This is a genomic window from Novosphingobium sp. 9U (assembly GCF_902506425.1).
Taxonomy (GTDB): domain Bacteria; phylum Pseudomonadota; class Alphaproteobacteria; order Sphingomonadales; family Sphingomonadaceae; genus Novosphingobium.
Map to the genome: position 1 here is coordinate 1,954,561 of NZ_LR732469.1, position 113,501 is coordinate 2,068,061.

Sequence of the window (113,501 nt, forward strand, 5' to 3'; positions counted from 1 at the left end):
CGCGAAGTCGATAAGGAGGATCGAGTTCTTGGCGACGATGCCCAGCAGCATCAGGATGCCGATGTAGACCGGCATCGACACCGGCTGGCCGACGATGGTGAGCGCCAGCAGCCCGCCCAACGGCGCCAGCAGCAGCGAGGCCATGTTTACCAGCGGCGAGACGAACCGCTTATACAGCAGCACCAGCACCGCAAAGACCAGGAAGATGCCGCTGACCACGGCGACGATGAAGCTGGAGATCATCTCGCCCTGCCACTTGTCCTCGCCGACGGGGTCGTTCGACACGCCGGTGGGCAGGTTCTTCATGATCGGCAGCTTGGCGATCGCCTCCATGATCGGGCCCTTGACCTTGCCGGGGCCTAGGTCTGCGCCCACGAAGATGCGGCGAGACTGGTTGTAGCGCTGGATCTGCGTCGGACCAGCGCCGAACTTGATCTCGGCCACGCGCTTCAGCGGCACCGAGCCGCCGCTCGCCGTGGGCACCGGCAGGTTCTCGATCGTCGAGAGATCGCGGCGCGAATTCGCCGGCAGGATTACGCGGATCGGCACCTGGCGGTCGGTCAGCGAGAACTTGGCCGCGTTCTGGTCGATTTCTCCCAGCGTGGCGATGCGAATCGTCTGGCTGAGCGAGGCGGTGGTGACGCCCAGTTGCGCGGCTAGGTCGAGCCGCGGCACGACGACCAGCTCGGGCCGCTTCAGGTCGGCGGCGATGCGCGGAGCGACCACGCCATCGACGCCGCGCATCTGCTCCACCAGCGTCTGCGCGGCGGCCTGCAGCTTCACCGGATCGCTGCCCGACAGCATGACCGAGATGTCACGGCCCGAGCCAAAGCCGCCCGACTGGGTGGCGAAGGTCACGCGCGCGTCGGGAATCTGCTGAAGCTGCGGCGCCAGGCGGCGTTCGAATTCGATGCTGGTGCCGTCGCGCTCCTTGGCGGGCTTGAGCGCGATATAGAGCGTGCCGTTGCCCTCTCGTGCCGCTTCCATCACCAGCGCGACTTCGGGCTGCGCCTCGATCAGGCGGGTGACGCGGCCCGCGACGGCGGAGGTCTGCTGAATGGTGGTGCCCGGCACCATCTCGATGTTGACGCGGCTGGTGTCGGAGTTGGTGTTGGGCTGGAACTGCTGTGGCGCGCCCGCAAGCAGCGCGAAGGTGACCACCAGCGCGTAGACACCGGCGCAGAACGCAAAGAAGCGGTGGTCGCGCATTCGGGCGGCGATGCGGTCAGACAAGTAGCGGTACCAGCGCCCGAACGTGCCCATCGAGCCGAAAAAGCCGCGGAACAGCTTGCCGCCGACGATGACCACGAACGGTACCGCCACGGGCGCGACCACGGCGGACAGAACGAACGCGGTGCGGTCGAACCCGATCGCGCGCAGCCCCAGGTCTACCGCCTTGAAGGTGAGGTAGGCCAGGAAGATGCCGAGGCCCAGGATCACGATCAGCAGCACCAGCCCGAGCGGGTAGAACCAGCCCTGCGACGGCGCACGCTGCACCAGCGCGCGCAGGCGGCGGCTCTCGCGGCTGTCGAGCGTCCAGGTGAGCACCCGCAGGTACATGTCCATGGCGCGGCCGCCGCCGTGCTCGGCATGACCTTGCGCCTTCAGGAAATAGGCCGCCACCATCGGCGTAATAATGCGCGCGACGGCAAGGCTCATCAGCACCGCGGCAACGACGGTCAGGCCAAACGCCTTGAAGAACTGGCCCGGAATGCCCGGCATCAGGCCGACCGGCAGGAACACCGCGACGATCGAAAACGTCGTCGCGACCACCGCCAGGCCGATCTCGTCAGCCGCGTCGATCGAGGCCTGATAGGCCGTCTTCCCCATGCGCATGTGGCGCACGATGTTCTCGATCTCGACGATGGCGTCGTCGACCAGCACGCCCGCGACAAGGCTAAGCGCCAGCAGCGAGAGGAAGTTCAGCGTGAAGCCCAGCAGGTCCATGAACCAGAAGGTCGGGATCGCCGACAAGGGTATCGCCAGGGCCGAGATCGCGGTCGCGCGCCAGTCGCGCAGGAACAGGAAGACGATGACGATCGCCAGCACCGCGCCTTCGACCAGCGCCTCCATCGAGCTGGTGTACTGGTCGCGGGTGTAGTCGACCGTGGTGAACAGCTGGGTGAAGTGGACGTTGGGATTGTCCTTCTTGATCTGGTCCAGCTTCTTCATCGCCTCGTCGTAGACGGTGACTTCGGAAGCCCCGAGCGCGCGCTCGAACCCGAAGGTCACCACCTCGCGACCGTGCAGCTTGGCGATGCGGGTCTGCTCGGAATAACCGTCGTACACATGGGCGATGTCGGCCAGCTTGACCGAGCGGCCGCTGCCCAGGTTCACCTGCGTCTGCGACAGCGCATAGGCGTCGTCCGCATTGCCCAGCACGCGCACCGACTGGCGGGAGCCGGCGATCTCGGCCTTGCCGCCAGCCGCATCGGTGTTGACCGCGCGCAGCACGTTGTTGACGTCGCGCGCGGTGACGCCGAGCGACTGCATGCGGTCCGGGTCCATGACTACGCGGATCTCGCGGTCGACGCCGCCGTTGCGGTCCACCTTGGCAAGGCCCGGCACGCCCAGCAGGCTCTTGGCGACGGTATCGTCGATGAACCAGCTGAGCTGCTCCATCGTCATGTCGTCGGCACTGACCGCGAAGTAGCCGATCGAGCCGCCGCCGCCCGCCTCGATCTTGGTCACCTGCGGCTCGAGGATACCTTCGGGCAAGTCGGAGCGGATCTGGTCGACCGCGTTCTTGACCTGGTTGGTGGCGACGTCGGGATTGGTGCCGACATTGAAGAACACCAGCGTCTGCGAGCTGCCTTCGGACGCGGTCGACTGGATGTTGTCGATGCCCGGGATCGAGCGGACCGAGCCTTCGACGATCTGCGTGATCTGCGTCTCGATCTCGCTAGGCGCGGCGCCCGGCTGCGAGACCTGGATGATGACGCCCGGAAACTCGACGTCGGGCATGTTGTTCACGTCCATGCGACTGAACGAGACAAGCCCGGCGATCACCAGCCCGATGAAGAAGACGATGGGGATGATCGGATTGCGGATCGACCATGCCGAGAGGTTCTGAAGGCCCATGTGGCTGGCTCAGCCGCCCTGCTCGACGCGGCGCGCCTTGACCTTGTCGCCAGGGTTGAGGAAGCCGCCCGCCCGCAGCACGACCTGCTCGGTGCCGTTCAGCCCCTCGACCACGGCGATGCCGCCGGCGGTGACGAGGCCGGTGCGCACGGCCCGACGCTCGACCCGGCTGTCCTTGCCGACGATGTAGACGAAGCTGCCCTTGTCGTCGCTAAGGATCGCGGATTCCGGCAGGCGCGGTGCCACCAGGGTGCCCGAGGCGATGCGTGCGGTGGCAAAGCCGCCGGGGCGCAGGCCCGGTGCATAGTTGAGCGCGATGCGTGCCACGCCCTGGCGGTCCTGCTGGTCCACCACCGGCGAGAGCTGCCAGATCTGTCCGGCGAAGGCACGGTCGGTGCCCACGGGCGTCACGTCGGCGCGCACGCCGACCGACAGCTTGGAAAGATCGTCCTCGGACAGGCGCGCGGTCATCTCCATCTCGCCGCCCTTGGCGATGCGGAACAGCACGCCCGAGCCGCCGGTGACGACCTGGCCGGGTTCGACCGCGCGGGTGAGCACTAGGCCAGCCTCGGGCGCAACGATGTTGAGGCGGTTGTTGCGCGCGCGGGTTTCGCCCAGCTGCGCGCGCGCGACCTTCACCCGCGCGTTGGCAGCGTCGCGCGTGGCGGTCAGGCGATCGATGTCGGCCTTGGAGATGAAGCCGCGCTGCACCAGGCGCAGCGCGCGATCGAGGTTGGCCTGCGCCAGCCGCGCGTCAGCGGCGGCGACATCGACTTGCGCGGCCAGGCTGGCGGCCTGCTCGACCTGCACGGAGCGGTCGATCACCGCGAGCGGCTGTCCCTTGCGCACCCAGTCGCCCGCGTCGACCAGGACGCTGACGACTTGGCCGCCCTCACCCACCGAGCCGACCGGCATCTCGCGCCGGGCCGCGATCGAGCCGGTGCCGGTGATCTCGCCGGCGATGGACGCGCGGCCGGGGGTGGCCACGCTGACCACGGGGACTTGCGTCACCGCATCGGTGCCTGCCGGCTTGTCGGCGCGGGCGTGGAGAATGAACCAGATCGCGATCATCGCGATCACCGCGGCGCCCACGATCAGCCAAACGCGACGGCCCGAGCGTGCGTCCTGCTCGTCGGCCACGTCGTAGACTTCGGTCACGTGCGTCGTGCCCGCGCTGCCATTCGCATTCATGCCGGTCGCCGTATCGATCTTGGCGTCGTAGTTCATCCGCTGCCACCTGCGCGGGCCGGGATGGTCCCGAACGCCGCAAAGCCGACGCGCATGGCGCACAAAGCGCCGCCGCTGCCGGCATTCTTCCCTCGTGGCGAGCCATATACCTGCGCCTTTCGGGTGGCAAACGGGAAGTCAACGCGTGGCGATACCCTCGTCGCAAAGCCAATCGGCCGTGCCTTTTGCGCCACGTGCTCAGTCGCGCCAAGCAAAACGGCGGCCCACTCTGCGTGCGACCGCCGTTCTTTTCACTTCATGTGTCCCGCAACTGCGGGACAGTGAACGATCAATACTTCTGCTGACGCTCGTACAAGTCGCGGTAATGCTGGATGCGCGTCACACGCAGGCCCTGCATGCCTGAGCGGTCCACCGCGCGCTGCCACGAGGCGAACTCTTCCAGCGTCAATTGATATCGCTCGCACACCTCGTCGATCGAGAGCAGCCCCCCGTTGACGGCAGCGACGACCTCGGCCTTGCGGCGCACGACCCAGCGCGTGGTGCTGGGCGGCGGCAGGCTGTCGAGAGTGAGCGGTTCGCCGAGCGGGCCGATCACCTGCGCCGGACGGATCTTCTGGTTTTCGATCATTGTTACCCTCGTCCACCGGTTCTGGTTAGGCCGGCGACGGCTGAGGCTATGGCCCCACCTGACTTGCGATTGCCTAAATCGTTTGGGTTAACGGACCTGTGCCGAACGGGAAAAGCGGCGAGGCACGCGGCGGCGAACTCGTCGAAGCTGCCGCACATGGCGACCGCCTCTGCCCGATTTTCCCTGGCGAGCGAGGCACTTGCCTCACGCGAGGCGACCAGCCGGGCCAGCAGATCGGGCCAGCGCGGGTGAACGACGTGCAAAGCCTGCACGCCGGCATCCGCGGGCAACCCGCCGCCATCAAGGTCGAACGCCAAGTCCATGGGCGGCGCTGTACCACCGGCATGGTCAAGAGGAGGTAAAGGCGGAGTTTACTTGCTGTTCAGCATGTTCAGCGCATGCGCGAACGTGGCCACTTGGCGCGAAAAGGTTTATGGGCGGCTGCAATGACCCTTGCCCCAGACCTTGCCCGGCTCGACTTCGCCGACTTGTTCCAGCTGCCCGAACCCCTATCCGCCCGGCGCATCGTCGTCGCCATGTCGGGCGGCGTCGATAGCTCGGTGGTGGCGGCGCTGGCGGCCGCAAGTGGTGCCGAGACGATCGGCGTGACGCTCCAGCTTTACGACTATGGGGCCGCCACCGGCCGCAAGGGCGCGTGCTGCGCGGGCGACGACATTCGCGATGCGCGCGCGGTCGCTGACCGGCTCGGCATCGCCCACTACGTGTTCGATCACGAGAGCGCCTTTCGCGAGGAGGTGGTCGAGCGTTTCGCCGACGACTACCTCGCCGGCCGCACCCCGATCCCGTGCATCCGCTGCAACATGGGGCCCAAGTTCACCGACTTGTTCGCCATGGCGCGCGATCTCGGCGCCGATTGCCTGGCCACCGGGCACTACGTGCGCCGCGTGCTCGGCCACGCCGGACCAGAACTGCACCGCGCCGCAGATCCCTCGCGCGACCAGAGCTATTTCCTTTATGCGACGACGGAGGCCCAGCTGGACTTCCTGCGCTTCCCCCTGGGCGGCCTGCCTAAGCCCGAAGTGCGCCGCCTCGCCGAAGCGGCGGGCCTGCGCAACGCCGCCAAGCCGGACAGCCAAGACATCTGCTTCGTGCCCGATGGCGACTATGCCAAAGTCGTGCGCCAGATCCGCCCCGAAGGCGAGGCGCCGGGCGCCATCGTCCATGCCGAGACCGGCGCGACATTGGGCGAGCACCGTGGCGTCATCCACTACACCATCGGCCAGCGCCGCGGATTGGAGATCGGCGGCCAGCCTGAGCCGCTTTACGTCACCGGCATCGACGCGGCCGAGCGCCGCGTCCTCGTTGGCCCACGCCGCCTCCTTGCCGTGAGCGCCGCGCGTCTGGTGGAAACCAACCGCATCGGCCCGCTACCCACCGGTGCGCTGACCGCCCCCTTGACCGCCAAGGTGCGCTCGCTGGCCAAGCCGGTGCCGGTCACGCTGGAAGGGCCGCTCGGTGAGGGCGCGGAAACGACGATCCGCTTCGCCGAGCCGGAATACGGCGTCGCGCCGGGGCAGGCGGCGGTGATCTATGCCGGCGACCGGGTCGTGGGTGGCGGGTGGATCGAGGAGACTACAGCTGCGGCCTCGATCTAGCAGACCATGGCTTACTTCAGCGAATTTGCACGCCGGGTGCACTTGCAGGAATGTCCGCCCAGCTTGTCCGATCTGGCGCGAGCAATGGAAGCCTCCTGGGACCGCCTGACGGCGTATCGAGGCATTTTCGACCCGAACAACCCAGCCGGCGGACAATGCTACCCGACGTCTCGGGTCGTTCAGTGGTTCTACCCCGGCTACGAAGTCGCATCCGGTGAGGTGTGGACCGGCTCGTCACTCGAACGCCACTTCTGGAATGTCAGAGATGGGAGTGACGGCGTCGACCGGATTGATCTGAGCTGGCAGCAATTTCCGGCCCGGTCCGTCATCCGCAACTTCGACATCCTCCGACTGGGTCCCGCGGACGACGGTCAGAGAACCCGTGATCGATGCGCCTTGCTGCTCGAACGGGTCCTCACCCGCCTGGGTTGAAGGTCGGCCGCCGCTATCCTCATCATCCAATCGTCACCCTGAACTTGTTTCAGGGTCCATTTTTCCAATAGCGTGGAGCTACGATCAGCAAACCGACGCGGCGTCGTGCGCAGCGACTTCTGGCCCAGCCCGGGCGATGGATCCTGAAACGAGTTCAGGATGACGGGGTGCTTGGTTGCGGACGTGGTGACGAGCACCAAGCCGCTCAATCCTTCCACGCATCTTGCACGCACCCGGCTTCCGGCGACCAGCGCGAGGTCTGCTCGGCGAGCAGCGGCACGCTCGCCGTCAGGCTGCGTGCGCCGGCATCTTCGTGCAGGCCGACCCAGTTCTGCTTGATGCCGGGGTCTGCCTGGCACGATGCAAGCGGGCGACCGGCGGCGAAGCGGCACAGGCAGGCGGTCTGCGCCGCCACCGACGCGCGCACCTCGGCAGCGGTGCGCATGCGGGTCCAGAACCAGGCAGTCAGCGCCAGCGCGACCACCAGGCCAAGGAGCAGCAGATTTCGTCCCCAGCGCGCTGGCTGGCGGGTCCGCATTTCTGCTGTCTGACCTGTTGCCATCGCCCCGCGCCTCGCACATCAACCGCGCGACATGTCGCCGCGTCGCCAGCCTCTTATCCGCGCCCTCACCCTGCTGCCAGCCCCCCTGCTCGCGCTGGCGGCATGCGGCGGTGGACAGGACGGCCCGCCGCCGCCGAGCGCCGAGGCGCAAGCCGCCGTGCGCGACGATGGCGGCGCCGCGCGCATCCCGCTGGCGCGCGCCATCGACACGATGTTCGATGCCGACGCGGTGGGACCGACTCAGGCCTTGGTGGTGATGAAGCGCGGCAGCGTCGTCGCCGAGCGCTATGCCCCCGGGATCGATGAAAAGACGCCGCTACCCGGCTGGTCGATGGCGCAGTGCGTCACCGCGCTGATGATCGGTCAGCTGGTCAGCGACGGCCGCCTGCGCATGGACGAGACCGCGCCGGTGCCCGATTGGCAGCGCCCCGGCGACCCGCGCGGCGAGATCACCTTGCGCCAGCTGCTGCAGATGCGCTCGGGCCTGCGCCATACCGAAACGGCGGAACCGGAGCGCACGTCCGACCGCACCCGCATGCTGTTCCTCGACGGGCGCGACGACATGGCCGCCTATGCCGAAGCGCAGCCGCTCGAAGCTCCCGCCGGACGGCAGTTCGAGCCTTCGGCGGCGACCGGCGTGATCCTCGCCGATCTGGCTGGACGCGTGCTCACCGATAGCCGCGACCCCATCCTGAAGCGGCGCGCGGTGGGTGACTACTTGCGCACGCGCGTGCTCGATCCCGTGGGCATGAAGGGCACGCAAGTCACCTATGACCGCGCCGGCACGCTGGTGGGTTCGAGCATGATGCTCAGCCCGGCGCGCAGCTGGGCGATGCTGGGCGAGTTCCTGCGCCACACCGGCTCGGTCAAGGGCGCGCAAGTGTTGCCGCATCGCTGGGTGACCTTCATGCGCACCGCCTCTCCGCGCGACCCGGCTTACGGCGCCGGCGTGTGGCTGAACGGAACGCCGCGTTCGGGCACCGCGCTGCTGTGGCCGGGTCAGGGGCGCAAGAACCTGTTTGCGTGCTTGGGCGAGCATGGGCAATACTTGGTGGGCTCTCCCGACCAGCTGCTGACGGTGGTGCGGCTGGGGCACTCGGCTCCTGAACAGGAGGCGGCGCTGCACGACCGGATGGGTCAGTTGATCGAGCTGTTTCCGGGCTAGGCCCGTCCAGATCCTCCCCTGCAAGGGGAGCGGGACCGTCCGCGAAGCGGATGGTGGAGGGGTGTCACGGCTCGCGAAGTATTCGACCGAAAGGGTTACACCCCTCCGTCAGTCCTGCGGACTGCCACCTCCCCTTGCAGGGGAGGATCTTGCAGCTTCAGAACGTAAACCGCCCTTCGACCACCGTCACGCAAGGGCCGCCCAGCCACGCTACGTCGCCTTCGATGCGGCACGTCAGCAAGCCGCCACGCTGTGAGGCCTGGTAGGCGGTGAAGCTTTCACGCCCGAGCCGCCGGGTCCAGAATGCCGTGAGCACCGCGTGCGCCGAGCCGGTGACACTGTCCTCATCCACCCCGCCGCCTGGCACGAACACGCGGCTGACGACATCCGTTTCCGTGCCCGGGGCGGTGACGATGAACTGGTCGTCGCCTAGCGCCTCCAGCCCGCGCAAGTCGGGGGCCAGCGCCCGCACCGCCGCCTCGTCGGGATAGAGGAAGACGTTGTAGCCCAGCGGCGAACGCCAGGTCTCCACCGGCTCGGCGCCGAGCAGCGGTTTCGCCGCCGCGACATCGGCGCGCTCGGTGACGATCGCCGGCAGGCCAAGGCTCAGGACCGGACCGTCGCGGCGCACCACCAGCACGCCGGCTTGCCGGGTCCGGAATGTCACCTGCTCAAGGCCGGGCTCCAGCCTCAGCAACACGTGCCCCGACGCAAGCGTGGCATGGCCGCACAGGCGGATCTCGCAAGCAGGCGTGAACCAGCGCAGCTCCCAATCCGCCTCGCCGCTTGCGTCGCGCACCACGAAGGCCGTCTCGGCGAACATGTTCTCCGCCCCGATCGCCTGAAGGACCCTGTCTTCCGGCCAGTTGTCCAGGATCATCACCGCCGCCTGATTGCCGGCGAACGGTTGGTCGGCAAAGGCATCGACATGCCAGTAAGGAACCGTAGGCATCAGGCGCGTCCTTCTTCGCGGGCGGCGGCGAGGTATTCCTCCACGTCGCAGGTGTGCGGCAGCACGTCTTCGCCGGCAGGGCCCTGCTCGTCGACGTGTCCGTTGGGTTCGGGATGGATGATGATCTCGGTTTCCGGGAACTCGGCCTGGAGTCGCGCTTCCATGTCGTCCATGATCGCGTGCGCCTGGCCCAGGGTCATGTCGGGGTCGATCCAGACGTGGAACTGCACGAAGTCGCGATTGCCCGAGGTGCGCGTGCGCATGTCATGGACGCCGGTGATGTCCGGATTACGGGCGAGCACGGCCAGGAAGCGATCCTTCTTCTCGGCCGGCCACTCGTGATCCATCAGCTGCTCGATGGCGGCTTGCGAGGCGGTCCAGGCGCTCCAGCCCAGCCAGCCGGCGATCGCCAAGCCGAACAGCGGATCGGCACCGGCAAAGTCCAGGAACTGGTCCACCACCAGCGCGGCGATCACCGCCAGGTTGAGCAGCAGGTCGGAGCTGTAGTGCACGCTGTCGGTCGCGATCGCCAGGCTGCCGGTGCGGCGCACCACATGCCGCTGCCACGCGAGCAAGGCCAGCGTCACCACGATGGCCGCCAGCGACACGCCGATCCCTTGCGCCGCGGCCTGGGTGCGTCCGCCATCGACGAACTGCTCGATCGCCCGCGCGGCGATGCCCAGCGCCGAGATCGAGATCAGCACGATCTGGAACAGCGCCGCGATCGCCTCCGCCTTGCCGTGGCCGAAGCGGTGCTTGTCATCCGCGGGCATCGCCGCGATCCACACGCCCGCCAGCGTCGCGCAGCTGGCCACGAGGTCGAGCGTGGTGTCGGCCAGGCTGCCGAGCATGGCAGTGGAGCCGGTCGACCACGCCGCCCAGCCTTTCAGCACCAGCAGCAACAACGCCGCGGCGATGCTGGCCAGCGCGGCGCTGCGGTTGAGGGTGCCGGCTCCGCTCATCGCCAAGATCTCATGGATACAGCAGCGTGCTCGACCAGCCGCCAGCCCCGTCCGACCGGAACAGCCGCCGCTCATGCAGGCGATAGGGGCGGTCCACCCAGAATTCGATCGCAGTGGGCTGCAGGCGGAACCCGGTCCAATGCGCCGGCCTCTCGATCTCGCCCTCGCCGAAGCGCGCCTCGATCTCCTGGAAGCGCGTCACGAAAGTCTCGCGCGCGTCGAGCGGGGCGGACTGGTCCGACGCGACCGCGCCCAGCTGCGAATCGCGCGCACGCGAATGGAAGTAGTCGTCCGCCATGGCGGCATCGACTTCGCTGATGGACCCCTCGATACGGATCTGGCGGCGCAGGCTTTTCCAATGAAACAGCAGCGCCGCGTTGGGATTGGCGCGCAGCTCCGCGCCCTTGCGGCTGTGGGCATTGGTGTAGAACACGAAGCCATCGGGGCCATGCCCCTTGAGCAGCACCATGCGCACCGAGGGCAGCCCGTCCGGCGTCGCAGTGGCGAGCGCCATCGCATTGGAATCGTTGAGTTCGCTTGCACGTGCCTCGGCAAACCAGAGATCGAACAGGGAGATCGGGTCGCTATCGGGGATCACGTCGCTTCGGGTGTCAAAATCCATGGTGGTCCTCGGATGAGCGCAGGGCAGCGGGCTTGCGTGCTTAACCCACACAAGTGCGATCAGTTACCGCCTGTGCACGAGCGTGCAACCCGCCGCTTGCCGGGACGCCGATGCGAACCTAGCTATGCTGCCGATATGGCAGCAGATCCTTATACCACTTTGGGTGTTTCCCGCGGCGCGAGCGAAAAGGAGATCAAGTCCGCTTATCGCAAGCTGGCCAAGGAGCTCCACCCCGACGCCAACAAGGACAATCCCAAGGCGTCTGAGCGCTTCAGCGAAGTGACGGGTGCCTACGACCTGCTGAGCGACAAGGACAAGCGCGCCCGCTTCGACCGCGGCGAGATCGATGCCGACGGCAACCCGATGGGCTTCGGCGGAATGGGCGGCGGAAGCGGCGGCTTCGGCGGCGGCGCGCATCGCGGCTTCGGCGGTGGCGGTGGGTTTGAAGGATTCTCCAGCGAGGGCATCGACCTGGGCGATCTGTTCGGTGACATGTTCGGCGGACGCGCCGGCGCTCGTGGTGCCGGGATGGGCGGAATGGGCGGCGGCGATCCGTTCGGCGGCGCCCGCCAGCAGCGCCGCACGGCCGCGCGCGGTGCAAACGTCTCGTACCGGCTCTCGGTCTCGCTACCCGATGCGGCCAATCTGGCGCCGCAGCGGATCACGCTGGGCGATGGCAAGACGATCGATCTCAAGCTGCCCAACGGCGTCGAGGACGGCACCCAGATGCGCCTCGCCGGCAAGGGCGAGCAAGGTGCGGGCGGTGCCGGCGACGCGATCGTCACGATCCAGATCCAGCCGCACACCTGTTTCAAGCGCGAGGGCGACGATGTACGGCTCGACTTGCCGGTGACGCTGGACGAGGCGGTGAACGGCGCCAAGGTTCGCGCGCCGACGGTCAGCGGCGCGGTCATGCTCTCGGTGCCCCCGGGCAGTTCCTCGGGCAAGGTGCTACGGCTGAAGGGCCGCGGCTTTACTCGCAAGGACGGAACGCGCGGCGATCAGCTGGTGACGTTGGAGATCGTGCTGCCTGAGGGCGACGCTGATCTGGCCCAGCGCCTCGAAGGCTGGCGCGACACGCGTGACGTGCGCGGGAAACTGGGCGTTTGATGTCCTGCGCCAGATCCTCTCCCACTGGGAGAGGGGGACCGCCGCCAGTGGCGGTGGTGGAGAGGGCCTTGGGCTACACAAGCGACGGGCTTTGCCGCGCTCCCTCCGACGGCCATGCTGGCCGCCACCTCCCCCGCTGGGGGAGGATCTAGAGCTTGCCAAATACCGGCTCCAAGTCCGGCCTTACGCCTGAGGCGCGCCGCAAGGACGCAATGCGGCGCAGCTCCGGCCTGCAGGCGCGCATTCGCGAGAAGACCGGGCCGGGCTCCAGTTTCTACAACGTTACCAAGCGCGTGGTCACTGGCGCCTGGGAGGACGGCTTCATCCACGCCGGCAATCTCGCCTACGTCACCCTGCTGGCGCTGTTCCCCTTCTTCATCGTCGTCGGCGCGGTGTTCTCGGCGATCGGCGAGCGCGAGCAGCTCGACGCCTCGATCGACAACCTGCTCACCGCCCTGCCCCCACGCGTCGCGCAAGTGCTGGCGCCGGTTGCGCATGATGTCGCCGCCGATCGCCAGGGCTGGCTCTTGTGGATCGGCGGGCTGTTCGGGATCTGGTCCGCTGCCAGCTTGATCGAGACCATCCGCGACATCCTCCATCGCGCCTACGGCACCCAGCCGACTCGCGCCTTCTGGCGCTATCGCCTGACCTCGACCGGCATGATCCTGGCCGCGGTGCTGATCCTGCTGGTTTCGCTCTCGGGCCAAGTGCTGATCGCCTCGGTGCAGGAGGTGATCGTCACGCTGTTCCCCCGGATCGACGCGCCGGTGTTCGGCTTCGTGGTCACGCACCTTCTGACCGCGCTGACGCTCTACGGCTCGATCTACACGCTGTTCTACACGCTGACGCCGTCGGCCTACCAGAAGCCGATCTACCCGCGCTGGCCGGGTGCGCTGCTGGTGACGGTGTGGTGGGTGGTCGTCGCGATTGCCCTTCCGCGCGTGCTGGCGACATTTTTCCGCTACGATTTGACCTATGGCAGCCTGGCCGGGGTGATGATCGCACTTTTCTTTTTCTGGCTTGTCGGACTAGGGATGGTGGTTGGCGCCGAACTCAACGCGGCGCTGACGCAATCGCCCGAGGAGCGGGCGTTGAATGAAGCCGGTGGGCCGCTCGCGCCCGCAGCCGGCGAGTGACGGGATATACGAATGACAGGTCTGATGCAGGGGAAGCGCGGTCTCATCATGGGCCTGGCGAACGATAAGTCGCTCGCCTGGGGCATTGCGAAGAAGCTGGCCGAGCATGGCGCCGAGCTGGCGTTCTCCTACCAGGGCGAGGCGCTCGCCAAGCGGGTAAAGCCATTGGCGGAGAGCCTGGGCAGCGACTTCCTGCTCGAATGCGACGTGTCGAACATGGACGCGCTCGACACCGCGTTCGAGACCTTGAAGGCGCGCTGGGAGACGATCGACTTCGTCGTCCACGCGATCGGCTTTTCCGACAAGAACGAGCTGCGCGGCAAGTACGTCGATACCAGCCTCGACAACTTCCTGATGACCATGAACATCTCGGCCTATAGCCTTGTCGCGGTGACCAAGCGCGCGGTCGCGATGATGCCGAACGGCGGCTCGATCCTGACGCTGACATATTATGGCGCGGAAAAGGTGGTGCCGCACTACAATGTGATGGGCGTGGCCAAGGCAGCGCTGGAGACCTCGGTCCAGTACCTCGCGAACGATCTGGGCCCGCAGAACATCCGCGTGAACGCGATCTCGGCCGGTCCGATCAAGACCCTGGCAGCCAGCGGCATCGGCGACTTCCGCTATATCCTCAAGTGGAACGAGCTGAACGCGCCGCTGCGTCGGAACGTGACGATCGAGGACGTGGGCGGCAGCGGGCTGTACTTCCTGTCGGATCTTGCGTCGGGCGTGACGGGCGAGGTGCACCACGTCGATGCGGGCTACCACGTGGTCGGCATGAAGCAGGAAGACGCGCCGGACATCGCGCTGAGCTGAGCATCTATATCCTCTCCCCCCAGGGGAGAGGATAAGACGTCACGGCTTGGTCGTGCCCTGAGCCGCGGCATCCTGCGCCTTCTTGCGTGCCTCGTACGCGCGCTCTTCCGCCTCGACGCTGGCCTGCTCCTCGGCGGCCGTCGCGTCGATGGTCGAGAGGCGCTTCTCGCGCTCCTTGGAGATCAGTTCGCCGAACTTCACGTCGGTGCCGTTCGCACGCTCCGCCTTGGCGCGCTGGATCATCGCCTGGGTACAGCCGGTGAAGCCACCTGCGCCCACCGGCGAGCAGCTGTCGGTGCCGAAGCGGCCGACCGTCTCGTACGCCGTAACCTTGTTGCTCCACGCTTCCGAAGTCGGACTATCGATGCCGCGCAAGGGCTCGGGGATGCGATAGCGCTCGCCTTCGGGCTTGCGCGCGCAGACGGTGATTTCGTCGCCGCTGGAGGCGGGGCACGGGTCGTCGCCGTAGACGATGACCTGGTTCACCCGCTCGTTGCCGCCGCTCGCAGCCGCATCGTCTTGGGCCATGGCCGGCGCGGCGAAAGCCAGGGCCGCGAAGGCGGAAGCGATGGTCCAGGTACGCAGCATAAGTCGAGCTCCAACAGGCGATCCAACGCGCGCCATTCCCGTCGATATAGGGGGTGCGCAGATTGAATGATAGCTGAAGGCGCCCGGTTTGGTTCCCGGCGCGAGCGCTCAGATCCGCTCGGAGAGACGGATCGCCAGCCTGCACCCCAGCCGGATCGCGCCGGAGAGCAGCGGATAGGCCGGCGCCTGCTCCGCCCCGCCGGCGATCGCGGCATGATGATGCTCACGCTCGTCGTCGCGGAACTTGGCGATGCGCGCGGCGAGCTCCGGGTCCTCGTCGCCCAACTCGTCAAGCTGCTGGCCGTAGTGCCGCTCGATCTCGGTCTCGATCGCGGCAGTGCAGGCCATCGCTGCCTCGGGCCCCAGCAGCGCCGTCGCCGCACCGAGCGCGAAGCCGGCTGCCGACCACACCGGCTGCAGCAGCGTCGGGCGCACGGCGCGCTCCGCGATCATGGCATCGAACACCTGGCGGTGCTCGGCTTCCGCGGCCGCCATGCCGGCGATCTCGGCCGCGCCGGGTGCGCGATTACCCATCACCGCGAGCTGCCCGGCGTAGATGCGCGTCGCGCCGTACTCGCCCGCCTGGTCGACGCGCAGCATGCGTTCAGATCTGATCTTGGCCGATGTGGTCATGCAGCCTTCCTTCCGCGCGTGAGCAGGAACGCGATGGCCAATGCCGCCGCAGTCGAGAACAGGAAGTTCCAGCCGGCGAGCGAGATCCCGAACAACGACCAGGGCGCTACATCACAGCGGATCACCGGCGCGGCCAGGATCGCCGCGAGCGGATCGCCACCCTTGGCAAAGGTGTTGGCGGTGCAGGCAGTGACACCTTGCCACCAACCATATTCGACGCCGGCGTGGAAGCCGCCGATCAGGCCACCGACCGCGATCGCCAATCCGGCCAGCGCCACCATCGCCCGTGCCGGCAGCACGAAGGCCAGCAGCGCCAAGCCCAGTGCCGCGAAGTGGGCGTAGCGCTGCCACCAGCACATCTCGCAAGGCGGCAGGCCGAAGCCGTACTGGCTGATGTACGCGCCTGCGAGCAGGGCCGCCGGTGTCAGCAGCGCGAGCCACCGTGCGGCGCGCAAGGGTTCGTCAGGTCCGATCCTAGTCACAGTCACAATCCACGGGGCCGGCTATCGATCAAGAAATGAGGCTCACTTGCGCGCAGCAAGCGCCGGCCGCCCCGCCGTACGGTCGAGCGTCTGCACCGCATAGTGCAGCTGGAAGTCCTTGATGCCCTGCTTCTTCAGCTCCTCAGGAGTGGCGGTGAAGCGCGGGTCGTCCTTCTTGTCGGTCTCCAGCTCCTTGTCGTCGAGCGAGGCCTCGTTGATCAGGTGACCGCGCAAGTCGCTCTCGCGCACCGCGCGCTCGGCGCGGGCCTTGGCATCCGGGTCGGAGAGCTGCGGCACGCGGATGTCGGGGTCGATGCCGCCTTCCTGCACCGAGTGGCCCGACGGCGTAAAGTAGCGCGCGGTCGTCAGCTTGACCGCGCTGGTCTTGTCGAGCCCGATCAGCGACTGCACGCTGCCCTTGCCGAAGCTGCGCTCGCCCATGATCACGGCACGGTGCTGGTCCTGCAGCGCGCCCGCGACGATCTCGGACGCCGAGGCACTGCCGGCATCAATCAGCACGATCATCGGCATGCCCTTGATCGCGTCGCCCTTGAACATCGATTCGGCACGGTAGAACTGGTTCTCGCTAGCGACGCGGCCGCGCTGCGAGACGATGTCGCCCTTGTCGAGGAACAGGTCCGACAGCGCCACCGCTTCGTCGAGCGAGCCGCCCGGATTGGAGCGCAAGTCGAGCACCAGCCCGGCCAGCTTGCCTTGCGGCGTCTTGGCGACTTGCGCCTTCAGCGAGTTGATCGCGATGTTCACGTCCTTGCCGACGTCGCGCGAGAACTCGTTGACCGAGATCACGCCGACATCGCCGCGAAGCTCGGAGGTGACCGGCTCCAGCTCGATCACGCCGCGCGTGACGGTGACGTCGAACGGCTCGTCGCGGCCGGTGCGGAAGATCGTCAGCCGGATCGAGGTGCCCGCCGCGCCACGCATCTTGGCGACCGCTTCGTCGAGGTCGCGCTCAAAGTAGAGCGTGCCGTCCAGGTGGGTGATGAAGTCGCCCGCCTTGATCCCCGCCTTCTCCGCCGGCGAGCCCTTAAACGGCGAAACCACCTTCACCGCGCCGTCCTCCTCAACCACCGAGAGGCCAAGGCCGGTGTAGTTGCCGTCGATCATGGTCTCGATCCGCTGCAGCGAGGGACCATCGAGGTACGTCGAGTGGGGGTCGAGACTGGCGAGCATGCCGTCGATCGCGCCCTTCAGCAGCTTGTCGTCGCTGACCTGGTCGACATAGTTTTCCTTCACCAGCTGGTAGATCGCCAGCAGCTTGCCGAACTGCGGCCCGCTGCGCGCGTCGACCGCGGCAAGGCCGGCCGTGGCCGTGGGCAGCAGCGCAACAGCGCTCACCAGCATGGAGGCGCGAAGGAGGGGGGCGAATTTCATCGGGCTGAGTGAGCCTCTCATCTGTGCGGAGCCGGCCGTGACGTCCGCGTATACCGTCACATTCTAGTGATGGTGGAGGTGCTTGGCCAGTGGCTTGAGGTTCACGCGGGTGAGAAGCGGTGCTGAGGTTTGGGCTTACGGCTAGCGGAGCGCGGACCGGCCTTTGCCTTGCTACAGCGAACGCAAGTATTGCAGCGGATTGACCGGTTCGCCATTGCGGCGCAGTTCGACGCCGATGCGCGGTGCGCCCGGCCCCGTCGTGCCGAGCGGCGAACCCGCGACCACTTGGTCGCCAACGCCGACGTCGAGCCGCGCCAGGCCGGTGACGAGCGTGACCCAGCCGCCATCGTGCTCGACGATCACGATCTCGCCATAGCCACGATAGCGCCCGGCGTAGGCGATGCGGCCGGGAGCGGGCGCCACAGCCTGCGCGTTGGGCCGCGTGGCGAGCACCACGCCGCGCGAGCGGGCCTGGCCTACGCCGCCCGGCCCCTCCTCGCCAAAGCCGGTGACGAGGCGGCCGGTCAGCGGCAGGATCCAGGTCGGCAGACCTTGCGGGGGCGCGGTGAAGCTGCCGGCCTCGACGACGCGCGAGTCCTCGGGCCGCGGTGGACGCATGATCGGCCCCGGCAGGCCGGCGAGCGCGGCGCGCAGTTCTCCCTCGCGGCCGATCTCGCCGATGAGATCGCCCAGGTCGCGAGCCCGCTCGGCCAGCATCAGCGCGCGTTCCGATTCGCGACTGGCGATGCCGACCGCCGCCCGGCTGGCGAGGCGCTGGCGGGCCTCCATGGCGGCAAGCTGCTGTCGTTTGGCGCTCAGCTGGTTTTCGCTGGCGCGCAGTTGGTCGGAAGCGGCGCGCGCGACTTGCTCCAGTTGGCGCGCACGCGCGATCTCAGTGCGCAGGGCCGCTGTCCGGCGCTCGACCTCGGGCAGCATCGTCTGGAGCAGCGCACGCATGGTCACCAGCTCACGCAGCGAGCCGGGGCGCAGCAGCGCGAGCACCGGCGGGCGCCGCGACAACCGCTGGAGCGCAGCGGTGAGCCGGACCAACGGCGCTTGCCGCTCGGCCATGCGGGCCCGCAAGCGCTCGCTGGCGGCGGCGATCAGCTTCACTCGCGCTTCCTGCACGGCGATCTGCGCTTCGGTTTCCTGCACGCGTGCGGCGAGCGCTGCCGCCTCGCGCGCTGTGCGGTCGGCTTGCTGGGTAACGGCGCGGGCTTGCGCCTCCAGCGTCTCGGCGCGGCGACGTGCGGTGGCACCTTGTGCCTGCGCGGTGGCGAGTTCGCGCCGGGTCTGCGCGGCATCGGCCGTGGATGGCGGTGCTGACTGCTGGGCCGCTGCGTGGAAACCTGCGACTGCGGCCGCGATCAACGCAATTGCGACCAAGATCGCTCCGCCATGACGTGGCCGCCAGGCGTTCCTGCTCCCACCCTCGTCACCCTGAACTTGTTTCAGGGTCCATCGTTGTGTCTCGCCTGGAGGCTGGAAGGGCAAACCGTCCGAGCCGCTTGCGCCTTCTACGGGCGGAGCGTGCGGCGCGATGGACCCTGAAACAAGTTCAGGGTGACGGATCGGGGGTGGGGAGAGCTCGGTCAGCCGCAAGGGTGATCCCCCGGCGCTCTCCGAAACCGCAGAACCCATCGCTCACCCGGCCCTATGATAGGGGTGACCGGCGAGAATACTCGTCGCCCGCCACAGCTGTTCGGCCAGCATCGCCCGAACCATCAGGTGCGGCCAGGTCATGGCGCCGAAGCCGAGCAGCAGATCCGCCTTCTCGCGCGCCGCATCGCCGTGCCCGTCGGCAGCGCCGATCAGGAACCGCGTCTCGCGCACGCCCTCGTCGCGCCAGCGACCGAGCAGGTCCGCGAACGCCTCGGAGGATATCGGCTTGGCGCGCTCGTCCAGTAGCACGTCGCGCGAGGGCGTCTGCGCCAGCGGCGGGACACGACCGCCCAGATCGGGCAATTCGGTATGGCGGAAAGGCCAGGTCAGCCGCTTGGCATAGCGGTCGACCAGCTCGGCCTCGGGCGAGCGGGCGATCTTCCCCCTGGCGATCACGTGCAGCAGCATCGCGCCCTCGTAGCGCTACGATGCACGCGCGGCGAGGCGCAATATCCTCTCCTCAGCACGGAGGAGAGGATGATGTCTTATGCCGCGCCGGCGCTGCCCTCGCCAAAGCCCCACATGCGCTCCAGGTTGTAGAAGCTGCGCACTTCGGGGCGGAACACGTGCACGACCACGCCGCCGGCATCGACCAGCACCCAGTCGGCCGCGGGGAGGCCTTCGATGCGGGAGTTGCCGTGGCCACCGTGCTTCAGGCGCTCGGCCAGCTTCTGGGCGATCGCGGTGACCTGGCGGCTCGAGCGGCCGGACGCGATCACCATGTGATCGGCGATGCTCGACTTGCCCTCGAGGTCAATGGTGACCACGTCCTGGGCCTGGTCTTCGTCGAGCGAGTGCAGGACGAGCGCCAGAAGCGGGTCGTCCGATCCGGCGACCGCAGGGGCCTGTCCGGGGTTCGCGGTGCCGGTGCGAACCGGCTCTAGATGTGCCTGGGGCATCTTAAGGTTAGTCAGCTCCTCTCTGCTGATTTACGCGCCCGCGAGCACGGTGCGCGCGGACGATTCGGTAGGCGTAAGCGGTTGTCATGGCAGTGAAATGGTGGCTGCGTCGGTGAAGAGCAACCGGCCCGCTCAAGCGGCATCTCCGGGGATGATGTGGTGCGTGACCTGATCGCGCAGGCTCCGTGTCGAGAGCCTGTCGGCCCAGTCCGGGTCGGCGCGGCGTATCGCCGTGGCCGAACGCGAGTCGGGATCGAAACGCAAGGTCAACAGCGCCGGGGCGCTCCACGCTTCCCGGAACTTCAAGCAGGCGGGCGGCTTCCGGTACCGTCCCAACCAGGCCATCGCGGGGCTCGCGAGGGCAGCGTCATCATAGCCCGGACGCGCCACAACCGCAATCGGCATCAGCCGCGCGATGCTCCGCCAGTCGCGCCAGCGGTGGAACTGGGCGAGATTGTCGGCACCCATGACCCATACGAATCGCCTGCGGGGATAGCGGCGGACGAGCTTGCGCAAGGTGTCGGCGGTATAGCGCGTGTGCAGTTCGCGCTCGATCGCACTGACCCGGATCGGCGCGCGCCGGGATTGCTGTCGGGCGGACGCCACACGTGCGGAGAGCGGCGCCATGCCGGCGCGGGCTTTGAGCGGATTGCCCGGCGAGACCAGCCACCACACTTCAGCCAGGCCGAGCGCGCGCAGGATCTCCATCGAGATCTTGCGATGCGCGCCATGCGCCGGGTTGAAGCTGCCGCCGAGCAGGCCGGTGGGGGTGCCGGTCACCCTTTCCGAACCTCCCCGCGCAGGGGGAGAACTACGCGGATCAGGGTCGCACCTGTCCGGTGCCGCGCACCTGCCACTTGTATGTGGTGAGGCCCTCCAGAGCGACCGGGCCGCGGGCGTGGAGGCGGCCGGTGGCGATGCCGATCTCGGCGCCCAAGCCGAATTCGCCGCCGTCGGCGAACTGGCTGGACGCGTTGACCATCACGATCGCGCTGTCGACTTCGGCCAGGAACCGCTCGGCGGACGCATCGTCGCTGGTGACGATCGCGTCGGTGTGGTGCGAGGAGTGGCGGGCGATGTGCTCGATTGCGGCGTCGAGCCCGTCGACGACGGCCACCGCCAGGACGGCGTCGAGGTACTCGGTATCCCAGTCTTCCTCGGTAGCGGTGACGATGCGCGGGTCGAGCGCCTGCGCGCGCGCATCGCCGCGCAGCTCGCACCCGGCGTCGAGCAGATCGCCGGCCAGCGCTACCGCGTCGGGGAACTGCGCATCGACCAGCAGCGTCTCCATCGCCCCGCAAATGCCGGTGCGCCGCATCTTGGCGTTGAGTGCCAAGGCGCGCGCCATCGCCGGATCGGCTGAAGGGTGCACATAGGTGTGGCAGATGCCGTCGAGGTGCGCGAGCACCGGCACGCGCGCATCGGCCTGGACGCGCGCCACCAGGCTCTTGCCGCCACGCGGTACGATCATGTCGATCAGGCCGGCGGCAGTCAGCATCGCGCCGACCAGCGCGCGGTCCTGCGTCGGCGCCAGCTGCACCGCGTCGGCGGGCACGCCCGCGCTCTCCAGCCCGCGGGCAAAGGCGGCATGGATGGCGCGATTGGAATGCAGCGCCTCGCTGCCGCCACGCAGCAGCACCGCATTGCCCGAGCGCAGGCACAGCGCGGCGGCGTCCGCCGTGACGTTGGGCCGGCTCTCGTAGATGATGCCGATCAGCCCGATCGGAATGCGCACGCGCGATAGCTTGAGGCCGTTGGGCCGTTCGCTGCGGTCGATCACTTCGCCGACCGGATCGGGTAACGCGGCGACTTGCTCCACCGCATCGGCGATCCCCGCCAGCCGCTTGGGATCGAGCCGCAGCCGGTCGAGCAGCGCGGCCGTCAGCCCCTTGGCCGCGCCTGCCGCCACATCGCGGGCGTTGGCCTCCAGGATCGACGCCTCGTCCTCGCGCAGTGCCACCGCGACCGCGCGCAGCGCCTCGGCCTTGCGCGCGTCCGGCAGCAGCGCCAGCGTGCGCTGGGCTTCGCGACCGGCCCGAGCGAGACGTGCGATCACGACCTCGGGCGACTCCACAACGGGGCTCTCCATGTTCATGGCCGCCGAGTATCACCGCAGGCGCTGCCTGTCACCGCGCGACGCGCGACGAACAGGATCATAGCAGCGGCGATTCGCAAGCAGGTAGCCGAACCGTTCCCGCGGCAAACTCCGCTCGTCCCAGCAGAGTCCCGCCTCAACCCTATTTCGCACATGCACAAGGCAGGTGGATTCGCCTTTGTGACAGTGCGTGGCTAGGGGCGGCGCCCAATAGGCAGCTTTGCACAAGCGGGGTCGAGTTTTGAAAATGCCAGCCGCCGACGCGGTCCAATCGCGTCTGCGGACCCTCTTCCCTGACCGTGAGTTCTTCATGCGGTCGCAGGGGCAGGTCCGATTCATCAAGGTTTCGACCAAGGTCCAGACGCTCGCCGCGCTGGGCGGGGTCGTGGCCCTGGCCGCATGGCTGGCGATCATGGCCAGCCTGACGCTGTCGCAATGGTCGGCATCGCGCGAACGAGGCGAATTGCTGGCGCGTGAGGCACGTGTCGCCAGCGCGCAGAGCCGAGTCGAAGCCTATCGCCGCGACGTCCACGCGGTCGCTGCCGACCTCGCACGGCGGCAGGAGTTCATCCAGCGCATGGTCGAGGCGCATCTGGGCGACTTGCCTGTGGACACCGAGGATGCGGCTCCTGACACCGATGCAAAGTCGGCCGAGACCGTGCGCGAGATAAGCATGGCGCTGCCCGAAGCCGCTTCGCTCGCCCGTTTGGAAGCCGACCAGCTCGCTTTCGTCGATCGCCTGACCCGCTATGCCGACCGTCGCTCGAACCGCGCCGCCGATTCGATCCGCGCGCTCGGCCTCAATCCCGGTTCGATGGTGGCCACGCACGCCGCCGAGGGTGGCCCGTTGCTGCGTCTCGCGACGGCGCGCGACGGCTCTCTCGATCCGCGCTTCAAGCGCCTGGGCATCAGCCTGGCGCGGATGGATGCGCTGGTCTCTGGCCTCGCCAGTGTGCCGCAGGTCCAGCCGGCGCACGTCGCCTATGTCTCGTCGAGCTACGGCTACCGTGCCGACCCGTTCAACGGCGGCGCTGCGTTCCATGCCGGGCTCGACTTTCCCGGACCCATGGGTTCGCCCATCTATGCCGCCGCGCGCGGCCGGGTGACGTTCGTCGGGCAAAAGCAGGGCTACGGCAACTGCATCGAGATCAGCCACGGCAACGGCCTGGTCACCCGCTACGCCCACTTGTCCGGCTTCGGCACGCGTGTGGGCCAGATGGTGGAGCCGGGCACGCGGATCGCGGCGATGGGTAGCACCGGCCGCTCCACCGGTTCGCATCTGCACTTCGAAGTGCGGATCAACGACCAGCCGGTGAACCCGCGAACATTTCTGGACGCTGCCCGCAAGGCGCAAGCTTAGATTCAGCCCACACCTGTCAGGCGCCCGACCATGATAACACCGAGGACACCCACCACCATGCCCAAGCCGCTCGGCAGCCACCGTCCGATGCACGGGTCGACCACCAGCATCCTGGGCGGCGACACCGCCATCTCGGGCAACATCAGCGCGACCGCCGACCTCCACATCGAGGGCCGCGTCGAAGGCGACATCACCTGCACCGCGCTGATCCAGGGCGAAGGCAGCGAAGTGGTCGGTGCGATCACCGCCGAATCGGCACGCATCGCCGGCCATGTCGATGGCTCGGTAACCGCCCGTGAGGTGGTGATCCTCAAGTCGGCAAGGATCCGGGGTGACATCGTCTATGATGCACTGACGATCGAGCAAGGCGCGCAGCTGGATGGCCGGCTGACTCCGCGGACGGGTCAGGCACAGTCGATCACGCGCTCGGGCGAAAGCCTGGAACAGCGCCTAGTGTTGGCCGCACCGGCGCAGAAGAGCGAGGAGGATTGAAGCTTCGCACGTCGGGTGCTGTGCGGGTGACGCCGCGCGCGGGCTTGGACAAGCTCAGCCTTGGCGGTGTGAGGGATATGCCGCGGGTGTGACGTGCGTACGCGGGCCGCGACAAGCATGGAGCTAAGCTAGCAGCCTCACAACAGCGCTCACTGTGCCTCCGGTACGACGCTCATGCACAGGTTCACCTAGAAGAACCTGTTGGAGCTCAGCACGCGTTTAATCCAGCACGCCCGGTGAGCGTGCAGGCCCCGCCAGGACTGAGCTTGTCGAAGGCCGGCATGCCCGCTCGCGGCCTTGCTAGACATCCAAAAAGCAGGAGCGCCCTCAGGCGCCCCCGCCTTGTCTTTACCCGCGGCGTTCTTCCGCCTCGGCGGCGCGCTTGGCCTCGAGCCATGCAGCAGCCTCGGCCTCCTGCGCAGCTTCGCTGGCGGCGCGCACGGCGTCCTCGCGCTCCTGGCGCAGTTCTTCGATCAGCGCCTGGCGATCATCGCCCAGCCGCTCGTCGTCACGACCGTCGTCCTCGATGCCGGCCTTCTTGGCGGCCTTGGCGACAATGCCGTCGAGCTCGCGCTGCGAGCACAGGCCCAGCGTAACCGGGTCCTTGGGCGTGATGTTGGCGATGTTCCAATGGCTGCGGTCGCGGATCGCGGCGATGGTGTTGCGCGTGGTGCCGATCAGCTTGCCGATCTGCGCGTCCGAAACCTCGGGATGGTGGCGCAGGATCCAGGCGATGCCGTCGGGCTTGTCCTGGCGCTTCGACACTGGGGTGTAGCGCGGGCCCTTGGTGCGGCTGACGTTGACCGGCGCCTTGTGCATCTTAAGCTTGTAGTTGGGGTCGGCCTGACCCTTCTCGATTTCTTCCTGCGTCAGCTCACCCGAGCGCAGCGGATCGCGGCCCGTGTACTTGCTGGAGGCGAGATCGTCCGCCATCGCCTGGACTTCCAGGATGTGCAGGCCGCAGAACTCGGCGATCTGCTCGAAGGTCAGGCCGGTGGTGTCGACCAGCCACGAGGCGGTCGCGTGCGGCATCAGCGGGGTGGGCTGGCTCATGTCTCTTGGTCCCAATCGGTGCCGGACGGGACGTGACGCCCGGCGCAAAAACGATAAGGGCCGCCCCTTTGCGGAGCGGCCGTACCGGGTCGATCTAGGCAATCGCGCAGGATTCGGCAAGCGTCACGGCAATCCCGCGTGCCGATCAGTCCATGGGCACGTAGCCTTTCAGCTTCTCCACCCGCTTGAGCCAGGCGCAGACCGCCGGGTAGTCGCGCAGGCGAAAGCCGCCGGCCTCGCACACGTGGGTGTAGGGAAAGAGCGCGATATCCGCGAGGCTGACGCTGGCACCGACCAGCCAGTCGTGCTTGGCCAGATGCTCGTTCATCATCGCCAGGGCTGCCTCGCCGCCGGCACGCTTGGCGGGGATCTGGTCGCGCTGGAACTTGGACAGGTTGCCCTCTCCCACGAACAGCAGCCAGAAGCGCAGCGTCGCGACGTTGGGCTCGTGGTTGTATTGCTCGAAAAACATCCAGCGCAGCATGTCGGCGCGCTGGAAGCGATCGGCGGGGATGAGCGGCGAGCCTTCGGCGAGGTACCAGCAGGCCGCGTTGCTTTCGGGCAGGAAGCGATTGCCCACCTGCAGCACCGGAATGCGCCCATTGGCATTCACGTTCTGCAGGAACTCGGCGGTGCGCGTCTCGCCCCGCATGATGTCGTACTTGCGCCTCTCGAGCGGCAGCTTCAGCAGTGCAGCCGTGAGCTGTATCTTGTAGCAATTGCCGCTGCGCGGGTCCTCGTGAAGCGTCAGCTTGTCCATTCAGCCCCCTGTGTTGAGGTATAGGTATAGGCGAATGAAAGCCGACGGAAGGCAATTACATGACCAAGGGTCTAGCGCGCCTAGTCGGCCGAGGGGACGTGAGAGCGATTCCAATCGCGGGAGGACGCCGGAGGCAGCAACGTGGAAGCAACCAAGGTCAGTGCCCATCCCTCTCGAGCCGCTGCAGCACGGGACGCCGCAGGTGGAGCCAACCTCGGCCAGTTCGGATGTTTCCTCGTCCCGATCGCAAATATAACGGCGTAAAGCGCTGCGCATTGCAGCCCATCGTGGGCATGGTCATAGTTGGGCCACACGCACGCGGAGGAGCCGTATGTCTGTTCATCCAGGGCCCATGAAACACAGCGGTTTGCCCTGCAGGTCAGGCGCAGTGTGCTGGTGATGGAGACGCCTGCCGATAGCGCCTTGTCCGGCCTCCGCATCCTCATCGTTGAGGATGATCCCCTCATCGCAGACGTACTGGCGGAGTACGTCGAGAGCGCTGGCGGCCTGGTCGTCGGGCCGTTCGCATCGATGGTTGGCGCCCTTCAAGGCATGACCCAGTTGGACGCGATCGACGCTGCGGTCCTGGACATCGGCCTGGGTGGTGAGGACTCCTACCCTCTGGCAGAGGCGCTGCAGACGACGGGCATTCCGTTTATCTTCTCGACCGGAACCGAGCGGCTGCATCTGCCGGAGCGCTTTGCCACGGCCGGTCACTTGCTCAAGCCCTATCGCCGGGCCGAGTTGATCGCCGAGCTTGCCAGGCTGACGCAGCCATAGCGTAGCGCCGTTCCCGCAGTCTAAACCTCCAGCACGATCTTGCCGACGTGGTCGCCCGCTTCCATCCGGCGGTGCGCCTCGCTCGCCTGCGCCAGCGGAAAGCGAGCATCCATGATCGGGCGCAGTTCGCCGCGTTCGACATGGGGCCAGACTTGCGCGGCGATCTCTTGCGCCAGCAGCCGCTTGAACTCTTTGGAGCGCGCGCGCAGCGTCGAGCCGGTGAGCGTATAGCGGCGGCTCATCACCACCGCCATGTTGAGCGTAGCCTTGGCACCACCGAGCACGGCAATGGTCACATGCCGACCATCTTCGGCCAGACACTTGAGGTTGCGCGGCACATAGTCGCCCGAGATCATGTCCAGCACCAAGTCGACGCCCTTGCCGCCGGTCAGCCGGGCAACCTCCTCGACGAAATCCTGCGCCTTGTAGTCGATCGCGTGATCGGCGCCGATCTCGAGCGCCCGCGCACACTTGTCGGCGCTGCCGCAGGTGACGATCACCGTAAGGCCGAACAGCTTACCCAGCAGGATCGCCATGGTGCCGATGCCGCTGGTGCCGCCGTGGACCAGCATCGTCTCGCCCTCGCTTGCCCAGCCGCGATCGAAGACGTTGTGCCAGACGGTGAACAGGCCTTCGGGCATCGCTGCGGCTTCGGACAAGGGCAGCGATTCGGGCACCGGAAGGCACTGAGCAGCATCGGCGATGCAGTATTCGGCGTAGCCGCCGCCCGCCACCAGCGCACAAACCCGCTCGCCCGGCAATAGGGCGGTGACGCCCTCGCCCAGCAAGGCCACGGTGCCCGCGACCTCCAGGCCCGGCAGCGGCGAAGCATCTGGTGGCGCAGGATAATTCCCCTGGCGCTGGAGCACATCCGGCCGGTTCACCCCCGCAAACGCGACCTTGATCAGCACTTCACCCGGCCCCGGACGTGGCACCGCAACCTGGCACGGAACCAGCACCTCGGGCCCTCCCGGAGTGTCGATGGCGATGGCGGTCATGGTTTCGGGAAGGGCGTTCGGCATGAAGCGTGTGTTGCCACAAGCCGGGCTGCGCACGAACCTGTTTCAAGCAGTTGACAGTCGCCTGATCGAGTCCGATGCTGCACTGCAATGGACGATGACGAGCGACCGCGGCGACGGTCGACCGAGGGCAACTTCGGTGCCGCCAGCCTCCTCGCCAGCGAGAGCCTAGAGAGCTACTCGCTGGACGAACTCGACGCACGCGTCGCGCTGCTCAAGGCCGAGATCGACCGGATCGGAACGCATCGAGCGAAGACGACCGCGCACATGGCCGCGGCGAACTCGCTCTTCAGGCCGAAACAGCCTTGAAGCCCGGACGTTATCCTGGCGCACGTTATCTCGAAACGCCGAACACGCTTCCTATATCGGTCGCAATCGATCGCTTACCTTCGGGCCCTTCCCTCAAGCTCTGCCCGACAAGGAGCGCCAGCATTCCAACGAAAGAACGCTAATGCCAAGTTTCGCGCAAAGCCTTGAGAAGACACTGCACTCCGCGCTGTCGCATGCGTCGGATCGCAGCCACGAATACGCGACGCTCGAGCACCTGCTGCTCGCGCTGATCGACGATACCGATGCGGCGCAAGTGATGACCGCCTGCGGTGTCGACCTGGGCGATCTGGGCGATGTCGTGCGCCAGTACCTCGACCAGGAATATCAGTCGCTGAAGACCGAGGAAAAGGGCGATCCCGCTCCCACCGCCGGCTTCCAGCGCGTGATTCAGCGCGCCATCCTCCATGTCCAGTCCAGCGGCAAGGACACCGTCACCGGCGCCAACGTGCTGGTCGCGTTGTTCTCCGAGCGGGACAGCTATGCCGTCTACTTCCTGCAGCAGCAGGACATGAGCCGCCTGGATGCCGTCAGCTACATCAGCCACGGCATCGGCAAGGGCGGTCGCCGCATCGAGGACAAGAACGCCAAGGGTTCCGAAGATCAGGCCCCGCAGGCCTCCGAAGAAAAGGCCGAAGCCAAGGGCGGCAACAAGAAGGATTCCGCGCTCGACCAGTTCACCGTCAACCTCAACGAGAAGGCGCTGTCGGGCAAGGTCGATCCGCTGATTGGCCGTGGCCCCGAAGTCGACCGCACGATCCAGATCCTGTGCCGCCGCTCCAAGAACAACCCGCTCTACGTGGGCGATCCGGGCGTGGGCAAGACCGCCATCGCCGAGGGCCTCGCGCGCAAGATCGTCGAGGGCGACGTGCCCGAAGTGCTGGAAGAAGCGGTGATCTACTCGCTCGACATGGGCTCGCTGCTGGCGGGTACCCGCTATCGCGGCGACTTCGAGGAGCGCCTGAAGCAGGTCGTCTCCGAGCTGGAGAAGATGCCGCACGCGATCCTGTTCATCGACGAGATCCACACCGTGATCGGCGCCGGCGCCACCAGCGGCGGCGCGATGGACGCGTCCAACTTGCTGAAGCCCGCGCTGTCGGGCGGCACGATCCGCTGCGTCGGCTCGACCACCTACAAGGAGTTCCGCAACCACTTCGAGAAGGACCGCGCATTGCTGCGGCGCTTCCAGAAGATCGACGTGAACGAGCCGACCATCGAGGATACGATCAAGATCCTCAAAGGTCTGCGCACCGCGTTCGAGGAGCACCACAAGGTCAAGTACACGCCCGACGCGATCAAGACCGCGGTGGAGCTGTCGGCCCGCTACATCAACGACCGCAAGCTGCCCGACAAGGCGATCGACGTGATCGACGAAGTCGGCGCGATGCAGATGCTGGTGCCGCCCAGCCGCCGCAAGAAGACCATCACTGCGCGTGAGATCGAGGCGGTGATTGCGACCATGGCGCGCATCCCGCCCAAGTCGGTCAGCTCGGACGACAAGAAGGCTCTCGAGTCGCTCGATCGCGATCTGAAGCGGGTGGTGTTCGGCCAGGACAAGGCAATCGGCGTCCTTTCGACGGCGATGAAGCTGAGCCGTGCGGGCCTGCGCGATCCGGACAAGCCAATCGGCTCTTTCCTGTTCAGCGGTCCCACCGGCGTCGGCAAGACCGAGGTCGCGCGCCAGCTGGCGACGATCATGGGCATCGAGCTCAAGCGCTTCGACATGTCCGAGTACATGGAGCGCCACTCGGTCAGCCGCCTGATCGGTGCGCCTCCGGGCTATGTCGGCTTCGATCAGGGCGGCCTGCTCACCGATGCGATCGACCAGAACCCGCACTGCGTCCTCCTGCTTGACGAGATCGAAAAGGCGCACCCCGACCTGTTCAACATCCTGCTGCAGGTGATGGACAACGGGCGCCTGACCGATCACCACGGCAAGACCGTCGACTTCCGCAACGTGGTCCTCATCATGACTACCAACGCGGGCGCTTCGGACATGGCACGGTCGGGCATTGGCTTCGGCGACGTCAGCCGCGAGGATGCGCAGGACGAGGCGGTGAAGCAGATGTTCACCCCTGAGTTTCGCAACCGCCTCGATGCGATCGTGCCCTTCGCCTACCTCGGCAAGGAAACGATCAGCCGCGTCGTCGACAAGTTCATCCTTCAGCTGGAACTGCAGCTGGCCGACCAGAGCGTGCACATCCAGTTCGATTCGGATGCGCGCGAGTGGCTGGGTGAGCGCGGGTACGACAAGCTCTACGGTGCGCGTCCGATGGGCCGCCTGATCCAGGAAAAGGTCAAGCAGCCGCTCGCCGAGGAACTGCTGTTCGGCAAGCTGGCGACCGGCGGCGAGGTGCATGTCTCGGTCAAGGAGAATGCGCTGTCGTTCGAGCTGACCCCGGCGGCGCCCAAGCTGACGAAGTCCAAGAAGAAGGCCGTGAAGTCGCCGGCGCCGGAGACCGACTCGGAATCGGAGACCAGCTCGGACGAGTAAAGCTCGCCTAGTCTGAACTGCCCTCAAGCATGGGGTGGAACCTCCCCGGTTCCGCCCCATTCTTCTATCCATGGCCCGTGACTTCTCCTGGATCCGACCAGAGCCCTGGGGCATCCACGTCACCCCCGCCGACTGCTGGATCGACCCCTCGCGCCCCGTCGAACGAGCGCTGGTGACGCACGGCCATGCCGACCACGCGCGCGGCGGTCACGGCGAGACCGTCGCTACCCCCGAGACGCTGGCGATCATGAAGCTGCGCTACCAGACCGATGAGGGCGCCCGCGCTGCCGCCTACGGCGAGACGATCAGCCTCGGCGGCGGGGTCGATGCCACCTGGTTGCCGGCCGGACACGTGCTCGGCTCGGCGCAGATCCTGCTGGAACATGCGGGCGAAAAGATCATCGTCACCGGCGACTACAAGCGCCGCCCCGACCCGACCTGCCCGCCATTTCAGGTCACCCCGTGCGACGTGCTGGTCACCGAGGCCACCTTCGGCCTGCCGGTGTTCAAGCACCCGCCGATCGAAGACGAAGTCGCCAAGCTGTTGAAGGCCCTTGCCGACAACCCGGACCGCTGCGTGCTGGTCGGCGCCTATGCACTGGGCAAGGCACAACGCCTGATCGCCGAAGTCCGCCGCGCCGGCCACCACGAGACGATCTACCTGCACGGCGCTATGGAGCGGATGTGCCGGCTCTACGAGGAGTTCGGCGTCGACCTAGGCGATCTCAAGCTGGTCAGCGAAGCGAAGAAGGACGACATCGCCGGCCACATCGTCGTCTGCCCACCCAGCGCTCTCAACGATCGCTGGAGCCGCCGCCTGCCCGAGCCGATCACCGCCATGGCGTCTGGCTGGATGCGCGTGCGCCAGCGCGCCCGCCAGCGCATGGTGGAGCTGCCGCTCGTGATCTCCGATCACGCCGACTGGGATGAGCTCACTCGCACGGTGGAGGAGGTGAACCCGTTCGAGACCTGGATCACCCACGGTCGCGAGGAGGCGATGCTGCGCTGGTGCCAACTCCACCAGCGCCGCGCCAAGGCACTGGCCCTGGTGGGGTACGAGGACGAGGATGACTGATGGAGGAGTTCGCCGCCCTCCTCGATGCGCTGGTCTACACCCGCAGCCGCAATGCCAAGCTCAAGCTGCTGGCCGACTACTTGCGCGACACGCCCGATCCTGATCGCGGCTGGGCGCTGGCGGCGCTGACCGACGGGCTCGACTTCCCGGCAGTCAAGAGCTCCACCATTCGCAACCTGCTGGGCGAGCGGGTTGACCCGGTACTCTACGCTCTCAGCCGAGATTTCGTCGGCGATTCGGCTGAGACCGCCAGCTTGCTCTGGCCCGAGCCCGACACCGCGCCCAATCCGCCGACCGTCACCGAGGCGGTCGACACACTCGCCCACATGACCCGCGCCAGCGTCATGTCCGAACTGCCCAAGCTGCTCGACCGGCTCGATTCGGACGGTCGCTACGCCCTGCTCAAGATGGCCACGGGCGCCATGCGGATCGGCATCTCGGCGCGTCTTGCCAAGACCGCCTTTGCGCAGGCGTTCGGGGTCACGGTCGAGGAGGTTGAGGAGCACTGGCACGGCCAGACTCCGCCCTACCAGCCGCTGTTCGCCTGGGCCGCGCATGGCGAAGAGGCGCCTTCTTCTGAGGGTATCCCGCTGTTCCGCCCGTTCATGCTGGCCCATCCCTTGGACGAGACAATCGTCGACATGGCCGACTATGCCGCCGAGTGGAAATGGGACGGCATCCGCGTGCAGCTCGTGCGAGCCGGTGACGAAACGCGCGTCTACTCGCGATCGGGCGACGACATCTCGGGCACGTTCCCGGAGGTCGCCGCGTCGCTACCCTTCCCGGCAGTACTCGATGGCGAGCTGCTGGTGCGCGGTTCGCACCAGGGCGGCGAGGAGGGCGGCGCGGCGAGCTTCAACGCGCTGCAGCAGCGACTGGGCCGCAAGGTCGTCAGCAAGAAGATGCTGGCCGAGTACCCCGCTTTTGTCCGCCTCTATGACGCGCTGATCGTCGATGGTGAGGACTTGCGCGAGCTGCCGTGGGAGCAGCGCCGCCAGCGCCTGGAAGCGCTGATGCCGCGCCTCGATCCCGACGACTTCGACCTCAGCCAGGTAATCCAAGCCAAGACCCTCGACGATCTCGCCAAGATCCGTGAGCGCACCCGCGATGATGCGATCGAGGGCGTCATGCTGAAGCGGCGCGATTCGCCCTACATCGCAGGACGCCGCACCGGGCTGTGGTACAAGTGGAAGCGCGATCCGCTGCTGGTCGACTGCGTGGTGATGTACGCGCAGCGCGGCAACGGGCGGCGCAGCTCATTCTATTCGGACTATACGTTCGGCTGCTGGGACGGCGATCCCGACCAGGGCGCCGAACTGCTGCCAGTCGGCAAGGCCTACTCGGGCATCACCGACGAAGAGCTGAAGTGGCTCGATAAGTACGTGCGCCAGCACACGCTGAACCGCTTTGGACCTGTGCGCGAGACCGAGCGCACGCTGGTCCTGGAGGTTGCGTTCGATTCGATCCACGCCAGCAAACGCCACAAGTCCGGCGTCGCGATGCGCTTCCCGCGCATCAACCGCATCCGCACCGACAAGCCTGCGCATGAAGCGGATCGGATCGAGACGCTGAAAGGCCTGATCCGCGACTGACGACTTGGCAGGTGTACAGTCACGTCCTAGCCTCGCCGCCAAATAAAACGGGAGAGCGCACGATGGACGAGGCCAGGCTACAGGAGATGTGGGATCACCACGAAATCCGGCAGCTGCTCGCGACCTACTGCCACGGTTGCGACCGCGCCGACACTGCGGAGATGGCGAGCGTCTATTGCGAGGAATCCTGGGACGATCACGGCCCCAACAAATGCGATGGGCGTGAGTTCGCGGCGCTGATCCTGGAGGAGGCGCGCCGTACGACGCGGGTGGTGAGCCACCAGCTCGGCCAGTCCCTGATCCGCATCTCGGGCGAACGAGCCGGCGCGGAGACTTATTTCGTCGCCACACTGATCGCCGACACTGCGGAGGGCGAGCGGATGACCCAGCTGGGTGGTCGCTATGTCGATACGCTGCTGCGCGAAGGAGATGACTGGAAGGTCAAGGAACGCCTGTGCGTGCGGGACTGGTCGAGCACGGCGGTAATCGAGCCGGGCTACCTGAAGACGGCGGGCTTTATCGAGGGTACGCGCGGGGCGGCGGATGTCTCGTGGGAGAAGCTGGGCTTGGTGGCGGAGGCGGCATAGAGCTCGCCTTCCTGGGTCGCCTAGAGCCGAACCGCCTGATGCCCCATCGGCCCGTGCCCCGTTCCGAAGCCGGGCGCGGCCTCCAGCGCTGCGCGCACGAACGCCCGGCCCGCTTCAATCGCCGGAACCAGCGCCACGCCCCGCCCCAGCTCGGTCGCAATCGCGCTCGACAGCGTGCAGCCGGTGCCGTGGCTATGCTGCGTTTCGATCCGGGGCGCGCGCCAATCGAGCGGTTTTGTACCGGGCCTGACCAGCCGATCATGGACCACCTCTCCTGGCTCGTCGCCGCCCTTGGCCAGGTACACGACGCCGCGTGTCGCCATCGCCTCGGCGCCGCCCAGCGCTTGTAGTTCGGGCACGTTGGGCGTGGTCAGTACTGCTAGCTTCATCAGCCGCTCAAATGCAGCGACCGTGTCCGCATCGGCCAGCACCGCGCCACTGGTGGCGACCATCACGGGGTCGAACACCACCAGCACGCCGAGCCCCTCCAACCAATCCGCCACCACGTTGGCGATCGCTGCCGAGCCCAGCATGCCTATCTTCACGGCGTCGACGCCGATGTCCGACACACACGCGTCGATCTGCGCGGCTACCATCTCGGGCGAGAGTGCCTGCACGGCCGTGACGCCCAGCGAGTTCTGCGCCGTGATCGCGGTGATTGCGGTCATCGCGAAGCCGCCGAGCATGGTGATGGTCTTGATATCGGCCTGGATGCCCGCGCCGCCGGAACTGTCCGAGCCGGCGATGGAGAGGATGCGGGGGGGCTTGGCTGTGTTGCTCATGCTCCTCCCTATCCGTTCGTAATCGGGAGTCGAGTGTCAGCCCTTGAACTGGCGCTCGTTCGAAGGCGGATTGTTCGCCTGTGCCTTGCGCGAGCGGGTCGGTCGATCGACCAGCTCGCCACCACAGTTCGGGCAGAGGTCGTCCAGCGCCTCGGCACATTCTGCGCAGTAGGTGCACTCGAAGCTGCAGATGAAGGCGCCGGGCGCTTCGGCCGGAAGATCGGTTCCGCAGCGCTCGCAATCGGGTCGCATCTCTAGCATCAGGCTGCTGCCTTCTCTACCGCCGCGCAGATCGAGGCGACCGCCGCCTCGACCTCGCCGGCATCGTCGCCCTCCGCCATAACGCGGATCACGGGCTCGGTGCCCGAGGGGCGGATCACCAGCCGCCCCTTGCCGTTCAGCGAGGCTTCGGCATCGGCGATCACCGACTTGACGCTGTCTGCCTCCAGCGGCTTGCCACCGGCAAAGCGCACGTTGCGCAGCAGCTGCGGCACGGGATCGAACACATGCAGCAGCTCGCTTGCGCGCTTGCCCGACGAGACCAGCGCGGCGAGCACCTGCAGTGCCGCCACGGTACCGTCGCCCGTGGTCGCGTGATCGAGCAGGATCATGTGACCGGATTGCTCGCCGCCGACATTGTAGCCGCCGCGGCGCATGGCTTCGAGCACGTGGCGGTCACCGACCGCGGTGCGCACCAGCTCCAGTCCGCGGCCTTGCAGGAATCGCTCAAGTCCCAGGTTGGACATGACCGTCGCGACTACGCCGCCACCCAACAGGCGCCCCTGGCTCGCCCACTCGCTGCCGATCAGCGCCATGATCTGGTCGCCGTCGACCACCTGGCCCTTCTCGTCGACCACGATCAGCCGGTCGGCGTCGCCGTCCAGCGCGATGCCGATGTCCGCGCCGGACGACACCACCGTTTCCTGCAGCGCGCCCACGTGTGTCGAGCCGCAGTTGGCGTTGATGTTCTTGCCATTGGGATTGACGCCGAGCGCGGTGACTTCGGCGCCCAATTCCCAGAACGCCGAGGGTGCGACCTGGTAGGCAGCGCCGTTGGCGCAATCGACCGCGATCTTCAGCCCGTCCAGCCGGATCTCCTTGGCCAACGAGGCCTTCACCGCGTGGATGTAGCGTCCGCGCGCGTCGTCGATGCGGCGGGCGCGGCCGATCTCTTCCGATGCGGCCAGCGCCAGGTCCTGCGAGAGCATCGCCTCGATCGCCAGTTCGTCGGCATCGGAGAGCTTGAAGCCGTCGGGACCGAACAGCTTGATGCCGTTGTCCTCGTACGGGTTGTGGCTGGCCGAGATCATCACGCCGACGTCGGCGCGCAGCTCCTGGGTCAGCAGCGCGACCGCCGGCGTCGGCATCGGGCCGAGCAGCACCACGTCCATGCCGACGCTGGTAAAGCCGGCAACCATCGCGTTTTCCAGCATGTAGCCCGACAGGCGCGTGTCCTTGCCGATCACCACGCGGTGGCGGTGGGCGCCGCGCAGGAAGCGGGTGCCGGCCGCCTGCCCGGCCTTCATAGCCATCGCAGCGGTCATCACGCCGGCGTTGGTACGGCCGCGGATGCCGTCGGTTCCGAAGAATTGCTTGCTCATGCGGGGCTCCATAGCGCGGGATGCGTTACCGCGCGATTGCCGACACATTGCGACCTCGCCATCGGGTGCTACTCTTCGCATTCGTGCGTTCAGGAGCCTTATGACGTCATCTGCAACACAAGGCGAGAGCAGCGCCACCCGCATGCCGGCGATCAAGGTGCCGGCCGGCCTGACCTTCACCGCCCTGGTCCTGGGGATCTTCGCGGGTTGGATGGTGAGCGGCAGCGCCATCGCCCCACGGCTCGCGGCGATCGCCGGTCCGATCGGCAAGCTCTGGCTACAGGGGCTAACGATGACGATCTTGCCGCTGGTCGCCGCGCTGCTGTTCAACGGTGTGACCGAGACCGTCGCTGCCGCCCGTGCCGGGCCGATGGCGCGGCGCACCCTGGGTCTTATCTTCGGCTTCCTGGCGCTGAGCGCCACGCTGGGCGGCGTGCTGACGCCGCTGCTGCTGCAGCTATTTCCGGTGCCGCGCGATGCCGCGGCGGCGATCGGGGCGCAGAGCGTCGACCCCGGACCGGTGCCCGGGATGGCAGATTTCCTCGGCTCGCTGATCCCGTCGAACATCGTCAAGGCCGCGGGCGACAACGCGATGCTGCCGGTCATCGTGTTCTTCGCGCTGTTTGCGCTCGCCTCCACGCGGCTTGCAGAAGGTCCGCGCCGGACGCTCGGCTCGCTGTTCGAGGGATTGGCGGGCGCGATGATGGTGATGATCGGCTGGGTGCTGGCGATCGCGCCGATCGGCGTGTTTGGCCTCGCCTTCAGCGTCGCAGCGGGAAGCGGCGGCGCGGCGATCGGGGCACTGGCACACTATGTCGCGATCGTCGCCAGCATCGGCGGCGTCATGTTCGTGATCGCCTATCCGCTCGCGATCCTGGGTGGTCGACGCAAGCCCGGGGCGTTCGTGCGGGCGATGCTGCCGGTGCAGACGGTGGCGCTTTCCACGCAATCCTCGCTCGCCAGCTTGCCGGCGATGCTCGGCGCCTGCCGGCAACTCGGCGTGCGCGAGCGGACCGGTGAGTTCGTGCTGCCGCTGGCGGTGGCGCTGTTCCGCGCGACCGGACCGGGGATGAACATGGCGGTGGCGGTCTACGCCGCGCATCTCACCGGCGTCGTACTGACACCGACGGTGATCGCTGCGGGCGTGCTGACGGCGTTCGCCACCAGCCTGGGCGCGGTTTCGCTACCCGGCGCGATCAGCTTCGTGACATCCTGCGGACCGGTCGCAATCGCGATGGGCGTGCCGGTGGAGCCGCTCGCGTTGCTGGTGGCCGTGGAGATGCTGCCCGACTTGATGCGCACCGTCGGCAACGTGACCATGGACGTGGCGATCACCAGCGTGGTCGACCGGCTTGAGGGCGACAGCGAGCCAGCACGGACGGTGCATTGACGCGGCTTCATCCTCTCTCCGCCGGGGAGAGGAGGAGCATCACGCCTCCAGCTCGACATCCCAGTACAGCCAGTCGCGCCAGGTCTCGTGCAGGTAGTTGGGCGGAAAGGCGCGGCCGCGTTCCTGCAACTGCCAGCTGGTGGGGCGGATCGGCGGGATCAGTGGCGGCATCTTCGCCTGCTTGGGCGTGCGGCCGCCCTTCTTCATGTTGCACGGCGCACAGGCGGTGAGGATGTTCTCCCAGCTGGTCCGTCCACCGAGCCGGCGCGGCACCACGTGATCGAAGGTCAGGTGCGAGGGGCTGCCGCAGTACTGGCAGCTGAACCGGTCACGCAGGAACACGTTGAAACGGGTGAAGGCGGGAAACTCGGATGGCTTCACGAACTGGCGCAACGCGATCACCGAGGGCAGCTGCATCGTCCAGCTGGGTGAGTGCACCGCCCGTTCGTAGGAGCTGACGACGTCCACCCGCTCCAGCACGATGGCCTTAACTGCGGTTTGCCAGGGCCACAAGCTCAGAGGGTAGTAGGAGAGCGGCGTGTAGTCCGCATTGAGCACAAGCGCCGGGCAATCGGAAAGACTTCGGGAGGGGTCCCCCTCCGCGCTGCGGAACCGGGCCGCGCGCTCGATCAGCTCCGACTTGAGCATGGCCTCCTGTCGCAGGCCCTGATTGCGGTTTCATGGCAGTGCATGGCTGCTTTTCCAGCATTTGTGCGGGGTAGCGTCAAGTTTTGCGTGGCCGCGAGCTCAAAGGAAATCCACAGGAAGAAGTAAAATGGGTTCGCGCAGAGGCGCAGAGACGCAGAGGAGGTTGCACTTGCGGCAAAGCCGCTTTCCAATCGAGCGTCGCGTCTGGCCAAGCGTCGCCGGACAAGTGGCCTGACGGCCAAGCACGACACCCCTCTGCGTCTCTGCGCCTCTGCGTGAACCCATTCTTCTCTTGCCTCGCGCGACGCCATCGTCCCACACGCAAGTCGGATGACCCGCACCCGCTTCGCCCCCAGCCCCAACGGTCCGCTGCACCTGGGCCATGCCTATGCCGCGATCGTCGCGCACGATCTGGCGCGGGAGCGGGGCGGAACGTTCGAGCTGCGGATCGAGGACATCGACGGCGAGCGTAGCCGACCCGAATTCGTGAGCGAGATCCTGGCCGATCTCGCCTGGCTCGGGATCGGGTGGGATGGCGAGCCCGTGTTCCAATCGCACCGGCTCGGCAGCTATGCGCAAGCGGGAGAGCGGCTGAAGCAGATGGGCCTGCTGTACCCCTGCCGGTGCACCCGGGCCGAAATCGCAGCCGCCTCGACGCGGATGGGACCGGACGGCCCGGTATATCCCGGTACCTGCAAGCACCGCATAGTCGACCCGGCGGGCGCGGCATGGCGGCTCGACATGGACGCTGCCCGCGCGCTTGCCGGTCCGCTCGATTGGGTGGACGACATCGCCGGCATCCAACGTGCCATCCCGGAGATTTTCGGCGATGTCGTGCTGCTGAGGAAGGACCTGCCCGCCAGCTATCACCTGGCCGCCACGCTCGACGATGCGGCAGACGCGGTGACCCTTGTCACCCGCGGGTTGGACCTGTTCGCCGCCAGCCATGTGCATCGACTGCTCCAGGCGCTGCTCGGCCTGCCGGTGCCCACCTGGCATCATCACGCACTGCTGGTCGAGCCGGATGGACGCAAGCTCGCCAAGCGGCGCGGCTCGCCTTCGCTGGGCGATCGGCGCCGCGCCGGAGAGGATGGCATTGCGCTTGCCGCTGCCCTCCGGGGCGGGCGCTTGCCGGCTGGTATTTCGCTCTCCCGAAGCCTACATACCGGAACATGAGCTATATCCTTGTCCCCCTGATCGTCGTGCTGATGATCATGGTCGTCGTCAGCCTCGTGCGCGGCATCGTCGCGTTTCTGCAGAGCACCAAGGTGGATCTCGAACGCGATCCGTCTGCGGGCGCCACTCCGGCGCAGCTGATGCAGAACAAGATGATGTTCAATCGCATCAAGTACCAGGCGGCGGCGGTCGTGGTGGTCGCTCTGCTGATGGCGATGTCGAAGTAATCCGGCCAAGCGTTAGACCGGAAGCTTATGGTACGCCTGAACCGGATCTACACGCGCACCGGCGACGATGGGACCACTGGCCTCGTCGACGGATCGCGCCTGCCCAAGCACGCGGCGCGCATGGAAGCGATCGGCGCGGTCGACGAGGCCAACAGCCTGATCGGTCTCGCCGTCTGCGCACTGACCGGCTCGCCGCATGCCGAGGTGCTGACGCGCATCCAGAACGACCTGTTTGATCTCGGCGCCGATCTCGCAACTCCCGGTGACGATTTCACGCCCGGCGAGATGACATTGCGCATGTTTCCCTCACAGGCCGAGTGGATAGAGGCGCAGATCGATGCGCTGAACGATCATCTGGAGCCGCTGCGCAGCTTCATCCTGCCCGGCGGCACCGAAGCAGCGGCCCGAGTCCACATCGCCCGCGCCGCCACCCGCCGTGCCGAGCGCGCCGCGGTGGCACTTGCTGCCGCCGATCCGGTCAACCCGGCCGCGCTCGCCTATGTGAACCGGCTGAGCGACTACCTCTTCGTGCTCGCGCGGGCGGTGAACGCCGAGGCGGGCGGCGATGTGCTGTGGGTGCCGGGCCAGAATCGCTGACCCGAGATCCTCCCCTGCAAGGGGAGGTGGCAGTCCGCAGGACTGACGGAGGGGTGTAACCCTCTCAGTCGAGCACTCCGCTGGCAATGACACCCCTCCACCATCCGCTGCGCGGACGGTCCCCCTCCCCTTGCAGGGGAGCATCGCAAGAAGAAGCACATTTTCCCCGCTAACCCTAGCCGCTCTTCCAGTTTGCCCTCCTGCGATTTGCCGCTAGTCACCCTCGCGAACATTCACGAGGGAGGACAAGGGCCATGCAGACAGTCGCCATAATCGGTGCGGGGATCATGGGCGCAGGGATCGCGCAGACCGTCGCGGGTAAGGGCATGGACGTAATCCTGTCCGACGTGTCGGTGGAGCTGGCCGAAAAGGGTAAGGCCGGCATTGCCAAGGGCCTGACCAAGCTCGTCGCCAAGGAAAAGCTGACGCAGGCGGACGCCGACGCGCTGCTCGCCCGCATCACGCCGGTGGGTGACTACAGCACGATGGGCAGGGCCGACCTCATCATCGAGGCCGCCACCGAGCGCGAGGACATCAAGGCCAAGATCTTCGAGGCAGCCGGCAAGGTGCTCGCGCCCCATGCGATCCTGGCGTCCAACACCAGCTCGATCCCGATCACCCGCATGGCCGCGCAGTCTCCCGATCCGACGCGCTTTTGCGGGCTGCACTTCTTCAATCCGGTGCCGGTGATGGGCCTGGTCGAGGTGATCCCCGGCCTCGCCACCTCGCAAGACACCATCGACAAGATGAAAGCGTTTGGCGAGACGCTGGGCAAGACGGTGGTGCTCGCCGGCGATGCGCCGGGCTTCGTCGTCAACCGCATCCTGTGTCCGATGCTCAACGAGGCCATCTTCGTGCTGGGCGAAGGCTTGGGTTCGGTCGAGGACATTGACGCAGGCTGCCGCATCGGCCTCAATCACCCGATGGGCCCGCTGACGTTGTGCGACTTCGTCGGCCTCGACACGCTCTACGAGATTATGAAGGTGTTCCACTCGACCACCGGCGATCCCAAGTACCGCCCCGCGCCGCTGCTGCAGAAATACGTCGAGGCGGGCTGGTACGGCCGTAAGTCTGGCCGCGGCTTCTACGACTACGCGGGCGAGAAGCCGGTGCCGACGCGCTGAGGCCGACGGAACCGACTCCTTTGCCCGACCGTTTGTGCGGGCAAAGGAGATTACCATGGCCGACCGCAAGCCCGACCTCGATCGCCAGGACATCGTTCCCGAGCAGGAGGATGAGGACACGCAGGCGCAGACCGTCACCGACGATGCCTTCGACAAGACCGTCGACGAGGGCCTGGGCGACAGCGAGAAGGACACCAGCGGCCTCGACGAGTTCGACGCGCCCGATCTGGTCGACCGCATGAAGCAGATGAATTCCAGCGGCCTCATCGACATGGGCGCCTATGACGGTGAGGAAACCACCGACGACCTGGAAAACAAGTACGGCGCCCGCAACGCCGCGGATGATGAATTCGCCGAAGACGACAGCTGACCTGCACATCCTCTCCCCCGGCGGGGAGAGGATCAGCCTACTTAGCCGCGCTGTCCTTCGCCCACGGGTTCGAGGCCGCCGCTTGCTGGTGCACCGCCGGCTTGGCCGACCTATCGTCATCCGGCGAAGGCACCGCGCAATACGCCGTGACCAGCACACCCGCCGCCCACCACAGCGCGCGCCAGCGGCTGCGGAACACGGTGCGCATGGACGGGCCCAGAGTCGAGATCATGGTGCCGACCATGCGCTTGCGAGCGTTAAGTTTCGGTGCCTGCCTCGCGCTTCAAGTCATAGAGCAGATCCAGCGCCTCGCGCGGAGTGAGCGCATCCACGTCGATGTCCTTGATCCGCTCACGCAGCGTGTCGCAGGCCTCCTCGCGTGCCGCCTCGGCGGCGGCGAACAGCGGGAGATCGCCGAGGCCAGCTGCGAGGCCGCCGGTCTGCGCGCGGCCCTTCTCCAGCTTGTCGAGCACAGACTTGGCACGGCTGACCACCTTGGCCGGCACGCCCGCGAGCCGCGCCACGGCCAAGCCGTAGCTGCGATCGGCTGGCCCCTCGGCGAGTTCGTGCAGCAGGACGAGATCGCCCTTCCACTCGCGCGCGCGGACATGGTGGAGCGAGAGGGCGTCGCAGGTCTCGGCCAGCCGTGCGAGCTCGTGGTAGTGCGTGGCGAACAGGCAGCGGCAGCGGTTCGTCTCGTGCACCGCCTCGGCCACCGCCCAGGCCAGCGCCAGGCCATCATAGGTCGAGGTGCCGCGGCCCACTTCGTCGAGGATCACGAAGCTGCGCTCCGTCGCCTGGGCCAGGATCGCCGCGGTCTCGACCATCTCGACCATGAAGGTCGAGCGGCCGCGCGCGAGATTGTCCGAGGCGCCGACGCGGCTGAACAGCCGGTCGACCAGGCCGATCTTCGCGCGCGCGGCAGGCACGAAGCCACCCGCCTGCGCGAGCAGCACGATGAGCGCGTTCTGGCGCAGGAAGGTCGACTTGCCGCCCATGTTGGGTCCGCCGATCAGCCAAAGCCTGTCGTAAGCCGCGAGGCGGCAATCGTTGGCGACGAAGCGCTCACCTTGAGCCGCCAGCGCGGCTTCGACCACCGGGTGCCGTCCGGCCTCGATCTCCAGGCAGGTCGCGTCGACGATCTCGGGCGCACTCCAGCCGCCTTGCGCAGCGCGCTCGGCCTGGCCCGCCGCCACATCGATGCGAGCGAGCGCGGCGGCCGTCATGGCGATGGCGTTGCGCGCTTCCATAACGGTGGCGACCAGTTCCTCGAAGTGCGACTCCTCCGCCGCAAGCGCGTGCCCACCGGCTTCGGCAATGCGGCTGGCTTCCTCGTGCAGCGCCAGCGCGTTGAAGCGCATCGCCCCGGCCATGGTTTGGCGATGGGTGAAGCCGCTATCGGGCAGCAGCAGCTTGTCGGCATGGCGCTGCGGCACTTCGACAAAGTATCCGAGCACGTTGTTGTGCTTGATCTTGAGCGCGGTGACGCCGGTCTCGTCGCGGTACTTGGCCTCCAGAGCGGCGATCGCGCGGCGGGCATTACCTGAAGTGCGACGCAGTTCGTCCAGTGCGGCGTCATACCCTTCCGCGATAAAGCCACCCTGCCCGCGCTCGGTCGGCGGCGCCGGCACCAGCGCACGGCCGAGCCAGTCGACCAGTTCGGCATGACCCGCCAGCGAGGGCAGCACCCGGGTGAGCAGCACCGGCACCGCCTCTCGCCGCACCAGCCGCTCGTGCAGCGCGCGCGCGCCGCCCAGCCCATCGCGCAGCTGGCCCAGGTCGCGCGGAGAGCCCCGTCCCGCCACGATCCGGCCGAGCGCGCGACCGATGTCGGGCAAGGCTCGCAACGCGCTGCGCACGTCTTCGCGCAGAAGGGCATCGTCGTGCAGCCAAGCAACCAGCTCTAGCCGCTCGGCGATCTGCAGGCGGTCAGTCAGCGGCGCCGACAAGTCATCGGCGAGCTGGCGCGCGCCCGCTCCGGTGACACACCGGTCGATGGCATCGATCAGGCTGCCCTTGCGCGTGCCTTGGGTCGACTGGAGGATCTCCAGGCTGGCGCGCGTCGCCTCATCCATCGCCAGGGTGGTATCGCTGCTCCGCGCCTCAGGCGGCAGCAGCAGCGGCAACTTGCCGCGGCCGACATGCTCGAGGTAGGCGACGAGCCCACCCGCCGCCGCCAGCATCGCCCGCCCGAACACGCCGAAGCCGTCGAGCGTGGCGACGCCGTGCACCGCCTTCAGCCGCGCCTCGCCGCCTTCGCTGGCGAAATCCCGTGCGGGGCGCGGGATGCTGTTCAAGGGACCGTCCCAACCCTCAGGCGCCACCAGCTCGCTGGCGCCGAGCCTCGCCAGCCCTGCGCCCATGCGGTCGGGCGCGCACTCCTCCAGCTCCAAGCGCCCGGTCGAGATGTCGACTGCGGCGATGCCGACGCTGCCGCGCACTTCGCACACCGCCGCCAGCACGTTGGCGCGGCGCGGCTCCAGCAGCGTTTCCTCGGTCAGCGTGCCGGCGGTGACGAAGCGGACGATGTCGCGCGCCACCAGCGTCTTCGAGCCGCCGCGCTTCTTGGCTTCGGCCGGGCTCTCCACCTGCTCGGCGATCGCGACGCGGCAGCCGGCGCGGATCAGCCTGGCAAGGTAACCCTCGGACGAGTGCACCGGCACCCCGCACATCGGAACCGGCGCGCCGTTGTGCTCGCCCCGGCTGGTCAGCGAGATGTCGAGTATGCTCGCGGCCGTCTTGGCATCGTCGAAGAACAGCTCGAAGAAGTCACCCATGCGGTAGAACAGCAGGCAGTCGCCAGCCTCCTCGCGCAAGGCGAGATACTGGGCCATCATCGGGGTGGGGGCGGCATCTGCCATCGCCCGACCGGTTAGCGCCACCTAGGACGATTCGGAAAGCGCCGGCGAGCAGCTTTCCCCTACCAAGAACGACTCACATTGGTTAGGGCCGCTCCCGATTGCGGGAGATCGAGCGTGTCCGACGAAACCAGGGTCCAGTTCACCGAGCGCGAGGCGCTGTTCTACCACCAGACGATCCGCCCCGGTAAGATCGAGATCATCGCCAGCAAGCCAATGGCGACGCAGCGCGACTTGTCGCTCGCCTACTCGCCCGGCGTCGCCGTGCCGGTGCAGGCGATCGCCGACAACCCGGGCGACGCTTACGAGTATACCGCCAAAGGCAACTTGGTCGCGGTGATCTCCAACGGCACCGCGATCCTGGGCATGGGCAACCTGGGCGCCCTCGCCTCCAAGCCGGTGATGGAAGGCAAGGCGGTGCTGTTCAAGCGCTTCGCCGACGTCGATTCCATCGACATCGAGCTCGCCACCGAGGACCCCGACGCCTTCATCGAGGCCGTGGCGCTGATGGAGCCGAGCTTCGGCGGCATCAACCTCGAAGACATCAAGGCGCCCGAGTGCTTCATCATCGAGCAGGCCCTGCGTGAGCGGATGAAGATCCCGGTCATGCACGATGACCAGCACGGCACGGCGATCATCGCCGCCGCGGGCGTGCTCAACGCCTGCTTCATCACCGGCCGTAAGCTGGAAGACGTCAAGGTCGCGGTGAACGGCGCCGGCGCCTCCGCGCTCGCCTGCACCGCGCTGATCAAGTCGATGGGCGTGCGGCACGAGAACGTCACCATCTGCGACACCAAGGGCGTGATCTACCGTGGCCGGCCCAACGTCGACCAGTTCAAGTCCGCTCATGCGATCGAGACCGACAAGCGCACGCTGGCCGAGGCGCTGGTCGGCGCCGACATCTTCCTGGGCCTTTCGGCCAAGGGCGCGGTGACGCAGGACATGGTCAAGACCATGGCCGACCAGCCGATCATCTTCGCCATGGCCAACCCGGACCCGGAGATCACCCCGCCAGACGCGATGGCGGTCCGCCCGGATGCGATCGTCGCCACCGGCCGCTCGGACTATCCCAACCAAGTCAACAACGTCCTGGGCTTCCCCTTCATCTTCCGCGGCGCGCTCGACGTGCGGGCCACCGCAATCAACGAGGAGATGAAGATCGCCGCCGCCCGCGCCATCGCGGAGCTCGCGCGCGAGCAGGTGCCCGAGGAAGTCGCCGCCGCTTACGGCAAGAACCACCAGTTCGGCCGCGACTACATCATCCCCGCGCCGTTCGATCCGCGGTTGATGGAGCGCGTGTCCTCCGCCGTCGCCAAGGCGGCAATGGACTCGGGCGTGGCGCAGAAGGACATCGAGGACTTCGACGCCTATCGCCATTCGCTGAAGGCCCGCCTGAACCCGACGACTTCGGTGCTGACCAGCGTCTACGCCAAGGTGAAGTCCGAGCCCAAGCGGATGATCTTCGCCGAGGCGGAGCACGAAGTGGTGCTGCGCGCGGCGATCCAGTACCGCGACTTCGGTTACGGCGAGCCGGTCCTCGTCGGCCGCACCCAGGCGGTGATCGACAAGATGGTCGAGCTGGGCGTCGGCAATCCCGACAGCTACGAGATCCAGAACTCGGCCGTTTCCGAGCATGTCGAGCCGATGGTGGCGATGCTCTACGAACGGCTGCAGCGCCGCGGGTTCCTGGAGCGTGACGTGCGCCGCATGGTCAATCAGGACCGCAACGTGTTCGCCTCGGGCCTGCTCAAGCTGGGCATCGGCGATGCCATGATCACCGGCATGACCCGCACCTTCGCGCAGTCGATCAAGGAAGTGCGCCAGGTGCTCGACGCCAAGCCTGGCGCGCTGCCGTTCGGCATCCACATGCTGGTGGCCAAGAACCACACCGTGTTCATGTCCGACACCACCATCAACGAGCGGCCGAGCCCGGCGGACCTTGCCGTCATCGCGCGCGAGACCGCGGCCGTCGCGCGGCGCCTGGGCCACGAGCCGCGCGTGGCATTCCTGTCCTATTCGACCTTCGGCAACCCCGGCGGCCGCTGGCTGGAGAACATCCGCGAGGCCGTGCACATGCTCGATCAGGAAGCGCAGGACTTCGAGTACGAGGGCGATCTGGCTCCCGATGCGGCGCTCAATCCCAACATCATGAAGCTCTATCCGTTCTCGCGCCTGTCGGCGCCAGCGAACGTGCTGATCATGCCGGGGCTCCAGTCGGCCAACATCTCGGCCAAGCTGCTGCGTGAACTGGGCGGGGCGACGGCGATCGGGCCGATGCTGATCGGCATGGAGAAGCCGGTGCAGGTCGTGCCCATGACCGCGATCGCCCCCGACGTGCTGACCAGCGCGGTGCTGGCGGCGTCAGGCGTGGCGGGGTGATGCAATCCATCCTCTCCCCGGCGGGGAGAGGATCAAGGCCTCAGAACCACGCCTTGTAAATCCCGAAACCGCTGGTCAGCGTCAGCACGACACCGACCATGATCAGCATCGGCTTGACCGGGATGCGCTTGGCCGCAATCGCTCCGATCGGTGACGCCACGACGCCGCCGATCAGCAGACCCAGCGTTCCGCCGGCGACCTGCGCGACCCCGATATGCACGATAAACGCGATCGAGACGGTCACCGTCAGGAAAAACTCGACAGCACTGACAGTGCCGACCACCCGGCGCGGATCGCCGCCCTGGATCAGCAGGTTGGAGGTCACCACCGGACCCCAGCCACCACCGCCCGCCGCATCGAGGAATCCCCCGGCAAGGCCCAGCGGGGCGATCATCTTCACCTTCTTGATCTTGGGCGGGTAGAGCAGTCCGCGCACCAGCAGCCACACGCCGATCAAGGCCAGGTAGACGAGCACGAAAGGCTTCACCACGCTCGCATCCAGCGAGGAGAGCACATAGGCGCCTAGGATCCCGCCGATCATGCCGGGAATCAGCAGGCTGAAGAACAGCTTCTTGTCGATGTTGCCGTGAAGCAGATGGCTGATCCCGGACGTGGCGGTCGTGAAACACTCGACCAGATGCACGCGCTGGGAGGCGAGCGCGGGCGGTACCCCGAGTACGCCGACGAGCAGCGTGTTGGAGATCACGCCAAACGCCATGCCGAGCGCGCCGTCGACCAGCTGCGCTGCAAATCCCACCCCGATAAACGGAAGCAGTGCCGCAAGGTCGAAACTTCCAAAATCCATTCAGGTCGACTCCGTACGGCAATGTCGATCCTGCTGGTAGACTTGCGGAGCGCCATTGCCACCCCTGAAATGTTGTGACCGGGCAAGCGGCGCTTCGCCACTGCATCGGTTCTCCCCTCCCCTGCATGGCAGAGGAGAACCGAGTACAGTTCAGGCGGCGTCGACCAGCACGATCTCGCTGTCTTCCAGCGCGGTGATGCGCAGCACGTCGAGGTCGCTGATCGCGGCGCCGTCGCGGGCGTTGACGCGGTGCTCGTCGATCTGCACCGCACCCGTCGCCGGCACGAGGTAGGCCTTGCGATCGACGCCGAGCGGGTACTCGGCAGTCTCCCCCGCCTTGAGAGTGGCGCCGACGACGCGAGCATCGGTGCGGATCGGCAGCGCATCGTCGTCATTGGCGTAGCCGGAGGCGAGCGTCACGAACTTGCCCGAGCGCTCGCCCTTGGGGAACGGCTTGGCGCCCCATGAGGGAGCCTCGCCCTGGCGCGTGGGCATGATCCAGATCTGGAAGATGCGCGTCTCCACGTCCTCCATGTTGTACTCGGAATGACGGATGCCGGTGCCGGCGGACATGACCTGCACGTCGCCCGCTTCGGTGCGGCCCTTGTTGCCCAGATTGTCCTCGTGGGTGATCGCACCCTCGCGCACGTAGGTGATGATCTCCATGTCTCGGTGCGGGTGCGGCGGGAAGCCGGTCTTGGCCTGGATCACATCGTCGTTCCACACGCGCAAGTTGCCCCAGTGAGTGCGCTTGGGATCGTGGTAGCCGGCGAACGAGAAGTGGTGCTTGGCATCGAGCCAGCCGTGGTTTTCACCGCCGAGGCTGTCGAAAGGGCGCAGTTCGATCATGTCGTGTCTCCTGATCGCGGGCCGTGTCGCCGCGTCTTGAGACCGGATCTAGTCCTTGCCAGCTTGCCTGATCAGATGGATAAAGTCGTTCCGTTCGTTCTAGGGATTAGATAAGTGAACAACCCGGGCACGCCCACTCTCGACCAGCTGAACATCCTGCTCGCGATCGTCGACACAGGCAGTTTCGCGGCCGCCGCGCGCAAGATGAACCGCGCGGTCTCGGCCATCAGCTACGGCATCAGCAACCTGGAGGCGCAGCTGGGCGTCCTGCTGTTCGACCGCGAGGGCACGCGCCGGCCCAAGCTGACCGATGCGGGCCGCGCAGTGCTGGCCGAGGCGCGCGCGGCGGCGCTGGTGATCGACGGCTTGCGCGCCAAGGTGAAAGGCTTGCTCGATGGATTGGAGGCCGAAGTCGATCTGGCGGTCGATGTCATGCTGCCGTCCGAGCGTTTGGGCCAGGTTCTGCGCGCCTTCCGCACCGAGTTCCCCACCGTGCAGCTTCGCCTCCACGTCGAGGCGCTCGGCGCGGTGACGTCCATGGTCCTCGACGGGCAAGTGGGCATCGGCCTGTCGGGCCCGCTGTCCGTCGGCGTGCCCGGTATCGAGAGCCGGCTGGCGGGATCGGTGCCGATGGTGCCGGTTGCCGCGCCCGACCATCCGCTCGGCCGCATGACTGAGATCCCGCCCGGCGCCGGGCGCGAGCATATCCAGCTGGTCCTTACCGACCGCTCCCGCTTCACCGATGGGCAAGACTTCTCGGTGACGAGCCCCAAGACCTGGCGCCTGGCGGACCTCGGCGCCAAGCATGCACTGCTGCGCGAGGGCATCGGCTGGGGCAACATGCCGCTGCCGATGATCGAGGCGGACCTGGTCGCCGGCACGCTGGTGCAGCTGGCAATGCCCGACCACGTCGGCGGAACCTACCGCTTCTCCGGCATCTGGTGCCGTGCCAAGCCGCCGGGCCCCGCCGCCACCTGGCTGCTGGAGCAGTTCGTCACGCTTGGCCAGAACGACCGCGAGATCGAGGGAATGGTCGATGTCTGAGCGCAAACCGAAAGCCATGACCTCGGGCCGCATGGAGGCCTTCACCGACGGTGTGGTGGCGATCATCATCACCATCATGGTGCTGGAACTGAAGGTGCCGCGCGACGGCAGCCTGGCGGCGCTGTCGGAGGCCGCGCCGATCCTGCTCGCCTACGTGCTCTCGTTCATCAACGTTGGGCTGTACTGGAACAACCACCACCACCTGCTGCACGCCACGGACCGCGTCGACGGCAAGGTGCTGTGGGCGAACCTGTTCCTGCTGTTCTGGCTCTCGCTGGTGCCGTTCGTGATCCGCTGGCTGGACGAGAGCGGGTTTTCGGCGATGGCGACGGCGTCCTATGGGGTCGTGCTGGGCATGGCGGCGGTCGGCTATACCCTCACCGAGCGGGCGATCATCGCCTGCAATGGGCGAGATTCCGCGCTAGCCGATGCGATCGGCGCGGACCTGAAGGGCTGGGGCTCGATCGCGCTGTACCTGGTGGCCATCCCCGCAGCGTTCTACGCGCGGCCGGTGTCGCTGGCGCTCTATGCGGCGGTGTTGCTGTTGTGGCTCGTGCCGGACCGAAGGATTGAGCGGAGCTTGCGGGGGTGATCCATCTCCTCTCCCCGCCGGGGAGAGGAGTGGGTCAGCTGGCATGCGGCGCGTCAGCTTCAGGATGCGCCATGCAGGCAATCGTGCCGCCCAGGATCAGCGCGCCGGCCAGGATCAGCGGCAACGTGAGGCCGCCATGGCTCACCAGCACCGCGCCCATAGCCGCGCCGACGAAGATCGCCGCAACGCTCGCCACCCGCCGCCCCCAGTTCGGGTTGCTCCCACCGGCGACGCTCGAGTCCGCGGCGAGCCCGGTGACAGTCAGCGTCAGCACCGTAGTGGTCAGGTCAGGCACCTTGAGCTGGCGGATCGTCGCATTGCGGAAGCCCATGGCTATGCCGGTGAGCGCGATGATGGCGTACACGCCCCACTCCGGCGATTGCGTCGGCACGTCGAAGCCGGTGGCCACCGCCGCGGCGATCCACAGCAGCACCGCCTCGACCGACGCCGCGACCAGCAGCCAGCGGCGCAGCGGCAAGCCGGCATGGTGCTTACCCACCCGCCCAGCGACCAGCGCGCCGAGCATGAACGACGCGATCGCCGCAAGGTAGGGCGCAACCCGGAACCCCGGCGTGCCGGCCGCGGCGAAGCCCAGGAACACGACGTTGCCCGTCATGTTGGCGGTGAACACCTTGCCCAGTCCCAGCACGCTGATCGCATCGACCAGACCGGTGGTCACCGACCAGCAGGAGCAGCAGCCGGTGGAGCGGGGGCAGGCCGGTGGGCGTGGCAGGTGCGGACGTCATGGCGGTTCCTCAAGGATCGAAGCGGTTGCTCACTCGCTACGCCAGGCCATACCATCGATGCAGATGCATAAACTAAGCCGCTTCGTTCTACAGATCCGAAAAGGTCAGATGCGGAAGTTGGCCTCCAGACCCACCATCGTGATCGTCCTGGCCGGCCCGGTCTCGCGCAGATATGCGCCCGCATCGAACGCGGAGAGCGAAGTCGAGAGCTCCAGCTCGGGCAGTGCCTGCCAGCTGAGCGAGGCCTCCACTTCCTTTCCGATGAACCGCGACTGCGCGCCGCCCGGGCCGCGGATGAGGTTGCCGGGAATGTCGTAGATCCCGTCACCCTTGGTGTAGAGCCAGTAGGCCATGCCGGTCACGCCGAGCGAGAGGTTGTCGCGCAGCGCCAGAATGACGCTCGGGTGCAGGTTGATGATGTTGGTCGGCCCGATCGGGGAGAGTTCACCGAAGTACTTGCCCTTGGGGAACAGCGCGTTGAACGTGCCGAGCGTGTGGCCGCCCGCATGCCGGTCGCCGCTGATCACGTTGAAGCGCAGCGTCGCGCGTGGCTTCAGCGGGGCTTGCGGAAAGCTGCGCGAGACTTCGCTGCCGAGCGTCCAGGCTCGGATGTCCTGGTCGGCGAAGCGGCCGAACTGGAACACGCCCTCGACGTTCCAACGCCAGTCGCCCGCGGCGCTGTGGCTGCGCAGGCCCAGGCTGTGGCGTTCCTCGCGGCCCGTGATCCCGCCGAAGCTCGCGGCACGGTTGCGATAGCCAAGGTAGTAGACGTCGAGCGTCGGGCCGGCGGCGTAAGCGCCCCACAAAGCTTTGGTGGGGGAGGAGCGATCGTCGAACGTGCCCAGCCGCGCTTGCACCGGCTGCGCGTAGAACAGGCTGACCTTGGTCTTGCCCACCGCCACATCGCTGCGCACGCCGTCGAACGCCAGCGGCACATTGGGGCCATAGCGCGTGCCGACCAGCCGCTCGGTGCCGAGCGACAGCATTTGCCGCCCGCCGCGCACCGTCACCGGTCCTGCCGTTACTTCTACGAAGCCTTGCAGCAAGTCAGTGCGGGTCTGGTCGACCGGGCCGGCGGCGGGCGCGACGCCCACGGCATAGGCGGCGATCGGCTGCACGAAGGCGCGGACCGGGCCGGCGTGGAGGTCGACGTAGGGCGTCGCGCGTGTCCACAGATAGGCGTCGGCCGGCGCGGCCGCCCCGCCCCACAGGTTGTTGCTGAAGCTCTCGACCCGCGCGCGCAGCTCGCCGCCGGTGCTCAGCCAGACCTGGCCATCGCTTGTGAGCGGGACGTACTTGAGGTGCTCGGTCCAGTGGCCATTGCGGTTGGCAGGATCGGCGAGTGCGCTCCAGTCTTCGTCGTAGCGGGTGTTGGTCAGCGTCGGCGGCTGCCACGCCTCGCACGACTGCGCGAGAGCCGGGGCGCTCGCCAGCAGGGCGGGAAGCAGCAGCAGCTTACGCATGGCGCTCTCGAATGTGCGAGATCGTCGCCACCAGCACGAAACCACCGACGAGGCCCAAGTGCTCAAAAAAGGCGTTGGTGGCCATGAAGCGCTCCGGGCCGTGCATCGTCCAGAAGGCATTGGCGAGGAGGGCCGCAAGCAAGGTGAACACGCCGAGCATCCCTGCGCCCAGCCACGCGAGCCGGTTGGCGAGGATCAGCGCGGGGCCGATCAGCTCGACGGCGATGGTCAGCGCGGCGAAGAGCGCAGCGGGCTGGAGGCCGAAGTGGGCCTGCTCGGCGACGGCGCCCTGCCAGTCGGTGAGCTTGACCACACCGCCAAGGATGTAGGGGCCGGTGAGGGCGAGGCGGGCGACGAACCAGGTGGCCGGGTGGTCGAGGATGGCGGCGATGGGGCGGGGTGTGGTCATGCTTGGATACTTTCCAAAGATGTGCACTCACCCCTTCTATTGTCATCCCCGCGAAGGCGGGGATCCATCTCCTGAGGTCGCGTAAAAGGAGCCACCTGGAGATGGGTTCCCGCCTCCGCGGGAATGACGAAGTTGGGGTGGGCTCGTGGGAGTTGGCTCAAACCGCCCAGCAGCCGCAGCCGAGCGCGCCCCAGAAGCTCTGGACATCCGCCGCGGGAACGCTGGCACCCAGCGCCGCCGCATGGTCATGCCCATGCACGCCGCACGAGGAGACACAGCCGCACGCCCGAAGCCAGCTTCTGCGCATCCTCCGGCCGCCGATAGTGCCCGCCGAACGTCGCCACCGGTGACCAGTCCGGCATGGCCTTGGGCGCCTCGGGCGCGAGTGGGCCGAAGTCGCCCTCGCCATAAACGACCTTGCCGCCCAGCACTGTCAGCACTGAACGCAAGTGCGCGATCTCGCTTTCGGGCACCGAGAAGTAATCGTCCGACAGCACGGCCAGGTCGGCCAGCTGCCCAGCCTTGATCTGGCCCTTCTTGCCCACCTCGTTGGAGAACCAGGTGTTCCGCTCGGTCCACAGCCGCAGCGCGGTCTCACGGTCGAGCCGGTTGCGCGCCGGGTAGAGCGTCAGCCCGCCAACGGTCTTGGAGGTGACCAGCCAGGAGAGCGAGACCCAAGGGTTGTAGCTCGCCACGCGCGTCGCGTCGGTGCCGGCGCCGACCGGCACGCCGGCCGCCATCATCCGCTTGATCGGCGGCGTCGCCTCGGCCGCCTTGGCGCCGTAGCGCTCGACGAAGTACTCGCCCTGGAAGGCCATGCGGTGCTGCACGGCGATGCCGCCGCCGAGCGCAGCGATGCGGTCGATGTTGCGCTCGCTGATGGTCTCGGCATGGTCGAAGAACCAGTTGAGGCCGGCAAGCGGGATGTCGCGGTTGACCTTCTCGAACACGTCGAGCGCGCGGCCGATCGTCTGGTCGTACGTCGCGTGGAGGCGCCAGGGCCAACCGCGTTCGGCGAGCAGGCGGATGACCGGCTCCAAGTCGCCCTCCATCTCGGGCGGCATGTCGGGGCGCGCGACGCGGAAGTCCTCGAAGTCGGCGGCGGAGTAGACCAGCATCTCGCCCGCGCCGTTGTGGCGGTAGGTGTCGCCATCGCCCGGCTTGATCTGGGTGGACCAGCTGGCGAAGTCCTGCAGCTCTTCCTTGGGCTTCTGGGTGAACAGGTTGTAGGCGATGCGCAGCGTCAGCTCGCCGTCCTTGTGGAGCTTGTCGATCACCTCGTAATCGTCGGGATAGTTCTGCGAGCCGCCGCCCGCGTCGATCACGCTGGTGACGCCAAGCGAGTTCAGCTCGCGCATGAAGTGCTTGGTCGAGTTCAGCTGATACTCGGGCGGCAGCTTGGGCCCCTTGGCCAGCGTGGAATAGAGGATCGTCGCATTGGGCTGGGCGAGCAGTAGCCCGGTGGGGTTGCCGGCGGCATCGCGCACGATCTCGCCGCCGGGAGGGTTGGGCGTGTCCTTGGTGTAGCCCACCGCGCGCAGCGCTGCGGCATTGAGCAGCGCGCGGTCGTAGAGATGGAGGATGAACACCGGCGTTTCGGGCGCGGCGGCATTGATCTCGTCGATGGTGGGCAGGCGCTTCTCGGCGAACTGGTGCTCGGTGAAGCCGCCGACCACGCGCACCCACTGCGGCGGCGGGGTGTTCTCGGCCTGCCGCTTCAGCATCGCCATCGCCTCGGAGAGCGAGGGCACGCCTTCCCAGCGCAGCTCCATGTTGTAGTTCAGGCCGCCGCGGATGACGTGGATGTGGCTGTCGATCAGGCCAGGGATCAGGCGGCGACCCTTGGCGTCGATCACCTTGGCGTTCGGCGCAGCGACGGCGCGGACCTCCTGCTCGGAGCCGACTGCCAGGAACTTGCCGCCGCGGATCGCCACGGCCTCGGCCTTGGGGTTTTCGCGGTCGAGCGTAGTCACCTTGGCGTTGATCAGGATCAGGTCGGGCGAAGCGGTCATGGCGGAGATCTCCGTGGAAGCGAGGAAAGCGGTGCCGGCGGCTCCGGCAAGGGCCTGACGGCGAGTGAGACGGGACATGCTCGGTCTCCTGTCGTGAAGGCAGGGCGCAGTGCGACTTCAGTCCTGTGCCGGAGCGCTGATCTGCGCGCGCTCCAGCAGCGACTTGGCGACGGGGAGAGCCTGCTCGCCGAGCAGGATCCCCATCAGCCCAACCAGCGCAATCACGGGCGGGGCGGGAGAACGTACGCCGAGCAGGTGGTAGACCACGCCGACCAGCAGGCCCGCACCCAGCGAGATGAGATACGGCTTCATTGCGTGCGTCCTCCCTCTCTCGCCTCAGCCTTGGATGAAGGCGAGGATGTCGGCGTTCAGCACATCGGCGTTGGTGGTCAGCATGCCGTGCGGGTAGCCCTCGTAAGTCTTGAGCGTTGCATTGGGCAGGATCTCCGCCGAGAGCACGCCGGCGTTCTTGTACGGCACGATCTGGTCGTCATCGCCGTGGAGCACCAACGTAGGGACATCGATCGCCTTCAAATCGTCGGTCTGGTCGGTCTCGGAGAAGGCCTTGATGCCGGCATAGTGGGCCAGCGCGCTGCCCATCATGCCCTGGCGCCACCAGTTGTCGACCACCGCCGGCTTCACGTCGGCACCGTCGCGGTTGAAGCCGTAGAACGGACCCGCAGCGAGATCGCGGAAGAACTGCGCGCGGTTGGCGGCAAGCGCATCGCGCAAGCCGTTGAACACGTCGATGGGCAGGCCGCCGGGATAGCGCTCAGTCTTGACCATAATCGGCGGCACCGCGCTCACCAGCACCGCCTTGGCGACGCGTCCCTGCGGGATGCCATGGCGAGCGACATAGGCCGCGACTTCGCCGCCGCCGGTCGAGTGGCCGATGTGGACGGCGTTGCGCAAGTCGAGGTGCTCGGCGACCGCGGCGGCGTCGGCGGCGTAGTGCGCCATGTCGTGGCCGAAATCGACTTGGGCGGAGCGGCCGTGACCGCGGCGATCATGGGCGACGACGCGGAAGCCCTTGGACAGGAAGAACAGCATCTGCGCGTCCCAGTCGTCCGACGAGAGCGGCCAACCGTGGTGGAACATGATCGGTTGCGCGTCCTTGCTGCCCCAGTCCTTGTAGAAGATCTCGACGCCGTCGGTGGTGGTGATGGTGCTCATGATGGTGTCCTTTGTGGGGGTTACCGTCGCCGCCCGCGCTTGCGCCCGGAGCGGCGAGGTTCTTTGTAGGTGATTTTGGTGGCGGGCCGAAGTCTCAGTGACCGCCCTCGGAGGCGCCGAACATCTGCTTGGCGTAAGTGATGCCCAGGCCATAACCGCCGCCGACCTTGCGGGCGATACCGGTGGTCATGTCGTAGGTCTCGGTGCGGGCCCAGTCGCGCTGCAGTTCGAGCAGGTATTGGAGCGAGGTCATCGGGCGGGCGCCGGCCTGGATCATCCGCTCGACTGCACGCTCGTGCGCCTCGGTGGAGATGTCGCCGCTGGCATCGGTGATAACGTAAGCCTCGAAGCCCTGCTCGATCGCCGAGAGCACCGGGCCGACGATGCAGACGCTGGTCCACAGGCCGGCGAACACCAGGCGCTCCTGGCCGATGCGATTCACTTCCTCGATCACCCCGACATCCTCCCAGGTGTTCATGCTGGTGCGGTCGAGCATGGCCTGGCCGCCGAATGCGTCGACGATCTCGTCGAACATGGGCCGGAGAAGCTCTTCTCGGCAACGGTGGTGAGGATGGTCGGCACCTTGAACCCGGCGGCCGCTTGGCTGACCAGCGCGGCATTGTTGCGCAGCAGCTCGGGCGCGATCGACTTGGTGGCGAAGGCCATCTGCGACTGGAAGTCGATAAGGACGAGCGCGTGGTTGGTGGGTGAGAGCAGCGATTTGCCGGGGGTCGGGGTGGCGGTGATCGACATGGTGGGGTTCCTCTTTTCGAATGTGGCGCCGCGAGATCGTCTCGGGCTGAAAAGAGGTTTATGCCGGACCCGCTTACCTAAACAGCGCGATAAGTTGGTCGAGTTCGTTCAGAATTTTAGGCAAGATGATGGAAGTCGTGGAAGATCAGCCGCATAGCTGAACGGTCCCGAACGAAGCCGAGAGAACCCGATAACTGTTAGACTTCTGCAACGCCGTGATCGGCGTCAGATCACTTGCGTCGGTAGCGGAAGTACCAGACTTCGTGACCAAGCTTGCGTGCCTTGGCTTCGTAGCGCGTCTCGGGCCAGCCGCCGGGGCGCTTGAGGAAGTCCTGCGGCCCCTCGCAGAGCCACTCGAAATCGCCGGTGTGGCGCTGCATCACCATGAGCGCGTGGCGCAAGTAGATGGGGTGGTCGGTGCCGAAGCGGAACTCGCCGCCGGGCTTCAGCTTGGCGGCGATCATGCGCACCGGCCCATCGTTCATCATCCGCCGCTTGGCGTGGCGCGCCTTGGGCCAGGGATCGGGATGCAGCAGGTAGACGAACGAAAGCGCGCCATCGGGTACGCGGGCCAGCACTTCCAGTGCGTCACCATGGTGGATGCGCACGTTGCCGAGCGGAGCACCCGCGCCACCATGCGTCGGAGACTCGCCGTCGACATGCATCAGTGCCTGGGCGACGCCGTTGATGAACGGCTCGCAGCCAATGAAGCCGTGGTCGGGCAGCATGTCGGCACGACCTGCCATGTGCTCGCCGCCACCAAAGCCGATCTCGAAATGGAGCGGCCGCGCTGAGCCGAACAGGCGCTCGGCCGTCACCGGTCCCTCGGCGGGCACCGCAATGCGTGGCAGCAGCGTGTCGATCAGGCCTTGCTGGCCCGCGCGCAAGGCCTTGCCCTTCGCGCGGCCGTAAAGGCGGTTGAGCGTGGTCGGATCGCCGGGCTTGTTCGCGGTCATCGGGTGTTCAAGGGCATATTCACGTGCATGGCGGCGCGCGATGGCAGGTGAGGGATTGAGGGTCAATGCCTCCTGGATCCTCCCTTTGCACCGAGGATCTCAAGTCTTAGTGATGGCAGGCCATCGCCTCCACCACGTCTTCCAGCCGCGCCGGATCGCCGAGCGCGAGGACGTGCCCGTCCGAGCCCTGGTGCAGCGGCTCGCCGTTCCAGTCACACATGGTGCCGCCGGCGCCCTCGACCACCGGCACCAGCGCCGCCCAGTCGTGCAGCTTGAGCCCCGCCTCGCAGATCAGGTCCAGGTGGCCGCTGGCGAGCAGGCCATAGTTGTAGCAGTCGCCGCCCATCATCATGCGCTTGTGATCGGTCTTGGCGGCCAGTGCCATGAAGTGCTCGCCCTCATGGTCGTCAAAGTATTGCGGCCCGGTCGTCGCCAGCGTGGCCTGGTCGAGCGAGGGGCAGCCACGCGTGCGCACTTCGCTGCCGTTGAAGGTGGTCGCGCGGCCGCTGGCGCCGATCCAGCGCTCGCCCAGGATCGGCTGGTCGATCACGCCCAGCACCGGCCAACCGTCGACCAGCAGCGCGATCAAGGTGCCGAAGATCGGTCGCCCTGCCAAGAACGACACGGTGCCGTCGATCGGATCGAGCACCCAGGTCCGGTTGTTACCGCCTGCCTCCTCACCAAATTCCTCGCCGATGATCCCGTCCCGCGGGACCTCGGCCTTGAGGATGCGGCGTATGGCTTCCTCGGCGGCACGATCGGCGATCGTGACCGGCGAAGCATCGAGCTTGCGCTCCGATTGAAGGCCTGTGCGGAAGTGCGGGCGGATCGCGGCTCCGGCAGCATCGGCGAGGCGCACCGCGACGGCGATTTCGGCATCAAGGTTCATGGCGCATGCTCTGCCACCTGCACGCTGTGCTCGCAAGTAAGCCGGCGCTCTTGCAGGTTTGCTCGCACAGACAAGATGGGTTCCCCAAAAGTTGCATCGCTTTTCGCGACAATGTGAAGCGGAAACAATTGTATGTCTCGGCCGATACGCTTTAATCATTATGCCGGGCATCAACGTAACTTGAGGGGACCATGACCCGTTCTTCGCGGCCGGCCGTCGATCCCCGAATCGTGCCTGCATTCGGCGTGACCCGGGATGGTCAGCCCTTGTCCTACAACCGCGCCCCTGCGCCCGACTTGTCGGGGTGGATCGCGCGGCTCTCGGTCGCCAAGCTGCAGATGCTGCCGGGCCACACGCTTTCGTGCGGCCTGTTTGCCGACACGGCAGGCATCCGCATCCAGCTGGCCGGCGCGTTCGAAGTCGGGACGCGCGACGGCGTGCAGGATCACACGCGCGGCGCCTTATTCTGCGGCCCTCAGTCTCGGCTGATGCCCGTACGTGTGCGCGGCGACTTCACCTCGATCGGCATTTCGCTGCGCCCCAGTGCCTGCAATGCGCTGATGGGGCCGGTATTGCCCGAATACGTCGACCGCGTGGTCCCCACACGCCGCTGGTCGCCCGAGTACCTGCTTTCACTGCTCGACCCGGCGGGCTCGCCCGAGGACTGGCTCAGCGCGCTCGAAGACGTGGTCCGCCAGGAGATCGCCCAGCACAAGGGCACGGGGCCCGATCCTATCACCGCTCGGTTCGAGGAGATCGCCTTCGCGGATCCAGTCATGTCCATTGCCCAGGCCGCGCGCGAAATCGACGTCGACCGTCGGCGGCTAGAGCGCCTTGTTGTGCGCGATTTCGGCATGCCGCCCAAGCAAGTGCTCAAGCGCGCCCGTGCGCTCGACATGGCCAGTCACTTGCGCGGCGTTGCCGATGGCGACGAGGGCGAGGCGCTAGCGCTGCGGTACTACGACGAGAGCCATCTCATCCGCGAATTCGTCGAGCTGTTCGGCATGTCGCCGCGCCAGTTCACCGCGCAGCCGCTGCCCCTGCTGACGCTGACGCTGGAGGCTCGCCAGGCGCGCCGGCTCGAGATGATGAAGCGGCTGATCCCCGGCGACAGGCGCCCTTGGGAATAGGGGCAGCGCCGCCGGATCAGTCGAACAGGCTAGAGACCGAGCTTTCATCGGCGATGCGGCGGATCGCCTCGCCCAGCAGCGGCGCGATCGTCAGCGCGCGGACGCGGTCCGATTCTTTGGTGGCATCGGTCGCCAGGATCGAATCGGTGATCACCAGCTCGGTCAGCGCCGAGTTGTTCACGCGGGCAACCGCTCCGCCCGACAGCACGCCGTGGGTGATGTAGGCGGTGACGCTCTTGGCGCCGGCGTCGAGCAGCGCTTGCGCGGCGTTGCAGAGGGTGCCGCCCGAATCGATGATGTCGTCGATCAGGATGCAGCAGCGGCCCTTCACGTCGCCGATGATGTTCATGACTTCGGACTGGCCGGGCTTGTCGCGGCGCTTGTCGACGATCGCCAGCGGCGCGTTATCGAGCCGCTTGGCCAGCGCGCGGGCGCGGACCACGCCGCCGACGTCGGGGGAGACGACCATCAGGTCCTGCTCGCCATAGCGCGCTTGGATGTCGGCACTCATCACCGGGGCGGCGAACAGGTTATCGGTCGGGATATCGAAGAAACCCTGGATCTGCCCGGCGTGCAAGTCGACCGAGAGCACGCGGTCGGCGCCCGCCTGGGTGATCAGGTTGGCGACCAGCTTGGCCGAGATCGGCGTGCGCGGACCGGGCTTGCGGTCCTGGCGGGCGTAACCGAAGTACGGCACCACCGCGGTGATCCGCTTGGCCGAGGCGCGGCGCAGCGCATCGATGCAGATCAGCAGTTCCATCAGGTTGTCGTTCGCCGGAAAGCTGGTCGGCTGGACCACGAACACGTCCTCGCCGCGCACGTTCTCGTGGATCTCGACGAACACCTCTTCGTCGGCGAAGCGGCGAACGCTGGCGTCGGTCAGCGGCAGTTCGAGATAAGCGGCCACTGCGCGCGCAAGCGGCAGGTTGCTGTTGCCGGACATGATCTTCATTGCGTGCTTCCCTTGGCCACCCGAAACGCGCGCCCGCCTCTAACCGAGCGTCACGCGATTGCAAGTTTGGGGTGGCCGCAAGCGCATCCTCGCCACGCCGGGGTGATGAGAGCGATACTTGTCGCGCATGGGCTAGCGCAGCTTGGAGAAGGGTCGCGGCACAGCGCCTACGCCGGTGGAACCCGCAGGCCCTCCCCAACTTCCGCTAAGTCGCTGCGCTCCCAAGCCTCCGTATCCTCTCCGTGGCGGGGAGAGGAGGCAGGGAAACGATCACTTGGTCCGGTGTTCGCCCTTGATCCAGCGCACGGTGCCCGAGCTGGCGCGCATGACCACGCTCTCGGTGGTCATGGTGCCGCCCTTGCGGCGCTTCACGCCGTCGAGCAGCGAGCCGCTGGTGACGCCGGTGGCGGCGAAGATGCAGTCGCCCTTGGCGAGGTCCTCGAGCTTGTAGATGCGATCGAGATCCTCGATACCCCACTTGCGCGCACGGCCGCGCTCATCGTCGTTGCGGAACAGCAGGCGGCCGTTGAACTGACCGCCGACGCAGCGCAGCGCCGCGGCCGCGAGCACGCCCTCGGGAGCGCCGCCCGAGCCCATGTACATGTCGATCGTGGTGTCCTCGTCGGTGACGGCGATGACGCCGGCAACGTCGCCGTCGCCGATCAGCACGACGCCGCAGCCCAAGCCGCGCAGTTCCGCGATCAGCGCCTCGTGGCGCGGACGGTCGAGCACGCAGACGTTGATCTGGGCCGGCTCCACACCCTTGGCGGCCGCGACCGCCTTGACGTTTTCGGTGGGCGACTTGTCGAGCGAGATGATGTCGTCGGGGTAGCCGGGGCCGACTGCCAGCTTGTCCATGTAGACGTCGGGCGCATTGAGCAGGCCGCCTTCCTCGGCAGCGGCCAGCACTGCCAGCGAGTTGGGACCGGCCTTGGCGCAGATGGTGGTGCCTTCCAGCGGATCGAGCGCGATGTCGATCTTGGGGCCGGTGCCGGGCGCACCGCCGACCTTTTCACCGATGAACAGCATCGGTGCCTCGTCGCGCTCACCCTCGCCGATGACGACCGTGCCGTCCATGTAGAGCTCGTCGAATGCCTTGCGCATGGCTTCGACGGCAGCGTGGTCGGCGGCCTTTTCGTCACCCCGGCCAATCAGCTCGGATGCGGCGATGGCGGCGGCTTCGGTAACGCGAACCATCTCCAGAACGAGAACGCGATCGAGAACTTTGCTTGCGGGAGTCGGCTTGTTCTGCATGTTCACTCCGGATTAAGCAGCAACGGCGTGCTAACTGAGGCACCACGCGCTTAGACAGAGGAACTAAGATTGTCGAGACGAAGCGCCGGTATTCTGGCCCTGTTCTTCGCATGCGCAGCAATGACGCCCGCGATGGCTCAGGATGTTTCCGAGGCTGATCGCGACGTCGCACGCGGATTGATGTTGCGCGTGGGCAAATATGCCAAGCCGATCCGTCCGCGCTGCGAGGCACCGAAAGGTGACGACATCGTCGTGTGCGCGCGCGACAACGAGCAGTTCCGCGCCCAGTCGAGCAGCGCCGAGGACCCGACCGGCAAGGCGGGAACGAACGATGGTCGCCTGACGCCACCTGACGTTGCCGGCAATGGTATCTTCAAGGGCAAGCCGACGATCGGCGGCATGTGCCTGATCCCGCCTTGTGCCGGACCCAAGGCCTACATGATCGATCTGGCCAGCATTCCCGAGGCGCCCGCCGGCTCAGATGCGGACAGGATCGCCAAGGGCGAGATCAAGGCGCCTTGAGGCCTGGCTGCTCTCCCCGCCGGGAGAGGAGCCAGGATCTCACCCGCCGATGATCTGCATCACCAGCGGCGGCCGGGCCACGCTGTCCGACCCTTCGAGGATGCGCAGCGCCTCGCTGACCCCGGACTCAGGCCCCTCGTGCGTCACCAGGGCGACGATGACCTCGCCTGCCTCGCCACCGCGGCCGCGCTGGATGAAGCTCTCGATCGAGACGCCTGCATCGCGCATGGCGGCAGTGATCTCTGCGAGTACGCCCGGCCGATCGGGCACGATGAAGCGCATGTACGAGCGGCCCAGCCGGTGCCCCGACTTGGCGGGGTCGAGCGATTCGAGCTCGTGGCTGGGCATCGAGAACGCTGCGCCCTTCTCGCCCCGGGCAATGTCGATGAGGTCAGCGACGACGGCGCTGGCAGTTGGCCCCTCGCCGGCACCGGCGCCCTGGAACAGCAGCCGGCCCATGAAGTTGCCCTCGGCCACGACCGCATTGGTTGCACCATCGACGCTGGCGAGCGGGTGGTCGCAGTGGATCAGGTGCGGACGCACGCGCTGGAACAGGCCTGCCTGTGCGCCGCGGCGGTCGATCTCGGCAGTGCCGATCAGCCGGATCACATAGCCGAGCGCGCGCGCCTGCGCGATGTCGGCCGCCATCACCCCCGAGATGCCGGTGGTCTCCACCGCATCGAAGCGCAGGCGGGTGCCGAACGCGATGCCCGCCAGGATCGCCAGCTTGTGCGCCGCGTCGATGCCCTCGACATCGAAGGTCGGATCCGCCTCGGCATAGCCCAGCCGCTGCGCCTCGGCGAGCACGTCGGCAAAGTCGCGGCCGGTGTCCTCCATGGTCGAGAGGATGTAGTTGCAGGTGCCGTTGAGGATGCCGTAGACCCGCTCGATCGCGTTCGCGGCGGCGCCTTCGCTCAAGCCCTTGATGACGGGAATGCCACCCGCGACCGCCGCCTCGAACTTCAGCGCGACGCCCGCGGCTTCCGCAGCGGCGGCCAGCTCCAGGCCATGGTGCGCGATCATCGCCTTGTTGGCAGTGACGAACGACTTGCCGCCCGCGATCGCTTTGCGCGCCAATGCCAGCGCCGGACCGTCCGAGCCGCCGACCATCTCCACCACCACATCGACGTCGGCCTGCCCCGCGACATCGGCCGGATCGTCGAGCCAGCTGTAGGGGGACAGATCGACACCGCGGTCCTTCGAGCGATCGCGCGCACTCACCGCGGCGATGCGGATCGGGCGGCGTGCCCGGCGGGCGATCAGTTCGGCGTTGGTCTCGATCAAGCGGACGACGCCCGCACCAACGGTGCCGAGCCCGGCGAGGGCGATGTTCAGCGGTTCAGCCATGAAGCTCCCTTTCGGGTGCGCGCCCTAAGCGAGGCCACGCGCGATGACCAGCGGCTATTGCCTCGATTCAAGCGTGCGCCGGCACGGTCCGAGCGCGTTCACCACGAAGCGATAGTCAGCCTCCGCCATCGCGCGCGAGGCCTGCCCTTCCGACAAGTTCGCCTCGGGCGGCGCAATGGCCGGCAGCGCGCAGGCGAGCCGGTACCACTCCAGCGTGTCGCGTTGCGGCGGACTGCCGAGTTCCGCCACCAGTTCGGAGAACGACGCGCCCCATTGCGGCGGCTGACCGGGCTGGTGGCGCACCGTCACGCTGGCGGCGGAACTGTCGGCAGTGTTGAGGAAGATCTGCGTCTCGCCCTCGCCGGCCAGCGTGCCGGGCACGTGGATCAGTTCGCGAACGCCCGTCACCCGCGCGGGCGCATCAGGCGCGAGCAGCGCCGTGATGATCGTGCGCAGCCGCGCCTCGGTCGCCTCGCTCCAGGCGACTTGGGCGCCGGGTCGTACCAGCTGCAGCTCGCCCGGGCGGCTCGGCACCGGTCGCGCGAACAGGATGACTTCGTCCTTCTTGCGCGCGAGCGGCTTGCCCTTGGCGCTGACCGGCAAGTCGACGAGGTACGCGAAAGCCTGGCCGATCGGACTGCTGCCGGTGATCAGCGCCCGCGTCTCCGCCTGGACATAGAAGCGCGCGGTGCCCGGGCTTGCGGGTCGCATCCGCTCGTCCTCGACGCGCACTAGCTTGCGAAGCCGGGCATGCACCACCAGCGGCGCCGAATCGGCCAGTGACGCCATATCCGCGTAAGTCAGCGCCTCCGGTGCCGAGGCGGCAGGCCGTTGAGCAGGGGCCGGCACTTGCGCGGCGACTGGTGCACCCGACAGCACCGGAATTATAGCGGCGAAGAAAGCCACCGCCAGGCGGCGTCGGGGAGACATCATTTAAGCATTCTCCGTGAATCTGCGGCGCATGTCATGCCACAGCCGCATGGCTCCGCTAAATCGATAGCCCACTATCCACCGGGCAGCTACTGAATCGAAAGTTAACAGAAGGCAGGCCGAAAGAGCGTTGCGCCAGGTGGCCTTCGCCGCTAACAATTGCGCAAAATCGGGGATGACAGCAAAAAAACGTCCCCGCGGTTTGCTCCAGGGGCGATTACGCTCTGGTAGAGCGGGTCGTTTGTCGTCAGGGTGGAATAGATTGTTTCTTCACGGATGCCACAGGGGCGGCATCCGTGGGCTCCCCCGGGCTTGCCCGGGCCCTGTTAGATGGAGTGATGTATCTGAATGGCTTACGCTGACCAAACGATGAGCGGTAACAAGATTACCGCGATCGTCATTGTTGCGCTGATACACATCTTCGTTGGTTACGCGCTCGTCACCGGTCTGGCCTATGAGGCGTACAAAAAGGCGGTCCAGAAGGTGACGACCGTAGACATCAAGGAAGACGAACCGAAGAAGGAGGAGCCACCGCCACCTCCGGAGAAGAAGGTTGAGGCTCCGCCTCCGCCGGTCGCTCCTCCGGTGAAGATCAACGTCGCGACGACGCCGCCGCAGATCCAGACCGTCACGGTCGCGCCGCCACCGGCTCCGCCGGTCGTGCTGGCCGGCCCGCCGATCGTGGCTCCGCCCGCACCGCCTGCACCCCCGGCTCCCACCGGTCCGACTTCGGCCGTCCAGCCGAAGGGCAATCCGGCATCGTGGGCCACCCCGGACGACTATCCGCAGCGCGCCTTGCGTGAGGAGAAGACCGGCACCACCGGCTTCCGCGTCACTGTGGGCACCGATGGACGCGTGGTCGACTGCACTGTCACGAGCTCGAGCGGCACGCCCGAACTCGATGACGCAACCTGCAAGAACGTGACGCGCCGCGCACGCTTCAAGCCGGCCATGCAGAACGGCCAGCCGGTGCAGAGCAGCTACTCGAACCGCATTCGCTGGGTCATTCCAGAGTAATCCGCTTCCCGTGACTTGTCGGGCGGCACGGGCCGCCCGTGTCGCACATTCACTCAGCAAGTTTCTGTTTCAAGAGGATCAAACCGCATGCTTATCAACCTTCTCGCCGCTGGGGCCCAAGGCGCACCGCAGAACAAGTTCGGCTTTGTCGAAGCGCTGCAGCAGGGCGGTTTCATCGCCTATGCGACCGTGATCATCCTGGGCATCATGTCGTTCGGCTCGTTCTACATCCTGTTCACCAAGTACTTCGAGCAGGCCAAGATCCTGCGCCAGTACAACGCGATCCGCTCGACGTTCTGGAAGGCGCCGACGCTGCGCGAAGGCACCAGCAAGCTCGACAAGAACAGCGCATGGCGCCAGATCGTCGACGATGGCCTGTCGGCTGAAGAGCAGCACGCCAAGATGACCGACGCTCTCGAAGCGCACGACTGGATGCACAGCTCGCTCGCTCGCTCGGAAGCGACCGTCAACGCACGTCTCGCCTCGGGCCTGCCGTTCCTCGCCACCGTCGGTGCGACCTCGCCGTTCGTCGGCCTGTTCGGTACCGTGGTCGGCATCTACCGTGCTCTGATCGCCATTGGCCTTGCCGGTTCGGCCTCGATCGACAAGGTCGCAGGTCCCGTCGGTGAAGCTCTGATCATGACCGCGCTCGGTCTGCTCGTCGCGGTTCCCGCGGTGCTCGCCTACAACTACCTGCAGGCGCGCAACAAGCGCATCGCCGAGCTGCTGACCGGCTTCTCGAACGACGTCCTCGCCAACATCACCTCGCGTGGTGCGGTGAAGCCTTCGGTCGCTGCCGCTGCACCGGTGAAGACCACCGCCGCTCCGGCGAAGCCCGCCGCCACTCCGGTCAAGTCGTAAGACACCGGCTGCAGGTGCGAAGGGTGGGCATGCGCGTCCCTTCGCACCTGCTCCCGAGCTGAGCCTCGGACCCAGGGCTAGGAATTAGGACAAGACTATGGCGATTTCTACGGGCGGAGGCGGTGCAGAAACACCGATGTCCGACATCAACACCACGCCGCTCGTCGACGTGATGCTGGTGCTCCTGATCATCTTTTTGATCGCGGTTCCGGTCGCGATCCAGACGATCGAGAAGCTGCGCATTCCGATCATTGAATCGACCGAATCTAAGGACAAGGTCGAGAACCTGCTGCTCACCGTCTCGACCACCGACGACGGCGGCCGTGCAGCCGGCGAGCCGGGCTTCACCGGCGCCTCGCGCAACGGCGAGTGCCGGGTCTACTTCAACAACGTCACCCCGGTCACCTCGGAAGAACTCCGTGACCGTGCGTTCAAGCGCCTCGACGACATCGTCAAGCGTGAGGGCGGCCCGGAGGCGCTGAAGAACAACCCCGATGCGATCCCGCAGGTCCACATCCGCGGCGACCAGAACGCCCCGTGGCGTTGCATTGCCGGTGCCATCTACAACGTGCAGGTCTCGGGCTACCCGACCGTGGGCTTCATCTCGAACCCCGTCGACCCGAACGCCTGACGCGTCACAGAACAAGAAACTAGGAGTACTTCCCCATGGCAATGTCAGGCGGCAAGGACGACGGCTCTCCGATGATGGAGATGAACACGACGCCGTTGATCGACGTCATGCTCGTGCTGCTCATCATGTTCATCATCACCATCCCGGTGGCGACCCACTCGATCGACATCGACCTGCCGGTCGCCACGCCGCCGAGTTCGACGCCACCGCCGGTCGATCCGATCAAGAACAAGGTCGTGATCACGCCGGACGACAAGATCCTGTGGAACGGCACCCAGATCGACGGTCCGATCCTGGTGAACAATCTAAAGGAATCGCTGACCTTCGCCACCGAGCCGGAACTCCAGTTCCAGCCCGACGGCGGCGCCAGCTACGACCTGTCGGCCAAGGTCCTGCAGATCATCAAGGCCTCGCAGGTCACCAAGTTCGGCTTCGTCGGCAACGAGCAGTTCTCCGAGTTCAACAAGTAAGCTGAACCGGACAAGCACCCGAAAGGGTCCTCATAGGGGCGGAGCGATCCGCCCCTTTTCTTTTGGCCCGCGCTGTCAAGGCGTTTCGCGCGGAGCGCAGGTTCAACGGCAGGAAGAATGAGAAGATCTCGCGCAGAGGCGCAGAGAGAAAAAGTAGGAGGCCGGCCGCAGACCCATTTGCTTTCGAGCTAGCTATCCGGCCCACATGAGGGCGGCTTCGCCGCACGCACCGCCTCTCCTCCTGCCTTCTCTCTTGCTCTGCGGCTCTACGCGCAATCCCCTTCCTTTCCGTAACTCTGTTGAGGCCTAATCCCCCTCAACCTCCACCGCCGGATCCACCCGCATCGCCAGCGAGGCCAAGCTCTCCGCCTCCAGCAGCAAGTCATCGTCCGCGGCGCCTGACGGCAGGTTCTCGCGCCCGATCATCGAGATCACCGGTACCGAAAGCGGACTGATGCGGTCGAGATGCACGTGGTCGATCTGGCTCGCCGCGCGGTCGAGCACGTCGCCCACGCGGCCCACATCTGTCATCCGAGCCCGCGCGTCCGCCCAGGCGGCCTGGATCAGCAGGTGGTCGGGCTCATACTTGCGCAACACGTCGTAGATCAGGTCAGTCGAAAAGGTGACCTGCTTGCCCGACTTCTTCTTGCCCGGCTGCTGCCGCTCGACGAGGCCGGAAATCACCGCCACCTCGCGAAAGGCGCGGCGCAGCAGGTGCGACTGCTGCACCCAGTCGACGAACTCGTGCGTCAGGATGTCGGGCGAGAGCAGGTCTACCGGATCCTCGACCGGCTCCAATCCCCACACCGCCAGGGTATAGTCGGTCGCGACAAAGCCCAGCGGCCCCAGTCCGCGGTCCTCCATCCGCCGGGTGAGCAGCATGCCGAGCGACTGGTTCGCGTTCCAGCCCTCGAAGGTGTAGTACGTGGTGTACTCCACGCCGCGATGCGGAAAGCTCTCGACCAGCAGCCGCCCCGGCACCGGCAAGTGCGAGCGATAGTCCTGCACCTCCAGCCATTCGCGCACGTCGTCCGGGAAGCGCGCCCACCCGGCGCGATCCGCCAGCATCTCGCGCACGCGCTCTGACAAGGTGCCGGTGATCGGCAGCCGCAGCCCGGTGTAACTGGGGATCGTCGCCGACTTCTTGGCCGCGCGCACCACCAGCTCCAGGTCCTTCATCGATTCGACTTCGAGGTCGATCCCGGCGAATCGGAAGGTGTCGCCCGGCTTCAGGCTGGCGCCGAACATCTCCTCGACCTTGCCCAGCGAGCGACCATTGCGGAACCGCACTTCCAGCATCTCGGAATCGACGATGATCCCGGCATTGAGCCGATGGCGCGCGGCGTGCTCCGGGTGCGCGAGGCGCCAGGTGCCGTCGCGGTCCTTCACGATGCGCTTGAACCGGTCGTAGGAGCGCAGCGCGTAGCCACCGGTCGCCACGAAATCGAGGACGCGCGTGAAGATCGGCTCGTCGATCCAGGCGTAGGCGAGCGAGCTGCGCACTTCGGCCAGCAGGTCCTCCTCGCGGAACGACCCGGCGCAGGCGCAGCCCATGACATGCTGGGCAAGCACGTCGAGTCCTCCGGGGCGAAAGTCCTCGCCGTCGCGCACGCCGAGCTCGACGGCTTCCTGCGCTGCCATCGCCTCGATGAATTCGAAGCGGTTGCCCGGGACCAGCAGCGCCTTGCTTGGACAGTCGAGCCGATGGTTGGCGCGCCCGATCCGCTGCAACAGGCGCGAGGAGCCCTTGGGCGCCCCCATCTGCACGACAAGGTCGATGTCGCCCCAGTCGACACCCAGGTCCAGGCTGGCGGTGCAGACCAGCGCGCGCAACTCGCCGCGCGCCATCGCGCCCTCTACCTTGCGGCGGGCCTCTTTCGAGAGCGAACCATGGTGGATGCCGATCGGCAGGTTGTCGTCGTTGGCGTCCCACAGCCACTCGAAGATGTACTCGGCCAGAAACCGCGTGTTGGTGAAGATCAGTGTGGTGCGGTGAGCTTTGATCTGCGCGTAGAGCTGTGGGATTGCCCAGGTCGCGGCGTGCCCGCTCCAGGGGATGCGCTCCTCCTCGGGCAGGAGGATGGCGACGTGCGGATCGGCGCCCTTTTCGCCCTGGACCAGCGCGACGCTGTCGATGTCGCCCCAAGGCGCGAGCCAGCCCTGGTACTCTTCCGGCACTGCCACGGTGGCCGAAAGCCCGGCGCGCTGCATCTCTGGCGCCAGCGCCTGCAGCCGCGACAGCGCGAGCGCCAGCAGATCGCCGCGCTTGCCGGTGGCGAAGGCATGGATCTCGTCGATGACCACGCGCTTGAGGCCGGCGAACAGCGTCGCCGCCTCCGGATAGCTCAGCAGCAGCGAGAGCGATTCGGGTGTGGTCAGCAGCACATGCGGCGGACGCGCGCGCTGGCGAGCCTTGCGGTCGGAAGGCGTGTCTCCGCTGCGGGTCTCGACCCGCAAGCCCAGGCCCATCTCCTCGACCGGGGTTACCAGGTTGCGCTGCACATCGTGCGCGAGTGCCTTTAGCGGCGAGACGTAGAGCGTGTGCAAGCCATCCGGCACCGGTGCGCCATCGAGACGCGAGGGGCAGAAGGCGGCAAGCGTCGGCAGGAAGCCCGCGAGCGTCTTGCCCGCCCCAGTGTCGGCGACCAGCAGGGAGTGGAGCCCGGCGTCACTCGCCTCCAGCATTTCCACTTGGTGCCGCCGCGCGCTCCAGCCGCGGCCTGCGAACCAAGCTTCGATCTCGGGTGGGAGGGAGGTTGCGGGCATCTTGGCAAGGTGGCGACAGGCCGGCGCTGAGACAAGGCAAGGGGTCGACAGGGCAGCGCTGCCTCCTCTCCCCGCCGGGGAGAGGAGTGCGCACGGGCTCGACGTTCAGCAGCCATGCTGAGCATTCAAGGCATGTCGCCGGCTCTCGAAGCAGGTCCGCACCAGCTACGATGTAACAACAACTTATGTTGCGCCCGGCTGAGCACACCTTGCGCCCAGCGGTGGACCAAATCGCCCAGCCGCCGCGTTGTAGCTTCACTGGGAGGGGTCGGGACACGTGTCCGCCTTCGGGCACGACAGTCCCGCTCCCGAGCACCCGAGCAATGGAGAGATCCCATGAGTGAACGCGATCGTCAGAACCCTTATGGCCGCAGCGAGCAGCAGGGCGGCGGGTACCGCAGCGAGTCCAACTCGCCCAACTATTCGGGCCAGTCCGGCCAAGCCAACCAATGGCAGAGCGACAGCTCCCGCCAGCACGGCAGCGACTGGCAGCAGGACAGCAGCCAGCGCGGCGGCAGCGATGATCACTCAAGCGATTACCGCTTCTCCGGTCAGGGCAGCCAAGGCGGCGGAGACTTTGGAAGCCGCGAGCAAGGCAGCGGCGACTATGGCAGCAGCAATTACGGCAGCAGCAATTACGGCCGAAGCCAGGATTTCAGCCGCGGCGCGTCGCAGGATCACCGCGGCGGTTCCAACTACCGCGGACAGTTGAACGACGCCGACTTGCGCCGTGACCAGCGCGACGCCTCGCGCAACTACGAACGGGCGCGTGGCGGCTACGGCCCGGATCACGACCGCGGCGCCGGTTATGGACAAGGGCGCGACTGGCAGAGCTCGCAAGGGCAGCAGAACTCCGCGACCCGCGGTTATGCCGGCCGCGACTACGATGCCAGCGGCGGCAACGACTTCGGCAGCTTCACCAGCGAGGACTACGGCGGCCGCGACTTCTCCAATCGCGGCGGAGTCTCTGGCGGCGCACGGTCGAGCGAGTCCTATCGTCCGAGCTATGGAGTCGGCGCGTGGCTGAACCGCGACGATGAGGACCGCCAGGGCCGCAGCAATCGCTCGGGCGGCAGCGGACGTGAGGACTACGGCAGCTGGCGCCAGTATGGCGAAAGCCGCGGTTTCCTGGAACGCGCCAGCGACGAAGTCGCCAGCTGGTTCGGCAACGAGGACGCCTCGCGCCGCCGTGACCAGGATCACCGCCAGGATCAGCAGCAGGGCCAGAGCTATGGCCAGCAGCAGAGCCACCGCGGACGCGGACCGTCGAACTACACCCGTTCCGACGAGCGCATCCGCGAGGACGCCAACGATCACCTGACGCATGACCACCATGTGGACGCCAGCCACATCACCGTCAGCGTCAAGGATGGCGAGCTGACGCTCGACGGCACGGTCGAGAGCCGCGACGCCAAGCGCCGCGCCGAGGATTGCGTGGAGCACATCTCGGGCGTTAAGCACGTGCAGAACAACCTGCGGGTGCAGGATCGCAGCACCAGCAGCAGCAGCTATGGTTCGAGCGGGTCCGGCCTCGCCGGCACCAGCAGCTCGAGTTATGGCCAGAGTGCCGGGCAGACTGCCGGACTTGGCTCGAGCACGACCGGCTCATCCGGCAGCAGCTCGGGCCTGAGTGGCAGCACCGCGGCTTCGACCACGGGAAGCACGTCGACGACCACACCTTCGTCGACCACGTCGAGCACCGGCGGCGCCAACACGACCGAGGGCATCGGCTCGACGGCGACCGCAGGCGTGGGCAGCACGTCGCGCACGAGCGACAAGACCAGCTGAGGCGCGTCCAACGCCTGAGTGAAGGAAGGGGAGCCTCGCGGCTCCCCTTTTCTTTGGGTGCGAATGGAGCAGCTGGCAGTTATGACGTTGAAGCCGCCGCTTGCACTTCGACCCGACACGCAAGCCGCGAACCGGTCAATGCCCGGTCTGCTCTCCCCGCTGTAATCCTGACAAAGCCAGCTGCTTGTCGATCTGCGCCAGCAGCCGCTCCAGTCCCTCGCGCGTCTCGCTTTCGGCACGGGCGACCAGCACGTCCTGCGTGTTCGAGGCACGCAGCAGCCACCAGCCATCGGCGGTGGTCACGCGCACGCCGTCGATGTCGACCACCTCGGCCTCGGTCTTGGCGAGCCGTTCCCGCACCTCCTCCACCGCTGCGAACTTGCGGCTCTCGTCGACCTGAAACCGCAGCTCCGGCGTGTTGAACATCTCGGGCATGGCGCCACGCAGGTCCGTCACGCTCCGGCCCAGGCGCAGCGAGGCAGCGATTAGGCGCACGGCGGCGTAGAGCCCGTCGTCGAAGCCGTAGTAGCCGTGCTTAAAAAACACGTGGCCCGTCATCTCGCCCCCGAGCGGCGCGCCGGTCTCCTGCATCTTGGCCTTGATCAGCGAATGCCCGGTCTTCCACATCAGCGGCACGCCGCCATGCGCCGCGATCGTGTCGATCAGTGCGCCGCTGGCCTTGATGTCGGCGATCACGGTGGCGCCGGGCAGCTCGCGGAGCAGGTCCTGCGCAAAGATGCCGAGCAGCTGGTCGCCCCAAATCACCCGTCCTTGGCCGTCGACCACGCCGATGCGGTCCGCATCGCCGTCGAAAGCGACTCCGAAATCGAGGTTCTTCTCCGCGACCAGGGTGCGCAGGTCTGCGAGGTTCTTTTCCTCGGTAGGATCAGGATGATGGTTGGGAAACGTTCCGTCGACTTCGGTGAAGAGCAAGTGGTGCTCGCCTGGCATGCGGCTGGTCAGCAGCTCCAGGGCCGGGCCGGCGGCACCATTGCCCGCGTCCCAGCCGACCCTGAGCGTATTCACCTTGTCGGCAGCCAAGCCGTCGAGGCCGCGGAGGACGCGGGTGACATAGGCGTCCAGCACGTCGGCCTGCGTGACAATGCCGCAAACGGCAACGTCATCCCAGTCGCCTTCGGCCGCCATAGCGCCGAGCGCCTGGATCTGCGTGCCGAAGAACGGCCGCCCGCCAAGTACCATCTTGAAGCCATTGTGATCGGCGGGATTGTGGCTGCCAGTTATCTGAATGCCGCCCTGCACATTTTCCATTGAGGCTTCGGCGTAGTACAGCATCGGCGTCGGGCCGAGCCCCACGCTGACCACATCCACGCCGCTGGCGACAAGACCCTGGATCAGCGCGCTCTCCAGCATCGGCGAGCTGATCCGACCGTCGTAGCCCACCACCACCTTGGAACCGCCGCTCCGCGCGACCAGCGTGCCGAAGCTGCGGCCGATGGCGCAGGCATCCTCTACACCCAGCGTCGTGCCGAATACGCCGCGAATGTCGTACTCGCGCAGGATCGTGGGATCGAACGCGTGAGCCATGCGCGGCGTGATCAGTCCGCGGCGTGCGGAGGCAGCGCGGCGAGCAGCAGGTCGCGCGCGGCATTCGCCTCGTGGACGAGCTCGTTGCTGCCGCCCCGGTCAGGGTGGACCTGGGCAATCAGGCGGCGGTGCGCCTCGATGATGTCCTGCCGCCCCGCGCCGGGCGCCACGCCCAGCAGCGTGCTTGCCCGTTGCTGCCCGACCCGCTCCTGCACCGAGGGACCGGTGAGCGCCTTGGGCTGCCAGGGCCAGCGCCCCGTCACCATCTTCCACACCACCGCCGCCAACGCAGCCAGGATGACCAGCTTGATCACTTGCCGATGCCTTTCGGGCCGCTCACTCGGCCGCGACAGCGAGGTCGGGCTCGTCCACAACCGCAGGACGGGTCGGCACTGGCAGGTTCAGCCCGGCCACCAGGCCGCGCAGCTCCTGACGCGCGACGAGGTGGCTGGTGCCCAGGTCACCCAACTGGCCCTTGTCGAGCAGCGTCAGGCCTGACGGGAACAGCTCGCGGAAGATCACGCGCTCGGACAGACCACCGGCAATGCGGAAGCCCACGCGCTTGGACAGTTCCTGCAACGCGCCGTCGAGACGCTTCATGTTGCGCGCCTGCAGCTGCTGCGTGCGGTTGCGCACCACCACCCAATCGAGGTCGCGCTTCGCCTCGTTGATGGTCGAGTGCGCGCGCTTCTTGCGCGCTTCCCACATCAGTTCGGCGTAAAAGGAGAGCTTCTTCACCTTGAAGGTCTCACCTTCCACCTGGCCGATCAGGTCGAAGTCAACGAAGCTGTCGTTCAGCGGCGTCACCAGCGTGTCGGCCGTGGTGGCGACGTAGCGGGCGAGCGGGTCGTCCTTGCCCGGCGTGTCGAACAGCAGGAAGTCCTGGTCGGCACCGATCTCGGCTGCGATTTCCTCCAGCTCCTCCACGCTCTCGCCGTCGTAGTAGGTGAAGCGCGTGCCTGGCAGCGCGATGTCGCGCCGCTTCTCGGTGTCGAGCCGGTTCTCCATGTAGCGGAACAGCGTGCGCTGGCGATGGTCGAGGTCGATGCAGGCCACGCGTGCGCCCTGATAGGCGAGCGCAATGGCCACGTGGACCGCGGTGGTGGACTTGCCGGTGCCGCCTTTCTCGTTGGCGAAGACGATGCGGTGCGCTGTCACGGTCTTTTCCCTGGATACCTAAAATCGTTGCCGGCTCGAAAGCTACGCGGCACAGCGCGCAACCTGTAAGTCCGATCCTGCCGACATCATATCGGAGCGCGCCGCCGCAATGCAATTGATCCACACCCTTGATCCACTGCGAAGCGCAGTCGAGTCGCTCCGCACCGACGGCGCGATCGCGCTGGTGCCCACCATGGGCGCGCTGCATGACGGCCATCTGACGCTGGTTCGCGAGGCGAAACTCCGGGCGGCACGGGTCGTCGTCTCGATCTTCGTCAATCCGCTCCAGTTCGGAGCCAACGAGGACCTCGACGCCTATCCGCGCCAGCTGGAGCGCGACTGCGCGCTGCTGGACGGCGAGGGTGTCGACCTCGTCTGGGCGCCCGGCGTCGAGGTGATGTACCCGGCGGGCTTCGCGACGAACATTGCGGTCTCCGGCGTCAGCGAAGGCCTGGACGGCGCCGCACGGCCCGGACACTTCGATGGCGTCGCCACCGTGGTGTGCAAGCTATTCAACCAGGTGCGCCCCGATCTGGCGCTGTTCGGCGAGAAGGACTGGCAGCAGCTTGCCGTCATCCGCCGCATGGCGCGCGATCTCGACCTCGTGCTGCCCCATGCCGACGCGATCCATGGCGTGGCCACGGTGCGCGAGGCGGACGGCTTGGCAATGAGCTCGCGCAACGCCTACCTCACGCCCGAGCAGCGTGCCGCTGCCGTGGCCCTGCCCACTGCCATGCGCGCGGCGATCGTCGAGATCGAAAGCGGCGTCGCGCTGGACGATGCCCTGTCCGGGCTCGCACGCACCCTGCTGGCGAGCGGGTTCCTTTCGGTTGACTACGCGGAGCTGTGCGATGCCGCCGACCTGTCTGTGCTGCCCGCGCGCTCGAACAAGCCGATGCGGCTGCTGGTCGCCGCGCGGATCGGCAAGGCGCGTCTGATCGACAACATGGCGGTGGCGCCGAGTTGACAAGTCAGCAGCCGATCCTTCCCTTCACACCCTTGAGCAGAATAGCTTGTTTGCAGCGGCCAGTTGCGCAAGTAAGAGGCGGCGCCGCGACGGGCATTGCGGCGTGCCGTCATAATGACGGCAAAGCAGGAGGGGTCCAGTTCATGAAGAAATTCATTACCGCCGTTGCAGTTACGGGCGCCGCATTCACCAGCAACGCCGCGCTGGCCGACCAGTCGTCTGGCCGCAAGCTGCAGGCGCAGGGTACGCAGGCGATTCCCGTCTGTTCGCGCAACCTGGGCACCGTCGCCATCGTCGAGCCCGACAACCAGTGGTGGCGCGAGCTCAGCCTGGGCAGCCCCGAGGCGATCCTGCGCGTGTTCGTGCAGAAGTCCGGCTGCTTCACCATGGTCAACCGCGGCCGCTCGATGCAGAGCCGCTCGATGGAGCGCGCGCTGGCCGATGATGGCGAGCTGCAGGGCGGGTCGAACCTGGGCAAGGGCCAGGTCAAGGCGGCGGACTATTTCCTGCAGCCAGACATCGTCTCGACCAACAACAACTCGGGCGGCGGCGGCATGGGCGCGGTCTTGGGCGGCATCGGCGGCATGTTCGGCCACGGCCTGGGCGCGATCGCCGGCGGCCTCAACGTCAAGAAGGGTGAGGCGAACGTCACCCTCTCGATCGTGAACGCGCGCACCACCGTCGAGGAAGCGTTGACCGAGGGCTATGCGCGCAAGAGCGACGTGAGCTTCGGCGGCGGTGGCGGCGGCTTCTTCGGCGGCACTTTCGCGGCAGCGGGTGGCGGCGGCTACCAGAACACGCAGATCGGGCAGATCATCGTGCTCGCCTATCTCGACGCCTACACCAAGCTGGTGAGCCAGCTGGGCGGCCTGCCCGCCAACGCCTCCGCCGCGGCGCCGCCGGCGAAGTAAGTTCTGGCGGGACGGGAGAGCTTCCTCCTGTTCACCCCCTACACCCGTTCGTGTCGAGCGAAGTCGAGACACGCGAGCGCTGTGCCAGCGTGTCTCGACTTCGCTCGACACGAACGGAGATGGGTTTACTTTGGCCGCAGCGACAGCCTGCTCTCGGATCGGCCGCCACTCCAACCATAAATTGCGCCGCGCCCCGCACGCCGCTAAGGCGCGTCGGTCATGACCCAAGAGCGCGATTACCGATCCACCGTCTTCCTGCCCAAGACGGACTTCCCGATGAAAGCCGGCCTTCCGCAGAAGGAACCGGCGATTCTGGCGCGCTGGCATGAACAGGACCTCTACGCCAAGACCCGCCAAGCCCGCGCCGGGGCCGAGAAGTTCATCCTCCACGACGGCCCGCCGTATGCGAACGGCGACATGCACATCGGGCATGCGCTGAACCACATCCTCAAGGACATGGTGGTGCGCACCCAGACTTTGCTGGGCAAGGACGCGCCCTACGTGCCCGGCTGGGACTGTCACGGCCTGCCGATCGAGTGGAAGGTCGAGGAGCAGTACCGCAAGAAGAAGCTCGACAAGGACCAGGTCGACCGGGTCGAGTTCCGCGCCGAATGCCGCGCCTATGCCGCCGAGTGGGTCAACGTCCAGCGCGAGCAGTTGAAGCGCCTCGGCATCAACGGCGATTGGGACAAGCCCTACCTGACGATGGACCCGCAGGCCGAGGGCACGATCGTCGCCGAACTGCTAAAGTTCGCCGAGAGCGGCCAACTCTATCGCGGCGCCAAGCCGGTGATGTGGTCTCCGGTCGAGAAAACCGCCTTGGCCGAGGCCGAGGTCGAGTACGAGGACATCGTCTCGACCCAGATCGACGTGGCGTTCGAGATCATCGAGAGCCCGGTGCCGGAGCTGGTCGGCGCACATGCGGTGATCTGGACTACGACGCCCTGGACGATTCCGGTGAACCAGGCGCTCGCGTATGGGCCTGGCGTGGATTACGCGTTGACCGTGTTGCGGGATCATGACGGCCAGGTTCTAGGCCGATACCTAGTCGCCACCGATCTCGTTTCCGGATTCCAGCGTCGCGCTGACGCGATCTTGCGCGGACAGGCGAGTTCTGAATTCCGCGGCGTGTGGAGCGTCGATAGCTTCCATCATGGCTCCGACCTCGCCGGCACGCTCGTCCGCCACCCGATGCACCACCTCAGCGGGTTCTTCGCCGAGCCGCGGCCGATGCTGCCCGGCGACTTCGTCACCACCGACAGCGGCACCGGCCTCGTCCACATGGCGCCCGACCATGGCGAGGACGACTTCGACTTGTGCAAGGCGCACGGCATCGGCCCCAAGTTCGTCGTCGAGGCGGACGGCAAATATCGCGCCGACTGGCCCTGGCTCGGCGGCCAGGGCTCGGTCATCAACCCCAAGTTCAACGCGCCCGACGGGCCGATCTGCTCCGCGCTTGCCGAGGCGGGCGGGCTGCTGGCGGCATCGGCGGACTACAAGCATTCGTACCCGCACTCGTGGCGCTCGAAGGCCAAGGTGATCTACCGCTGCACGCCGCAATGGTTCGTGCCGATGGATCGCCCGGTCGATCGCCAGGCGCCGCTCTGCGCCGCCGAGGCCGAGATCCGCAGCGAACAAGGAGCAGGCGAGACTCTGCGCCAAACCGCGCTGCAAGCCATCGCCGACACGCGCTTCGTCCCCGAGAAGGGCCGCAACCGCATCGGCGCCATGGTCGAGGGCCGGCCCGACTGGGTGCTCAGCCGCCAACGCGCCTGGGGCGTGCCGATCACGCTGTTCGTGGACCGCAAGTCGGGCGACTACCTCGTCGATCCCGAGGTCAACGCCCGCATCATCGCCGCGGTCAAGCAGGACGGCGTCGATGCTTGGAGCGATGCGCGCGCGCAGGAGTACCTCGGCAACGCGTATAACGCCGACGATTACGAGCGCGTCACCGACATTCTCGACGTCTGGTTCGACTCCGGCTCCACCCACGCCTTCGTGCTCGAAAGCGGCCGCTGGCCCGAGCTGTCGTGGCCGGCCGACCTCTACCTCGAAGGCTCCGACCAGCACCGCGGCTGGTTCCAGTCCTCGCTGCTAGAAGCTTGCGCCACCCGGGGCCGGGCGCCCTACAACGCAGTCCTGACCCACGGCTTCACCATGGATGCCAAGGGCCTCAAGATGTCGAAGTCGCTGGGCAACACAGTCAGCCCGCTGAAGGTCATGGAGACCAACGGCGCCGACATCATCCGCCTCTGGGCGCTCAGCGTCGACTATACCGAGGACCACCGCATCGGCGACGAGATCCTCAAGGGCGTCGCCGACCAGTACCGCAAGCTGCGCAACACTTTCCGCTACATGCTGGGCGCGCTCGCCGACTACGACGCCGCCGAGGCACTGCCGGTCGAACAGATGCCCGAGCTGGAGCGCTACGTGCTGGCGCTGCTGGGGCGACTGGACGCGACGCTGAAAGCAGCGGTCGCCGACTTCGACTTCAACGCCTACGTCCGCGCGCTGATCGACTTCTGCAACGAGGACCTGTCGGCGTTCTTCTTCGATATCCGCAAGGACAGCCTCTACTGCGATGCCGCCACGGACCCGAAGCGCCGCGCTTACCGCACGGTGCTCGACACGCTGTTCCAGGCGCTGATCCGCTACGCCGCGCCGGTGCTGGTCTTCACCGCCGAGGAAGTGTGGCAGAGCCGCTACCCCGGCGCCGACAGCGTCCACTTGCTCGAATGGCCCGAAATTCCGGGTGCAGATGCCGACCTCGCCCGCTGGGAGAGCCTGCGCGCCCTGCGCCAGCAGGTCACCGAAGCGATCGAGCCGCTGCGCCGCGAGAAGATCGTCGGCTCCAGCCTCGCCGCCGAAGTCACCGTGCCCGAGAGCGCCCCTCATGCCGATCTGGCCGAGCTGTTCATCACCGCGCAAGTCTCGCGCAGCCAAGGCGAGGCCGTGGCGGTCGCGCCCACCGAGATGAACAAATGCGGCCGTTGCTGGCGCCATCTCCCTGAGGTTCAGGACGATGGCGCCCTCTGCGCCCGCTGCGACGATGTCGTGAGCACGCTGGAACCTGCCGCATGACCGTCGACGACAAACGCGCCTGGCGCAACCGCGCGATCGGCCTCGTGCTGGCGTTGGCGGTGTTCGCGATCGACCAGGGCATCAAGATCTGGGTCGACAAGGGCCTGAACCTCTACAACGTGCGCGTTGTGGAGGTGCTGCCCTTCTTCGATTTCCGCTGGACCGAGAACTACGGCATCTCGCTGGGCCTGCTCACCGCAGGGTCGGTGGAAATGCGATTCCTGCTGATCGCGGCGACAGCGGCAATCGCGCTGTTCGTCACCGTGTGGATGCTGCGCGAGCGCCTGCTGGCCGACGTGCTGCCGCTCGCGCTGGTACTTGGCGGCGCGGCCGGCAACATCCGCGACCGGCACGAGCACGGCTTCGTGATCGACTATGCCGACTTGCACTTCGGCGAGATCCGGCCGTTCCTGATCTTCAATTTCGCCGACGCCGCCATCACCATCGGCGTCCTGATAATCCTTGCCCGCTCCCTGCTTTCGCGCGAAAAGCCCGAGCATGTAGCGCAGGCCGAGCCCGCCTCCGGAGAGTTGAACTGATGAAGACCGTCTCGAAACTGGCCCTGGTTGTGCTGGGCGCAACTGCGCTCTCGGGCTGCGGCAGCACCGGCCTGTTCAACCGCGACCGTCCGGACGAGTTCGCGGTGCAGCGCCAGTCACCGCTGGTGGTCCCGCCCGACTTCGCGCTCAAGCCGCCGCAGCAGGGCGTGCCCCGCCCGACCGACGAGACGCTGCAGGGACAGACGCTCGACGCGCTGTTCGGCGGCCCCTCCGCGCGCAGCGACGTCGAGACAAGTGCGCTCGGTCTTGCCGGCACGTCCGATCCGTCGATCCGCTCGACCGTCGGCGACAACGGCACGCACACCGTAGCCAAGGGCCGCGTGACCCAGCAGATCCTCGCCGCACCCGAAGGCGACGGCCAGAGCGCGCAGGCCGCTGTCGGGGCGTAAGCCCGATCGAAACGGCTTGAGGCACGGTTGCCCTCTCCCCGGACGGGGAGAGGATACGCAGGCTTGGCTCGTAGAGCCTAGACGAAGTTGGAGAGGGTTTGTGCCCTCTCGTGCGTCGGAAACCCCTCTCCGAGCTACGCTAGCTCTTAGCGGAGCAAGCTTCGCTATCCTCTCCCCTTAAGGGGAGAGGGCAAGTGACGTCGACTAAGGCTCGGCCTCACTCGTCCCCGGCAACTCCGTCGCCATCGTCGTCGCCGCGTTCGCTCGACACCAGCAGCTTGTCGATGCGCAGGCCGTCCATGTCGACCACCTCGAACCGCCAGCCCTGCTCGATGAAGTGCTCGCCCTCGGTCGGCACTTGCTTGAGCACGGCAAGCACATAGCCCGCCGCCGTCGCGAACTCGCGGTCCTCCGGCAGCTCCAGACCGAGCCGATCCGCCAGAGTATCCGCCGGCATCGCGCCCGAGATCAGCAGCGAGCCGTCCTCGCGCTCGACCAGCATCGGGTGGTCGCCCTCGTCCTGGTGGCTGACGAAATCGCCCGCGATCGCCGCCAGCACGTCGCTCGGCGTCACCAGGCCTTCCAGGTGGCCGTATTCGTCGCGCACCATCGCCATCGGCACTTCGGCGCGCTGGAGCACCTTCAGCGCATCCATGGCGTCGATCTGGTCTGGGATGACCTCGGCGCGGCGCATCATGCCGGCGATGTCGGCAGGGCGCCCCTCGACGATGGCGGCGAGCACCTCGCGCACCCGCAGCACACCCACGACATTGTCCGGCGAGCCTTCCGCCACCGGCAGCAGCGCGTGCGGCGTGTCGGCGATGCGGGCGAGCAACTGCTCCTGCGTGGCGGCGGCGTCGATCCAGTGCACTTCGGGCCGGGGCGTCATCAGCTCGCGGATCGGGCGGTCGGCAAGGCGCATGACGCCGGCCATCATCGCCCGCTCGCCCTCCTCGATCACGCCGGTGCGCGTGGCCTCGGCGAAGATCATGTGCAGTTCCTCGGCCGTCAGCTGGTCCTCGCCGCCGCGGCGTACCGAGAGCAGCCGCAGGATCAGCGCGGACGAGCGATCGAGCAGCCAGACGAACGGGCCCATCACGCGCGCCAGCAACGCCATAGGCAGTGCCATCAACAGCGCGACCGGCTCGGCGGTGCGCAGCGCCAGCTGCTTGGGCACGAGCTCACCGACGACGACGCTGGCGTAAGTGGTGGCGATGATCACCAACGTGAAGCCGGCCTCGGGGCCATACCGCGCCGGCAGACCCAGCGCCACGAGCCGCTCACCCACCGGACCACCCAGGCTGGAGCCCGAGTAGGCGCCCGCGACGATGCCGATCAGGGTGATGCCGATCTGCACGGTGGAGAGGAACCGGCCGGGATCCTCCGCCAGCGACATGGCGGTGGCGGCCGCCTTGCTCCCCTTGTCGGCGGCAGCGCGCAGACGGGCCGGCTTGGCCGAGACGATCGCCAGCTCGGACATGGAGAAAAGGCCGTTCACCAGGATCAGTGCGGCGATGATGAGGAGATCGGTCCAGGGGAAGGGCGTCACAATGATCTCGCGCTAGCAGACAATAGCCGCGGCGCGAAGCGCGCTGGTGGCTCATGCGGAACAGAAAGCCCGGCAATCCGTTCCGCGCCTATCGTCCAGACGGCGTTAACGTGCACAATTGCACGGACCGAGGCGCACGCCGAAGATAAGGAAAGGGCCTGAACCATGAAGACTACCCGCCTGCTCACCTCCGCCGCCGCGGTACTCTCCCTCATCACCGTTTCTGCCTGCGTCACCGACCCCAACACCGGCGAGCGAAAAGTTTCGCGTACCGCCATCGGCGGTGTCGGCGGCGCTGGCCTGGGTTACCTGCTGGGCAGCGTGATCGGCGGCAAGACCGCGCGCATCCTGGGCGCCGGCATCGGCGGCGTCGCCGGTGGCGCCATCGGCTACCAGAAGGACAAGCAGATCCGCGAGCTGCGCGAATCCACCGCCGGCTCGGGCATCGACGTGTCCGACAATGGCGATGGCATCCTGCTCAACCTGCCTGACGTTACCTTTGCGGTCGATTCGACGGAGATCAGCCCCGCATTTCAGGCTTCGCTCGACAAGGTTGCGCAGAGCATGGTGCAGTATCCGGACAGCCTGATCGACGTTTACGGCCACACCGATTCGACCGGATCGGACGCCTACAACCTCGACTTGTCGAAGCGCCGCGCCGATGCGGTCGCCCGCTACCTGATCAGCCGCGGCGTCTCCTCCGCGCGCATCCAAACGCAGGGCATGGGCGAAAGCTATCGAGTCGCCGACAACGCCACCGCTGAGGGCCGCGCCAAGAACCGCCGCGTGGAAGTGAAGATCACGCCGGTGAGCCAGGACGACGTCCAGCGGGCGCGGTAAGAGGCGCCATCAGCCCGGGCCGGCACACGTCGACCCGGGCTTGACATTTAGAACCATTTAGGTTACATGCCGCAGCAGCTTGAGCAGACTTCGGTCTGCGCCAGCATCACGGCGGGTGCGGAAGCGGCAGAGACGTTTGCCTCACCAGACCCCGCGCCAGCGGTCGGCCGTTCCGACGGGAACACCACCAATTTGCGAAGCCAAGCAGTCCGGCGGTCAGCTGCGAGCCCTAGCCGCCGGCGCTTCGCGAACCCAGGGCCGAGTTCGGCGTGCTCAGTTTCCTCCGCCGGCCGTTCGCAAGATGGAACCTCAGCCAAGCCTGTCGTGTCAGGCACCTCGCCGGCCGCAGCGCCGTGACTTCAATTCTGGCGTTATCCCGTGCTCGCCGGCGGGCGCAGGCGCTTGTCCTCCCCGGATCGGGGAGGGGGACCGCCAGCGTAGCTGGTGGTGGTGGGGACTCGCGTACTCAAGCTGCGCTTGCCGGAACCCGCCGCGAACCTAGCGTCATGCCGAGAGTCCCCTCCACCACCTGCGGTGGTCCCCCTCCCCGTGCCGGGGAGGACAGCAGCACGCAACCTAGCGCCAGCAGCTGAACTCAAACATTAAACCGACATCCGCCGCGCCCGCTCGGCCAGCCGCGCCACCGCGGCCTCGTGCATGGCCGGCGAACTCACCAGGACCCCGAATGCACGCGGATCGCGCTTGTTGTAGTTGAGCGGGTTACCAAAGGCATCGGTCACCGCCGCCCCCGCCTCGCGGGCGATCAGTCCGGCGGCGGCGATGTCCCATTCGAAACCCCACCGCAGCGTGGCGACAAGGTCCGCCTCGTCGGCTGCGACCATGGCGATGCGCAGCGCGATCGAGTTGGGCTGCTCCACCGTCACGAGGTCGGCATCTTCCTTCATCACCGCGTTCGCCGGCACTCGCGCACCCGGCAGGTCGACTCGCGTCGTCGCCACAAGCCGCTCGCCGTTGCGCCAGGCGCCCTGCCCTGCTTCTGCATGCCACAGCTCGCCACCGTCCTCGCGCCTGCGCACGGGGGCGTAGAGGCACCCGAGCAAGGGGCGCCCCGCACTCACCAGCGCAACCGAGATCGCCCATCCGCGGCGGCCCCGCACGAAGTCGCGCGTGCCGTCGATCGGATCGACCAGCCAGATCAGCGATCCTGCGAGGCGCGCGGGATCGTCCGCGGTCTCCTCCGACAGCCATCCGGCGGAGGGCAACAGCGCCTTCAACTCGCGCTTGAGAAAGGTGTCGACCGCCAGGTCCGCGGCGGAAACCGGGCTGGTGTCGAGCTTGTCCCAGACCTCGCAGGCGTGGCCGTCGCCCGGCCACGCATCGAGCGCGATGCGCCCGGCTTCGCGCACGATCGCCTCCAGGCGCGCCCTATCGATCATGGGGGTCGATCATTGCCGGGCGATTATCGAGTTGCGTTTTGCGAAAACCACACTGTCCTAATCGGGAGGAGAGCAGCCCTTTTCAAGCGCGGCGGATGCCCTTATGCGGCATTGCACAAAGTTCCTCCCCTGCGCGCCCGCAGACTCGTGCCTGCCAGCCGCGCAACGCAAGCGAAAAGGCGACTTCGATGAACATCCACGAATACCAAGGCAAGGAACTGCTTGCGAAGTACGGCGTCGGCATCCCCGCGGGCTTCGCTGCTCTCTCTGTCGAGGAAGCGGTCGAAGGCGCCAAGAGGCTGCCCGGGCCGCTCTATGTCGTGAAGGCGCAGATCCATGCCGGTGGCCGTGGCAAGGGCAAGTTCACCGAACTGGGCGCCGATGCCAAGGGCGGCGTGCGCCTGTCGAAGTCGATCGAAGAGGTCGAGGCGAACGCCAAGGAAATGCTCGGCAACACCCTCGTCACCATCCAGACCGGCGACGCCGGCAAGCAGGTGAACCGCCTCTACGTGACCGACGGCGTCGACATCGAAAAGGAATACTACCTCTCGATGCTGGTCGATCGTGCTTCGGGCCGCGTCGCCATGATCGTGTCGACCGAAGGCGGCATGGACATCGAGGAAGTCGCACACTCGACGCCCGAGAAGATCCACACCATCACCATCGATCCGGCCGAAGGCTTCCAGCCGCACCACGGCCGCGCCGTCGCGTTCGGCCTGAAGCTCGAGGGTGAGCTGAACAAGCAGGCGCAGAAGCTGGCCAAGCAGCTCTACACCGCGTTCGTCGACCTTGATTGCGACATGGTCGAGATCAACCCGCTGGTGGAGACCAAGGACGGCAACCTCCTGGTGCTCGACACCAAGATGAGCTTCGATTCGAACGCGCTCTACCGCCACCCCGACGTCATGGCGCTGCGCGACGAGACCGAGGAAGACCCGGCCGAGCTGGAAGCCAGCAAGTACGACCTGGCCTACATCAAGCTGGATGGCGACATCGGCTGCATGGTCAACGGCGCCGGCCTCGCGATGGCGACGATGGACATCATCAAGCTGAACGGCAGCTTCCCGGCCAACTTCCTCGACGTCGGCGGCGGCGCATCGAAGGAGAAGGTGACCGCGGCGTTCAAGATCATCCTGTCCGATCCGAACGTGAAGGGCATCCTGGTCAACATCTTCGGCGGCATCATGAAGTGCGACATCATCGCCGACGGCATCGTCGCGGCGGCCAAGGACGTGAACCTCTCGGTGCCGCTGGTCGTGCGCCTCGAAGGCACCAACGTCGAGCAGGGCAAGGAGATCCTCGCGAATTCCGGCCTGGCGATCGTCCCCGCCAACGACTTGGGCGACGCCGCCCGCAAGATCGTCGCGGAGGTGAAGGCGGTCGCCTGATCCGCTTTCCTTTTCGCTGAACAAGAGGGGCTCGCCGGCAACGGCGGGCCCTTTTCGTTTCTGGGGCGTCGTTATGCTCCTCTCCCCGTCGAGGCGAGGAAGGAAGGCGCTGCCTTGAAAGGCCGATGACCCGTAGGCAGGGGTTGACGCAAGCGCGAAGGGACGCAATGGCATCCTCCGCGTACCAGTTTAATCGCGCGACTAAATCCGAGCCGCGCCGCAGAGAGGACCGTAACGCATGAAGATCCTCGTCCCCGTCAAGCGGGTGATCGACTACAACGTGAAGCCGCGGGTCAAGGCCGACGGCACGGGTGTCGATCTGTCCAACGTCAAGATGAGCATGAACCCCTTCGACGAGATCGCCGTCGAAGAAGCCATCCGGCTGAAGGAAAAAGGCGCGGCGGAAGAGATCGTGGCGATCTCGGTCGGGCCGGCCAAGGCGCAGGAAACGCTGCGCACCGCGCTCGCGATGGGCGCCGACCGGGCGATCCTGGTCGAGACCGATGCCGAAGTCGAGCCGCTCGCGGTCGCCAAGATCCTCAAGGGCATCGTCGAGGCCGAGAACCCCGGCCTAGTGATCCTGGGCAAGCAGGCGATCGACGACGATTCGAACCAGACCGGCCAGATGCTCGCAGCCTTGCTCGGCCGCCCGCAGGGCACCTTCGCCAGCAAGGTCGAGGTCGAGGGCGACGCGGTCAGCGTCACCCGCGAGGTCGACGGCGGCCTGGAGACGGTGAAGCTTACCCTCCCCGCGATCGTCACGACCGACCTGCGCCTCAACGAGCCGCGCTACGCTTCGCTGCCCAACATCATGAAGGCGAAGAAGAAGCCGCTCGATACCAAGACGGCCGCCGACTACGGCGTGGACATCGCCCCGCGCCTGAAGACCCTCAAGGTCACCGAGCCTGCGGTTCGCAGCGCCGGCATCAAGGTGCCCGACGTCGATACGCTGGTCGCCAAGCTCAAGGACATGGGCGTCGCCAACTGAGGCGCTGGCCTGAAAGGAAATTGTGAGATGAAGACGCTAGTCTGGGTCGAACACGACAACGCTTCCGTCAAGGACGCCACCCTCTCGGCGGTCACCGCCGCCGGCAAGCTGGGTGACGTCGACCTCCTCGTCGCCGGCCAGGGTGCGCAAGCTGCAGCCGATGCCGCCGCGCAGATCGCCGGCGTAGGCAAGGTGCTGCTCGCCGACGATGCCGCTTACGCCAACGCGCTGGCCGAGAACGTCGCGCCGCTGATCGTCGGCCTAGCCGACGGCTACGACGCGGTGCTGTTCCCCGCCACCACCACCGGCAAGAACGTCGCGCCGCGCGTCGCCGCGCTGCTCGACGTGGCGCAGATCTCGGACATCCTTTCGGTCGAGGGTCCCAAGACCTTCACCCGTCCGATCTACGCCGGCAACGCCATCGCCACCGTCGAGAGCAGCGACGCCAAGCTCGTCATCACCGTGCGCGGCACCGCGTTCGAGAAGGCGGCGACCAGCGGCGGCTCAGGCACGGTCAAGGCAGTGTCCGGCACCGGTGATTCCGGCCTCTCAAGCTTCGTAGGCGCCGAACTCGCCAAGAACGAGCGGCCCGAGCTCACCAGCGCCAAGATCATCGTCTCCGGCGGCCGCGCGCTGAAAGACCCCGAGACCTTCCAGGCAACCATCTTCCCGCTGGCCGACAAGCTGCACGCCGCCGTCGGCGCGAGCCGCGCCGCAGTGGACGCGGGCTACGTGCCCAACGACTACCAGGTCGGCCAGACCGGCAAGATCGTGGCCCCGGAAGTCTACATCGCCGTCGGCATCTCGGGCGCGATCCAGCACCTCGCCGGCATGAAGGACTCCAAGACCATCATCGCCATCAACAAGGACGAGGACGCCCCGATCTTCCAGGTCGCCGACATCGGCCTGGTCGGCGACCTGTTCACGCTGGTGCCGGAGCTGACGAGCAAGCTGTAAGGCCGCTCTTCAGCAGAGAATGACGAAAGCCCGGTCAGCGATGGCCGGGCTTTTTCGTCTGCCTGGCTCATGCTGATCAGCCGCTTCTACACCTTCCTGTCGGCACCTACTGATGATATCAAATCATTGGCGGTGGGTGACTGAAGGACGATGCACCATGAAGGCAATTCTTGCGATCGCGCTTTGTCTGCTGAGTTTCCCCGCCATGGCCCAGACGAATGTTGGTGGTGAGGGCATGAACTCACCCAATTACAGCACGTATCAAACCTCGGTGTTCGGTTGGAGTGGTGGCTTCGCGGAGATCCCGATGGACACTCCCTCCATGCGAGCCGACAAGCTGCGACGTGCTGTTGCCCTGCGTCAGGAGGCCGATGTGCTTCTGGAGCAGGATGGCGGTACCTTCACGCCTGCCCATGAGGCTTACGTACGGCGAAAGGTCTGTGCGATCCTTGGCACCTCGCGCACCAACATCGGCAATCTCGCGCCAACCGATCGTTGCCGACGGTAGGTGCGTACAACACGCCTGCGCGATCTACGCAAGGCGTGTCGCGCTGAGCCGGTTCCACTCTGCACCGCCATGCGATAGTCTCCTCCGCACGCATGCGGGTGCATCGATGATGTGGGGCAAATACTTTCGAACTGCCGTCACTGCTGCGACGTTGCTCGGCTTAGCGACGCCGGCAATGGCGGCCAAGACCGTGACTTTGGATCCGATCTCGCCCTGGAACGTCAACTGGTCGGAGACGACCTGCACCTTGCGGCGGATGTTCGGCACCAAGGAGCACCCGAGCATGATCATGATGGAACGGTTTGGACCGTACGATCACTTTCAGCTCGTCGTGTCGGGTCCGGACTTCAAGGGCGTTCAGCAAGGAACTACCCCCGTGAACCTGCGCTTCGGCGATGCGGAGCCCAAGCCGCTGAAGCAGGTCACTCCCGGTAAGGCGGTGAACGGCACGCCCGCACTGTTCCTTGGCAACCTGTCTCTCTCAGCGCAATTTCGCGACGAACTCGAGACATGGTCGCCCCGGGTAACCCACGCGACCGAAGCGGCAACCAAGTCCATTGCAGTTTTGTACGGCGGCAAGGAACGGATCTTCGCCACCGGCCCCTTGGACAAGGCTTTCGACGCCATGCGCACGTGTACGGACAATCTTGTCGCACATTGGGGCTTCGATCCGAAGCAGCAGGCATCGCTGACCAAGCGAGCCGAGCCCCTCACGAGTCCCGCACGCTGGCTGAACCCGGACGATTATCCCGGTGCCATGCGACAGGTGGGCAAACAGGCGCTCGTCGCTTTCCGGCTGTCCGTCGATGCGCAGGGCAAGCCCACGGCATGTGAAATCCAGCGGTCGTATAACGACAAGACCTTCGATGAGGTAACCTGCGCCATCATCATGCGACGTGCCCGCTTCTCGCCAGCGCAAGACGCCAAAGGCGAGCCGATTGCCTCATATTACCTCAACACGGTGCGTTGGATCATGCAGTAATCGTCAGCAACCGCCCTCACCCGCGCAGCTCTTGTCGCGCACGGCCCTGAACTCGTCCCCCGCGCGCCAGTTCGGCCAAGTGGACCCATCCGCCAGCTCGCGGCCGAGGCTGTAGTACAGCTCGACATCCTGCTGGATGCCCGACCAGTCCCAGCTTTCCGAGTACTCGTCGCTGGGCTGGTGGTAGCGGTTGGTGGTGTAGTCGTCGTTCGCCGCCTGGCCCACGGCCTTGCCGCCGACCACCAGGTCGATGCCGCGATCGATCGCGAACATCGGCACGCCGCGCTTGGCCATGCTGAAGTGGTCGGAGCGGTAGTAGCCGCCCTTCTCCGGATCGTTTTCGGACGCCTCGACCAAGCTGCGGGTCTTGAGCGCGGTGCGGAACATATCGGTGAGGTCGGACTTGTCGCCGCCGGTCATCGCATAGTCACGCACGCGGCCGCCGGGCGCCAGCGCGTCCATGTTGACGCCGCCCACCGTCTTGGCGAGCGGGTAGATCGGTTTCTGCGCGTAGTACTCCGAGCCGAGCAGCCCCGATTCCTCCAGCGTCACGGCCAGGAACACCTGCGACCGCGCGGCAGGCCCTGCCTGCACGTTGGCCTTGGCGAGCGCGGTCAGCGCGGCGACTCCATCGGCATTGTCGACCGCGCCGTTGCAGATGTCGTCGCCGGTCTTGTCGGGCGTGCAGCGGCCCAGGTGATCCCAGTGTGCCGAGTAGAGCACGTACTCGTCCGGCCTGTTCTTGCCGGGCAAGATGCCGACGACGTTGTGCGATGTTGACTTGCGGATCGCGTTGTCGAACGAGACGTTCGCCTTGAGGTTCAGCGGCACCGGCTTGAAGCCTTTGGTCTGCGCTGCCCTGGTCAAGGTGGCGAGGTCCTTGCCGGCGGCGGCGAGGATCTTTTCGGCGACATCCTTCTGCACCCAGGCATTGACCTGGGTCTGGTCCATCGCGTCGTTCTTGGTCTGGACGTAGTACTGCGCGCCGGTCCAGCTGGAGTTGACGACGTTCCATCCGTATGCGGCCGGGAACGTGTCGTGGACGATGATCGCTCCGGCTGCGCCCTGACGAGCGGCTTCCTCGAACTTGTAGGTCCAGCGGCCGTAGTAGGTCATCCGCCGGCCCTTGAAGAGGCCTTGCTCGCCGTCCGTCGCGTAGTCGGGGTCGTTGACCAGGATGACCGCGGTCTTGCCCTTCATGTCCACGCCGGCGTAGTCGTTCCAGCCCAGCTCGGGCGCAACCACGCCGTAGCCGACGAAGACCAATGGGCTGTCTTTCAGCTTGGTCTTGGGCGTCACGCGATAGCTGGCGCCGACCCACTGGTCGCCGAAGCTGAAGCTGAGCGGCGTCTTACTTCCGGTGATCGTCAGCGGGCTTTGGTTCTTGCCCTCGATCTCTACCGTAGGCACGTCCTGCAGCCACTGGCCCTTGTTGCCGGGCTGCAGGCCTGCCGCCTTGAACTGGCTGACGATGTAGTCGAGCACCTTGGGCTCGGTCGCGGTGCTGGGCGCGCGGCCTTCGAAGTCGTCGGCGGACAGGCGCTTGGTAATCTGCTTCATCAGGTCGAGCGAGATCGGCGTCGGCGCGGCAGCGGCCTCTAGTGTGTCTGCCGGTGGCGGCAACGCAGTGCCGGCCTTGAAGAGCGGCTTGGCTGACAGCGGCGCTGCCAGAGCCAGCAGGACCACACAGGAAAGCAGCGGCTTTTTCGCGAGTTGTGAGCTGTTCATGCGACGAGTGGTGCCAGAGGTCTCCTTCTCACACAAGCTGCGGCCGTCCCCGAACTTCGTCATTCTCGTGAAGGCGGAAATGACGAGGCGGGGGGTTGGCTTGGTGCGTGACCCTGCAAAGCGCTGACACTTGCCCCCGCAAAGCCAAGCCCCCATGCACGCGAGCATGAGTCAGCTCTCCAGCTTCGACTGGCCCGGCGCCATCGCGCGGGCTCATGCCCACGCCCCGTATCTGTCGCGCGGGCTCGATCGCTTGCCGGAGCTGAGCGAACTGCTCGCCCAAGGTCGGGGTGAGGAGGCACTCGCCTGGGCGCGCCGGGCGGGTGAGGGCGCACCGGACACAGGCGTTGCGCTCAGGCGCGAGAAGCAGGCGCTCGCGCTGGCGCTCGCCATCGGCGACCTGGCCGGTGCCTTTCCGCTGCTCCAGGTCACCGGCACGCTCTCGGATTTTGCCGACCGGGCGCTCGATGCCGCGATCGTGGCAGGCATCCGCCGCCGTGCGCCCGACTTCGATCCCACGGAGCAGAGCCCCGGCTTCTTCGCGCTGACCTTGGGCAAGCACGGCGCGCGCGAGTTGAACTACAGCTCCGACATCGACCCGATCCTGCTCTACGACCCGGCGCTGCTGCCCCGTCGCGAGCGCGACGAACCAGGTGAGGCGGCCCAGCGCGTGGCGCGCAGCGTGGTGGAGATCCTCTCCAACGTCACCGCCGAGGGATATGTCTTCCGCGTCGACTTGCGGCTGCGGCCCGCCTCCGAGGTCAGCCCGCTGGCGATTTCGGCCGACGCGGCGCTGACGCATTACGAGACCTCCGCGCTCGCCTGGGAGCGCGCCGCGTTCATCCGTGCCCGGGCGTGCGCCGGCGACCTGGAGGCCGGACGCCAGTTCCTCACCGCAATCCGCCCGTTCGTGTGGCGCCGCAGCCTCGATTTCGGCGCCATCGACGAGATCGGCCGCCTCACGGCACAGATCCGCGCCAGCACGCGCGGGAAAGCGGAGGCGGGCCCCGGCTTCGACCTCAAGAAAGGCCGCGGCGGCATCCGGGAGGTCGAGTTCTACGCCCAAGTCCACCAGCTGATCCACGGCGGCCGCAACCCCGCGCTGCGCCTGCGCGGCACGCGCGAGACGCTCGATGCGCTGGCCGCTGCCGGGCTGATCGGCGCCGACGAAGCCACGTTGCTGGGCGAGAGCTACGACCGGCTGCGCGTGATCGAGCACCGCCTGCAGATGGTGCAGGACCAGCAGACCCATGCCTTGCCGGCCACGCCCGAAGCGCTGGACAACGTCGCCCGTCTCGATGGCGTGCCGAGCGGCGAGGCGCTGGTCGCCGAAGTGGCTGCGATCACCGCGCGGGTCGGTGATCTCTACGACGGCCTCATCCCAACGCAGCCTGCCGGATCGCGCGGGTCGAGCACGCCGGTCGAAGCCCTGCCCGACATGCTGGAGCGACTGGGCTTCGCCGATCCCGCCGCGACTGCCGAGCGTATCGACAGCTGGACCAGCGGCCGCATGCGCGCGCTGCGGTCCGACGCTGCGCGCGCCGCCTTCGAGGCGATCCGCGCCGACTTGCTCGCTGCCCTTGCCGCCTCACCTGAGCCGGCTAGCGCGCTCGCCCGGTGGGAGCGCCTGCTGGAGAACCTGCCCAGCGCGATCAACCTGTTCCGCCTGCTGGAGGCGCGGCCGGGCCTCACCGTGCGGCTGGCGCGCATCCTCGGGCTCGCGCCGCCGCTCGCCGATGCGCTGGCGCGGCGGGCGGACTTGCTCGACCCACTGATCGACGCCAGCGCGCTCGACTTGCCGGGCGATGTTCCGGCACTGATCGACGAATTCTCCCGCTTCGAGGCGGACGACGATTATCAGCGCATCCTCGATGCGGTGCGCCGGCGCGTGGGCGAGTGGCGGTTCGCTCTGGGCGTCCAGTTGATCGAGGGGACGCGCGATCCGATCGCCATCGGCGCCGCGCTCTCGCGTGTAGCCGAGGCTGCCTGCCATGTCCTGACCGACGCAGCGATCGCCGATTTCCGCCGCGTGCATGGCGTGATCCCGGACAGCGAGTTCCTGATCCTGGCGCTCGGCCGCTTCGGCGGCGGGGTCCTCACCCACGCGTCCGACCTCGACGTCGTGTTCCTGTTCACCGGCGACTTCGCGCGCGAATCCGATGGTCCGAGGCCGATCGGCGGCACGCTCTACTATAATCGTCTGTGCCAGCGGGTGATCGCCGCGCTCTCCGCGCCCACCGCGCAAGGGGCCTTGTTCGAGGTCGACACCCGGCTGCGGCCGTCAGGATCGCAAGGTCCGCCAGCCGCCAGCGTCGACAGCTTCGAGCGCTACCAGCGCGAGCAGGCTTGGACCTGGGAGCACATGGCGCTGGTGCGGGCGCGCCCGGTCTATGGCTCTCCGGCCGCGCGCGATGAGCTGGATCATGCGGTCCGCACCGTGCTCGCCATGCCGCGCGACCCCGAGCAGCTGCGCCGCGACGTGCTGGAGATGCGGGCGACCATGGCGAGCCACAAGCCACCCCGGGGCCCGCTCGACATCAAGCTGGCGCGCGGCGGGCTCGTGGATCTGGAGTTTACCGTGCATTTCCTGCAGCTGCGCGACCACGTCGGCCTCGACCCGGACCTGGGCCGCGCCGTGGCCGCCCTGGTCGATGCGGGCCTGGTATCGGCAGAACTCGCCGCCGCGCAAGTGACGCTCACCGGCTTCCTGGTCGCGGCACGATTGCTGGCGCCCGATTCGCAGCTTCCGCCCGAGGCGGGGCGCGAGGCTCTTGCGCGCAGCTGCGGTTGCGACGATTGGAACGCGGTCATGGCCGGACTGGCCCAGGCTCGCGGCGTGGTCGCACAAGCCTGGCGGGCCGCGTTCGGCGAGGAATTGGAGATCGCATCATGAGCAAGCCCGGCATCGGCGACGCCTTCCCCGACATCGCCTTGGAGACGCCCGAAGGCGGGACGGTGAAACCGTCCCAGTTCGCCGGCAAGCCGCTGGTGGTGTTTTTCTACCCGAAGGACGACACGCCCGGCTGCACCACCGAGAACATCGACTTCACCGCCTTGAAGCCCGAGTTCGACAAGGCCGGGGTGGCGCTGCTGGGCGTCAGCAAGGACCCGCCCGCCAAGCACGCCAAGTTCATCGCCAAGCACGAGCTGGCAGTGGCGCTGGCCAGCGACGCGGCCGAGAACGGCCTCTCCGATACGCTGGGCATCTGGACCGAGAAGCAGAACTACGGGCGCACCTATATGGGGATGGTGCGCACGACCTACCTCCTCGATGCGCAGGGCAGGATCGCCAAGGTGTGGGACAAGGTGAAGGTGAAGGGCCACGCGCAGGCCGTGCTGGAGGCGGCGCGAGAGCTCGGCGCTTGAAGGATCAAGCCATCTTCCCCTCCCCCCTTCAGGGGGGAGGCCGGGAGGGGGATGTACCCACGCCAGCGCCGACGCGAGAACTGGCGGCCTCGCTCCCCTACCGCCAACCCCTCCCCGCCGGGGAAGGGGGCACAAGCGTGTCCGCCGCGATCCGCGCTGCGCTGCTGACCTTTGAGCCGCGCGCGAAGGTCATGGCCGCGCGCAAGGTCGCTCGCGAATGGCGACTGGGGCGGCTGGCGTTCGACTTCGACGTCGCCATGCCGCACGAGCCGGCGCGGCCCCTCGCCCCAGAACTGCTGCCGCCCAACTGCATGCCTAAGCGCGGCAAGGCCGGCTCCGAGCGGGGACGCGTCGCGCTCTGGCACGCGGTGGCGCACATCGAATTCGTCGCGATCGACTTGGCGCTCGACATGGCGGGCCGCTTCGGGGCCGAGATGGGCGCCGAGTTCGTCTCCGACTTCCTGGCGGTTGCCGCCGAAGAAGCGATGCACTTCGCCCTGATCGATCGGCACTTGGCGAGCATGGGCAGCTTCTACGGCGCGCTGCCGGCGCATGCGGGACTTTGGGAAGCGGCCGACGAGACCCGCCACGATGTGGCCGCCAGGCTAGCCGTCGTGCCGATGGTGCTGGAGGCGCGCGGGCTGGATGTGACCCCCGCCATGCTGGACAGGGTTAAGGCCAGCGGCGATAAGATCGGCGCAAGATTGCTGAACCGGATCCTTGACGATGAAATTCGCCACGTCCGAACGGGTGTAAAGCACTTCGTCACATGCGCCGAGAACAGCGGTCACGCTCCTGATTCCCTCTGGAAATCCTTGGTTCAGCGGCACTTCCACGGGCAAATCAAAAAACCGTTCAACGACTCGGCGCGGCGATCAGCCGGTTTACCGCTCGAATGGGTCTCCGGTCTTGTTCCATTAAGAACTTCGGTCATAACCCAACCTCGTGAGGCGGCGGGGGGTATCCGACCATCTCCAACATAAGGCCGGTAGCATTCGTGCTGTGCGGACAAGTGAAACACGCCAAGCCGTAATAACGGCATGGCGGAAATAAGGTAATGCGAGTGGTCGTGACGCATTCTTTCGCCGGGTTCCGCATCGTTTCTGGTGTCCTGGCTGCAGCTTCTCTTTTCGTTTCCGGGCAGTCGGCTTTCGCCAATGCCGCCAACACCGACATCTCTGCTCCACTGCGTGCTGCCCAAGGCGCCGAGAAGAGCGTGAGCGGTGGCGAGGACGAACAGTTCCGCAAGCTGTTCAGCTCGTGGCAGAATTTCGAGAGCACCGGCAACGCCGGACTCGCCGCTTCGGTCGGCAAGTCGCCCCTCTCGGCTTCGGCGCGCGCCGCCGCCGGCATCAGCGGCCCGGTCTCGATCCCTTCGCGCACCCCGCTGAACGGCCTGACCCTGACCAGCAGCTACGGCATGCGCGTTCACCCGGTGCTCGGCGGCATGCGCGCCCACAAGGGCGTCGATCTTTCGGCTCCGGTCGGCACGCCGATCTACGCGACCGCTGATGGCGTTGTCGGCAAGGCATCGTGGTTCGGCGGCTACGGCCTCTACGTCCAACTCGAGCATGGCAACAACCTCGAGACCCGCTACGGCCACATGTCGCGGCTGAACGTCGCCGAGGGCCAGCACATCCACAAGGGTGATGTCGTCGGCTATGTCGGCACCACCGGCCGTTCGACCGGCCCGCACCTCCACTACGAAGTCCGCGTCGATGGCGTGGCCGTGAACCCCATTCCCTACATGCAGTCCGACCGCGTTTCGCTCGCTGCCGCGGGCAAGTAGGCGCTGCACTGCCGAGCCGGTTCCCCCCGGCTCCTGATCGGTTGGAGAGGAGGAAAAGGCGGCTGCAAGGCCGCCTTTTCTGATTCGGGGAAGCGGCTCACCCCTCGCTTTCGCTCGACATCGCCCGTGATTGTCGCTCATGCTGATCGGCGACGATGTATACACGCCGAGAATGGCGGGACTTTCGACGGGCGGGAGAGCCGATGACCGAACGCAAGGGCGCCTTTGCTGCCGCGGAGTGGCGAGATCATGGCGCGATGATGCCCGCCTGCTTCATCGGCATCATGCTGATCGCTGTGCCCTCCTATGTCTTAGGCGCGATGATCCATCCGTTGGAGCAGCAGTTCGGCTGGTCGCGCGCGCAGATCACGGCCGGGCCGATGATCCCGGCGCTCACCGCGATCTTCGTGGCCCCGCTTGTCGGCATGGAGATCGATCGCCGTGGCCCGCGGCGCATCGCCCTTGTTGGCGTGCCGCTGTTCAGCGCCGCCCTCGCGCTGATGGCGCTGGCCGGCCCCGGTATCGCCGGCTGGTGGGCGCTCTACGGACTGCTCGGTCTTGCCAGCATGCTGATCTTCCCGATGGTCTGGACCGCGGGCATCAACCGCAACTTCGTGCGCAACCGCGGCCTGGCGCTTGCCATCGCGCTGTCGGGTACGGGTGCGACGGCAGCGGTGTTCCCTGCGATCACCACGGCGCTGCTGGAGAGCTACGGCTGGCGCAGTGCCTACCTCGGCATCGGGCTGCTCTGCTTTGCCCTCGCCTTCCCTCTCACGTGGTTTCTGTTCAAGCCGGGCGGCTCTCGAGGCGCAGATGCTGAGGCGGCGACCACCGCCGAGCGCGCCGAACGGCGGGCGCAACTGCGATCGGGCGGCTTCCTGCGCCTTGCCGCCGCCGCGATCGTCTACTCGATGGCACTGGCGTCGCTCACCAGCAACTCGGTGCCGATACTGCTGGCCGAAGGCTTCGACGCGATGACGGCGGCGACGACCGCCGGCACCATGGGCCTGGGCACGATCACCGGCCGGCTTGCGGGCGGCTGGCTGCTGGACCGCTTCGACGGCCGCTACGTCGCCGCGGGAAGCGTAATCGCGCCTTGCATCAGCGCGCTGATCTTCCTCGCCACGCAAGGATCGCATCCCGGCGCAATGGCGGCATGCCTGGTGCTGGGGCTTGCCGCCGGCGCGGAATACGACGCCTGCGCCTATCTCACCGCGCGCTACTTCGGAGTGCGCAACTTCGGCACCCTGTTCGGCATGATCGCTGCGCTTACCGTGCTTGCCGCCACCACGGGGCCGCTGCTGGCGAACCTCGTGTTCGACAGCGCGCGCAGCTACGATCCGGTGTTCTGGGGGCTGCTGCCCTGCTTCGGGCTTTCGGCCGTGCTGTTCCTGGCGCTGGGGCCTTACCCGGACGAGAGCGCGACCCCAACCTGATCTCCGTTACAGCCGCGCGCCCGCCAGCATCTGCAGCGAGGCGGAGAAGTAGTCCGAATCGAGCTGCACCGGCGGCGGTGAGCCGGTTAGGCGGGCAACGATCGCGGCGCCTCCGCTCGACAGCGCATAAGGCGCCTCTTCGCCGGTGACGACGTCGATCCAGGCCGGCACCGGTCGGCGCTGGCTCAGGACCGCGCCCCACCACGCCGCGACATCGCTCGTCAGCGCCTTGCGTCCGCCCATCAGCGCATAGAGCGGCACGCGGATGGCGTCGTATCCAAAGCGCGCCGGCTTGTCGCGCGCGGGTGCCACCGCAGCGGGACCGGTCACGGCCACCCAGTCGCACGGCAGGTGTAGCGGCCCGAAGCGAGCCTGGCGCAGCAGCGCCTCGCCGCTGGAGATCACGCCGCTCCAAGTCGCCGTGCCGTCGAGCCGGGCGAAGGTGTCGAGCGCGGGCCACACGTAGTACGAAGGGTTGACCGTGACCTCCGCAGCGCTCGCGAAACCCGCTCGTCCCGGCAGGAGCAGCTGGCGACCGAACCGTTCGGCCACGCAGTCGCGCCGGATCGCGGCGCGGATGGCCGCGGAGCGTTCGAGATAAGCACTGGTCTTCCACCGCTCGCCCGCCAGCGCCAGGGCCCAGGCGATCAGCATGTCACCATCGGTGGCGTTGTTGGGATCGCCCACCGGCTTCGCCTGCCGTGGATCGTAGCGCCACGCGTAGAGATCGTCGCCGCCCAGCGTCGCTTCGGTCCAGCGCAGCATGGCGGCAAAAGCCTCGCGGTCCTCGGACAGCGCGGCCAGGATCATGCCGTAGCCCTGCCCTTCGGAGTGGCTGATGCCGCCATTGCCGGTGTCGACGATGCGACCCGAGCGATCGAGGAAGCGCTGGCGATAGATCCGCCACCAGCCACCGGCCGGCTCGGCATAGCTCTGCACGCCGGTGCTGCAGGCGGCCGCGGTCAGCGCGACCACCAGGCCGAGCGAGAACTTGCGCCGATCAACGACCATGTCGCAGCTCTACCGTATCGCCCTTCCACTCTGCGCGCGTGTGCAGCGTCGGCCCGCTGCCGAGCTTGCGGAACCAAGTGTCGTAGGCACCCTCCAGGACGGCGAGCAGCATGCCCAGCCACGGCCCGCTCGGCACGTGTTCGGGCGCAGGCGGCGCATCGCGGTGGTGGACGACGATGGCGTCACGCTCGATGGCGACTTCCGCCTCGCCCCAGCCCATCGCGCTCCAGAACGCATTGACCCGCCAAGCAAGCTGCGACGCGTCCTCGACCCCCTCGAGCGTCTCTGCCGCGGCGATGCGGCGGCCGATCGCGAGATAGAATCCGCGACGCTGGGGGGCAGGCACGGTCTCGGCCAGCTCCGCCGCGAGCGCCGCCACTAGCGGTGCGAACGAGGCGCGCGGCGTCGCCGGCGCAGCCGTGGAGGAGCCGAACATCTGGTGCAATGGATCGAACTTCATGGCGTCGTCCCAAAGGTCTGGCGCACGCCGAGCGTCGAGCGAAACTCGTCGTAGCTGCCGAAGGTGTTGTAGCTGGCCTCGCCGCCGACGCGGGTGTTCGGGCCGACGCGGTAATAGAGCGAGGCATCGGCCGCGACCGCGAAGCCGGTCTTGCTGATGCTGTCGTAGGTGGCGCGCACGTCGCGATTCAGCACTTTCAAGCGGTCGAGCTCTGCCTGGGCAGCGGCGTCGGTCGGGTAGAGCGGCACCTCGTCCTGGCTGTAGCTCTGATAGCCGGGCGTGACCGAGGCCTTCAGCTCCAGCGACTGCGTGTTCATCGCGTAGCTGATCGGGAAGCTGACGCTGAGGAAGTCCTGCGGGCTGAAGTAACCGCCGTGACCGTAAGTGAAGTAGTTCTGGCTGTTGTCGTACTTCTGGTAATTGACGTTGAGGCCCGCGGTCAGGCGCGACTGTGCGGTCTGCAGCAGCCGCAGGTAGCCGCCGACATTCGCTTCGATCCCGTCGTTCTTGCGCACGTTCTCACCGCGATAGCGGTTGTAGCGGCCTTCCGCGTAGAAGCCGTTGCCGTTGCTGTCGTACGAGAAGCCGGCGCCACCGCCGGTGCGCATGACCTGTCCCCAGCGTTCGCCCGTCACCGGGTCGCGAGTGCCGGCGTATGAGACCACGCTGTCGGTCACCGGCTTGCGCTCCACCCAGGCGCGGATGCGCGAGCTCTCGCCGAGCTTGGGCGAGACTTCGGCGCGGCCGGTGAGCTTGGTCTTGCCCATGCCGATCGGGGTGGTGCCGACCTCTGCCTTCACCGCATTGCTCTCGTAGCCGATCGCAGGCGCTAGGCCTGATTCGTGCTGCGTGGCGGCTTCGACCAGGGGCGAAGGCAGTTCATCGACGATCGCCTGCGCTTCGGGTGTGCCGTTGCGGCCGAAGCGGGCGAGACCGGAGCCGGTCGGACGGCCGGCGTCGATCACCACCGCTTCCCCACTGATGTAAGCGCGACCGCTGAGCACGTTGGTCGAGAGCTTGGCGTTGCCCTTGATCTCGCTCAATTTGCTGAGGCCCTTCTCCCCCGAGCGCGCGCGGAACGAAGTGCTGACATCGGCGCGGGGGCCCGCACCTTCGGAAAGCTGCGAGATGTCGGACTGGATCTGCGCGAGCACCGGGTCGGCGGGATACCCGCTCGCGGGCACGCCCGAGCCGGCCTGCGTGTCGTAAGCTTGGGCGGGATAGCCCTGCGGCGCGGGATAGCCTTGCTGCGGGTACGCCTGCTGAGGATATTGAGGCTGGGGATAGCTGGGCGCCGGATAGGCCTGCTGCGGATAGCTCTGCTGCGGGTAGCCTTGGACCGGATAGTTCTGGGCCGGGTAAATCTGGGTCGGGTAATTTTGGACCGGAGCGGAATAGGCGGGCGCCTGGTAACTCTGCGCCACGTAAGTGTCGGCCGGGTAAGCGGCGGGCATGATCTGACCTCCATCGGGCGCGTAGGATGCGGGCGTGAACTGACCCGGTGCGTTTTGGCCGGGCGCTATGGCCGCGCCGCCCGCATAGCTCTGTGGCTGGTAGCTCGGCTGCGGATAGCTCGATTGCGGGTTGGGCTGCTGCGGCAGACGCGAACCGCCACCCAGCGCGAACGGGTTGATCGGGGTCGGAGCCATTGGCGCCGCCTGGTTGCGGAACGGGTTGGCGCCGGCAGCACCCGCGGGCGCTCCGCCCATGCCGGCGAACGGATTGCCGCCCGCGGCCAGCCCCGCACCCGAGTAGAGCGAGCGCGCGTCCTTCAGCAGGCGCACCGCGCCACGCTCGTCGCCGCGAGCGCGTTCGACCTGCGCCAGCGAGAGCCGGACCTGGTAGTCCTGCGGGTAGAGCTTCAGCACATCGTTCTGCGCGCGCTCCGACAGCGCATTGTCGCCCGCTGCCTGCGCAGATGCGGCGAGACCGAGCAGCGCATCCTTGTCGCGCGGGTTGCGGCCCAGCACCAGCTGGTAGGTCTGCGCTGCGCGCGCCGCCATGCCGCCCGCTTGGTAGAGCCGGCCGAGCGCCGAAAGGATCTGCGGATTGTCCGGCGCGGCATTGTACGCCGATTGGAGCATGTCGAAGGCCGTCGCGTATTGCCCTGCCAGGCGCGCGCGGTCAGCCTGCGCGACCGAGAGCGTCGCACCCATGCGAGCATAGGCGCGCTGGCCTTCGGGACCGTTGCCGACGACTTGGCTGGCGCGCTGCAGCGCCATTTGCGCCAGGTCCTCGCGCCCGGTGCGGGTCAGCACGCCGATGACACCGGCGTAGCCGTCCATGTCTAGCCGGCCTGAATCAATGGCGGTCTGCGCCAGCGACACCGCCGCGCCCTGGTCGCCCATGTCGATAAGCGCGTCGGCGATCGCCGGCAGCTTGGCGGAGGGCACCGCCTCCATCTGGCCGAGCTGGCGCAGCACGTTGACGGCCTGCCCCTGCTGGCCGGCCGCCGCCAGTTGCTTGGTGCGCGCGATCGCGGCATCGACCTTCACGCCGATTGCAAAGCTGCGCATCGGCGCGGTGCGCTGCGTATCGGGGATCATGCCCATCAGCCGGTCGGCCTCGGCCGTGCGGCCAAGATCGTTGTTGAGGAGCGCTGCGGCATAAGTCGTGTCGGAGCTGCCGGTGCTGGCCAGGGCGCGCAGCAAGCCCTCCGCATCCGACATGCGCCCCCGCTTCACCAGATAGCGGGCGAACTCATAGCGAATCCAGGGATCGTTGCGGTCGAGCAGCAGGCCGTTCTGGAACTCGCGCTCCGCGTTGAAGTCGTCGCCACGCTCGGCCGCCGCGAGTGCCCGGCCGCGCGCGGCGCGCGATTGCAGGCGTGCATCGTCCTGCGCGCCGCCTTGCAGTGCCTGACGATAGAAGTCCGCCGAATCGGCGTAGCGGCCCTGCTTGTCGTAGATGTCGCCCAGCAGCTCAAGCGCTGGGGCGGGCTCTGGGTAGCCCGAGCGCACGAGCTGTTCGGCTTGGGCCTGTGCATCGTCGAGGCGGCCTTGCGCAAGCAACTCACGGGCCTGGCCGATGCCGGCGAAGAACCGAGCGGCGGCAAGGCCGCTTGCCCACTGCGACGCCTTGCCCAAGCCCGAGGCCTGCTGGAGGAGATCCGCGGCTTCGGCGAAGCGCTGCTGGCGCAGCCGGACGAGACCGAGACCGCCCAGTGCCTCGGGATCGCGGCGGTTGGCGGCAAGCGCCTTGTTGAACTGCGCGGCGGCCGCAACCAGGCTACCGCTGTTGAGCGCACCATAGCCGGCGACCCGAGCCTGCCCGGCCCGCACAGATGCAGGCGGTGTCGGAGTGGGAGCCGGCTTGGCGGCTGCGGTCTTCACCGGCGGCTTGGCGGCAGGTTTTGCCTCTACACGCGCGGGAGCGGGCGCCGGCTTGGCCGCAGGCGTCGCGCGCGGCTTCGCAGCAGCTTGGGGCTTCGGGGCCGGCTGCGCCTTCGCCGGAGCAGCAGCGGCAGCAGCCTTGGCGCCTGGATCGAGCGCACGTGCGCGGCGCATCGCCTGCTCGGCCAGGTCCTCGCGCCCCTTGGAGCGCCAGTACTGCGCCTGCTTCACCAGCGCGTCGACGGCGGGGCTCGCCGCTAGCACAGGTCCGGCGCCGGCGGTGGAGACGAGCAGCGCTGCTATCGCCAAGCGCAAGCTGGAATGCCGAGCCATCAGTGCAGGTCCTTTTCGCCCAGGCGGCGCGCGGCGTGGTTGCGGAAGTAGAAGTAGGCCGGGCTGGCGAGGATCGCGGCGAGCAGCACCGTGAACAGACCCATGAGGAACGGCCGCTGGCTGAACCAGTAGGCCGCCTTCATCCACAACGGCAGCGTGCCCACCCAATAGGTCTGGCCCACCGCGAAGCTGGTCATGCCCTCGCCCGAGGTGACCGAGAGATCGCCCTGGATGGAGGCGTTGATCTTCTCGTCCGCCATGCCGTCGACCAGCATCGGCAAGTTCGCACCGTTGTCCGCCAGCAGCGCAACGACGGTGCGCTTCGATGCGAAGGGAGAGCGAAAGCTGACGATGCCGGAGAAGTCGCGCGAACCGTAGACCACCGGCTCCGCATCCGACGGATTGTCGGACTTCATGCCGCCGAACAGCGCCTCGACGTATTGAAGCGGCGAGCGTTCGGCGACGTGGAGGACGCCATCGTTGTAAGTCAGCGGTGCGTTCTCGAACAGCGTCGAGGCGCCCGCCATGGCGCTGCTGCCGATCACCAGGACATCACGGTCCGCCAGTTCGGCCGGGACGATCTCCGACGACACGGTGACGCCGGTTGCCGGCACGCCGGTCGCATCGCCGAAGCGGCCCATCAGCATCAGGAACGCGCTGACGGAGGCCGGCGACGGGTCCTTGGCCATCAGCACCGTGGTCTCGGACAAGTCGGGCCGCACCGTGAACGGGAAGCCGGCGCCGGCGAAGGTCGCCAGGTCGGGCATCGTGATGCCGTGATAGGCGCTGGTGAGGTCGATGGTGCTGTTGGGATCGAGGGAGACGCGCACATTGTCGGGCAGCGTGCCCGTGCACTTCTTCTTGTCGGCGATGATCAGGTTGTAGTCGAAGGTCAGCTCGTTGGAACCGAACAGGTTGTAGCGCGGCAGCACGACGCCTGCGTCCGAGTCCGAGCTGCGCGCAGCCGAGCCGGAGAACCAGTCCCGCCACCACGAACCCGCAATCGGCAGCGTCTTCAGGTACTGGCCGTTCAGCGAGACATCGAGCCGCGAGGCCCGCTTGTCGAGCCACTGCGCCACCGGATAACGGTAGCCCAGGTTCAGCTTGCCGCCCTGGCGTGGCCAGAAGAACAAGTCAGGCGCCACGCGGAAGCGCGCGGTCAGCGGTCCCGGCGGCAGGCCCAGGCCTTGCAGCTCGTACGGCTGCATGATGTCACCCAGCTTCACCGCATGATCGGTCGGAATCCAGCGCGGCGCACCGTAAGCCGGGTAAGTCGGGATGCGCACGCCATCGAAGTTCATGCGCGCGCCGCCGAACACGCCGCGCCCGGTCGAAACCGCGGCCGCAGCCAGGCTCAGCTCGCGCGGGTCGCGGCCCATGATCACGAGCAGCATGCCCAGCGGATCGCGCGGGTTCTGCACCACGGCCGCGGAAGGCCCGTCGGGGTTGAGGTCGAGCCCGGGGATCTGCGCGCCCTGGGTCAGGAACACGATTGCATTGCCGGTCGGCAGCGAGCCGTTGTAGCGCGGCGGGAACGCGAAGCCGCGATAGCTCGACAGGCTGCCCATCCACGAGGCCACGCTCGCGGCGGCTTCCAGCTCACGCCCGTGCGGCTGGCCGGCGAAGACGAACGGCAGGTTCAGCGGCTTGTTGTCGCCCTTCTCGAAGAACGGTCCGGGCAGACGCGCGAGGTCGGGCTTGAAGGGCAGGCGCTGGAGTCGAAGGTCCATCCAGGTGCGGGTGTTGCTGACATTGGCCCAGAGCGAGGAATGGAACGGATCCTCGCAATCACGCGCATAGTGGCCGATCAGGCGCAAGTTCAGCTGGTTGTCGCCCGGCAGGAACAGCGCCGGATTGATCGGCACGGTGAAGGTCATGCCGCCCGCATTGGCGCGGGTCAGCGGGATCGTCTGCACCACCTCGCCGTTGAGGATGACGACCAGTTGGCTTAGGTCATCCAGCATCGCCGGGGACCACGCCGTCTGAATCGTGATCGAGGCACTGGTGACCACGCGGTCCTGGCGCAGGCCGAAGGGGATGCCGATCTCGCCATGCGTGCCCTGCAGGCGCACCGGCTGCTTGATCCTCAGATCTTTCAGGCTCAGGCGCCGCACCACGTCGGCCCCGGCCGCGGGCGGCGCATCCAGGACGGTCGCTGCGAGCAGCTGCGATGCGGAGCCCAGGCCGACGAGCCCGACCAGCAGCGCCGCCGCGATCGCCGCCGCCTTCGACAGTGCCCCAGCCTTGTCGTCACCCTTACCCGGCTTGGGCCCCTCGTACTTGCGGATCTTCTTTAGCTCGGCGCGGTTGAGCCGAAGCATGCGCTTCAAGGTGACGAGGTCGACCACGATGATGTCCTTGATGGAGCTGATGCCGCTGACGGTCGCGTGCTGACCGACCGGCTGCCAGGCGTCGGCACGGCCCATGACTGCGCGCACCAGGTGGCGGCCGGCCATGACGTCGAGCTTGAGAAAGCGCACAAAGGAGTCCTCGCCGGCAGTGCGCACGGTCTCGACCGGGATCGCCAGCGTCTCGTCGCCCATGGCCATGGTCAGGTGAACCACGTCGCGCTCGCGCACGGGCAGTTCCTTGGGCAGCTCCAGCGCGGCGCCGCCCATCGAGATGTCGATGGTGTGCGCAGGCACGACATGGCCCGAGGCGAGATGCGCGGTGACCGGCAGGCGCACCGGGATGCGGATGTCCTGGCGAGTCTGGCGCGTCTCGCGCGCGACCGAGACGGCGGCGATAAGGATGATCAGGCTGAAGGTCGCCCAGGCGACGTTCAGCACCAACGTGTCGGTCTGAATGTTGAACAAGTGGGGGAAGAACACGCGCTTGACCACCGCCAGGCCAATGCCGAACGCCATCAGGCCGATGCAGATGAGGTGCGGGCGCACAACCGCCCAGTCGAAGTAAGTGCGGTCGAGCAGGTCGCCCTTGTCGGTGACGTTGAACTTGCCCTTGCGCGGCTGGAACCAGGTCATGACCGTCGGCTTCACGAGGTGGAAGGCCAGAATCGTCTCGTAGACCTCACCCCAGAACGGGCGGCGATCACCGCCTTGCGTGCGCTCGTTGGCAACAGAGGAGCAGAACAAGTGCGGCGCGGCGTAGGCGAAGATCAGCCCGGCGCTCGCCTGGATGATGTTCTGGCCGAAGATCAGGTAGGCGAGCGGGCTGGTCAGGAAGACGATGCGCGGCAGCGGATACTGGAAGTGCAGCATCGCGTTCAGGTAACAAAGCCGCTGCTGCCAGGTCAGGCCCTTGCCCTTCAGCGGATTGTCGATGCGCATGATCTGCGTCATTCCGCGCGCCCAGCGGATGCGCTGGCCGACGTGGAGCACCAGGCGCTCTGTCGCGAGCCCGGCGGACAAGCGCGCGCTGATATAGGCGGTGTTCCAGCCCATGCGCTGCAGCTTCAAGGCGGTGTGCGCGTCCTCAGTCACCGTCTCGCCGGCGAAGCCGTTGGTCATCGCCAGCGCATCGCGGCGGATGATTGCGCACGAACCGCAGAAGAAGGTGGCGTTCCAAAGATCGTTGCCGCCCTGGACGGCGCCGTAGAACAAGTCGCCCTCGCCCGGCATCTCGCCCATGGTGCTGGCGAGGTTCCGCTGCACCGGATCGGGCGAATACATATGGTGCGGCGTCTGCACCAAGGCGAGCTTCTGGTCCTTCTGAAACCAGGCGATGGTCAGCTGAAGGAAGGCGCGGGTCGGCACGTGGTCGCAGTCGAAGATGGCGATCAGCTCGCCCTCGGTCTTCTTCATCGCCGCGTTGAGGTTGCCCGCCTTGGCGTGCAGGTTGTTGTCGCGGGTAATGTAGCCGCAGCCCGCTTCCTTGGCGAAGGCGCGGAACTCCGGCCGCTTGCCGTCGTCCAGGATGAAGACCTGGTACTTGTCGGCAGGATAGTCGAGATCCATTGCCGCGAAGACCGTGTTGCGCACGATCTCCAGGCTCTCGTTGTAAGTCGGAATATAGATATCGACCGTGGGCCAGGTGTCCGGATCGCCCACGGGCTCGATCACCGGGCGGTTCAGCGGCCAGCTGGTCTGGAGAAAGCCCAGGATCAGGATGACCCAGGCATAAAGCTCCGCCAGGTACAGGCCGGTGCCGAACGCGAACTCGGGCAAGGTACCAAACGACAGCGTCTGGGTGGTGCGCCAGAAGATGTACCGGGTGGAGACCAGTACCGCGAGCAGGCCCAGCGCCATCGAGCCCTTCCGGCCCTTCCAGCGCTTGAGCACGGCAGCGCCGGCCATGACCATCAGCGCGAACATCCACTGCTCGAAGTTGCCGAGCGGCACGCTGATGACCAGCACCGCGATCAGGGCGATCGGCAGCACTGTCAGCGAGCGGGCGGTGAGCCAGGAGGGGCGCCGAAGAAGCTTCATGCCGCGCGGCTCGCACCAGGCTTGCCGATCGGAGCCGCGTCGGCAGCGGCAGCATCCTGCTCGGCCGTAGTAGCAGCGAGCCGCTCTTCGGCCAGGATCTTGCCGACCGCCTCGGCCGTCACGCGCGCATCGGCCAACGCGGCGCTGGCAGGTGCATAGCGCGACAGCAGCTGGAGCATGGCGAGCGCTTCGGGCACGGCCTGGTCGTTGCGGATCTTGCCGATCAGCCTCTCGCCCAACACCTCGCGCGCGAAGGCGGCGACATGGCGGGCGAGCTTGCGGGTCTCGTCCAGCTTGCCGATGACGTAGGTGTTGCGCAGCGCGCCCCAATCGCCTGCCTCGTCCAGCAGCTGCGGCAGCAATGCCAGGCAGTCGGGAGAGGCGGTCAGCGGGCACACGTGGACGGAGGCGTGTGCCATCAGCCGCCGCGCCAGCATGCGCTCGCCGGCCGGCACGTCGATCACCAGCGTGCGGTTGCTCGCCGGGCTGAGGAAGCCGGCGTCTTCCAGCCGTGGCAGGAAGTCGGCATCGTTCAGTGCGCGGGGCTCGCAGGTGAGGCTGATCCCGTTCACCAGCACCGACGCCTCGGCGAGCGAACCCATGGAAGGCAGGCGCTGCGCCGGTGGCAGTCCGAAGTGCAGCGGCGTCAGGTCGCTGGTGGACGTCGTCATCAGCGCGACATCGCCGCCGCCGACGCCAGCGACCCCGTCGGTGCCCTCCAGCTGCGACAGCCCCATGGCCAGGTGCGCGGCCAGGAACGTCGCGCCGACGCCGCCCTTGGGCGAATGACACAGCACCAGCGCCATCAGAGCTCTCCGCGCTCGTCGAGGTCGGACAGGCGGCGCAGCATCGCGCGCACGTCCTGACCCTGGCGCACTTGCTGCGGGGCGGATGCGCCCGCTTCGTAGCGATTGAACAGGTCGGCCAGCGATTCGCCCACAGCCAGGCTGCCCCCGCGGTCGCCCGACCCCGCCGGACGCGCCGCAGCGATCCCGGGTGCGCTGACCGGCTCGGCCGGACGCGGGTCCACCGCCTCGGCGACGGTTTCCTGCTGGAACACACGAGGATCCTTCAGCAGCGCCTCGAACAGCGGCCAAAGCTCCAGATCGCTGAACCTGTCAGCGAATTCTCTATAGGCGAAGTCACCGCGCCCCAGGCGGTCGAGCAAATTGCGGGCATCGGCTCGCATGATAGAACCTCCGTAATTCCCCGTATGTCTTGCAGGTAATGGTTAAGATCCGGTTCCCGACAGAGCCTAACGCCAGGGTCGGGTGAACTCCGGGACGTGCGCGAAGCGCGCTACGCTTTGGCTTGGAACCGCTAATCGCCGCGGTTCGCCGAGCTCATGACGGCAGGCCCGGCGCGACGTTGGTTAATCCATTCGGCCGGATTGAAGCTAAAGGGGGACGGCCGCGTGGATCGAGGCGCGCAGTATCCTGCCGGTGACCGAGATGGCCCGGGCGTCAAGCCGCGACGCGAACTCCGTCACGCCCGGCACGCTTGACCTCGTAGAGGGCGTTGTCCGCGGCATCGAACAAGTGGCTCCGCGTCATGCCGGGCTGCAGTTGCGCCACCCCGCAACTGATCGAAGCACGGGCCTTGATGGCGCCTTCGTTTACCATGGGCACCCCGCGCAAGGCGGCAGCGATCCGCTCGCACGCGATACGGGCGGTGTCGACATCGCACCCGAACAGGATCGCGAACTCGTCGCCGCCCAGCCGGCCTACAAAGTCGGTTGTGCGCGTCCCGGCCTGCAACCGCTCGGCCACGGCTTCCAGCACCCGATCGCCGACAGCATGACCGAAGGTGTCGTTGATCGTCTTGAATCGATCGACGTCGATCAGGGCGAGCGTCAGCGGGCCGTGTCCATGCTCGATCGCGGTGGTGATGCGATGGCGGAAGCCCTTGCGATTGAGCACGCCGGTCAAGTCGTCGGTCTCGGCCATGATGGAGATCGCCACCTCGCGCGATTTGCGGATCGAGATGTCACGCAAGGTGATGACCATGCCGCTGCGGCGGTCGCCTTGGCTGACGATGCCGACCGATGCCTCCAGGGTGCGTTCGGGCATCCGGTCTGGGCTGAAATCGCAGGTGATCGCGTCATGTGTACCATGCGCGGCCGCGTCGGCGAACTGCAGCAAGGCCTGGCTCGTCAGCGATGCGACTTCATCTAGCGTGGAGCCGACGAATGCCTCGGGCTCGACACCGGTGAACTCCTTCAAGCGACCATCGGCCCAGCGGCAGGTCCCCGTCTCGTCGAAGCTGAGGATGCCCTCGGGCGCATTCGCAAGGATCTGCTGCAGCGCCTTGCGATGCTCGGCAAGCTCGGCAAGCGCATCCGCACGGGAGGCGACCGTCGCGGCCACCGGCAGCGCGGTGCACAAGATGACAGCGATGTAGATCTGGAAGTACAAGGACTGGAACACGGGTCCGTCCGTGATCAGCGCGATCGGGCCGACGCCGAAATACGTTGCGATCGCTCCTGCCCAAGCGACGATTGCCACGCCGGCGAACGTCCCCAGCCGGCCCAGCCGAAAAGCAACCAGCAGCAGTGAGGAGAGCGGCAGGAACAACAGGGGGTAACGCGTCTGGCTGAACACCGCGATCGTCAGCAGCGCGTGCGCGGCCATCAAGGCCATGGTCTCGGCGCGCTCGAGCCCGGTCTTCGCCCCAAAGCAGCGGCGATAGCTGCCGTCCAGAAGCGCCAGCATCACCGGCGTGCCGATCAGCAGTCCAATGGCATTGCTGGCGAACCAGCGCAAAAACGAGTCTTCGAACGGCACGCCATAGGCCAGCAACGAGACAAGCGAGCCCGCTATTGCTCCCATTCCGGGTGCGAGCAGGCCGGCGTATAAAAGGAATTCGCCGCTGGCCTTGGTGTCGCTCAGGAAGTCACGCCGGCCGGCAAACTTGCGTTCAATCAGGTAAGCCGCGAACAAGGCCTGCGCCATGTTGATGGCGCCGTAGAAAACAATGCCGACAGAAGCGCCTCTGCCGATCATGTTGGCCAGCAGATTGCCAATCCAGCCGCACAGCAGGACAGTGGGCCACATCGATCGCGGCGACTTGAGCAACAGCGCCAGGATCAGCGCATCGGCCGGCCAGACGGTGGCATGGTCATGACCACTGCTCGTCATCTCGATGGTGACGGTCGCCAGCACGCAGTACCCTACACCTGCTGCCAGACCGGCGCGGATGCCTGCTTCACTCGTCCTTGCGTCTACCATTCCGCTCATCGCGCTGGTGTTGGCACCGAGTGCTTAATTTTCCGCTTACCTTGTTAACATTCGTTGCTGGTCCGAAGGGCAATCACGCGGCGGCCACAAAGAAAAAGGGCCCGCGGTCACCCGCGAGCCCTCTTCGTAACGGTAGTTCTGGCGAAGCTTAGCGCTTCGAGAACTGGAAGCTGCGGCGTGCCTTGGCGCGGCCGTACTTCTTACGCTCGACGACGCGCGGGTCGCGGGTGAGGAAGCCGGCGGCCTTCACCGTGCTGCGCAGGGTCGGCTCGAACTTGCTGAGTGCCTGGGCGATGCCGTGCTTCACGGCGCCGGCCTGGCCCGACAGACCACCACCCTTGACGGTGGCGACGATGTCGTACTGGTCGACGCGATCGGTGATCTGGAAGGTCTGGGCGATCACCAGACGCAGAGTCGGACGCGCGAAGTACACGGCCTGGTCACGGCCGTTGACGGTGATCTTGCCGCTGCCGGGCTTCAGCCACACGCGAGCGACGGCATCCTTGCGGCGGCCGGTGGCGTAGGCACGGCCCTGCGCGTCGATCTCCTGCGGGCGGATCGGAGCGGCCGGGCCGGTGCGAACCTTGGGCGCTTCGGCTTCGGTGCCCTCAGGCACGGCGCCGGAGGTGAGGTCCGCGAGGTCGGACAAGCTCTGGACGGTATCGGTGTCGGACATTACGCGCCCACCTTGTTCTTGCGGTTCATGGAAGCGACGTCGAGCGGCTGCGGCTGGGTGCCGGCATGCGGGTGCTCGGAGCCGCCATAGACGTGCAGCGCGCGCATCTGGTCACGGCCGAGCGGACCACGCGGGATCATGCGCTCAACAGCCTTTTCCAGCACGCGTTCGGGGAAGCGACCGGCCAGGACCTTGTCCGCGGTGACTTCCTTGATGCCGCCGGCATAACCGGTGTGCTTGTAGTAGGTCTGCTGCTTCAGCTTGTTGCCGGTGAAGCGGACCTTCTCGGCGTTGATCACGACCACGTGATCGCCGCAATCGACGTGCGGAGTGTAGCTCGGCTTGGTCTTGCCGCGCAGCAGGTCGGCGATGATGACGGCCAGACGGCCAACCACCAGGCCTTCGGCATCGATCAGATGCCAGTTCTTCTCCACCTCGGCCGGCTTGATCGACCGGGTGACCTTCGTGAGCGCCTTCATGGCTGGTCTATCCCTATGAACTGTGTCTGCGCGAATCCGGGAGCCGGGCCGCGCGAGAAGGCGGCCGTTTGGTTCGGATCAGCTTCCAAGTCAAGCAAAGCGCGGGTTTACAGAGAGGTAAAATAATACCATTGACGCTAACGCCTGATCCACTGCCGCCGGTGCGTCGCCGGATCAAGCCTCTGCCGGAGCCGGCCCCTTGTTGTGGCTCGCCTTCTCGATCGCCTTGGTGATGTCCTTGACGAAGCGGGAATGGCGCACGCCGAACAGGAACAGGTTCTGGATCAGGTTACCGACAAAGCGGCACGGCCGCTTGATCTGGATGAGGAGGACATAGCGGTCCTCGTCCGTCTCGTTCCACACTTCGTGGTTGAACATGTCGTCGAACAGGAACGATTCGCCCGCCGTCCAGGTCAGCACCTCCAGCTTGTCCGGCCCTTCCAGGTGCATGCGGCACTTGTCGCGCTCGGCCGGCGCCTTGAGCGCGAGGTGATAAGTCAGCATGCCCTTGGTCATGCCCCAGTGCCGGGCGATATGGCCGCCGGCCTCCAGGACCGAGAAGTTGGCGGTGACGAGGCCGGGCACCTTCTCGATCGCGGCGGAGGTGAACGGCGCACGGGCCGCGTTCGCCTTCAAGCGGTAGCCATAGCCCTTGAGGAAGAACGCGCGCCAGCGCCGGTCGGCGGCGATGCGGCCGTGGTCGAACGAGAGGTCGCCCAGCGAGGGAATGTCCTCGGCGCGGATCCGCACGGCCTCGTCGCGGATCGTCTCCCAGTTCTTCTCCAGCTTGGCGATCCAGGGGAAGAACGACTTGTCGTGGACCGCGGCGTCCGGAATGCGCGAATTGCGCATGATCACGGCATCGATCTTGGGGCGCAGGTCCTTGCCGATCTGGAACAGGGATTTGTTGAGGAACGGGACTTTCCAGCCGCGCGAGTTCAGGGTCTGCTGCCAGTTCACGAGCTGCCTCCGGTTGCGCGGCTTAGCTACAAGGAACCGCGCCTGCCGCCAAGTGCCAGCCTGGCGCTGCCTTCATCGCGGCGTCGTTGCCGCGCGCCGTCCGAGCGCGTGCGCCCCCCACACCGTGGCACACAGCACCAGTGCGCCGACCAGCTGGTGCGCGACCGCGATCCACAAAGTGACGCCAGACCAGACCGTGAAGATGCCGAGCAGGATCTGCGTGCCGAACGCCGCGTGAATGGCAACGGAGACCCGGCGGTGCTTGGCCTTGATCCGTCGCGCCAGCCCGATCAGCACAGCGACGACCGCCCAGGCCCACCAGCGATGAAACCAGTGAACGAAATACGGGTCGCTGAACGGCACCAGGTTCGCCTCGACGCCTTCGGGAAAGACGCTACCCTGCATCAAGGGCCAGGCGCCCCAGTCGCCCCAGCCTGCTCCGGCCACCGCGCCGGCGCGCAAGCCGGCGAGCAGCGCACCGAAGAACAGCTGCACCATGACCATCGCCAGCGCCGCAATGCCGAGGCCGGGCAGACGGGCGCGAGGCTCGCCACGCTTCAATGCCAGCAAGTCGAGCGCGGTCCACACCAGCCCCGCCAGCGTGGTCAGCGCCACCAGCAAGTGCGCGGCAAGGCGGAAGTGGCTGACCTTGACGTCGTTGACGATGCCGGACGAGACCATCCACCAGCCCACCGCACCTTGCAGCCCGCCCAGCGCCAGCAGCGCCAGCAGCCGTGGCTTGTAGCCGCCCGGGATCGTGCCCTTGAGCCAGAACCAGGTGAGCGGTGCTGCAAAGGCAAGGCCGATCACGCGCGCGATCAGGCGGTGCACCCACTCCCAGAAGTAGATGAACTTGTACGCCGCCAGCGTCATGCCCGCCGGGCCGTTGATCTGCGTATACTGCGGCGTCTGCTGGTAGGCCGCGAACTCGGCCTGCCATTGCGCCTGCGTCAGCGGCGGGATGGCGCCGGTGACCGGCTTCCACTCGACGATCGACACGCCCGATTCGGTCAGGC

At 67.0% G+C, this 113,501-nt stretch carries 101 protein-coding genes and 4 pseudogenes (2 of these 105 only partly in view); 47 read left to right on the top strand and 58 right to left on the bottom strand.

All coding sequences use genetic code 11. The features are described 5' to 3' along the window. The 3 genes from GV044_RS09095 to GV044_RS09105 all read right to left on the bottom strand — a co-directional run. A protein-coding gene (locus tag GV044_RS09095; protein WP_159868444.1) for an efflux RND transporter permease subunit crosses the window boundary here: on the bottom strand, positions 1-3,081 show its 5' portion. It extends 357 nt beyond the left edge of the window; only the first 3,081 of its 3,438 coding nucleotides appear in the window; it begins with the start codon at positions 3,079-3,081; the stop codon falls past the left edge of the window. A gap of 9 nt (positions 3,082-3,090) precedes the next feature. After that, positions 3,091-4,308: an efflux RND transporter periplasmic adaptor subunit gene (locus GV044_RS09100; protein ID WP_159868447.1), complete on the bottom strand. Its 1,218-nt coding sequence runs from the start codon at positions 4,306-4,308 to the stop codon at positions 3,091-3,093. A gap of 289 nt (positions 4,309-4,597) precedes the next feature. Continuing rightward, positions 4,598-4,897: a DUF1153 domain-containing protein gene (locus tag GV044_RS09105; RefSeq protein WP_159868450.1), complete on the bottom strand. Its 300-nt coding sequence runs from the start codon at positions 4,895-4,897 to the stop codon at positions 4,598-4,600. 98 nt (positions 4,898-4,995) lie between these two features. Here GV044_RS09105 and GV044_RS09110 point away from each other — a divergent pair, with 98 nt between their 5' ends. From GV044_RS09110 to GV044_RS09120, 3 genes are all read left to right on the top strand, one after another. Further along, positions 4,996-5,259, top strand: a complete 264-nt coding sequence (locus tag GV044_RS09110; protein WP_159868453.1) for a hypothetical protein — start codon at positions 4,996-4,998, stop codon at positions 5,257-5,259. Positions 5,260-5,343: 84 nt separating this feature from the next. After that, a complete protein-coding gene (mnmA, locus tag GV044_RS09115) occupies positions 5,344-6,513 on the top strand; it encodes a tRNA 2-thiouridine(34) synthase MnmA (protein WP_159868456.1) in 1,170 nt (389 codons plus the stop codon). 6 nt (positions 6,514-6,519) lie between these two features. Next, complete coding sequence (locus tag GV044_RS09120; protein WP_159868459.1) at positions 6,520-6,945, top strand: hypothetical protein; 426 nt, start codon at positions 6,520-6,522, stop codon at positions 6,943-6,945. Positions 6,946-7,150: 205 nt separating this feature from the next. Here the strand turns inward: GV044_RS09120 and GV044_RS09125 are convergent, their stop codons facing one another. Beyond that, complete coding sequence (locus GV044_RS09125; RefSeq protein ID WP_159868462.1) at positions 7,151-7,507, bottom strand: hypothetical protein; 357 nt, start codon at positions 7,505-7,507, stop codon at positions 7,151-7,153. Between the two features lie 31 nt (positions 7,508-7,538). On the opposite strand from GV044_RS09125, the gene GV044_RS09130 reads away from it, so the two are divergent. Continuing rightward, entirely contained in the window at positions 7,539-8,672 is a 1,134-nt protein-coding gene (locus GV044_RS09130) for a serine hydrolase (RefSeq protein ID WP_159868465.1), read from the top strand. A gap of 157 nt (positions 8,673-8,829) precedes the next feature. Here GV044_RS09130 and GV044_RS09135 read toward each other — a convergent pair whose 3' ends face one another. From GV044_RS09135 to pdxH, 3 genes are read right to left on the bottom strand one after another with little or no spacing between them, the layout of a single operon-like run. Further along, on the bottom strand, positions 8,830-9,624 hold the full coding sequence (locus GV044_RS09135) for a PhzF family phenazine biosynthesis protein (RefSeq protein WP_159868468.1): 795 nt from the start codon (positions 9,622-9,624) through the stop codon (positions 8,830-8,832). Then, positions 9,624-10,586 (bottom strand): cation diffusion facilitator family transporter, encoded by a 963-nt coding sequence (locus GV044_RS09140; protein ID WP_159868471.1) that lies wholly within the window; start codon positions 10,584-10,586, stop codon positions 9,624-9,626. Before GV044_RS09140 ends, GV044_RS09135 begins: the two co-directional genes overlap by 1 nt. Before the next feature lie 10 nt (positions 10,587-10,596). Continuing rightward, positions 10,597-11,208: a pyridoxamine 5'-phosphate oxidase gene (gene pdxH / locus GV044_RS09145; protein ID WP_159868474.1), complete on the bottom strand. Its 612-nt coding sequence runs from the start codon at positions 11,206-11,208 to the stop codon at positions 10,597-10,599. Positions 11,209-11,343: 135 nt separating this feature from the next. Here pdxH and GV044_RS09150 point away from each other — a divergent pair, with 135 nt between their 5' ends. From GV044_RS09150 to fabI, 3 genes are all read left to right on the top strand, one after another. Then, positions 11,344-12,318: a DnaJ C-terminal domain-containing protein gene (locus GV044_RS09150; RefSeq protein WP_159868477.1), complete on the top strand. Its 975-nt coding sequence runs from the start codon at positions 11,344-11,346 to the stop codon at positions 12,316-12,318. 155 nt (positions 12,319-12,473) lie between these two features. Next, positions 12,474-13,454: a YihY/virulence factor BrkB family protein gene (locus tag GV044_RS09155; RefSeq protein ID WP_236554822.1), complete on the top strand. Its 981-nt coding sequence runs from the start codon at positions 12,474-12,476 to the stop codon at positions 13,452-13,454. 12 nt (positions 13,455-13,466) lie between these two features. Further along, positions 13,467-14,270, top strand: coding sequence for an enoyl-ACP reductase FabI (gene fabI / locus GV044_RS09160; protein ID WP_159868480.1), 804 nt, complete (start codon positions 13,467-13,469; stop codon positions 14,268-14,270). A gap of 39 nt (positions 14,271-14,309) precedes the next feature. Here fabI and GV044_RS09165 read toward each other — a convergent pair whose 3' ends face one another. The 9 genes from GV044_RS09165 to GV044_RS09205 form a co-directional block, all read right to left on the bottom strand. Next, the gene (locus tag GV044_RS09165; protein ID WP_159868483.1) at positions 14,310-14,858 is read right to left on the bottom strand and encodes a hypothetical protein; all 549 of its coding nucleotides are present in this window, start codon (positions 14,856-14,858) and stop codon (positions 14,310-14,312) included. Between the two features lie 108 nt (positions 14,859-14,966). After that, positions 14,967-15,491, bottom strand: a complete 525-nt coding sequence (locus tag GV044_RS09170; protein ID WP_159868486.1) for a demethoxyubiquinone hydroxylase family protein — start codon at positions 15,489-15,491, stop codon at positions 14,967-14,969. Next, positions 15,488-15,964 (bottom strand): disulfide bond formation protein B, encoded by a 477-nt coding sequence (locus GV044_RS09175; RefSeq protein ID WP_371741611.1) that lies wholly within the window; start codon positions 15,962-15,964, stop codon positions 15,488-15,490. The genes GV044_RS09170 and GV044_RS09175 overlap by 4 nt, the downstream gene beginning before the upstream one ends. 51 nt (positions 15,965-16,015) lie before the next feature. Next, positions 16,016-17,365 carry a S41 family peptidase gene (locus GV044_RS09180; RefSeq protein ID WP_159868492.1) on the bottom strand — a complete coding sequence of 450 codons (1,350 nt, stop codon included), beginning with the start codon at positions 17,363-17,365 and terminating at the stop codon, positions 16,016-16,018. Positions 17,366-17,536: 171 nt separating this feature from the next. Beyond that, the gene (locus GV044_RS09185) at positions 17,537-18,751 is read right to left on the bottom strand and encodes a murein hydrolase activator EnvC (RefSeq protein ID WP_236554823.1); all 1,215 of its coding nucleotides are present in this window, start codon (positions 18,749-18,751) and stop codon (positions 17,537-17,539) included. 258 nt (positions 18,752-19,009) lie between these two features. Then, positions 19,010-19,435 (bottom strand): 23S rRNA (pseudouridine(1915)-N(3))-methyltransferase RlmH, encoded by a 426-nt coding sequence (locus GV044_RS09190; protein ID WP_159868498.1) that lies wholly within the window; start codon positions 19,433-19,435, stop codon positions 19,010-19,012. A 77-nt stretch (positions 19,436-19,512) separates the two neighbouring features. Continuing rightward, a complete protein-coding gene (gene rsfS, locus GV044_RS09195) occupies positions 19,513-19,926 on the bottom strand; it encodes a ribosome silencing factor (RefSeq protein ID WP_159868501.1) in 414 nt (137 codons plus the stop codon). Between the two features lie 132 nt (positions 19,927-20,058). Then, the gene (locus GV044_RS09200) at positions 20,059-20,706 is read right to left on the bottom strand and encodes a nicotinate-nucleotide adenylyltransferase (protein ID WP_159868504.1); all 648 of its coding nucleotides are present in this window, start codon (positions 20,704-20,706) and stop codon (positions 20,059-20,061) included. A gap of 40 nt (positions 20,707-20,746) precedes the next feature. Then, complete coding sequence (locus GV044_RS09205) at positions 20,747-22,015, bottom strand: glutamate-5-semialdehyde dehydrogenase (protein ID WP_371741584.1); 1,269 nt, start codon at positions 22,013-22,015, stop codon at positions 20,747-20,749. 253 nt (positions 22,016-22,268) lie between these two features. On the opposite strand from GV044_RS09205, the gene GV044_RS09210 reads away from it, so the two are divergent. Both GV044_RS09210 and GV044_RS09215 read left to right on the top strand, forming a co-directional pair. Next, entirely contained in the window at positions 22,269-23,381 is a 1,113-nt protein-coding gene (locus GV044_RS09210; protein WP_236554824.1) for a M23 family metallopeptidase, read from the top strand. Positions 23,382-23,438: 57 nt separating this feature from the next. Next, entirely contained in the window at positions 23,439-23,873 is a 435-nt protein-coding gene (locus GV044_RS09215; RefSeq protein ID WP_159868510.1) for a polymer-forming cytoskeletal protein, read from the top strand. 348 nt (positions 23,874-24,221) lie between these two features. On the opposite strand, the gene GV044_RS09220 is transcribed toward GV044_RS09215, so the two are convergent. Together GV044_RS09220 and GV044_RS09225 are read right to left on the bottom strand one after the other, a co-directional pair. Further along, the gene (locus GV044_RS09220; protein WP_159868513.1) at positions 24,222-24,926 is read right to left on the bottom strand and encodes a DUF1013 domain-containing protein; all 705 of its coding nucleotides are present in this window, start codon (positions 24,924-24,926) and stop codon (positions 24,222-24,224) included. A 145-nt stretch (positions 24,927-25,071) separates the two neighbouring features. Further along, positions 25,072-25,686 carry a glutathione S-transferase family protein gene (locus GV044_RS09225; RefSeq protein ID WP_159868516.1) on the bottom strand — a complete coding sequence of 205 codons (615 nt, stop codon included), beginning with the start codon at positions 25,684-25,686 and terminating at the stop codon, positions 25,072-25,074. Between the two features lie 399 nt (positions 25,687-26,085). Between GV044_RS09225 and GV044_RS09230 the strand changes: the two genes are divergently transcribed. Next, entirely contained in the window at positions 26,086-26,466 is a 381-nt protein-coding gene (locus GV044_RS09230) for a response regulator (protein ID WP_159868519.1), read from the top strand. A gap of 20 nt (positions 26,467-26,486) precedes the next feature. Here the strand turns inward: GV044_RS09230 and GV044_RS09235 are convergent, their stop codons facing one another. Beyond that, the gene (locus GV044_RS09235) at positions 26,487-27,488 is read right to left on the bottom strand and encodes an NAD(P)H-quinone oxidoreductase (protein ID WP_159868522.1); all 1,002 of its coding nucleotides are present in this window, start codon (positions 27,486-27,488) and stop codon (positions 26,487-26,489) included. A gap of 87 nt (positions 27,489-27,575) precedes the next feature. Between GV044_RS09235 and GV044_RS09240 the strand changes: the two genes are divergently transcribed. The 5 genes from GV044_RS09240 to GV044_RS09260 all read left to right on the top strand — a co-directional run bounded on the left by GV044_RS09240 (position 27,576) and on the right by GV044_RS09260 (position 33,560). Further along, positions 27,576-27,794 (top strand): DUF1192 domain-containing protein, encoded by a 219-nt coding sequence (locus GV044_RS09240; RefSeq protein ID WP_159868525.1) that lies wholly within the window; start codon positions 27,576-27,578, stop codon positions 27,792-27,794. 142 nt (positions 27,795-27,936) lie between these two features. After that, entirely contained in the window at positions 27,937-30,306 is a 2,370-nt protein-coding gene (gene clpA / locus GV044_RS09245; protein WP_159868528.1) for an ATP-dependent Clp protease ATP-binding subunit ClpA, read from the top strand. 70 nt (positions 30,307-30,376) lie between these two features. After that, positions 30,377-31,381 (top strand): ligase-associated DNA damage response exonuclease, encoded by a 1,005-nt coding sequence (locus GV044_RS09250; protein WP_159868531.1) that lies wholly within the window; start codon positions 30,377-30,379, stop codon positions 31,379-31,381. After that, positions 31,381-32,973 carry a cisplatin damage response ATP-dependent DNA ligase gene (locus tag GV044_RS09255; RefSeq protein WP_159868534.1) on the top strand — a complete coding sequence of 531 codons (1,593 nt, stop codon included), beginning with the start codon at positions 31,381-31,383 and terminating at the stop codon, positions 32,971-32,973. The genes GV044_RS09250 and GV044_RS09255 overlap by 1 nt, the downstream gene beginning before the upstream one ends. Before the next feature lie 62 nt (positions 32,974-33,035). Next, positions 33,036-33,560, top strand: a complete 525-nt coding sequence (locus GV044_RS09260; RefSeq protein WP_159868537.1) for a nuclear transport factor 2 family protein — start codon at positions 33,036-33,038, stop codon at positions 33,558-33,560. 20 nt (positions 33,561-33,580) lie between these two features. On the opposite strand, the gene thiD is transcribed toward GV044_RS09260, so the two are convergent. The 3 genes from thiD to glmM are packed head-to-tail and all read right to left on the bottom strand — an operon-like array spanning position 33,581 to position 35,943. Beyond that, positions 33,581-34,342: a bifunctional hydroxymethylpyrimidine kinase/phosphomethylpyrimidine kinase gene (gene thiD / locus GV044_RS09265; RefSeq protein ID WP_159868540.1), complete on the bottom strand. Its 762-nt coding sequence runs from the start codon at positions 34,340-34,342 to the stop codon at positions 33,581-33,583. A 36-nt stretch (positions 34,343-34,378) separates the two neighbouring features. After that, a complete protein-coding gene (locus tag GV044_RS09270; protein ID WP_159868543.1) occupies positions 34,379-34,603 on the bottom strand; it encodes a DUF1272 domain-containing protein in 225 nt (74 codons plus the stop codon). After that, a complete protein-coding gene (gene glmM / locus GV044_RS09275) occupies positions 34,603-35,943 on the bottom strand; it encodes a phosphoglucosamine mutase (RefSeq protein ID WP_159868546.1) in 1,341 nt (446 codons plus the stop codon). Before glmM ends, GV044_RS09270 begins: the two co-directional genes overlap by 1 nt. A gap of 100 nt (positions 35,944-36,043) precedes the next feature. On the opposite strand from glmM, the gene GV044_RS09280 reads away from it, so the two are divergent. Further along, entirely contained in the window at positions 36,044-37,333 is a 1,290-nt protein-coding gene (locus GV044_RS09280; protein ID WP_236554825.1) for a dicarboxylate/amino acid:cation symporter, read from the top strand. Positions 37,334-37,372: 39 nt separating this feature from the next. Here GV044_RS09280 and GV044_RS09285 read toward each other — a convergent pair whose 3' ends face one another. Beyond that, positions 37,373-37,981: an HNH endonuclease gene (locus GV044_RS09285; RefSeq protein WP_159868549.1), complete on the bottom strand. Its 609-nt coding sequence runs from the start codon at positions 37,979-37,981 to the stop codon at positions 37,373-37,375. A 330-nt stretch (positions 37,982-38,311) separates the two neighbouring features. Here GV044_RS09285 and gluQRS point away from each other — a divergent pair, with 330 nt between their 5' ends. The 5 genes from gluQRS (at position 38,312) to GV044_RS09310 (ending at position 41,475) form a co-directional block, all read left to right on the top strand. Beyond that, entirely contained in the window at positions 38,312-39,157 is an 846-nt protein-coding gene (gluQRS, locus tag GV044_RS09290) for a tRNA glutamyl-Q(34) synthetase GluQRS (protein ID WP_159868552.1), read from the top strand. Continuing rightward, entirely contained in the window at positions 39,154-39,384 is a 231-nt protein-coding gene (locus GV044_RS09295; protein ID WP_159868555.1) for an HIG1 domain-containing protein, read from the top strand. The genes gluQRS and GV044_RS09295 overlap by 4 nt, the downstream gene beginning before the upstream one ends. A gap of 27 nt (positions 39,385-39,411) precedes the next feature. After that, positions 39,412-39,981: a cob(I)yrinic acid a,c-diamide adenosyltransferase gene (locus GV044_RS09300; protein ID WP_159868558.1), complete on the top strand. Its 570-nt coding sequence runs from the start codon at positions 39,412-39,414 to the stop codon at positions 39,979-39,981. Positions 39,982-40,235: 254 nt separating this feature from the next. After that, positions 40,236-41,105, top strand: a complete 870-nt coding sequence (locus tag GV044_RS09305) for a 3-hydroxyacyl-CoA dehydrogenase family protein (protein WP_159868561.1) — start codon at positions 40,236-40,238, stop codon at positions 41,103-41,105. Between the two features lie 55 nt (positions 41,106-41,160). Beyond that, positions 41,161-41,475: a hypothetical protein gene (locus tag GV044_RS09310; RefSeq protein ID WP_159868564.1), complete on the top strand. Its 315-nt coding sequence runs from the start codon at positions 41,161-41,163 to the stop codon at positions 41,473-41,475. Positions 41,476-41,512: 37 nt separating this feature from the next. Here GV044_RS09310 and GV044_RS09315 read toward each other — a convergent pair whose 3' ends face one another. Further along, complete coding sequence (locus GV044_RS09315; protein ID WP_159868567.1) at positions 41,513-41,707, bottom strand: hypothetical protein; 195 nt, start codon at positions 41,705-41,707, stop codon at positions 41,513-41,515. Between the two features lie 25 nt (positions 41,708-41,732). Next, positions 41,733-44,336, bottom strand: a complete 2,604-nt coding sequence (gene mutS / locus GV044_RS09320; protein ID WP_236554826.1) for a DNA mismatch repair protein MutS — start codon at positions 44,334-44,336, stop codon at positions 41,733-41,735. 114 nt (positions 44,337-44,450) lie between these two features. On the opposite strand from mutS, the gene GV044_RS09325 reads away from it, so the two are divergent. Beyond that, positions 44,451-46,712 carry an NADP-dependent malic enzyme gene (locus GV044_RS09325; protein ID WP_159868570.1) on the top strand — a complete coding sequence of 754 codons (2,262 nt, stop codon included), beginning with the start codon at positions 44,451-44,453 and terminating at the stop codon, positions 46,710-46,712. A 40-nt stretch (positions 46,713-46,752) separates the two neighbouring features. Here the strand turns inward: GV044_RS09325 and GV044_RS09330 are convergent, their stop codons facing one another. Then, complete coding sequence (locus tag GV044_RS09330) at positions 46,753-47,517, bottom strand: sulfite exporter TauE/SafE family protein (RefSeq protein ID WP_159868573.1); 765 nt, start codon at positions 47,515-47,517, stop codon at positions 46,753-46,755. Positions 47,518-47,667: 150 nt separating this feature from the next. Beyond that, positions 47,668-48,366: a pirin family protein gene (locus GV044_RS09335; protein ID WP_159868576.1), complete on the bottom strand. Its 699-nt coding sequence runs from the start codon at positions 48,364-48,366 to the stop codon at positions 47,668-47,670. A gap of 114 nt (positions 48,367-48,480) precedes the next feature. Between GV044_RS09335 and GV044_RS09340 the strand changes: the two genes are divergently transcribed. Both GV044_RS09340 and GV044_RS09345 read left to right on the top strand, forming a co-directional pair. Next, the gene (locus GV044_RS09340) at positions 48,481-49,410 is read left to right on the top strand and encodes a LysR family transcriptional regulator (RefSeq protein ID WP_159868579.1); all 930 of its coding nucleotides are present in this window, start codon (positions 48,481-48,483) and stop codon (positions 49,408-49,410) included. Then, entirely contained in the window at positions 49,403-50,002 is a 600-nt protein-coding gene (locus GV044_RS09345; RefSeq protein ID WP_236554827.1) for a TMEM175 family protein, read from the top strand. Before GV044_RS09340 ends, GV044_RS09345 begins: the two co-directional genes overlap by 8 nt. A 34-nt stretch (positions 50,003-50,036) precedes the next feature. Here GV044_RS09345 and GV044_RS09350 read toward each other — a convergent pair. The 9 genes and pseudogenes from GV044_RS09350 to hisN all read right to left on the bottom strand — a co-directional run bounded on the left by GV044_RS09350 (position 50,037) and on the right by hisN (position 58,403). Beyond that, positions 50,037-50,748: pseudogene (locus tag GV044_RS09350) on the bottom strand (YoaK family protein). Positions 50,749-50,852: 104 nt separating this feature from the next. Further along, a complete protein-coding gene (locus tag GV044_RS09355) occupies positions 50,853-52,211 on the bottom strand; it encodes an alginate export family protein (protein ID WP_159868582.1) in 1,359 nt (452 codons plus the stop codon). Then, entirely contained in the window at positions 52,204-52,620 is a 417-nt protein-coding gene (locus GV044_RS09360) for a DoxX family protein (protein ID WP_159868585.1), read from the bottom strand. Before GV044_RS09360 ends, GV044_RS09355 begins: the two co-directional genes overlap by 8 nt. 157 nt (positions 52,621-52,777) lie before the next feature. Further along, positions 52,778-54,710, bottom strand: a pseudogene (locus tag GV044_RS09365) (amidohydrolase). A 57-nt stretch (positions 54,711-54,767) separates the two neighbouring features. Then, positions 54,768-54,944, bottom strand: a pseudogene (locus tag GV044_RS09370) (DUF1427 family protein); the annotation flags it as partial. Between the two features lie 24 nt (positions 54,945-54,968). Continuing rightward, a complete protein-coding gene (locus GV044_RS09375; RefSeq protein WP_159868591.1) occupies positions 54,969-55,805 on the bottom strand; it encodes an alpha/beta fold hydrolase in 837 nt (278 codons plus the stop codon). 94 nt (positions 55,806-55,899) lie between these two features. After that, positions 55,900-56,558: pseudogene (locus tag GV044_RS09380) on the bottom strand (hydrolase). A 230-nt stretch (positions 56,559-56,788) separates the two neighbouring features. Beyond that, positions 56,789-57,514 (bottom strand): tRNA (guanosine(46)-N(7))-methyltransferase TrmB, encoded by a 726-nt coding sequence (locus GV044_RS09385; protein ID WP_159868594.1) that lies wholly within the window; start codon positions 57,512-57,514, stop codon positions 56,789-56,791. Between the two features lie 106 nt (positions 57,515-57,620). Further along, positions 57,621-58,403 carry a histidinol-phosphatase gene (gene hisN, locus GV044_RS09390; protein ID WP_159868597.1) on the bottom strand — a complete coding sequence of 261 codons (783 nt, stop codon included), beginning with the start codon at positions 58,401-58,403 and terminating at the stop codon, positions 57,621-57,623. A 191-nt stretch (positions 58,404-58,594) separates the two neighbouring features. On the opposite strand from hisN, the gene GV044_RS09395 reads away from it, so the two are divergent. Continuing rightward, positions 58,595-59,533: a helix-turn-helix domain-containing protein gene (locus GV044_RS09395; RefSeq protein ID WP_159868600.1), complete on the top strand. Its 939-nt coding sequence runs from the start codon at positions 58,595-58,597 to the stop codon at positions 59,531-59,533. A gap of 16 nt (positions 59,534-59,549) precedes the next feature. Here GV044_RS09395 and GV044_RS09400 read toward each other — a convergent pair whose 3' ends face one another. Then, positions 59,550-60,485: a ribose-phosphate pyrophosphokinase gene (locus tag GV044_RS09400; RefSeq protein WP_159868603.1), complete on the bottom strand. Its 936-nt coding sequence runs from the start codon at positions 60,483-60,485 to the stop codon at positions 59,550-59,552. Between the two features lie 270 nt (positions 60,486-60,755). Then, positions 60,756-61,739, bottom strand: a complete 984-nt coding sequence (glpX, locus tag GV044_RS09405) for a class II fructose-bisphosphatase (protein ID WP_159868606.1) — start codon at positions 61,737-61,739, stop codon at positions 60,756-60,758. Between the two features lie 132 nt (positions 61,740-61,871). Between glpX and GV044_RS09410 the strand changes: the two genes are divergently transcribed. After that, a complete protein-coding gene (locus GV044_RS09410; RefSeq protein WP_159868609.1) occupies positions 61,872-62,261 on the top strand; it encodes a hypothetical protein in 390 nt (129 codons plus the stop codon). A gap of 39 nt (positions 62,262-62,300) precedes the next feature. Here GV044_RS09410 and GV044_RS09415 read toward each other — a convergent pair whose 3' ends face one another. After that, complete coding sequence (locus tag GV044_RS09415; RefSeq protein WP_159868612.1) at positions 62,301-63,608, bottom strand: homoserine dehydrogenase; 1,308 nt, start codon at positions 63,606-63,608, stop codon at positions 62,301-62,303. 54 nt (positions 63,609-63,662) lie between these two features. Further along, positions 63,663-64,541, bottom strand: a complete 879-nt coding sequence (locus GV044_RS09420) for a hypothetical protein (protein WP_236554828.1) — start codon at positions 64,539-64,541, stop codon at positions 63,663-63,665. 345 nt (positions 64,542-64,886) lie between these two features. Between GV044_RS09420 and GV044_RS09425 the strand changes: the two genes are divergently transcribed. The 4 genes from GV044_RS09425 to GV044_RS09440 all read left to right on the top strand — a co-directional run bounded on the left by GV044_RS09425 (position 64,887) and on the right by GV044_RS09440 (position 67,517). After that, the gene (locus tag GV044_RS09425; RefSeq protein WP_159868615.1) at positions 64,887-65,555 is read left to right on the top strand and encodes an energy transducer TonB; all 669 of its coding nucleotides are present in this window, start codon (positions 64,887-64,889) and stop codon (positions 65,553-65,555) included. A gap of 87 nt (positions 65,556-65,642) precedes the next feature. Further along, on the top strand, positions 65,643-66,416 hold the full coding sequence (locus tag GV044_RS09430) for a MotA/TolQ/ExbB proton channel family protein (protein ID WP_159868618.1): 774 nt from the start codon (positions 65,643-65,645) through the stop codon (positions 66,414-66,416). A gap of 97 nt (positions 66,417-66,513) precedes the next feature. Further along, positions 66,514-67,047 carry a biopolymer transporter ExbD gene (locus tag GV044_RS09435; protein WP_201299040.1) on the top strand — a complete coding sequence of 178 codons (534 nt, stop codon included), beginning with the start codon at positions 66,514-66,516 and terminating at the stop codon, positions 67,045-67,047. A gap of 35 nt (positions 67,048-67,082) precedes the next feature. Next, positions 67,083-67,517, top strand: coding sequence for a biopolymer transporter ExbD (locus GV044_RS09440; protein WP_159868624.1), 435 nt, complete (start codon positions 67,083-67,085; stop codon positions 67,515-67,517). Between the two features lie 306 nt (positions 67,518-67,823). Here GV044_RS09440 and GV044_RS09445 read toward each other — a convergent pair whose 3' ends face one another. Further along, complete coding sequence (locus GV044_RS09445) at positions 67,824-70,283, bottom strand: ligase-associated DNA damage response DEXH box helicase (protein ID WP_159868627.1); 2,460 nt, start codon at positions 70,281-70,283, stop codon at positions 67,824-67,826. Between the two features lie 336 nt (positions 70,284-70,619). Here GV044_RS09445 and GV044_RS09450 point away from each other — a divergent pair, with 336 nt between their 5' ends. Continuing rightward, positions 70,620-72,071 carry a BON domain-containing protein gene (locus GV044_RS09450; RefSeq protein WP_159868630.1) on the top strand — a complete coding sequence of 484 codons (1,452 nt, stop codon included), beginning with the start codon at positions 70,620-70,622 and terminating at the stop codon, positions 72,069-72,071. A 135-nt stretch (positions 72,072-72,206) separates the two neighbouring features. On the opposite strand, the gene pgmG is transcribed toward GV044_RS09450, so the two are convergent. The 3 genes from pgmG to GV044_RS09465 are packed head-to-tail and all read right to left on the bottom strand — an operon-like array spanning position 72,207 to position 74,774. Then, entirely contained in the window at positions 72,207-73,616 is a 1,410-nt protein-coding gene (gene pgmG, locus GV044_RS09455) for a phosphoglucomutase/phosphomannomutase PgmG (protein WP_159868633.1), read from the bottom strand. 11 nt (positions 73,617-73,627) lie between these two features. Then, entirely contained in the window at positions 73,628-73,930 is a 303-nt protein-coding gene (locus GV044_RS09460; RefSeq protein ID WP_201299041.1) for a J domain-containing protein, read from the bottom strand. 22 nt (positions 73,931-73,952) lie between these two features. Then, on the bottom strand, positions 73,953-74,774 hold the full coding sequence (locus tag GV044_RS09465) for a division plane positioning ATPase MipZ (protein WP_159868636.1): 822 nt from the start codon (positions 74,772-74,774) through the stop codon (positions 73,953-73,955). A 109-nt stretch (positions 74,775-74,883) separates the two neighbouring features. Between GV044_RS09465 and panC the strand changes: the two genes are divergently transcribed. The 5 genes from panC to GV044_RS09490 all read left to right on the top strand — a co-directional run bounded on the left by panC (position 74,884) and on the right by GV044_RS09490 (position 80,682). After that, entirely contained in the window at positions 74,884-75,741 is an 858-nt protein-coding gene (panC, locus tag GV044_RS09470; protein WP_159868639.1) for a pantoate--beta-alanine ligase, read from the top strand. Positions 75,742-75,884: 143 nt separating this feature from the next. Next, the gene (locus tag GV044_RS09475; protein ID WP_159868642.1) at positions 75,885-76,652 is read left to right on the top strand and encodes a CsgG/HfaB family protein; all 768 of its coding nucleotides are present in this window, start codon (positions 75,885-75,887) and stop codon (positions 76,650-76,652) included. Positions 76,653-76,871: 219 nt separating this feature from the next. Further along, complete coding sequence (gene ileS, locus GV044_RS09480; protein WP_159868644.1) at positions 76,872-79,733, top strand: isoleucine--tRNA ligase; 2,862 nt, start codon at positions 76,872-76,874, stop codon at positions 79,731-79,733. After that, entirely contained in the window at positions 79,730-80,272 is a 543-nt protein-coding gene (gene lspA / locus GV044_RS09485) for a signal peptidase II (RefSeq protein WP_159868646.1), read from the top strand. Before ileS ends, lspA begins: the two co-directional genes overlap by 4 nt. Next, complete coding sequence (locus GV044_RS09490; protein WP_159868648.1) at positions 80,272-80,682, top strand: DUF3035 domain-containing protein; 411 nt, start codon at positions 80,272-80,274, stop codon at positions 80,680-80,682. The genes lspA and GV044_RS09490 overlap by 1 nt, the downstream gene beginning before the upstream one ends. Positions 80,683-80,899: 217 nt before the next feature. Here the strand turns inward: GV044_RS09490 and GV044_RS09495 are convergent, their stop codons facing one another. After that, on the bottom strand, positions 80,900-82,231 hold the full coding sequence (locus GV044_RS09495; protein WP_159868650.1) for a hemolysin family protein: 1,332 nt from the start codon (positions 82,229-82,231) through the stop codon (positions 80,900-80,902). Between the two features lie 165 nt (positions 82,232-82,396). On the opposite strand from GV044_RS09495, the gene GV044_RS09500 reads away from it, so the two are divergent. Beyond that, positions 82,397-83,071, top strand: coding sequence for an OmpA family protein (locus GV044_RS09500; RefSeq protein WP_159868652.1), 675 nt, complete (start codon positions 82,397-82,399; stop codon positions 83,069-83,071). A gap of 602 nt (positions 83,072-83,673) precedes the next feature. On the opposite strand, the gene GV044_RS09505 is transcribed toward GV044_RS09500, so the two are convergent. Then, positions 83,674-84,468, bottom strand: a complete 795-nt coding sequence (locus tag GV044_RS09505) for a 3'(2'),5'-bisphosphate nucleotidase CysQ (RefSeq protein ID WP_159868654.1) — start codon at positions 84,466-84,468, stop codon at positions 83,674-83,676. Positions 84,469-84,656: 188 nt separating this feature from the next. Between GV044_RS09505 and sucC the strand changes: the two genes are divergently transcribed. The 5 genes from sucC to GV044_RS09530 all read left to right on the top strand — a co-directional run bounded on the left by sucC (position 84,657) and on the right by GV044_RS09530 (position 89,291). Further along, a complete protein-coding gene (sucC, locus tag GV044_RS09510) occupies positions 84,657-85,856 on the top strand; it encodes an ADP-forming succinate--CoA ligase subunit beta (RefSeq protein WP_159868656.1) in 1,200 nt (399 codons plus the stop codon). Positions 85,857-86,094: 238 nt separating this feature from the next. Beyond that, the gene (locus GV044_RS09515; protein ID WP_159868658.1) at positions 86,095-86,844 is read left to right on the top strand and encodes an electron transfer flavoprotein subunit beta/FixA family protein; all 750 of its coding nucleotides are present in this window, start codon (positions 86,095-86,097) and stop codon (positions 86,842-86,844) included. A gap of 27 nt (positions 86,845-86,871) precedes the next feature. After that, on the top strand, positions 86,872-87,801 hold the full coding sequence (locus tag GV044_RS09520; protein ID WP_159868660.1) for an electron transfer flavoprotein subunit alpha/FixB family protein: 930 nt from the start codon (positions 86,872-86,874) through the stop codon (positions 87,799-87,801). Between the two features lie 157 nt (positions 87,802-87,958). Next, positions 87,959-88,309, top strand: coding sequence for a hypothetical protein (locus tag GV044_RS09525; RefSeq protein ID WP_159868662.1), 351 nt, complete (start codon positions 87,959-87,961; stop codon positions 88,307-88,309). A gap of 106 nt (positions 88,310-88,415) precedes the next feature. After that, complete coding sequence (locus GV044_RS09530) at positions 88,416-89,291, top strand: TonB family protein (protein WP_159868665.1); 876 nt, start codon at positions 88,416-88,418, stop codon at positions 89,289-89,291. Between the two features lie 3 nt (positions 89,292-89,294). On the opposite strand, the gene GV044_RS09535 is transcribed toward GV044_RS09530, so the two are convergent. Beyond that, positions 89,295-91,019: a M28 family metallopeptidase gene (locus tag GV044_RS09535; RefSeq protein ID WP_159868668.1), complete on the bottom strand. Its 1,725-nt coding sequence runs from the start codon at positions 91,017-91,019 to the stop codon at positions 89,295-89,297. Between the two features lie 166 nt (positions 91,020-91,185). On the opposite strand from GV044_RS09535, the gene glnE reads away from it, so the two are divergent. The 5 genes from glnE to GV044_RS09560 all read left to right on the top strand — a co-directional run bounded on the left by glnE (position 91,186) and on the right by GV044_RS09560 (position 97,610). Then, a complete protein-coding gene (gene glnE / locus GV044_RS09540; protein ID WP_236554829.1) occupies positions 91,186-93,912 on the top strand; it encodes a bifunctional [glutamate--ammonia ligase]-adenylyl-L-tyrosine phosphorylase/[glutamate--ammonia-ligase] adenylyltransferase in 2,727 nt (908 codons plus the stop codon). Continuing rightward, on the top strand, positions 93,909-94,385 hold the full coding sequence (locus GV044_RS09545) for a peroxiredoxin (RefSeq protein WP_201299042.1): 477 nt from the start codon (positions 93,909-93,911) through the stop codon (positions 94,383-94,385). The genes glnE and GV044_RS09545 overlap by 4 nt, the downstream gene beginning before the upstream one ends. A 137-nt stretch (positions 94,386-94,522) precedes the next feature. After that, positions 94,523-95,368, top strand: coding sequence for a ferritin-like domain-containing protein (locus GV044_RS09550; RefSeq protein WP_256377253.1), 846 nt, complete (start codon positions 94,523-94,525; stop codon positions 95,366-95,368). 74 nt (positions 95,369-95,442) lie between these two features. After that, positions 95,443-96,174, top strand: a complete 732-nt coding sequence (locus tag GV044_RS09555) for a M23 family metallopeptidase (RefSeq protein ID WP_159868676.1) — start codon at positions 95,443-95,445, stop codon at positions 96,172-96,174. Positions 96,175-96,377: 203 nt separating this feature from the next. Continuing rightward, positions 96,378-97,610, top strand: a complete 1,233-nt coding sequence (locus GV044_RS09560) for an MFS transporter (RefSeq protein ID WP_159868679.1) — start codon at positions 96,378-96,380, stop codon at positions 97,608-97,610. A 6-nt stretch (positions 97,611-97,616) separates the two neighbouring features. On the opposite strand, the gene GV044_RS09565 is transcribed toward GV044_RS09560, so the two are convergent. From GV044_RS09565 to GV044_RS09615, 11 genes are all read right to left on the bottom strand, one after another. Then, complete coding sequence (locus GV044_RS09565) at positions 97,617-98,621, bottom strand: glycosyl hydrolase family 8 (protein ID WP_159868682.1); 1,005 nt, start codon at positions 98,619-98,621, stop codon at positions 97,617-97,619. Next, positions 98,611-99,081 carry a cellulose biosynthesis protein BcsD gene (gene bcsD, locus GV044_RS09570; RefSeq protein ID WP_159868685.1) on the bottom strand — a complete coding sequence of 157 codons (471 nt, stop codon included), beginning with the start codon at positions 99,079-99,081 and terminating at the stop codon, positions 98,611-98,613. Before bcsD ends, GV044_RS09565 begins: the two co-directional genes overlap by 11 nt. Beyond that, a complete protein-coding gene (locus tag GV044_RS09575) occupies positions 99,078-102,746 on the bottom strand; it encodes a cellulose biosynthesis protein BcsC (protein WP_159868688.1) in 3,669 nt (1,222 codons plus the stop codon). The genes bcsD and GV044_RS09575 overlap by 4 nt, the downstream gene beginning before the upstream one ends. Next, entirely contained in the window at positions 102,746-107,134 is a 4,389-nt protein-coding gene (gene bcsA, locus GV044_RS09580; protein WP_159868691.1) for a UDP-forming cellulose synthase catalytic subunit, read from the bottom strand. Before bcsA ends, GV044_RS09575 begins: the two co-directional genes overlap by 1 nt. Beyond that, positions 107,131-107,940, bottom strand: coding sequence for a cellulose synthase operon protein YhjQ/BcsQ (locus tag GV044_RS09585; protein ID WP_159868694.1), 810 nt, complete (start codon positions 107,938-107,940; stop codon positions 107,131-107,133). The genes bcsA and GV044_RS09585 overlap by 4 nt, the downstream gene beginning before the upstream one ends. Continuing rightward, positions 107,940-108,323, bottom strand: coding sequence for a hypothetical protein (locus tag GV044_RS09590; protein WP_159868697.1), 384 nt, complete (start codon positions 108,321-108,323; stop codon positions 107,940-107,942). Before GV044_RS09590 ends, GV044_RS09585 begins: the two co-directional genes overlap by 1 nt. Positions 108,324-108,597: 274 nt before the next feature. Continuing rightward, positions 108,598-110,370, bottom strand: coding sequence for a sensor domain-containing diguanylate cyclase (locus GV044_RS09595; RefSeq protein WP_236554830.1), 1,773 nt, complete (start codon positions 110,368-110,370; stop codon positions 108,598-108,600). Between the two features lie 148 nt (positions 110,371-110,518). After that, a complete protein-coding gene (rpsI, locus tag GV044_RS09600) occupies positions 110,519-111,046 on the bottom strand; it encodes a 30S ribosomal protein S9 (protein WP_159868703.1) in 528 nt (175 codons plus the stop codon). Then, positions 111,046-111,525, bottom strand: coding sequence for a 50S ribosomal protein L13 (gene rplM, locus GV044_RS09605; RefSeq protein WP_159868706.1), 480 nt, complete (start codon positions 111,523-111,525; stop codon positions 111,046-111,048). Before rplM ends, rpsI begins: the two co-directional genes overlap by 1 nt. Before the next feature lie 174 nt (positions 111,526-111,699). Then, a complete protein-coding gene (locus GV044_RS09610) occupies positions 111,700-112,485 on the bottom strand; it encodes an aspartyl/asparaginyl beta-hydroxylase domain-containing protein (protein ID WP_159868709.1) in 786 nt (261 codons plus the stop codon). Between the two features lie 72 nt (positions 112,486-112,557). Then, positions 112,558-113,501: the 3' portion of a COX15/CtaA family protein gene (locus GV044_RS09615; RefSeq protein WP_159868712.1), read on the bottom strand. It continues 121 nt past the right edge of the window; the window shows 944 of its 1,065 coding nt (coding positions 122-1,065); its start codon lies beyond the right edge, outside the window; the stop codon is at positions 112,558-112,560.

Bases quoted from the DNA above. Each gene is read 5' to 3' on its own strand.
- GV044_RS09425 (WP_159868615.1), top strand. From the start codon at position 64,887: ATGGCTTACGCTGACCAAACGATGAGCGGTAACAAGATTACCGCGATC.
- mnmA (WP_159868456.1), top strand. From the start codon at position 5,344: ATGACCCTTGCCCCAGACCTTGCCCGGCTCGACTTCGCCGACTTGTTC.
- GV044_RS09395 (WP_159868600.1), top strand. From the start codon at position 58,595: ATGACCCGTTCTTCGCGGCCGGCCGTCGATCCCCGAATCGTGCCTGCA.
- mutS (WP_236554826.1), bottom strand. From the start codon at position 44,336: ATGGCAGATGCCGCCCCCACCCCGATGATGGCCCAGTATCTCGCCTTG.
- GV044_RS09590 (WP_159868697.1), bottom strand. From the start codon at position 108,323: ATGCGAGCCGATGCCCGCAATTTGCTCGACCGCCTGGGGCGCGGTGAC.
- pdxH (WP_159868474.1), bottom strand. From the start codon at position 11,208: ATGGATTTTGACACCCGAAGCGACGTGATCCCCGATAGCGACCCGATC.
- GV044_RS09315 (WP_159868567.1), bottom strand. From the start codon at position 41,707: ATGATCTCGACTCTGGGCCCGTCCATGCGCACCGTGTTCCGCAGCCGC.
- glpX (WP_159868606.1), bottom strand. From the start codon at position 61,739: ATGCAGAACAAGCCGACTCCCGCAAGCAAAGTTCTCGATCGCGTTCTC.
- GV044_RS09410 (WP_159868609.1), top strand. From the start codon at position 61,872: ATGGCTCAGGATGTTTCCGAGGCTGATCGCGACGTCGCACGCGGATTG.
- GV044_RS09225 (WP_159868516.1), bottom strand. From the start codon at position 25,686: ATGGACAAGCTGACGCTTCACGAGGACCCGCGCAGCGGCAATTGCTAC.
- GV044_RS09520 (WP_159868660.1), top strand. From the start codon at position 86,872: ATGAAGACGCTAGTCTGGGTCGAACACGACAACGCTTCCGTCAAGGAC.
- GV044_RS09560 (WP_159868679.1), top strand. From the start codon at position 96,378: ATGACCGAACGCAAGGGCGCCTTTGCTGCCGCGGAGTGGCGAGATCAT.
- GV044_RS09300 (WP_159868558.1), top strand. From the start codon at position 39,412: ATGGTACGCCTGAACCGGATCTACACGCGCACCGGCGACGATGGGACC.
- gluQRS (WP_159868552.1), top strand. From the start codon at position 38,312: ATGACCCGCACCCGCTTCGCCCCCAGCCCCAACGGTCCGCTGCACCTG.
- GV044_RS09135 (WP_159868468.1), bottom strand. From the start codon at position 9,624: ATGCCTACGGTTCCTTACTGGCATGTCGATGCCTTTGCCGACCAACCG.
- GV044_RS09595 (WP_236554830.1), bottom strand. From the start codon at position 110,370: ATGAGCGGAATGGTAGACGCAAGGACGAGTGAAGCAGGCATCCGCGCC.
- GV044_RS09565 (WP_159868682.1), bottom strand. From the start codon at position 98,621: ATGGTCGTTGATCGGCGCAAGTTCTCGCTCGGCCTGGTGGTCGCGCTG.
- GV044_RS09230 (WP_159868519.1), top strand. From the start codon at position 26,086: ATGGAGACGCCTGCCGATAGCGCCTTGTCCGGCCTCCGCATCCTCATC.
- GV044_RS09490 (WP_159868648.1), top strand. From the start codon at position 80,272: ATGAAGACCGTCTCGAAACTGGCCCTGGTTGTGCTGGGCGCAACTGCG.
- glnE (WP_236554829.1), top strand. From the start codon at position 91,186: ATGAGTCAGCTCTCCAGCTTCGACTGGCCCGGCGCCATCGCGCGGGCT.
- GV044_RS09545 (WP_201299042.1), top strand. From the start codon at position 93,909: ATGAGCAAGCCCGGCATCGGCGACGCCTTCCCCGACATCGCCTTGGAG.
- bcsD (WP_159868685.1), bottom strand. From the start codon at position 99,081: ATGAAGTTCGATCCATTGCACCAGATGTTCGGCTCCTCCACGGCTGCG.
- GV044_RS09285 (WP_159868549.1), bottom strand. From the start codon at position 37,981: ATGCTCAAGTCGGAGCTGATCGAGCGCGCGGCCCGGTTCCGCAGCGCG.
- GV044_RS09140 (WP_159868471.1), bottom strand. From the start codon at position 10,586: ATGAGCGGAGCCGGCACCCTCAACCGCAGCGCCGCGCTGGCCAGCATC.
- GV044_RS09100 (WP_159868447.1), bottom strand. From the start codon at position 4,308: ATGAACTACGACGCCAAGATCGATACGGCGACCGGCATGAATGCGAAT.
- GV044_RS09445 (WP_159868627.1), bottom strand. From the start codon at position 70,283: ATGCCCGCAACCTCCCTCCCACCCGAGATCGAAGCTTGGTTCGCAGGC.
- sucC (WP_159868656.1), top strand. From the start codon at position 84,657: ATGAACATCCACGAATACCAAGGCAAGGAACTGCTTGCGAAGTACGGC.
- GV044_RS09250 (WP_159868531.1), top strand. From the start codon at position 30,377: ATGGCCCGTGACTTCTCCTGGATCCGACCAGAGCCCTGGGGCATCCAC.
- GV044_RS09255 (WP_159868534.1), top strand. From the start codon at position 31,381: ATGGAGGAGTTCGCCGCCCTCCTCGATGCGCTGGTCTACACCCGCAGC.
- GV044_RS09150 (WP_159868477.1), top strand. From the start codon at position 11,344: ATGGCAGCAGATCCTTATACCACTTTGGGTGTTTCCCGCGGCGCGAGC.
- GV044_RS09280 (WP_236554825.1), top strand. From the start codon at position 36,044: ATGACGTCATCTGCAACACAAGGCGAGAGCAGCGCCACCCGCATGCCG.
- GV044_RS09180 (WP_159868492.1), bottom strand. From the start codon at position 17,365: ATGAAATTCGCCCCCCTCCTTCGCGCCTCCATGCTGGTGAGCGCTGTT.
- GV044_RS09345 (WP_236554827.1), top strand. From the start codon at position 49,403: ATGTCTGAGCGCAAACCGAAAGCCATGACCTCGGGCCGCATGGAGGCC.
- ileS (WP_159868644.1), top strand. From the start codon at position 76,872: ATGACCCAAGAGCGCGATTACCGATCCACCGTCTTCCTGCCCAAGACG.
- GV044_RS09430 (WP_159868618.1), top strand. From the start codon at position 65,643: ATGCTTATCAACCTTCTCGCCGCTGGGGCCCAAGGCGCACCGCAGAAC.
- pgmG (WP_159868633.1), bottom strand. From the start codon at position 73,616: ATGGCTCACGCGTTCGATCCCACGATCCTGCGCGAGTACGACATTCGC.
- GV044_RS09505 (WP_159868654.1), bottom strand. From the start codon at position 84,468: ATGATCGATAGGGCGCGCCTGGAGGCGATCGTGCGCGAAGCCGGGCGC.
- glmM (WP_159868546.1), bottom strand. From the start codon at position 35,943: ATGAGCAAGCAATTCTTCGGAACCGACGGCATCCGCGGCCGTACCAAC.
- GV044_RS09125 (WP_159868462.1), bottom strand. From the start codon at position 7,507: ATGGCAACAGGTCAGACAGCAGAAATGCGGACCCGCCAGCCAGCGCGC.
- GV044_RS09475 (WP_159868642.1), top strand. From the start codon at position 75,885: ATGAAGAAATTCATTACCGCCGTTGCAGTTACGGGCGCCGCATTCACC.
- hisN (WP_159868597.1), bottom strand. From the start codon at position 58,403: ATGAACCTTGATGCCGAAATCGCCGTCGCGGTGCGCCTCGCCGATGCT.
- GV044_RS09440 (WP_159868624.1), top strand. From the start codon at position 67,083: ATGGCAATGTCAGGCGGCAAGGACGACGGCTCTCCGATGATGGAGATG.
- GV044_RS09515 (WP_159868658.1), top strand. From the start codon at position 86,095: ATGAAGATCCTCGTCCCCGTCAAGCGGGTGATCGACTACAACGTGAAG.
- GV044_RS09450 (WP_159868630.1), top strand. From the start codon at position 70,620: ATGAGTGAACGCGATCGTCAGAACCCTTATGGCCGCAGCGAGCAGCAG.
- GV044_RS09235 (WP_159868522.1), bottom strand. From the start codon at position 27,488: ATGCCGAACGCCCTTCCCGAAACCATGACCGCCATCGCCATCGACACT.
- GV044_RS09220 (WP_159868513.1), bottom strand. From the start codon at position 24,926: ATGAGCCAGCCCACCCCGCTGATGCCGCACGCGACCGCCTCGTGGCTG.
- GV044_RS09360 (WP_159868585.1), bottom strand. From the start codon at position 52,620: ATGACCACACCCCGCCCCATCGCCGCCATCCTCGACCACCCGGCCACC.
- GV044_RS09535 (WP_159868668.1), bottom strand. From the start codon at position 91,019: ATGAACAGCTCACAACTCGCGAAAAAGCCGCTGCTTTCCTGTGTGGTC.
- rsfS (WP_159868501.1), bottom strand. From the start codon at position 19,926: ATGCCCCAGGCACATCTAGAGCCGGTTCGCACCGGCACCGCGAACCCC.
- GV044_RS09555 (WP_159868676.1), top strand. From the start codon at position 95,443: ATGCGAGTGGTCGTGACGCATTCTTTCGCCGGGTTCCGCATCGTTTCT.
- GV044_RS09420 (WP_236554828.1), bottom strand. From the start codon at position 64,541: ATGATGTCTCCCCGACGCCGCCTGGCGGTGGCTTTCTTCGCCGCTATA.
- GV044_RS09335 (WP_159868576.1), bottom strand. From the start codon at position 48,366: ATGATCGAACTGCGCCCTTTCGACAGCCTCGGCGGTGAAAACCACGGC.
- GV044_RS09310 (WP_159868564.1), top strand. From the start codon at position 41,161: ATGGCCGACCGCAAGCCCGACCTCGATCGCCAGGACATCGTTCCCGAG.
- GV044_RS09120 (WP_159868459.1), top strand. From the start codon at position 6,520: ATGGCTTACTTCAGCGAATTTGCACGCCGGGTGCACTTGCAGGAATGT.
- GV044_RS09295 (WP_159868555.1), top strand. From the start codon at position 39,154: ATGAGCTATATCCTTGTCCCCCTGATCGTCGTGCTGATGATCATGGTC.
- rpsI (WP_159868703.1), bottom strand. From the start codon at position 111,046: ATGTCCGACACCGATACCGTCCAGAGCTTGTCCGACCTCGCGGACCTC.
- GV044_RS09375 (WP_159868591.1), bottom strand. From the start codon at position 55,805: ATGAGCACCATCACCACCACCGACGGCGTCGAGATCTTCTACAAGGAC.
- GV044_RS09415 (WP_159868612.1), bottom strand. From the start codon at position 63,608: ATGGCTGAACCGCTGAACATCGCCCTCGCCGGGCTCGGCACCGTTGGT.
- GV044_RS09500 (WP_159868652.1), top strand. From the start codon at position 82,397: ATGAAGACTACCCGCCTGCTCACCTCCGCCGCCGCGGTACTCTCCCTC.
- GV044_RS09585 (WP_159868694.1), bottom strand. From the start codon at position 107,940: ATGGCGCTGGTGCTGTGTCATTCGCCCAAGGGCGGCGTCGGCGCGACG.
- bcsA (WP_159868691.1), bottom strand. From the start codon at position 107,134: ATGAAGCTTCTTCGGCGCCCCTCCTGGCTCACCGCCCGCTCGCTGACA.
- GV044_RS09165 (WP_159868483.1), bottom strand. From the start codon at position 14,858: ATGCTGCGTACCTGGACCATCGCTTCCGCCTTCGCGGCCCTGGCTTTC.
- GV044_RS09260 (WP_159868537.1), top strand. From the start codon at position 33,036: ATGGACGAGGCCAGGCTACAGGAGATGTGGGATCACCACGAAATCCGG.
- GV044_RS09210 (WP_236554824.1), top strand. From the start codon at position 22,269: ATGCCAGCCGCCGACGCGGTCCAATCGCGTCTGCGGACCCTCTTCCCT.
- GV044_RS09170 (WP_159868486.1), bottom strand. From the start codon at position 15,491: ATGACCACATCGGCCAAGATCAGATCTGAACGCATGCTGCGCGTCGAC.
- clpA (WP_159868528.1), top strand. From the start codon at position 27,937: ATGCCAAGTTTCGCGCAAAGCCTTGAGAAGACACTGCACTCCGCGCTG.
- GV044_RS09525 (WP_159868662.1), top strand. From the start codon at position 87,959: ATGAAGGCAATTCTTGCGATCGCGCTTTGTCTGCTGAGTTTCCCCGCC.
- GV044_RS09205 (WP_371741584.1), bottom strand. From the start codon at position 22,015: ATGGAGAGCCCCGTTGTGGAGTCGCCCGAGGTCGTGATCGCACGTCTC.
- rplM (WP_159868706.1), bottom strand. From the start codon at position 111,525: ATGAAGGCGCTCACGAAGGTCACCCGGTCGATCAAGCCGGCCGAGGTG.
- GV044_RS09240 (WP_159868525.1), top strand. From the start codon at position 27,576: ATGGACGATGACGAGCGACCGCGGCGACGGTCGACCGAGGGCAACTTC.
- GV044_RS09355 (WP_159868582.1), bottom strand. From the start codon at position 52,211: ATGCGTAAGCTGCTGCTGCTTCCCGCCCTGCTGGCGAGCGCCCCGGCT.
- thiD (WP_159868540.1), bottom strand. From the start codon at position 34,342: ATGAGCAACACAGCCAAGCCCCCCCGCATCCTCTCCATCGCCGGCTCG.
- GV044_RS09435 (WP_201299040.1), top strand. From the start codon at position 66,514: ATGGCGATTTCTACGGGCGGAGGCGGTGCAGAAACACCGATGTCCGAC.
- GV044_RS09385 (WP_159868594.1), bottom strand. From the start codon at position 57,514: ATGACCGCGAACAAGCCCGGCGATCCGACCACGCTCAACCGCCTTTAC.
- panC (WP_159868639.1), top strand. From the start codon at position 74,884: ATGCAATTGATCCACACCCTTGATCCACTGCGAAGCGCAGTCGAGTCG.
- GV044_RS09305 (WP_159868561.1), top strand. From the start codon at position 40,236: ATGCAGACAGTCGCCATAATCGGTGCGGGGATCATGGGCGCAGGGATC.
- GV044_RS09215 (WP_159868510.1), top strand. From the start codon at position 23,439: ATGCCCAAGCCGCTCGGCAGCCACCGTCCGATGCACGGGTCGACCACC.
- GV044_RS09530 (WP_159868665.1), top strand. From the start codon at position 88,416: ATGATGTGGGGCAAATACTTTCGAACTGCCGTCACTGCTGCGACGTTG.
- fabI (WP_159868480.1), top strand. From the start codon at position 13,467: ATGACAGGTCTGATGCAGGGGAAGCGCGGTCTCATCATGGGCCTGGCG.
- lspA (WP_159868646.1), top strand. From the start codon at position 79,730: ATGACCGTCGACGACAAACGCGCCTGGCGCAACCGCGCGATCGGCCTC.
- GV044_RS09190 (WP_159868498.1), bottom strand. From the start codon at position 19,435: ATGCTGCTGCACGTGATCGCCAGGGGGAAGATCGCCCGCTCGCCCGAG.
- GV044_RS09270 (WP_159868543.1), bottom strand. From the start codon at position 34,603: ATGCTAGAGATGCGACCCGATTGCGAGCGCTGCGGAACCGATCTTCCG.
- GV044_RS09130 (WP_159868465.1), top strand. From the start codon at position 7,539: ATGTCGCCGCGTCGCCAGCCTCTTATCCGCGCCCTCACCCTGCTGCCA.
- GV044_RS09400 (WP_159868603.1), bottom strand. From the start codon at position 60,485: ATGAAGATCATGTCCGGCAACAGCAACCTGCCGCTTGCGCGCGCAGTG.
- GV044_RS09105 (WP_159868450.1), bottom strand. From the start codon at position 4,897: ATGATCGAAAACCAGAAGATCCGTCCGGCGCAGGTGATCGGCCCGCTC.
- GV044_RS09330 (WP_159868573.1), bottom strand. From the start codon at position 47,517: ATGGATTTTGGAAGTTTCGACCTTGCGGCACTGCTTCCGTTTATCGGG.
- GV044_RS09575 (WP_159868688.1), bottom strand. From the start codon at position 102,746: ATGGCTCGGCATTCCAGCTTGCGCTTGGCGATAGCAGCGCTGCTCGTC.